The organism is Sphingomonas piscis (genome assembly GCF_011300455.1).
Classification (GTDB): domain Bacteria; phylum Pseudomonadota; class Alphaproteobacteria; order Sphingomonadales; family Sphingomonadaceae; genus Sphingomicrobium; species Sphingomicrobium piscis.
Window position 1 is genome coordinate 2,134,368 of sequence record NZ_CP049869.1, and the last position, 110,520, is coordinate 2,244,887.

The 110,520-nt window shown below is 63.2% G+C and carries 113 protein-coding genes, 2 tRNA genes and 2 pseudogenes (1 of these 117 cut by a window edge); 77 read left to right on the forward strand and 40 right to left on the reverse strand.

The window, feature by feature from the left end:
- Positions 1-401, forward strand: the 3' portion of a protein-coding gene (locus G7077_RS10840) for a response regulator (RefSeq protein ID WP_246167553.1). It extends 10 nt beyond the left edge of the window; 401 of the gene's 411 nt are visible here — the last part of the coding sequence; its start codon lies beyond the left edge, outside the window; its stop codon occupies positions 399-401.
- Positions 401-1,432 (forward strand): sensor histidine kinase, encoded by a 1,032-nt coding sequence (locus G7077_RS10845; protein ID WP_166411717.1) that lies wholly within the window; start codon positions 401-403, stop codon positions 1,430-1,432. Before G7077_RS10840 ends, G7077_RS10845 begins: the two co-directional genes overlap by 1 nt.
- 4 nt (positions 1,433-1,436) lie before the next feature.
- On the opposite strand, the gene G7077_RS10850 is transcribed toward G7077_RS10845, so the two are convergent.
- Complete coding sequence (locus tag G7077_RS10850) at positions 1,437-3,341, reverse strand: DUF5060 domain-containing protein (protein WP_166411718.1); 1,905 nt, start codon at positions 3,339-3,341, stop codon at positions 1,437-1,439.
- A gap of 62 nt (positions 3,342-3,403) precedes the next feature.
- Positions 3,404-3,802 carry an EVE domain-containing protein gene (locus G7077_RS10855; RefSeq protein ID WP_166411719.1) on the reverse strand — a complete coding sequence of 133 codons (399 nt, stop codon included), beginning with the start codon at positions 3,800-3,802 and terminating at the stop codon, positions 3,404-3,406.
- A 300-nt stretch (positions 3,803-4,102) separates the two neighbouring features.
- Between G7077_RS10855 and G7077_RS10860 the strand changes: the two genes are divergently transcribed.
- Positions 4,103-4,813 carry a cell wall hydrolase gene (locus G7077_RS10860; RefSeq protein ID WP_166411720.1) on the forward strand — a complete coding sequence of 237 codons (711 nt, stop codon included), beginning with the start codon at positions 4,103-4,105 and terminating at the stop codon, positions 4,811-4,813.
- Between the two features lie 123 nt (positions 4,814-4,936).
- Positions 4,937-5,440: a LytR/AlgR family response regulator transcription factor gene (locus G7077_RS10865; protein WP_166411721.1), complete on the forward strand. Its 504-nt coding sequence runs from the start codon at positions 4,937-4,939 to the stop codon at positions 5,438-5,440.
- On the opposite strand, the gene G7077_RS10870 is transcribed toward G7077_RS10865, so the two are convergent.
- Both G7077_RS10870 and G7077_RS10875 read right to left on the reverse strand, forming a co-directional pair.
- The gene (locus G7077_RS10870) at positions 5,437-6,666 is read right to left on the reverse strand and encodes an SGNH/GDSL hydrolase family protein (protein ID WP_166411722.1); all 1,230 of its coding nucleotides are present in this window, start codon (positions 6,664-6,666) and stop codon (positions 5,437-5,439) included. The genes G7077_RS10865 and G7077_RS10870 overlap by 4 nt on opposite strands.
- Positions 6,667-6,736: 70 nt before the next feature.
- Entirely contained in the window at positions 6,737-7,393 is a 657-nt protein-coding gene (locus G7077_RS10875) for a PilZ domain-containing protein (protein ID WP_166411723.1), read from the reverse strand.
- Positions 7,394-7,542: 149 nt separating this feature from the next.
- Here G7077_RS10875 and G7077_RS10880 point away from each other — a divergent pair, with 149 nt between their 5' ends.
- The 7 genes from G7077_RS10880 to phoU all read left to right on the forward strand — a co-directional run bounded on the left by G7077_RS10880 (position 7,543) and on the right by phoU (position 14,747).
- On the forward strand, positions 7,543-8,232 hold the full coding sequence (locus G7077_RS10880) for a DUF2490 domain-containing protein (protein ID WP_166411724.1): 690 nt from the start codon (positions 7,543-7,545) through the stop codon (positions 8,230-8,232).
- An 80-nt stretch (positions 8,233-8,312) separates the two neighbouring features.
- Positions 8,313-9,314, forward strand: coding sequence for a sensor histidine kinase (locus G7077_RS10885; protein WP_166411725.1), 1,002 nt, complete (start codon positions 8,313-8,315; stop codon positions 9,312-9,314).
- Positions 9,315-9,411: 97 nt separating this feature from the next.
- The gene (locus tag G7077_RS10890) at positions 9,412-10,449 is read left to right on the forward strand and encodes a substrate-binding domain-containing protein (RefSeq protein ID WP_166412451.1); all 1,038 of its coding nucleotides are present in this window, start codon (positions 9,412-9,414) and stop codon (positions 10,447-10,449) included.
- A 13-nt stretch (positions 10,450-10,462) separates the two neighbouring features.
- Complete coding sequence (gene pstC / locus G7077_RS10895) at positions 10,463-11,845, forward strand: phosphate ABC transporter permease subunit PstC (RefSeq protein ID WP_166411726.1); 1,383 nt, start codon at positions 10,463-10,465, stop codon at positions 11,843-11,845.
- Between the two features lie 31 nt (positions 11,846-11,876).
- Positions 11,877-13,091, forward strand: coding sequence for a phosphate ABC transporter permease PstA (gene pstA / locus G7077_RS10900; protein ID WP_166411727.1), 1,215 nt, complete (start codon positions 11,877-11,879; stop codon positions 13,089-13,091).
- A gap of 196 nt (positions 13,092-13,287) precedes the next feature.
- Entirely contained in the window at positions 13,288-14,034 is a 747-nt protein-coding gene (pstB, locus tag G7077_RS10905) for a phosphate ABC transporter ATP-binding protein PstB (protein ID WP_246167557.1), read from the forward strand.
- Positions 14,035-14,045: 11 nt separating this feature from the next.
- Complete coding sequence (gene phoU / locus G7077_RS10910; protein ID WP_166411728.1) at positions 14,046-14,747, forward strand: phosphate signaling complex protein PhoU; 702 nt, start codon at positions 14,046-14,048, stop codon at positions 14,745-14,747.
- Positions 14,748-14,750: 3 nt separating this feature from the next.
- On the opposite strand, the gene G7077_RS10915 is transcribed toward phoU, so the two are convergent.
- Positions 14,751-14,824, reverse strand: a tRNA-Gln gene (locus G7077_RS10915).
- Positions 14,825-14,965: 141 nt separating this feature from the next.
- Here G7077_RS10915 and G7077_RS10920 point away from each other — a divergent pair.
- Positions 14,966-16,021 carry a Ppx/GppA phosphatase family protein gene (locus G7077_RS10920; protein WP_166411729.1) on the forward strand — a complete coding sequence of 352 codons (1,056 nt, stop codon included), beginning with the start codon at positions 14,966-14,968 and terminating at the stop codon, positions 16,019-16,021.
- The gene (locus G7077_RS10925) at positions 16,018-16,677 is read left to right on the forward strand and encodes an RlmE family RNA methyltransferase (RefSeq protein WP_166411730.1); all 660 of its coding nucleotides are present in this window, start codon (positions 16,018-16,020) and stop codon (positions 16,675-16,677) included. Before G7077_RS10920 ends, G7077_RS10925 begins: the two co-directional genes overlap by 4 nt.
- Before the next feature lie 119 nt (positions 16,678-16,796).
- On the opposite strand, the gene G7077_RS10930 is transcribed toward G7077_RS10925, so the two are convergent.
- From G7077_RS10930 to G7077_RS10940, 3 genes are all read right to left on the reverse strand, one after another.
- Complete coding sequence (locus G7077_RS10930) at positions 16,797-17,513, reverse strand: DsbA family protein (protein ID WP_166411731.1); 717 nt, start codon at positions 17,511-17,513, stop codon at positions 16,797-16,799.
- A complete protein-coding gene (locus G7077_RS10935; protein WP_246167153.1) occupies positions 17,510-18,889 on the reverse strand; it encodes a M48 family metalloprotease in 1,380 nt (459 codons plus the stop codon). Before G7077_RS10935 ends, G7077_RS10930 begins: the two co-directional genes overlap by 4 nt.
- Before the next feature lie 67 nt (positions 18,890-18,956).
- On the reverse strand, positions 18,957-21,503 hold the full coding sequence (locus G7077_RS10940) for an Rne/Rng family ribonuclease (protein ID WP_166411732.1): 2,547 nt from the start codon (positions 21,501-21,503) through the stop codon (positions 18,957-18,959).
- A 441-nt stretch (positions 21,504-21,944) separates the two neighbouring features.
- Between G7077_RS10940 and G7077_RS10945 the strand changes: the two genes are divergently transcribed.
- From G7077_RS10945 to G7077_RS10960, 4 genes are all read left to right on the forward strand, one after another.
- Positions 21,945-22,763 carry an N-acetylmuramoyl-L-alanine amidase family protein gene (locus G7077_RS10945; RefSeq protein ID WP_166411733.1) on the forward strand — a complete coding sequence of 273 codons (819 nt, stop codon included), beginning with the start codon at positions 21,945-21,947 and terminating at the stop codon, positions 22,761-22,763.
- Between the two features lie 46 nt (positions 22,764-22,809).
- On the forward strand, positions 22,810-25,410 hold the full coding sequence (locus tag G7077_RS10950; protein WP_246167154.1) for a penicillin-binding protein 1A: 2,601 nt from the start codon (positions 22,810-22,812) through the stop codon (positions 25,408-25,410).
- 83 nt (positions 25,411-25,493) lie between these two features.
- On the forward strand, positions 25,494-26,621 hold the full coding sequence (gene prfB, locus G7077_RS10955; RefSeq protein WP_166411734.1) for a peptide chain release factor 2: 1,128 nt from the start codon (positions 25,494-25,496) through the stop codon (positions 26,619-26,621).
- Positions 26,611-27,303 (forward strand): class I SAM-dependent methyltransferase, encoded by a 693-nt coding sequence (locus G7077_RS10960; protein ID WP_166411735.1) that lies wholly within the window; start codon positions 26,611-26,613, stop codon positions 27,301-27,303. The genes prfB and G7077_RS10960 overlap by 11 nt, the downstream gene beginning before the upstream one ends.
- 3 nt (positions 27,304-27,306) lie before the next feature.
- Here the strand turns inward: G7077_RS10960 and G7077_RS10965 are convergent, their stop codons facing one another.
- Positions 27,307-27,711 carry a JAB domain-containing protein gene (locus tag G7077_RS10965; protein WP_166411736.1) on the reverse strand — a complete coding sequence of 135 codons (405 nt, stop codon included), beginning with the start codon at positions 27,709-27,711 and terminating at the stop codon, positions 27,307-27,309.
- A gap of 118 nt (positions 27,712-27,829) precedes the next feature.
- Here G7077_RS10965 and G7077_RS10970 point away from each other — a divergent pair, with 118 nt between their 5' ends.
- From G7077_RS10970 to G7077_RS10980, 3 genes are all read left to right on the forward strand, one after another.
- On the forward strand, positions 27,830-28,624 hold the full coding sequence (locus G7077_RS10970; protein ID WP_166412454.1) for a thymidylate synthase: 795 nt from the start codon (positions 27,830-27,832) through the stop codon (positions 28,622-28,624).
- Positions 28,625-28,706: 82 nt separating this feature from the next.
- Positions 28,707-28,832, forward strand: coding sequence for an entericidin EcnA/B family protein (locus G7077_RS10975; RefSeq protein WP_166411737.1), 126 nt, complete (start codon positions 28,707-28,709; stop codon positions 28,830-28,832).
- Positions 28,833-28,873: 41 nt separating this feature from the next.
- Positions 28,874-29,014 (forward strand): hypothetical protein, encoded by a 141-nt coding sequence (locus G7077_RS10980; protein ID WP_166411738.1) that lies wholly within the window; start codon positions 28,874-28,876, stop codon positions 29,012-29,014.
- A gap of 62 nt (positions 29,015-29,076) precedes the next feature.
- On the opposite strand, the gene G7077_RS10985 is transcribed toward G7077_RS10980, so the two are convergent.
- The 5 genes from G7077_RS10985 to G7077_RS11005 form a co-directional block, all read right to left on the reverse strand.
- The gene (locus G7077_RS10985) at positions 29,077-30,603 is read right to left on the reverse strand and encodes a YadA family autotransporter adhesin (protein ID WP_166411739.1); all 1,527 of its coding nucleotides are present in this window, start codon (positions 30,601-30,603) and stop codon (positions 29,077-29,079) included.
- Positions 30,604-30,741: 138 nt separating this feature from the next.
- The gene (locus G7077_RS10990; RefSeq protein ID WP_166411740.1) at positions 30,742-31,452 is read right to left on the reverse strand and encodes an anti-sigma factor; all 711 of its coding nucleotides are present in this window, start codon (positions 31,450-31,452) and stop codon (positions 30,742-30,744) included.
- Positions 31,449-31,994, reverse strand: coding sequence for a sigma-70 family RNA polymerase sigma factor (locus tag G7077_RS10995; RefSeq protein WP_166411741.1), 546 nt, complete (start codon positions 31,992-31,994; stop codon positions 31,449-31,451). The genes G7077_RS10990 and G7077_RS10995 overlap by 4 nt, the downstream gene beginning before the upstream one ends.
- A gap of 76 nt (positions 31,995-32,070) precedes the next feature.
- Positions 32,071-32,379 carry a hypothetical protein gene (locus G7077_RS11000; protein ID WP_166411742.1) on the reverse strand — a complete coding sequence of 103 codons (309 nt, stop codon included), beginning with the start codon at positions 32,377-32,379 and terminating at the stop codon, positions 32,071-32,073.
- Between the two features lie 100 nt (positions 32,380-32,479).
- On the reverse strand, positions 32,480-33,781 hold the full coding sequence (locus G7077_RS11005; protein WP_166411743.1) for an MFS transporter: 1,302 nt from the start codon (positions 33,779-33,781) through the stop codon (positions 32,480-32,482).
- Between the two features lie 233 nt (positions 33,782-34,014).
- Here G7077_RS11005 and G7077_RS11010 point away from each other — a divergent pair, with 233 nt between their 5' ends.
- From G7077_RS11010 to G7077_RS11030, 5 genes are all read left to right on the forward strand, one after another.
- Positions 34,015-34,221 carry a cold-shock protein gene (locus G7077_RS11010; protein WP_166411744.1) on the forward strand — a complete coding sequence of 69 codons (207 nt, stop codon included), beginning with the start codon at positions 34,015-34,017 and terminating at the stop codon, positions 34,219-34,221.
- Between the two features lie 138 nt (positions 34,222-34,359).
- Positions 34,360-34,569 carry a hypothetical protein gene (locus G7077_RS11015; protein ID WP_166411745.1) on the forward strand — a complete coding sequence of 70 codons (210 nt, stop codon included), beginning with the start codon at positions 34,360-34,362 and terminating at the stop codon, positions 34,567-34,569.
- On the forward strand, positions 34,556-34,837 hold the full coding sequence (locus tag G7077_RS11020) for a hypothetical protein (RefSeq protein ID WP_166411746.1): 282 nt from the start codon (positions 34,556-34,558) through the stop codon (positions 34,835-34,837). Before G7077_RS11015 ends, G7077_RS11020 begins: the two co-directional genes overlap by 14 nt.
- 166 nt (positions 34,838-35,003) lie before the next feature.
- Complete coding sequence (locus G7077_RS11025) at positions 35,004-35,339, forward strand: DUF6481 family protein (protein ID WP_166411747.1); 336 nt, start codon at positions 35,004-35,006, stop codon at positions 35,337-35,339.
- Between the two features lie 103 nt (positions 35,340-35,442).
- On the forward strand, positions 35,443-35,886 hold the full coding sequence (locus tag G7077_RS11030; RefSeq protein ID WP_166411748.1) for a GNAT family N-acetyltransferase: 444 nt from the start codon (positions 35,443-35,445) through the stop codon (positions 35,884-35,886).
- A gap of 827 nt (positions 35,887-36,713) precedes the next feature.
- On the opposite strand, the gene rpoC is transcribed toward G7077_RS11030, so the two are convergent.
- From rpoC to rpoB, 3 genes are all read right to left on the reverse strand, one after another.
- Entirely contained in the window at positions 36,714-40,994 is a 4,281-nt protein-coding gene (gene rpoC / locus G7077_RS11035) for a DNA-directed RNA polymerase subunit beta' (RefSeq protein ID WP_166411749.1), read from the reverse strand.
- A gap of 52 nt (positions 40,995-41,046) precedes the next feature.
- On the reverse strand, positions 41,047-42,234 hold the full coding sequence (locus G7077_RS14575) for a DNA-directed RNA polymerase subunit beta (RefSeq protein ID WP_425505323.1): 1,188 nt from the start codon (positions 42,232-42,234) through the stop codon (positions 41,047-41,049).
- 62 nt (positions 42,235-42,296) lie between these two features.
- On the reverse strand, positions 42,297-45,212 hold the full coding sequence (rpoB, locus tag G7077_RS11040) for a DNA-directed RNA polymerase subunit beta (protein ID WP_425505279.1): 2,916 nt from the start codon (positions 45,210-45,212) through the stop codon (positions 42,297-42,299).
- A gap of 309 nt (positions 45,213-45,521) precedes the next feature.
- Here rpoB and G7077_RS11045 point away from each other — a divergent pair, with 309 nt between their 5' ends.
- Entirely contained in the window at positions 45,522-45,821 is a 300-nt protein-coding gene (locus G7077_RS11045) for a hypothetical protein (RefSeq protein ID WP_166411750.1), read from the forward strand.
- 41 nt (positions 45,822-45,862) lie between these two features.
- On the opposite strand, the gene G7077_RS11050 is transcribed toward G7077_RS11045, so the two are convergent.
- From G7077_RS11050 to G7077_RS11060, 3 genes are all read right to left on the reverse strand, one after another.
- Positions 45,863-46,408 (reverse strand): general stress protein, encoded by a 546-nt coding sequence (locus G7077_RS11050; protein WP_166411751.1) that lies wholly within the window; start codon positions 46,406-46,408, stop codon positions 45,863-45,865.
- A 103-nt stretch (positions 46,409-46,511) separates the two neighbouring features.
- Positions 46,512-47,504, reverse strand: coding sequence for a serine O-acetyltransferase EpsC (gene epsC / locus G7077_RS11055; protein ID WP_166411752.1), 993 nt, complete (start codon positions 47,502-47,504; stop codon positions 46,512-46,514).
- Between the two features lie 51 nt (positions 47,505-47,555).
- Entirely contained in the window at positions 47,556-48,272 is a 717-nt protein-coding gene (locus G7077_RS11060; protein WP_166411753.1) for a DUF72 domain-containing protein, read from the reverse strand.
- 155 nt (positions 48,273-48,427) lie between these two features.
- Between G7077_RS11060 and G7077_RS11065 the strand changes: the two genes are divergently transcribed.
- Positions 48,428-48,832 (forward strand): response regulator, encoded by a 405-nt coding sequence (locus G7077_RS11065; protein WP_166411754.1) that lies wholly within the window; start codon positions 48,428-48,430, stop codon positions 48,830-48,832.
- A gap of 12 nt (positions 48,833-48,844) precedes the next feature.
- On the opposite strand, the gene G7077_RS11070 is transcribed toward G7077_RS11065, so the two are convergent.
- Both G7077_RS11070 and G7077_RS11075 read right to left on the reverse strand, forming a co-directional pair.
- On the reverse strand, positions 48,845-49,870 hold the full coding sequence (locus G7077_RS11070) for a sensor histidine kinase (protein ID WP_246167155.1): 1,026 nt from the start codon (positions 49,868-49,870) through the stop codon (positions 48,845-48,847).
- A gap of 74 nt (positions 49,871-49,944) precedes the next feature.
- The gene (locus G7077_RS11075) at positions 49,945-50,667 is read right to left on the reverse strand and encodes an arylesterase (RefSeq protein ID WP_246167156.1); all 723 of its coding nucleotides are present in this window, start codon (positions 50,665-50,667) and stop codon (positions 49,945-49,947) included.
- 141 nt (positions 50,668-50,808) lie between these two features.
- On the opposite strand from G7077_RS11075, the gene G7077_RS11080 reads away from it, so the two are divergent.
- The 3 genes from G7077_RS11080 (at position 50,809) to G7077_RS11090 (ending at position 53,164) form a co-directional block, all read left to right on the forward strand.
- The gene (locus G7077_RS11080) at positions 50,809-51,231 is read left to right on the forward strand and encodes a GFA family protein (protein WP_166411755.1); all 423 of its coding nucleotides are present in this window, start codon (positions 50,809-50,811) and stop codon (positions 51,229-51,231) included.
- Positions 51,228-51,932 carry an HAD family hydrolase gene (locus G7077_RS11085; protein ID WP_166411756.1) on the forward strand — a complete coding sequence of 235 codons (705 nt, stop codon included), beginning with the start codon at positions 51,228-51,230 and terminating at the stop codon, positions 51,930-51,932. The genes G7077_RS11080 and G7077_RS11085 overlap by 4 nt, the downstream gene beginning before the upstream one ends.
- Before the next feature lie 152 nt (positions 51,933-52,084).
- A complete protein-coding gene (locus G7077_RS11090) occupies positions 52,085-53,164 on the forward strand; it encodes a hypothetical protein (RefSeq protein WP_166411757.1) in 1,080 nt (359 codons plus the stop codon).
- A gap of 146 nt (positions 53,165-53,310) precedes the next feature.
- On the opposite strand, the gene G7077_RS11095 is transcribed toward G7077_RS11090, so the two are convergent.
- Together G7077_RS11095 and G7077_RS11100 are read right to left on the reverse strand one after the other, a co-directional pair.
- Entirely contained in the window at positions 53,311-53,688 is a 378-nt protein-coding gene (locus tag G7077_RS11095) for a hypothetical protein (protein WP_166411758.1), read from the reverse strand.
- Positions 53,689-53,896: 208 nt separating this feature from the next.
- A complete protein-coding gene (locus G7077_RS11100; RefSeq protein ID WP_166411759.1) occupies positions 53,897-56,182 on the reverse strand; it encodes an ATP-dependent helicase in 2,286 nt (761 codons plus the stop codon).
- Positions 56,183-56,284: 102 nt separating this feature from the next.
- Between G7077_RS11100 and G7077_RS11105 the strand changes: the two genes are divergently transcribed.
- The 6 genes from G7077_RS11105 to G7077_RS11125 all read left to right on the forward strand — a co-directional run bounded on the left by G7077_RS11105 (position 56,285) and on the right by G7077_RS11125 (position 61,913).
- Entirely contained in the window at positions 56,285-56,677 is a 393-nt protein-coding gene (locus G7077_RS11105; protein WP_166411760.1) for a GFA family protein, read from the forward strand.
- A gap of 1,038 nt (positions 56,678-57,715) precedes the next feature.
- Positions 57,716-59,743, forward strand: a complete 2,028-nt coding sequence (locus G7077_RS11110; protein ID WP_425505280.1) for a DUF3857 domain-containing protein — start codon at positions 57,716-57,718, stop codon at positions 59,741-59,743.
- Positions 59,744-59,856: 113 nt separating this feature from the next.
- Positions 59,857-60,003 carry a hypothetical protein gene (locus tag G7077_RS11115; protein ID WP_166411762.1) on the forward strand — a complete coding sequence of 49 codons (147 nt, stop codon included), beginning with the start codon at positions 59,857-59,859 and terminating at the stop codon, positions 60,001-60,003.
- A 54-nt stretch (positions 60,004-60,057) separates the two neighbouring features.
- A complete protein-coding gene (locus G7077_RS11120; RefSeq protein ID WP_166411763.1) occupies positions 60,058-60,891 on the forward strand; it encodes an energy transducer TonB in 834 nt (277 codons plus the stop codon).
- Between the two features lie 30 nt (positions 60,892-60,921).
- Positions 60,922-61,056 (forward strand): hypothetical protein, encoded by a 135-nt coding sequence (locus G7077_RS14335; RefSeq protein ID WP_281347037.1) that lies wholly within the window; start codon positions 60,922-60,924, stop codon positions 61,054-61,056.
- Between the two features lie 56 nt (positions 61,057-61,112).
- The gene (locus G7077_RS11125) at positions 61,113-61,913 is read left to right on the forward strand and encodes an energy transducer TonB (protein ID WP_166411764.1); all 801 of its coding nucleotides are present in this window, start codon (positions 61,113-61,115) and stop codon (positions 61,911-61,913) included.
- Between the two features lie 12 nt (positions 61,914-61,925).
- Here G7077_RS11125 and G7077_RS11130 read toward each other — a convergent pair whose 3' ends face one another.
- A complete protein-coding gene (locus tag G7077_RS11130) occupies positions 61,926-62,696 on the reverse strand; it encodes an SDR family oxidoreductase (protein WP_166411765.1) in 771 nt (256 codons plus the stop codon).
- Between the two features lie 245 nt (positions 62,697-62,941).
- Between G7077_RS11130 and G7077_RS11135 the strand changes: the two genes are divergently transcribed.
- Complete coding sequence (locus G7077_RS11135) at positions 62,942-63,571, forward strand: trimeric intracellular cation channel family protein (protein ID WP_166411766.1); 630 nt, start codon at positions 62,942-62,944, stop codon at positions 63,569-63,571.
- On the opposite strand, the gene G7077_RS11140 is transcribed toward G7077_RS11135, so the two are convergent.
- Complete coding sequence (locus tag G7077_RS11140; protein WP_166411767.1) at positions 63,568-64,029, reverse strand: GreA/GreB family elongation factor; 462 nt, start codon at positions 64,027-64,029, stop codon at positions 63,568-63,570. The genes G7077_RS11135 and G7077_RS11140 overlap by 4 nt on opposite strands.
- A 182-nt stretch (positions 64,030-64,211) precedes the next feature.
- On the opposite strand from G7077_RS11140, the gene G7077_RS11145 reads away from it, so the two are divergent.
- Complete coding sequence (locus tag G7077_RS11145) at positions 64,212-64,736, forward strand: hypothetical protein (RefSeq protein WP_166411768.1); 525 nt, start codon at positions 64,212-64,214, stop codon at positions 64,734-64,736.
- Positions 64,737-64,829: 93 nt separating this feature from the next.
- Here the strand turns inward: G7077_RS11145 and G7077_RS13925 are convergent, their stop codons facing one another.
- The gene (locus tag G7077_RS13925; protein WP_206367630.1) at positions 64,830-65,231 is read right to left on the reverse strand and encodes a hypothetical protein; all 402 of its coding nucleotides are present in this window, start codon (positions 65,229-65,231) and stop codon (positions 64,830-64,832) included.
- A 7-nt stretch (positions 65,232-65,238) separates the two neighbouring features.
- Here G7077_RS13925 and G7077_RS13930 point away from each other — a divergent pair, with 7 nt between their 5' ends.
- The 7 genes and pseudogenes from G7077_RS13930 (at position 65,239) to G7077_RS11185 (ending at position 69,408) form a co-directional block, all read left to right on the forward strand.
- Complete coding sequence (locus tag G7077_RS13930) at positions 65,239-65,529, forward strand: hypothetical protein (RefSeq protein WP_206367631.1); 291 nt, start codon at positions 65,239-65,241, stop codon at positions 65,527-65,529.
- A gap of 222 nt (positions 65,530-65,751) precedes the next feature.
- Positions 65,752-66,156, forward strand: coding sequence for a hypothetical protein (locus G7077_RS11160; RefSeq protein WP_166411770.1), 405 nt, complete (start codon positions 65,752-65,754; stop codon positions 66,154-66,156).
- A 65-nt stretch (positions 66,157-66,221) separates the two neighbouring features.
- Positions 66,222-66,620: a hypothetical protein gene (locus tag G7077_RS11165; RefSeq protein ID WP_166411771.1), complete on the forward strand. Its 399-nt coding sequence runs from the start codon at positions 66,222-66,224 to the stop codon at positions 66,618-66,620.
- A 278-nt stretch (positions 66,621-66,898) separates the two neighbouring features.
- Positions 66,899-67,845: pseudogene (locus G7077_RS11170) on the forward strand (phage portal protein).
- The gene (locus tag G7077_RS14225; protein ID WP_246167158.1) at positions 67,842-68,153 is read left to right on the forward strand and encodes a DUF6127 family protein; all 312 of its coding nucleotides are present in this window, start codon (positions 67,842-67,844) and stop codon (positions 68,151-68,153) included. The pseudogene G7077_RS11170 and the gene G7077_RS14225 overlap by 4 nt, the downstream one beginning before the upstream one ends.
- The gene (locus G7077_RS14580) at positions 68,150-68,461 is read left to right on the forward strand and encodes an HK97 family phage prohead protease (protein ID WP_166411772.1); all 312 of its coding nucleotides are present in this window, start codon (positions 68,150-68,152) and stop codon (positions 68,459-68,461) included. The genes G7077_RS14225 and G7077_RS14580 overlap by 4 nt, the downstream gene beginning before the upstream one ends.
- Before the next feature lie 107 nt (positions 68,462-68,568).
- Positions 68,569-69,408 carry an outer membrane protein gene (locus G7077_RS11185; RefSeq protein WP_166411773.1) on the forward strand — a complete coding sequence of 280 codons (840 nt, stop codon included), beginning with the start codon at positions 68,569-68,571 and terminating at the stop codon, positions 69,406-69,408.
- Between the two features lie 102 nt (positions 69,409-69,510).
- Here G7077_RS11185 and G7077_RS11190 read toward each other — a convergent pair whose 3' ends face one another.
- Positions 69,511-70,860, reverse strand: a complete 1,350-nt coding sequence (locus G7077_RS11190) for a L,D-transpeptidase family protein (RefSeq protein ID WP_166411774.1) — start codon at positions 70,858-70,860, stop codon at positions 69,511-69,513.
- Positions 70,861-71,052: 192 nt separating this feature from the next.
- Between G7077_RS11190 and G7077_RS11195 the strand changes: the two genes are divergently transcribed.
- Together G7077_RS11195 and cysQ are read left to right on the forward strand one after the other, a co-directional pair.
- On the forward strand, positions 71,053-71,832 hold the full coding sequence (locus G7077_RS11195; RefSeq protein ID WP_166412457.1) for an SDR family oxidoreductase: 780 nt from the start codon (positions 71,053-71,055) through the stop codon (positions 71,830-71,832).
- Positions 71,829-72,659 carry a 3'(2'),5'-bisphosphate nucleotidase CysQ gene (cysQ, locus tag G7077_RS11200; RefSeq protein ID WP_166411775.1) on the forward strand — a complete coding sequence of 277 codons (831 nt, stop codon included), beginning with the start codon at positions 71,829-71,831 and terminating at the stop codon, positions 72,657-72,659. Before G7077_RS11195 ends, cysQ begins: the two co-directional genes overlap by 4 nt.
- Here the strand turns inward: cysQ and G7077_RS11205 are convergent.
- A complete protein-coding gene (locus tag G7077_RS11205; RefSeq protein WP_166411776.1) occupies positions 72,656-72,976 on the reverse strand; it encodes a hypothetical protein in 321 nt (106 codons plus the stop codon). The two genes, cysQ and G7077_RS11205, sit on opposite strands and share 4 nt — an antisense overlap.
- An 85-nt stretch (positions 72,977-73,061) precedes the next feature.
- On the opposite strand from G7077_RS11205, the gene G7077_RS11210 reads away from it, so the two are divergent.
- Together G7077_RS11210 and G7077_RS11215 are read left to right on the forward strand one after the other, a co-directional pair.
- The gene (locus G7077_RS11210; protein WP_166411777.1) at positions 73,062-73,982 is read left to right on the forward strand and encodes a MarR family winged helix-turn-helix transcriptional regulator; all 921 of its coding nucleotides are present in this window, start codon (positions 73,062-73,064) and stop codon (positions 73,980-73,982) included.
- A 55-nt stretch (positions 73,983-74,037) separates the two neighbouring features.
- A tRNA-Val gene (locus G7077_RS11215) sits at positions 74,038-74,113 on the forward strand.
- Between the two features lie 31 nt (positions 74,114-74,144).
- On the opposite strand, the gene G7077_RS11220 is transcribed toward G7077_RS11215, so the two are convergent.
- Positions 74,145-74,720 carry a helix-turn-helix domain-containing protein gene (locus G7077_RS11220; RefSeq protein WP_166411778.1) on the reverse strand — a complete coding sequence of 192 codons (576 nt, stop codon included), beginning with the start codon at positions 74,718-74,720 and terminating at the stop codon, positions 74,145-74,147.
- 140 nt (positions 74,721-74,860) lie between these two features.
- On the opposite strand from G7077_RS11220, the gene G7077_RS11225 reads away from it, so the two are divergent.
- A complete protein-coding gene (locus tag G7077_RS11225) occupies positions 74,861-75,772 on the forward strand; it encodes an IS1595 family transposase (protein ID WP_425505324.1) in 912 nt (303 codons plus the stop codon).
- 428 nt (positions 75,773-76,200) lie between these two features.
- Here the strand turns inward: G7077_RS11225 and G7077_RS11230 are convergent, their stop codons facing one another.
- Complete coding sequence (locus G7077_RS11230) at positions 76,201-76,464, reverse strand: hypothetical protein (protein ID WP_166411780.1); 264 nt, start codon at positions 76,462-76,464, stop codon at positions 76,201-76,203.
- A 171-nt stretch (positions 76,465-76,635) separates the two neighbouring features.
- Between G7077_RS11230 and G7077_RS11235 the strand changes: the two genes are divergently transcribed.
- Together G7077_RS11235 and G7077_RS11240 are read left to right on the forward strand one after the other, a co-directional pair.
- The gene (locus tag G7077_RS11235; RefSeq protein ID WP_166411781.1) at positions 76,636-77,187 is read left to right on the forward strand and encodes a hypothetical protein; all 552 of its coding nucleotides are present in this window, start codon (positions 76,636-76,638) and stop codon (positions 77,185-77,187) included.
- Positions 77,188-77,462: 275 nt separating this feature from the next.
- Positions 77,463-77,864: a DUF6456 domain-containing protein gene (locus G7077_RS11240; RefSeq protein WP_425505281.1), complete on the forward strand. Its 402-nt coding sequence runs from the start codon at positions 77,463-77,465 to the stop codon at positions 77,862-77,864.
- Between the two features lie 209 nt (positions 77,865-78,073).
- Here the strand turns inward: G7077_RS11240 and G7077_RS11245 are convergent, their stop codons facing one another.
- Genes G7077_RS11245 through rpsF form a run of 4 tightly spaced genes read right to left on the reverse strand, consistent with a single transcriptional unit; the run spans position 78,074 to position 80,019 of the window.
- Positions 78,074-78,712: a hypothetical protein gene (locus G7077_RS11245; protein WP_166411782.1), complete on the reverse strand. Its 639-nt coding sequence runs from the start codon at positions 78,710-78,712 to the stop codon at positions 78,074-78,076.
- Between the two features lie 57 nt (positions 78,713-78,769).
- Positions 78,770-79,372, reverse strand: coding sequence for a 50S ribosomal protein L9 (gene rplI, locus G7077_RS11250; RefSeq protein ID WP_166411783.1), 603 nt, complete (start codon positions 79,370-79,372; stop codon positions 78,770-78,772).
- A 12-nt stretch (positions 79,373-79,384) separates the two neighbouring features.
- Positions 79,385-79,609: a 30S ribosomal protein S18 gene (gene rpsR, locus G7077_RS11255; RefSeq protein WP_114228749.1), complete on the reverse strand. Its 225-nt coding sequence runs from the start codon at positions 79,607-79,609 to the stop codon at positions 79,385-79,387.
- Positions 79,609-80,019: a 30S ribosomal protein S6 gene (gene rpsF, locus G7077_RS11260; RefSeq protein ID WP_166411784.1), complete on the reverse strand. Its 411-nt coding sequence runs from the start codon at positions 80,017-80,019 to the stop codon at positions 79,609-79,611. The genes rpsR and rpsF overlap by 1 nt, the downstream gene beginning before the upstream one ends.
- A 216-nt stretch (positions 80,020-80,235) precedes the next feature.
- Between rpsF and G7077_RS11265 the strand changes: the two genes are divergently transcribed.
- The 6 genes from G7077_RS11265 (at position 80,236) to dnaJ (ending at position 87,434) form a co-directional block, all read left to right on the forward strand.
- Complete coding sequence (locus G7077_RS11265; protein WP_166411785.1) at positions 80,236-81,888, forward strand: GH39 family glycosyl hydrolase; 1,653 nt, start codon at positions 80,236-80,238, stop codon at positions 81,886-81,888.
- 75 nt (positions 81,889-81,963) lie between these two features.
- Positions 81,964-82,902, forward strand: a complete 939-nt coding sequence (gene fabD / locus G7077_RS11270) for an ACP S-malonyltransferase (protein ID WP_166411786.1) — start codon at positions 81,964-81,966, stop codon at positions 82,900-82,902.
- Positions 82,902-83,642: a 3-oxoacyl-[acyl-carrier-protein] reductase gene (gene fabG / locus G7077_RS11275; RefSeq protein WP_166411787.1), complete on the forward strand. Its 741-nt coding sequence runs from the start codon at positions 82,902-82,904 to the stop codon at positions 83,640-83,642. Before fabD ends, fabG begins: the two co-directional genes overlap by 1 nt.
- 31 nt (positions 83,643-83,673) lie before the next feature.
- The gene (locus G7077_RS11280; RefSeq protein ID WP_166411788.1) at positions 83,674-84,189 is read left to right on the forward strand and encodes a hypothetical protein; all 516 of its coding nucleotides are present in this window, start codon (positions 83,674-83,676) and stop codon (positions 84,187-84,189) included.
- A gap of 126 nt (positions 84,190-84,315) precedes the next feature.
- Positions 84,316-86,247: a molecular chaperone DnaK gene (gene dnaK / locus G7077_RS11285; protein ID WP_166412459.1), complete on the forward strand. Its 1,932-nt coding sequence runs from the start codon at positions 84,316-84,318 to the stop codon at positions 86,245-86,247.
- A 62-nt stretch (positions 86,248-86,309) separates the two neighbouring features.
- Positions 86,310-87,434: a molecular chaperone DnaJ gene (dnaJ, locus tag G7077_RS11290; protein ID WP_425505282.1), complete on the forward strand. Its 1,125-nt coding sequence runs from the start codon at positions 86,310-86,312 to the stop codon at positions 87,432-87,434.
- Here the strand turns inward: dnaJ and G7077_RS11295 are convergent, their stop codons facing one another.
- Together G7077_RS11295 and purB are read right to left on the reverse strand one after the other, a co-directional pair.
- Positions 87,435-88,235: a phytochrome family protein gene (locus G7077_RS11295; RefSeq protein WP_166411790.1), complete on the reverse strand. Its 801-nt coding sequence runs from the start codon at positions 88,233-88,235 to the stop codon at positions 87,435-87,437. It abuts the gene before it with no gap.
- Between the two features lie 69 nt (positions 88,236-88,304).
- Positions 88,305-89,639, reverse strand: coding sequence for an adenylosuccinate lyase (gene purB, locus G7077_RS11300; protein ID WP_166411791.1), 1,335 nt, complete (start codon positions 89,637-89,639; stop codon positions 88,305-88,307).
- Positions 89,640-89,752: 113 nt separating this feature from the next.
- On the opposite strand from purB, the gene G7077_RS11305 reads away from it, so the two are divergent.
- Positions 89,753-90,415: an FkbM family methyltransferase gene (locus G7077_RS11305; RefSeq protein ID WP_166411792.1), complete on the forward strand. Its 663-nt coding sequence runs from the start codon at positions 89,753-89,755 to the stop codon at positions 90,413-90,415.
- A gap of 43 nt (positions 90,416-90,458) precedes the next feature.
- On the opposite strand, the gene radC is transcribed toward G7077_RS11305, so the two are convergent.
- Positions 90,459-91,157 carry a RadC family protein gene (gene radC, locus G7077_RS11310; protein WP_166411793.1) on the reverse strand — a complete coding sequence of 233 codons (699 nt, stop codon included), beginning with the start codon at positions 91,155-91,157 and terminating at the stop codon, positions 90,459-90,461.
- Between the two features lie 116 nt (positions 91,158-91,273).
- Between radC and G7077_RS11315 the strand changes: the two genes are divergently transcribed.
- From G7077_RS11315 to G7077_RS11350, 9 genes are all read left to right on the forward strand, one after another.
- Positions 91,274-94,519: an intermembrane phospholipid transport protein YdbH family protein gene (locus G7077_RS11315; protein WP_166411794.1), complete on the forward strand. Its 3,246-nt coding sequence runs from the start codon at positions 91,274-91,276 to the stop codon at positions 94,517-94,519.
- A complete protein-coding gene (locus G7077_RS11320; RefSeq protein ID WP_166411795.1) occupies positions 94,516-94,728 on the forward strand; it encodes a YnbE family lipoprotein in 213 nt (70 codons plus the stop codon). The genes G7077_RS11315 and G7077_RS11320 overlap by 4 nt, the downstream gene beginning before the upstream one ends.
- Positions 94,725-95,096, forward strand: a complete 372-nt coding sequence (locus tag G7077_RS11325; protein WP_246167163.1) for a YdbL family probable chaperone protein — start codon at positions 94,725-94,727, stop codon at positions 95,094-95,096. The genes G7077_RS11320 and G7077_RS11325 overlap by 4 nt, the downstream gene beginning before the upstream one ends.
- Before the next feature lie 142 nt (positions 95,097-95,238).
- On the forward strand, positions 95,239-95,433 hold the full coding sequence (locus tag G7077_RS14235; RefSeq protein ID WP_246167165.1) for a hypothetical protein: 195 nt from the start codon (positions 95,239-95,241) through the stop codon (positions 95,431-95,433).
- The gene (locus tag G7077_RS14240) at positions 95,430-95,552 is read left to right on the forward strand and encodes an AtpZ/AtpI family protein (protein ID WP_246167167.1); all 123 of its coding nucleotides are present in this window, start codon (positions 95,430-95,432) and stop codon (positions 95,550-95,552) included. Before G7077_RS14235 ends, G7077_RS14240 begins: the two co-directional genes overlap by 4 nt.
- 36 nt (positions 95,553-95,588) lie before the next feature.
- The gene (locus G7077_RS11335) at positions 95,589-96,374 is read left to right on the forward strand and encodes a F0F1 ATP synthase subunit A (protein WP_166411796.1); all 786 of its coding nucleotides are present in this window, start codon (positions 95,589-95,591) and stop codon (positions 96,372-96,374) included.
- A 37-nt stretch (positions 96,375-96,411) separates the two neighbouring features.
- Entirely contained in the window at positions 96,412-96,639 is a 228-nt protein-coding gene (locus tag G7077_RS11340) for a F0F1 ATP synthase subunit C (protein WP_166411797.1), read from the forward strand.
- 28 nt (positions 96,640-96,667) lie between these two features.
- Positions 96,668-97,162, forward strand: a complete 495-nt coding sequence (locus tag G7077_RS11345) for a F0F1 ATP synthase subunit B family protein (RefSeq protein WP_166411798.1) — start codon at positions 96,668-96,670, stop codon at positions 97,160-97,162.
- Positions 97,155-97,742, forward strand: a complete 588-nt coding sequence (locus G7077_RS11350; RefSeq protein WP_166411799.1) for a F0F1 ATP synthase subunit B family protein — start codon at positions 97,155-97,157, stop codon at positions 97,740-97,742. The genes G7077_RS11345 and G7077_RS11350 overlap by 8 nt, the downstream gene beginning before the upstream one ends.
- Before the next feature lie 14 nt (positions 97,743-97,756).
- On the opposite strand, the gene G7077_RS11355 is transcribed toward G7077_RS11350, so the two are convergent.
- Positions 97,757-98,185: a CBS domain-containing protein gene (locus G7077_RS11355; protein WP_166411800.1), complete on the reverse strand. Its 429-nt coding sequence runs from the start codon at positions 98,183-98,185 to the stop codon at positions 97,757-97,759.
- A gap of 125 nt (positions 98,186-98,310) precedes the next feature.
- Here G7077_RS11355 and G7077_RS11360 point away from each other — a divergent pair, with 125 nt between their 5' ends.
- The 6 genes and pseudogenes from G7077_RS11360 (at position 98,311) to G7077_RS11385 (ending at position 104,133) form a co-directional block, all read left to right on the forward strand.
- Complete coding sequence (locus tag G7077_RS11360) at positions 98,311-99,504, forward strand: amino acid aminotransferase (RefSeq protein ID WP_166411801.1); 1,194 nt, start codon at positions 98,311-98,313, stop codon at positions 99,502-99,504.
- Positions 99,505-99,598: 94 nt separating this feature from the next.
- A complete protein-coding gene (locus G7077_RS11365) occupies positions 99,599-100,273 on the forward strand; it encodes an SRPBCC family protein (protein WP_166411802.1) in 675 nt (224 codons plus the stop codon).
- 11 nt (positions 100,274-100,284) lie between these two features.
- Positions 100,285-101,504 (forward strand): annotated as a pseudogene (locus tag G7077_RS11370) (zinc-dependent alcohol dehydrogenase).
- Positions 101,505-101,516: 12 nt separating this feature from the next.
- A complete protein-coding gene (locus G7077_RS11375) occupies positions 101,517-102,293 on the forward strand; it encodes an SDR family NAD(P)-dependent oxidoreductase (protein ID WP_166411803.1) in 777 nt (258 codons plus the stop codon).
- A 70-nt stretch (positions 102,294-102,363) separates the two neighbouring features.
- A complete protein-coding gene (locus G7077_RS11380; RefSeq protein WP_166411804.1) occupies positions 102,364-102,879 on the forward strand; it encodes a DUF1993 domain-containing protein in 516 nt (171 codons plus the stop codon).
- A gap of 681 nt (positions 102,880-103,560) precedes the next feature.
- Positions 103,561-104,133 carry a hypothetical protein gene (locus tag G7077_RS11385; RefSeq protein ID WP_166411805.1) on the forward strand — a complete coding sequence of 191 codons (573 nt, stop codon included), beginning with the start codon at positions 103,561-103,563 and terminating at the stop codon, positions 104,131-104,133.
- Between the two features lie 88 nt (positions 104,134-104,221).
- Here G7077_RS11385 and G7077_RS11390 read toward each other — a convergent pair whose 3' ends face one another.
- The gene (locus G7077_RS11390; protein WP_166411806.1) at positions 104,222-104,908 is read right to left on the reverse strand and encodes a recombinase family protein; all 687 of its coding nucleotides are present in this window, start codon (positions 104,906-104,908) and stop codon (positions 104,222-104,224) included.
- Between the two features lie 241 nt (positions 104,909-105,149).
- Between G7077_RS11390 and G7077_RS11395 the strand changes: the two genes are divergently transcribed.
- The 3 genes from G7077_RS11395 (at position 105,150) to G7077_RS11405 (ending at position 109,652) form a co-directional block, all read left to right on the forward strand.
- Entirely contained in the window at positions 105,150-105,584 is a 435-nt protein-coding gene (locus G7077_RS11395; RefSeq protein WP_166411807.1) for a hypothetical protein, read from the forward strand.
- Positions 105,585-107,149: 1,565 nt separating this feature from the next.
- On the forward strand, positions 107,150-107,503 hold the full coding sequence (locus tag G7077_RS11400; protein WP_166411808.1) for a hypothetical protein: 354 nt from the start codon (positions 107,150-107,152) through the stop codon (positions 107,501-107,503).
- Between the two features lie 490 nt (positions 107,504-107,993).
- On the forward strand, positions 107,994-109,652 hold the full coding sequence (locus tag G7077_RS11405; protein WP_166411809.1) for a M10 family metallopeptidase C-terminal domain-containing protein: 1,659 nt from the start codon (positions 107,994-107,996) through the stop codon (positions 109,650-109,652).
- Positions 109,653-110,520: the final 868 nt, after the last annotated feature.

The following is a 110,520-nucleotide window of genomic DNA, read 5'->3' on the forward strand; positions in this document are numbered from 1 at the left end:
ATGATGAGGGTCATGCCCGGCTGATCGAGAAGAACATCCGGCGCGCCGGCATCAACAATGACATTTGCCACTTTGTCGAAGGCGGCAAGGCGGTCGATTACATCTTCAACGATCCCAACGGTCCGGCGCAGAACGGGCCCGCGCTGATCCTCCTCGACCTCAACCTGCCGGACATGAGCGGGGTCGACATCCTTGGGCGGGTAAAGGGCGACGATCGGCTGAAGGCGACCCCGGTGGTGGTGCTGACCACGACCGACGACCGGCAGGAGATCCAGCGCTGCTACGACCTCGGCTGCAACGTCTACATCACCAAGCCGGTGAATTACGAGAATTTCGCCGATGCCATCCGCCAGCTCGGCCTTTTTCTGTCCGTCATTCAGGTACCCGATCCGCAAAGCTGATGGACGCACGGCGCGTACTCTATGTCGATGACGACGACGGTCTTCGGCGGCTGGTCGAGCGGCTGCTGGGCCGGCGCGGCTATGACGTCGTCACTGCCGCGACCGGCGGCCAGGCGCTCGATCTCGTGCGTGCCGAGCCGTTCGACCTCGTCGCGGTGGACCATTACATGCCGGAGATGGACGGCCTGTCGACTCTGACGGCGATCCACCAGGCGGTGCCCGGGCTGCCCGTCGTCTACGTTACCGGCTCGGAAGAAAGCAGCGTTGCCGTTGCGGCATTGAAGGCTGGTGCCGCCGAATATGTCGTCAAGTCGGCGGGCGGCGACTTCGTCGACCTGCTCGAAAAGGCCTTCGACCAGGCGCTATCGAAAGCAAAGCTGGAGCGGCAGAAGGCGGAGGCCGAGGAGGCGCTGCGCATCTCGAACGAGCGCTTGCACACGCTGCTTCGCGAAGTGAACCACCGCGTCGCCAACTCTTTGCAGCTTGTGTCGACCATGGTCGGCATGCAGTCGCGCATCCTGACCGACGAGGCGGCGCGCGATGCGCTTGGCGACACTCAGCGGCGCATCGATGCGATCGCCCAGGTCCACCGCAACCTATACGCTTCCGACGACGTCCAATCGGTGGCGATGGACGAATATCTCGCCGTACTCGTCCGCGAGCTCGAGCAGACCTGGTCTACCGAGGCGGCACCGCGCCCGATCCGGCTTCAGGCCGAGCCGGTCAGGTTGCAGGCGGAAAAAGCGCTGTCGCTTGGGGTCATCGTCAACGAGCTCGTCACCAACGCCTGCAAATATGCCTATGGCGAGGGCGTGCCCGGCGAAGTCCGGATCCACTTCGCGCGGGAGCATTCGGACGGCTTCCGCCTGACGGTGGAGGATGACGGCTGCGGCATGAGCCTGACGGACTCGCCGCGCGGCACGGGTCTGGGATCGAAGCTCATCACCGCCATGGCCAAGTCGCTTGCGACCAGCGTCACCTACGACCGGGCCCACAAAGGCGTTCGCGCGAGCCTAAGCGCCGCGCTTTAGCGCTTCACCGGATCAGGATCTTGGCGGCTATGTCGCCATTCGCTTGCGCCGCTCCCTCCGGGAAGGGTGGGGCGGCAAGCACGCCCGCGGCGTCGCTCCGCACAGATAGCGGCGCGTGCCACCGGCCGCTGCGCGGGTCGAACCAGTTCCATTGATATCGCACGCCGGGAGCAAAGCCCTTCAGCTGTGGTCGCAGCGCCTTGTTCTCGAAATAGGCGAGCGCAAATCCCTTGTCGGGTGTGCGCATCAGGAAGGACCAGCCGTCCAGGCCGTCGTCGAGCGCGTTCGGGATGCTTCGAGGCGCGATGTCGCCCGACGCGAGCTGGAGCTGCTGATAGCGGGCACCTTCGGACAGGATGAAGCTCTTGAGGTGCCGCATCTGGCCGCCGGACTGATAGTTCAGCGCCGTCCAGATGTGCGGCCGCCAGCCGGCCGGCTCACCGGTGCTGGTGAGGTCGTACGCGGCGGTGCCGTGGACGTGGCCGGCGAGCCCGCCCGACAGGACGGAGCCGTACATCATCGCGCGGGCAAAGTAGTTGTCGCGCGGGCTATTCTCCGCCGGAGTCTCGCCACCCGGCCGATTGATGCTGTGATTCCAGCCGGTGTAATAAGGCTCCAGGTTCGCGGCCGGCATAGCCGGTGAAAGGCGGAACAGCTCCTCGATCGACGCATAGATGGCGTGGTTGCGCGGATTGTTGCCGACCGTGTGCATGCTCAGCCACGGCGCCTGCTGGCCATGGCCGAAAACCTTATAGGTCGACCGGTCGATCAAGGTCGTGAACGGCTGGCCGAACGGCATCGGGCCGTACTTCTTGTGATGGTAGGTCAGCGCCGCGTTGAACTCGTCGGCAGTCAGGCTGAAGTCCTTCGGAATCCAGTCGAGATGGATGCCGCTGAACACCATGTTGTAGGCGCCGTAGCGGGCGATCAGATACTGGATGAAGCGTGCGTAGCTTTCGTTGAAGTCGAAATATCGCTTCCATGACGGCGCATTGTCGCGGCGGATCGGCTCGAAGAAGGGGACGAAGCCTTCCTCCGACAAATAGCGCATCTTCTTGTCGAGGCTGCGGAAGTATGCCGGGTTCAAGCGGTCGAAGTTGGCCAGCCCCTCGCGGTTGGCGAACACCTCGAACGGCCGGTTCCCCGCTTCGTCGTGCATGTCCTTACCGGTGGTCAGCGCTCCGTCGGCCGTGCTGATCTTTGCGCTCGGCGCCCAATGGCCGAACTTCTCCCAGGCGTTGCGGAGGTAGACGCCATCCTTGTTGGCGTAGGTGGCGCCGTGCGCGTCGGCCGCCCAATTGGGAAAGGCTGCGATAAAGGAGACGGAGTTGAAGCCCTGCCGCTTGCGCCAAGTGACTGCCTCTTCGAAGCTGATCCCCTCGGCCGGCACATAGTCGGCGGCGGGCTGAACGCCCTTGAACGGCAGGCGCCAGGTCGAGGCGGCGAGCCAGGTGTCGCCAACCAGGAAGTAGGGGGAGCCGTCGGCATAGTTGAGGGCATGGCCGTTGCCGCTGGCCCGAACGAAGCCGCGGCGATTGGGATTGGCGGCGATCTCCTCCGCGGTCCAGGCCACGGCCTTAAGAACTCCATTGCCTCCGGCGAGACCCGCATCGGCCTTGTTCGAGGCCGCCTTCCATCGCCACTCGCCGGGCGCGCTTGCCACGAACCGGACCTTGTAGGTGCGTCCTCCGTCCCAATAGCCCCAGACCTTCTTGCTGAAGCCCGGCCCCTGGAGTTCAATCCACAGGTCCACGTCCTTGTATGGGTTTGGATAATCGCGCGCCGCTTCGAAGGTGATCTCCTGCACCTCCCAGACGTGGACCTCACCCGATTGGAGGCGTGCCGCGGCCGCCGGCGACGCCACGAGGCCAAGGATCAGGCACAGAAATGCAATCAGCCGAACGCGCATCGAACATCCTCCAGGTTGGGCATGGTAGCGCTAACCCGCGCGGCGGCAATGCTTGGCGGATATCAGGCGTTCGCCATTGCGATGATAAGTTCCCACTCCTCCTCGCGCACCGGTGCCACGGACAGGCGGGATTGGCGGAGCAGTTCCATTGCGGCGAGCTTTGGCTCGGACTTGATGGACTTTAGCGACACGGGCGTCAGTTCCCGCACGGGCTCGACCCGCACGGAGACCCAGTTCGGGTCTTTGGCGTCAGGCTGTGCTTCGCGGGTGATGCGCGCGATGCCGACGATCGCGGGCTCCTGCACGGAGCGGTAGAAGAAAGCCTCATCGCCCGTCTTCATTGCGCGAAGGTTGATGCGGGCAGTGGGATTGCGGACACCGTCCCACTCGGTCCCACCGTCCCGCACGAGATCGTCCCAGCTGTAGCTCGTCGGTTCCGATTTCAGCAGCCAGCGCGCCATTCGAATCTCCTCGAACGCGCGCTTAGTCGTGCTTTCGGCCTCCGCAAAGTGCGTGTTCCACGGTGAGTGGAGCCACTCCAGCGACAAACGAAAAGGTTCCGCACGCTCATCGCCTGGATGGCTCGACTCAACGAACTTTCGTTGAACCGCGTTAATTTCAACATAAATGGACCTCATCGAGAGCGAGCCGGGACGCTGAAAAGCGCAGCAGGCTCAAGAGCTTAAATCTGCAAGGGCCAACTGCCGGGAAGCGCCGATGCGCTGGACGGCGGCACCTGCCACCGACACGGAAGAGACTAAATGAACCGCATCATGGGTAGCCGCGGCTTGTCCGCGGTCACAGGTCTATTCATGCTTGCCTTCAGCCCCACTCAGGCGGTTGCCGCGCCGGCGGCTCCGGCCGGCATCGCTGCGCCCGCGTCGACTGCTTATGCGACCGCACTGGCCACGCCAATCGCTGCTCCTGCCATCAATGCGGTCGTTACCACTGGCGGCAGCGTCATTCAGAAAGCCGCCGCCTCATCCGTCACCGTTCGACTTGGCCCCGACATCGCCAAGGAAGCGGTGTGGCTGCAGCAGAACGGCTGGCACCTCGCAGGTCTCGTCGACCGCTACAGCGTCGGCGCGCCGCTCGACGAGCAGGCCACCTGCATCGCCGAAGCCGTCTACCACGAAGCGCGCGGCGAAAGCGTCGAGGGCCAGATGGCCGTTGCCCGGGTCATCATGAACCGTGCCGCGTCCGGCCGTTATCCCGCCAGCTGGTGCGGCACCGTGAAGCAGCCTTGGCAATTTTCCTTCGTCAATCCGCACACCGGCCACATCCCCTACATCGATCAGTCCTCCGCGTCCTGGCAGCGGGCTTTGGGAGTCACCCGTCTTGCGGTTGCAACGGCCATCGAGGCGCTGCCGAACGATGTGCTCTGGTACCATGCCGATTATGTCGCTCCGGGCTGGGGCAAGCGCCTGAGCAGGGTGCAAAAGATCGGCACTCACATCTTCTACCGCGCCTGATCGCTCGGTTCGGCGCATCGCGGATTCCCTTCAGCGTTAATCGGGGCGCGAAGGGATTCGCAGAGCGGCCGTTTGGCGCAACGATAAGCCGCAAGTTTCCGTGGCTTAGGGGAGGGCGCGCCGATGCTGAAGATCCTGGTGGTGGAGGATGACTCCGCGCTTGCGACCACGCTTAAATATCTGATCGAGGACAATCCGCGGTACCGGGTCACGGCGACGGTCGGGGATGCCGACAGCGCCATCGCGGAGGCGGAGCGCGACTTGCCCGACCTGGCGCTCGTCGACCTTCACCTTGCCCGCGGGACGACCGGCTTTTCGCTTGCGGTTCGACTTCACGACTTGGACGTCCCGACCTTGTTCGTGACCGGCAAGTCACCAGGCTTTCCGATGCCCGACCTGGCGCTCGGCTGCTTGCTGAAGCCGTTCACGGCCGAGGAGATCCACCGCGCCCTCAACATGGCGGAAGACCGAATGCGGGGGCGCGAGACGCTGCGTCCCAAGGTGCCGGCCAATCTCACCATGTATGAAGAGCAGACCGCACCGGTTCAGGAGGTGACCGGCTTCATCCCCTCACGCCTGTCGCTGCGCACCCGCATCGAACATTGGATTGCGGGCACCCAGCATTAACGGAACAAGCTGAGCGGCACCGCTTCGCCCATCAATCGGTAGCCGTCGAGCGAGGGGTGGAGTCCGTCGCCCGAGTCCAGCTCCTTCCGCATCCGTTCGGGACGCGCGGGATCGCGGGTCACTGCGTCGAAATCCACCACCGCATCGACATTGCCCTGCGCCCGGATCCACGCATTGATTGCCTGCCGGTCGGCCTCGTTGGCGGCGGTCGGGTGGTAATAAGCGGATGCGCCGTAGGGCAGGATCGTAGCGCCGATCACCTTGATGCCCTTGTCTCGGGCCCGGGCGACGATCTGCGCGTAACCGGTGAGCAAGCGGCGGACGAAGGCGCGATGCTCCTCTGCGCTGACCGGCGCGTCTCGAGTAAGCGTACCGAGGTCGTTCACGCCTTCAAGGATCAGCAGATATTTGACGCCGTCGCGCATCAGCACGTCGCGTTCGAACCGGGCAACCGCATTGGGGCCGAGCCCGTCAAGCAGGATGCGATTGCCGCCGATGCCCAGGTTGAGCACGGAAAGGTGCCGGGTGCGCGGCGAGGCCTGCAGGCGGCGGATTAACGTGTCCGACCAGCGGGCGTTGGTGTTGGGCTTGACCCCGAAACCGTCGGTGATGCTGTCGCCAAGCAGGGCGATTGCCGCGCCCCTGCTTGTCGCCAGGACGTCGACGCCGGTCAGCTGGTACCAATGATCCACCGTCGCCGCCGAGCTGAAATCGACCGACGCGAGCTGGTCGCCCTTGCCGATGTAGGACGTCGCGCGGGATCCGGGATGGCTTGTCACCACCGAGGGGTGATCGCGAAAGTGGATCGAGACGGCGAGCGTCGTCAGCGCGGCAACCGGCAGCGCCACGGGATCGGATACGAACTCGGCACCGGCCGGGATCGTGATTGCCGTCGCGCCTCCGAAGCGGAGCGGCCGGCTGGTTCCCGGCCGAAGCTTCGGCGAGGCGGGGTCCACCGCCACGCCGACGCTGGCGCCATTGATGGTCAGCGGCTCGCGACCGAAGGCGTTGGACAGCCGGACACGAAGCTCTCGGCCGCCGAGGCTGACCCGAACCAGCTGCCGCAAGGTCGAATTCTTGAAGTCGAGGGTGGGCACCACCTGGTCGCCCTGCGGTACCATCTGCGCCGACGCCCAGCTTGCGACCCAGGAGTCCCGCGCGGTGGCCGGCATTGCGGCGGCAGCCACGAGGGTTATTCCGGCGATCCAGCGTTTCCACATCAACATAGCGGCGACCTCTCCTGCGGCTCTGATGGCTGCGGTGACCATGCCGCCGATCCGGACGACGGTATAGTGGTTAGCGCTTCAGCGCCTGGTCGCAGCTTGTGCGCAAATCCTCGATCCGCGCCATGCGGGAGGCATCGCCATTGTCCCGCGCGCTAAGCTCGCTGCAGATAGCGGCCAGCATCTGCATGGCGATGTCGAGGTTCTGGAGCTTGGTGGCGTGGCGCATCAAGGTTTCGGGCTCCCCCGCCAGATCGTCGCCGAGATCCTCCATCAGTTGCGACACGCGGCCAAGGTCCGCGGCAAGCTGATCCTTGCCGAGGTCGGAAGGGAGGCCTGGCCTGCTTCCGAAGGCCCCGCCCGGCAGCGGCACGGCCCCGGCCTTCACCAGGGCAACGATATCGTCGACGCGCTGCTGTTCGGCATTTGCCGGCGGGGCGAGCCATTCGCGCACGTTGACGGGGGCGGAAAGGTGGACGCCGCAGCGCTTGCAGTCGGCCCAGACGACGCGGCCTTCCGCGCTGTAGCTGCCGCGGATCAGGTGAATGCCTGTTCCGGTCGGCGGCACCACCGGCGTTTCAATGAGTGCGCCCGTCAAGGACATGTTGCGGACCTTCACCGGATGACGATGGCGATCCCAGTACAAGGTAGCGGCGATGAACATGTTGGTCCGTGGCGCAGCACGCGCATCCGATTCTCGGACCTGGACCATGCCCTCGCTCAACGTCATCCGCTCCCATCGAATGCCGTAGCAGAACAAGGTTACCGAAAGGTGGTCCCTTCCGACATCTGCGAGTCACGAAACTGTCGCGCCGCGCCCCGATTGACAAAAAACTGCAACAAAACTGTCGTAAGCGCGGGTCGACACAGGGGTATCCGATGAAGTCAGTGAGCAGACCGTCCGCCATTTTGATGATTGCAGCCGCCGCGTGCACGGCACAGCAAGCCTCCGCGCGGGAGGACTCGCAGCTTTGGACGACGGCAAGCGCAACGGCCGAGCTCGGCGGCAATTTCCGCTTGTCGCAGGAACTGGTCGGTCGCTTCAGCGACAATCGCAACGGCCTGTATGAAATCGAGAGCAACACCCTGCTCGGTTATCGGCTCAACAAGTCGGTAACGGTTTGGGCCGGCTACACCCATGACCCGCAATATGCGGGCGGCGACTTCACGATCATGGAACGGCGCGCGCGGGAGCAGGTGACCGTCGACAATTTCGCTACGGTTGGAAAGGGCAAGCTCAGTGCCCGGCTTCGCGCCGAGCAGCGCTGGCGGGAGGGTGGCGACGGCACCGGATGGCGCGTTCGCCCCTATCTCAAATATGCGCTGCCGTTGGGAGGTGGCGGAAAAACCAACCTCAACCTGACGTCCGAGCCTTTCATCAACCTCAACACGACCAGCTTCCAGGCGAAGAAGGGGCTCGATCGCGTTCGCAATCTTGTCGCCGTTTCCACCAAGCTGAACAAGACCGTGACCGTCGAAGCGGGCTACCTCAACCAGCACGGCTTCGTGAAGGATGGCGAGGACACCAGCGACCATGTCGCGCATTTCGCGATCAGCACCAGCCTTTGAGCGCGCGAGACCTCCATCGGTCACGCTTTTGTCGCGAGACTGTCACGAATGCTTCATAGCAGCCCGCTTCGGGAGCGAAGATGACGAGCGGTACCGACCGGAACTTGATCGAAGCGTTGGAGGAGCCGAGCCTGATCGTCGGGTCCTTGATCATCGATGCGGCCAACGACGCCGCCCGATCGCTCTTCGGAGCCGGCATCGAAGGAAAGGACGTGCGGCTCGCGATCCGTCACCCGGTGGCGCTGGAACGTATTCTCAGCGGGCGGTCAGCGGACGCAGACATCACCGGCATCGGCGAATTCGGAAGGCCGTGGCGACTGACTGTCCGGACGCTCGACGGCGGGCGCCTGCTGATCCGGTTGTTCGACACCAGCGCAGCGGTCGCGGCCGATAAGATCCGGACAGATTTCGTTGCCAATGCGAGCCACGAGCTGCGCACGCCCTTGTCGACCATCCTCGGCTATGCCGAGCCGCTGGCCGACGATCCCGTGATGAGCGACGACGAGCGCTCGCACCTTGCGTCCATCATCCGCCTGGAAGCCAAGCGCATGGTCCGGATCATCGACGACCTGATGAGCCTGTCGCGGGTCGAGGCCGGGAGGTTCGAGGCGCTTCGGGAGCAGGTTTCCCTGCCCGACCTGCTGGTCGCCGCCGTCGGTGACGTGAAGCGCAGCCCGGGCGCGCGCAGTTGCCTGTTCGAGACCCAGATCGAAGAGGGCATCCCGACCGTGGTGGGCGATTCTGCGCAACTGGGACAATTGTTCGACAACCTCCTGTCCAACGCGCTTCGCTACGGCTGTCCGGGCGGGAAAGGCAGCATTCGCTCGCGCTTGTCGGTGGCCGACCATTGGGTGGTAATCAGCGTCGAGGACGAGGGGCCGGGCATTGCCAAAGCGCATATCCCGCACCTCACCAAGCGTTTCTACAAGGTCGACGATTCCCGCAACCGCGACAGCGGCGGCACGGGTCTTGGGCTCGCGCTCGTCAAGCATATCGTCGAGCGTCATCGTGGCCGGCTGTCGATCGAAAGCGAGGTCGGGGTGGGCACGCGAGTGACGGTTCAGCTGCCCGCCCAGGGTTGATCGGCGGATTGTAACAAAACTGTAACGCGGACGTCATGTTGGAGTCAGAAGACGTCCATAGTGCGCGCCCATGAGAGCTTTAGGGGACGAACCGGTGATGTTGAAACATTTGATCGTGCTGGCTTCGGCCGCGGCGCTTGCGGCTTGCGGAAGCAATGGGGGCGGATCCGGCGGTTCATCCTCGCAAATCAAGGTGGTGGGCTCCTCGACCGTTTACCCCTTTGCCAAGGCCGTCGCAGAGGACTTCCAGCGCGCGAATGCGGGGACCGGCGTGATCGTCGAATCGACTGGCACTGGCGCGGGCATCAAATTGTTCTGCGGCGGCGTCGGCAGCCAATATCCCGACCTCGTCAACGCGTCGCGTCAGCTCAAGGTCAGCGAATATGAGGCGTGCGCGAAGGCGGGCGCCAAGCAGATCATCGAAGTGCCGATCGGCATTGACGGCCTGACTCTGATCGAAGCGAACAGCGCGCAGCCGATGAAGCTGACGGTGCGCGACGTCTATGCCGCGATTGCCGCCAATCCGTTCGGTAAGCCCAACTCCGCCAAGACCTGGAAGGACGTCAATCCGGCGCTTCCCGCCGTCGCCATCCGGGTCATGGGCCCGCCGCCGACGTCCGGTACCCGCGACAGCCTCGCCGAGCTCATTCTGACCAAGGGTTGCGAAAGCGATCCGGCGATGAAGGCGCTGAAAAAGGCCGACGAGGCCAAGCACAAGGACATCTGCACCAAGGTCCGCGAAGACGGTGCCTTCGTCGAAGCCGGCGAGAACGACAATCTGCTCGTGAACAAGGTGGCGGCCGATCCGGGCACTTTGGGCGTGCTTGGCTATAGCTTTCTCGCCGAAAACGCCGACAAGGTTCGCGCGGTCCAACTGGGCGGCGTCGATCCCACTTCCGAGACGATCAGCAACCTGACCTATCCCGGAGCGCGCAAGCTCTACGTCTACGCCAAGGCCGAACATATCCAGGCCAAGCCGCTGATCCGCCAGTATATCGCTGCCTTCGCCAAAGCGTGGGGCAAGGGCGGGTCGCTGGAGCGGCTCGGCCTGGTGCCGCTCCATGATGCGGATGCGGCTGTAGCTGCCAAGCAGGCCGCCGAACTGAAGCCGCTCGACCCGGCAACGCTGAAGTAAGCGGATCTTCCCAATGTCGCTCGGACTCGCTCTTGTCGCGATCCTGCTGATCGCGGCGGGAGCGGCACTGATGGCCTTTCGCCGCGTCCAGGCGAAGCGGCGGGCCGGTGTCCGGCTTCACTCGCTGCCGGTCTATCACGCCTCCTACACCGCCTTTTGCGCGCTGGTCCCGGCCTTGCTGTTCCTGGCGGTCTGGTCGCCGGTCCAGGACGGGTTGGTTCGGCAGACGGTGCTGGCGAGCCCAGAGGGCCGCGCTCTTCCGGACTTCGAGATGCAGCGTGAGGCGATCCTGCAGGAAGCTGCGGAGATTGCCGCCGGTCAGCGGGCGCAGGGCTTCAATCCCGAGTCCAGCGTCTTGGCACCGCAGATTCGGCAGGCGCAGACGCGCTTTGCCGGCGTCGGCATGCTTGGCGGCGTGCTGCTCGCGCTCGCCGGAGCATTGTTCGCCCTCCGCCGCTCCGCTCCCGCATTCCGGGCGCGCACCGGGGTCGAGCGCTGGGTCATGGGGCTGCTGCTCGCCGCCTCGTTGCTGGCGATCCTGACGACGCTCGGAATCTTCCTCTCCTTGATGTTCGAAAGCCTGCGCTTCTTCTCGATGGTGTCGCCGGTCGAGTTCCTCACTGGAACTCAGTGGAGCCCGCAGACGGCGCTTCGGGCGGACCAGGCGGGTTCCTCTGGCGCCTTCGGCTCTATCCCGCTTTTCTGGGGCACCATCTTCATCGGTGCGATCATCGCCATGATCGTCGCCATCCCGCTCGGCCTGATGAGCGCGATCTACCTCACCCAATATGCACACGCGCGGGTGCGGTCCTGGCTGAAGCCGATCCTGGAGATTCTCGCCGGCATTCCGACCGTGGTCTACGGCTATTTCGCCGCGCTCACCGTCGCGCCGCTGGTGCGCGACGTCGGTGTCGGGATCGGCATCAGTTCGGCGAGCAGTGAAAGCGCGCTGGCGGCCGGGCTCGTGATGGGCATCATGATCATACCCTTCATCAGCTCGATGGCGGACGACAGCATCGCCGCGGTTCCGCAGGCGATGCGCGACGGCAGTCTGGCGATGGGCGCCACAAAGTCCGAGACCATCCGCAAGGTCGTGCTTCCGGCCGCGCTCCCCGGCGTCGTCGGCGGCGTCCTGCTCGCCGTGAGCCGGGCGATCGGCGAGACGATGATCGTGGTCATGGCCGCCGGCCTCTCCGCCAACCTCTCAGCCAACCCGTTCAGCAGCGTCACCACCGTGACCACGCAGATCGTCCAGCTGCTGACCGGCGACCAGGAGTTCGACAGCGCCAAGACGCTCGCCGCCTTCGCGCTCGGCCTCGTGCTGTTCCTCATCACCCTGGGGCTGAACCTCGTCGCGCTGACGGTGGTTCGCCGGTACCGGGAAGCATATGAATAGCGGCGCCGCTTCTCGATGGACCGATGAGCGGATGCAGGCGCGCGTTCGCCGCCGCTATGCCGCCGAGCGCCGGTTCAAGCTGGCGGGTCTCGCCGCCATCGGCGTCTCGCTGCTGTTCCTGGCTTTCCTGCTGGTGACCATGGCGACGCGCGGTTTGGGCGGTTTCATCCATCATGAGGCGCGGTTGACCCTCGACCTTCCGCGGTCGGACTTGTTCCTGGATCCGGCCGCGCTGCGCGGGCCCGACGGTGCCGCGCTGGTCGCCGGTGCCGATCTCGAAGGCGCGCTCATCAAGTCGGCGGCGGCGGAGTATGGCGCAAGCGGGCAGGGGATGTTCGGAGCCTCCGCCGCGCGCGAGCTCGGCCGCAAGCTGATCCGCGATCCCGGGCTGCTCGAGGCTCCGCGCGAAGTGTGGCTTCCCGTCGCAAGCGATGTCGATGTCGCCGCCAAGCATGACGGCGAGGCCGCGAGCGAGGCGATTGTGGCTGCCCTGCAGGCGAAGAGCGCGCTGAGGCAAAGGTTCAACCTCGATTTCCTGACCGCATCGGATGCGACCGACCCGTCCGCGGCTGGCGTATGGGGAGCACTCAAGGGCAGCTTCCTGACGATCCTCGTCACCATGCTGCTCGCCTTCCCGGTGGGCGTGCTGGCGGCCGTCTACCTGGAGGAATTCGCGCCAAAGAACCGGTGGACCGACGCGATCGAGGTGTCGATCAACAACCTTGCCGCGGTGCCGTCGATCATCTTCGGCTTGCTCGGCCTCGCGGTCTTCCTCAACGTCATGCACCTGCCGCGCTCGGCGCCCCTGGTCGGCGGGTTGACGCTGGCGCTAATGACCATGCCGGTGATCGTGATTGCCGGCCGCAATGCCATCAAGTCGGTGCCGCCCTCGATCCGCGATGCCGCCTACGGCGTTGGCGCCTCGACCATGCAGGTCGTCTTTCACCATGTGCTGCCGCTGGCGCTTCCGGGCATCCTCACCGGCACCATCATCGGAATGGCGCGAGCGCTCGGGGAGACCGCGCCCTTGCTGATGATCGGCATGCGCGCCTTTATCGCCAGCCCGCCGGGCGGGATTACCGATCCGGCCAGCGTACTTCCGGTGCAGATCTTCCTCTGGTCGGACGAAGTCGACCGCGCATTCGTCGAGAAGACGAGCGCCGCGATCATCGTCCTGCTTGTCTTCATGCTCCTCATGAACGGCCTTGCGATCTACCTTCGCAACCGCTTCGAACGCCGGTGGTGACCCCGTGAAAGAGAAAATGCCGATCAACACGAACACGCCGGTGCCGATGCCGTCAGCCGCCATCAGCGCAGACGCGCATCGTGCAGGGGCTTCGGTAATGGAGGACGACAACCTGCCTGCCGAGCCGGTGTCCTTCGCTTCGCCCGCGACCGCCCATGAACAGGCCGAGCAAGTAAGCGATGATCGCACGCCCAAGATGCGCGCGGAAAGCATCAGCGTTTTCTACGGACCGAAGCAGGCGATCAAGAACGTCTCCATCAACATCCACGACGATCGCGTGACTGCGTTCATCGGGCCGTCGGGCTGCGGCAAGTCGACCTTCCTGCGTTGCCTCAACCGGATGAACGACACGATCCCTGCGGCGCGCGTGACCGGCCTCATCGAGCTCGACGGCCACGACATCAATGCACCCGACATGGACGTGGTGCAGCTCCGCGCCCGGGTCGGCATGGTGTTCCAGAAGCCCAACCCATTCCCCAAGTCGATCTTCGAAAATGTCGCCTACGGGCCGCGGATCCACGGCCTCGCCAACTCGAAGAATGAGCTTGCGGAGATCGTCGAGAAATCGCTGAAGCGCGCCGGCCTGTGGGACGAGGTCAAGGACCGACTGAACGAGTCCGGAACCGCCCTCTCCGGCGGTCAGCAGCAGCGCCTGTGCATCGCCCGCGCAATCGCCGTCGATCCGGAAGTGATCCTGATGGACGAGCCTTGCTCGGCGCTCGACCCGATCGCGACCGCCAAGATCGAGGAACTCATCCACGAGCTTCGCGGCCGCTACGCAATCGCCATCGTCACCCACAATATGCAGCAGGCCGCGCGCGTGTCGCAGCGGACGGCCTTCTTCCACCTGGGCGAGCTGGTGGAATATGGGAAGACCAGCGAGATCTTCACGAACCCGCGCGAACAGCGCACCCAGGATTACATCACCGGCCGCTACGGCTGATCGGAGCAGACATGCAACAGACCGGCGGACATACCCTCAAGGCCTTCGACCAGGACATCGACCGAGTCCGTGCGCTCATCAGCCAGATGGGCGGCCTTGCCGAACATGCGATCGGCGAAGCCATGCGCTGCCTTGTCCAGCGCGACTCCGACGGTGCGCTGCGGGTCGTGGAGAATGACAAGAAGCTGGACGCTCTGGAAATTGAGACGGAGCGCCGGGCGGTGCAGCTGATCGCCCTCCGCGCGCCGATGGCCGGGGACCTTCGCGATGTCGTCGCGGCGCTGAAGATCTCGGGCGTCGTCGAGCGCATCGGCGATTATGCGAAGAACATCGCCAAGCGGGTTCCGCAGCTGGAACATGCCGGCAAGATCGAGCCCTTGTCGCTGCTTCCCGAAATGGCGCGGATCGCGACCGGTATGGTCCACGACGTGCTCGATTCCTTTGTTCAGCGTGATGCCGAGGCGGCGCTGGACGTCTGCCGTCGAGATTCCGCCGTCGACGATTTCTACGACAGCATCTTCCGCACGCTTTTGACCCACATGATGGAAAATCCGCACACCATCGGTCAGTCGGCGCACCTGCTGTTCGTCGCCAAGAATCTGGAACGCGTCGGCGATCACGCCACCAACATCGCCGAAATGGTCTATTACGCCGCGACCGGCCAGCACATGGCCGACCACAGCCGCACGGACGCGCTGACAGATCGTAAGTGAGGGTGGATGCCCCGCGAGGATTCGAACCTCGATAGACGGAATCAGAATCCGTAGTCTTACCATTAGACGACGGGGCAGTGAGGCGGGCGAGATAGAAAGGGGCTTGTCCCCTGTCAACGCCGCCACTGCCCGCAGCTTGCCCCCACACCGCAAACTATGATTTAAGCGGCTCAAGTCAGCCGCTCATACGGGCGGTCAAGGATAGAATGGGCGAGGACATGGCGCAAAGGGCCGCCACCGCGCCGGCCCCGGACCGCACAAGGGCGCCCGGCACACCGGCTCAATCACCGGCGCACAATGCGCGACCGTCGCAGCGTCACACCTATGGCGCCATCGATCTTGGCACCAACAATTGCCGCCTGTTGATCGCCCGGCCGGACGAGGGCGGCTTCACCGTCGTCGACTCCTTCTCCCGTATCGTCAGGCTCGGCGAAGGTCTGTCCCAGAGCAATCGCTTGTCGCAGGACGCGATGGACCGCGCCGTAGGAGCGCTCTCCGTTTGCGCCGACAAGCTCCGCCGCCGCAACGTCTCCCTGGCCCGCTCGGTCGCGACGGAGGCTTGCCGCCGGGCGGAGAACGGACAGGACTTCGTCGACCGGGTTCGAGAGGAGACCGGGATCGTCCTCGACATCATTCCGCCGCAGGAGGAAGCACGGCTTGCAGTGCTCGGTTGCCATAAGCTGCTTGAGCCGGGCGACGGCGCCGCGCTGATCTTCGACATCGGCGGCGGCTCGACCGAGCTGGTGCTGATCGACCAGGACGACGGCACCACCCGCATCCGCAGCTGGTGGAGTGCGCCATGGGGCGTCGTTTCGCTGACGGAAAGCGAGGGCAGGGAGGCAATCGAGGGCGCCGAGCGGCCATCGGCCTACAAGAGGATGCGGGAGCGTGCGCGTCACGCGTTTGCGCGATTTGCGGATACCTTGCCTGCACGATCCGACGACATCCGCTTGCTTGGCACCAGCGGGACGGTGACGACGCTCGCAAGCGTGCACCTGGCGCTGCCCTCCTACGACCGCAAGGTAATCGACGGCCTTCACGTGCCAATCGAGGCGATGCGCGACATCAGCGTTCGTATTTCCGAAATGACCCATGCCGAATGCGCCGCCTTGCCCTGCATCGGCATTGAACGTGCGGATCTGGTGCTGGCCGGCTGCGCGATCCTGGAGGCGATCCTCGACATCTGGCCGGCCAGGAACCTGGGCGTTGCCGACCGCGGCATCCGCGAGGGCATTCTCCGGTCGATGATGGCCCGCGACGGCTACCAGCTATGAAGCGCATCCGCACCGCCAAGGGGCGGAAGGTCAGCTCGACACGCTGGCTCGAGCGCCAGCTGAACGACCCCTATGTGAAGCGCGCCAGGGCAGAGAATTACCGCAGCCGCGCCGCCTTCAAGCTTATCGAGCTCGACGAGAAGTTCGGCTTCCTGAAGGGCACCAGGGCGATCGTCGACCTCGGCATCGCGCCGGGCGGATGGAGCCAGGTCGTCCGCCGAAGGCTGCCGCAGTCGAACGTCGTCGGCATCGACCTTCTACCCACCGACCCGATCGACGGCGTCACCATCCTGCAGATGGACTTCATGGACGAGAGCGCGCCCGACAAGCTGCGCGAGGCGCTGGGCGGCCCGGCCGACCTCGTCCTGTCCGACATGGCCGCGAACACCGTCGGGCATCCGCAGACCGACCACCTCCGTACCATGGGGCTGGTCGAGGCCGGCCTCCAGTTCGCGACGGAAGTGCTGAAGCCCGGCGGTGCCTATGTCGCCAAGGTGCTTGCGGGCGGCGCCGACAATAATCTCGTCGCGGAGATGAAGCGCCATTTCACCACCGTGAAACACGCCAAGCCCCCCGCCAGCCGCAAGGATAGCAGCGAATGGTATGTGGTCGCCCAGGGGTTCAAGGGCACTGACGACGCAGCGCCTCCGAGCTAGAGTCGGTGGCCCTTTTCGAGTAAAGCGGTCGTTCGGCTGACGCTCGGCCTGTTAGGGATTGCAGGCACACCAGATGTGGATCTGAGATAGAATGTCTGTTTTCGGTCTGAGCGCTCGCTTTACTGCTTTGTCCTCCGAGCGGCGGCGATCGCTTCCTTTAGCGCGTCGTAGCCGACGGCGCCGTTCAGCACCTTGTTGCCGATGATGAACAAGGGGGTCGCGTTGGCGCCGAGTTGCTGGGCCATTTGGTAGTTGCGCTTGAGCTCGGCCTCGGCCGCGGGATCGGCTGCGGCGGCATCGGGGATACCGGCGGCGCGTGCGGCAAGCGCAATGGTCTCCGGCCCGGGACGGCCGGCCGCGTACAGCGCGTCGTGGAACTGCGCGAACCGGCCGGCGCGTGAGGCCGCAAGCGACACCTTCGCCGCATCCAGGCTGGCCTGCCCAAGGATCGGGAATTCGCGGTAGACGACCCGCAGGCCCTTGTCCTCGGCGATCAGCCGCTCGATGTCGGGGTTGCTCGCCTTGCAATAGGTGCAGGCATAATCGAAGAATTCGACCAGGGTGACGTCGGGCTTGGCCGATCCTTTCCAGGACGAGGCGAAGGCTGTTTCCAAAGGCTGGCGATAAGCGGTGAGGACCGGTTCATACTGACGGTCGCGAAGCGCGTCCGACGCTTGAACCAGGATGTCCGGCTGCTCCACCAAAGCCTCGCGGACCAGCCGCGGGCCGAGCCACTGGGGTGCGGCGACGACCAACAGGCCCGCCGTCAGCACCGATCCCAGGACACCGCCGACGATCCCCGGCACCCACGGCGACCGGCCTTTGTGTTCGCTCACTTGGTCTTTTTCTCTCTATATCTCTTGTCGGTCTTCGCGAGCTCGGCGCGCGCTACCATGGCGATGTCCTGCGCGCGCAGATAGTCCGGGCTCCCGGAAGGAATGCCGCGCATTGCAAGCTGGGCGCTGGCAAGCGCAAGCTTCGGCTCGCCCTCCAGATTCTTGCTTTCGGCCATCGCCAGCGCAGCCCGCGCTTGATCGCCCTCCCGGCCATAAATGGTGCCGAGCTGATACCAGGCGAAGGGATTGTCGTTGTCTCGGGCCACGGCGGCCTTCAGCACCTCCTTGGCTTCCTTGAGGTTCTCGGGCTTCTCCGTCGCAACCAGCGCGTGGCCGAGCATGGAGGCAATGAGCGGTGAGCGGCCGCTACCGTCCACCGCCTCGCGAAGCGGCGCGATGGCGTCGGCGGGACGACCCGATTCCAGAAGGATCTGCCCCTTCAACTCGAGGAAATAGGGATCGTGCGGGTCCGCCTTCAGCAAGGCGTCCGCCTCGTTGAGGGCCGTCTCCGGGTAGGCACCGACATGATAGGCATAGGCGCGGGCATAATGGGCCGGAATGCTCTGGTCGCTGCTTGGGAAACGGGTGGTTGCAAGCTTGGGATTGAGGAAGCCGATCAGCTTGGCCTTCACCCGCTCGAACCGCGCCTCCAGCTTCGGATCGTATGGCCGGTTCCAGGCCGGGTCCTTTTGGTAGATCTGCTCGAGCGACTGGATACGCTCGCTGGAGAGGGGGTGAGTGCGGTCGTAGCTGTCCTTGGCATAGATCGCGAGGCGATATTCCTGCTGGTTCAGTTTCTTGAAAAAGCTGAGGCTGCCCTTGCCGCTGATACCCGCACCGGAAAGATATTTGGCGCCGGCCAAGTCGGCTGAGCTTTCCTGGGCGCGGGTGAAGGACAGGAAATTGCCCATCGCCACTTGCTGGCCAAGCGCCATGATGCCCATGCCCGCTTCGCCCGCGCCGGCCGCCATCGCCAGCGCGCCAAGCAAGACGGTCGCGATGTTAAGCTTGCCCGCCGAGCTGATGCCCTCCGACATGCGGATGGAGTGACCGCCGGCGACGTGGCCAAGTTCGTGCGCGATCACGCCCTGAAGCTCGCCGATATTGTCGGCCGCGGTGAGCAGGCCGGTGTGGATGTAGACGGTCTGCCCGGTAGCGACGAAGGCGTTGATCTCGCCGTCCTGGATCAGGACCACGTTGACGTTCTTGGGGTCGAGACCGGCCGCCGTGATCAGCGGTGCCGATGCGTCCCTGAACAAAGCTTCCGTTTCCGTATCGCGGAGGATCGACTGGGCCGCCGCGGGCTGCGCCGCCGCGAACACCATCAGCAGGCCAAGCATCATCAGCCGCATGACGCGGGGCAGTGCTTTTATCATGCGGCCGCTTCCCACCCCTCGACTGAACGGCCGATGAAGTGGGAAGCGGCGATCCGCCATGAAGGGATCAGCCGAAGGTCCGCTGCCACCAGCCGCGGCGGGGTTCGCCGGTCTGCTCAGCAGCCGAGTCATTGTCCGCTGCGGGAACCGGCGCGGCATCCGATGCCGCTTCGGGAGTCTCGGCCGGTGCTTCCGCAGCCGCTTCGACAGGAGCTTCGGACTTCTTCGTGCGACGAGCGCGCGGCTTTTTGGCCGGAGCCTCCGGCGCCGCCTCGGCTGCCTCCGGTGCTGCCGGCGCTTCGGCCGCAATCTCGGGTGCAGCCTCAGCGGTAGGCTCGGCTGCCGCCGCTTCGGCGGCGCGGGCGCGGGGACGACGACGGGTGCGCGGCTTTGCCTCCTCCGCAGGTGCCGTCTCGGCAACCGGTGCCTCCTCGGCGACCGGCGTCTCGATCATCGGCGAGGCGTCGGGCTGGACGTCAGGCTGCGCGTCTGCTGCCGGAGCATCCTCGCCGCCGCCACGGCCACCGCGACGACGTCGCCGGCGCGGACGCTCGCCGCTGTCTTCCGTCGGCGCCTCGGACCGTTCGGGAGCGTCCGCAACGGTTTCAGGCTGCTCGGCGCCCTCATCGGACTGCTCGGAGGCCTCTTCACCGCCTTCACGGCGGGAGCGGCCGCGGCCACCGCGACGGCGACGCCGGCGACGGCGGCCATTGCGATCCTCGTCGCCATGACGCTCGTCGCGGCGGCCCTCACCGCGTTCGCTGCGCTCTTCGTCCTCGGCTTCTTCCTCTTCCTCTTCCTCGTCTTCCTCAAGAGCGAGGTCGAGACTTGCATCCTCTTCCTCGACCGGGGCCGCGATCTGCGGACGCGGCTGGGCGACGGGACGCGGGCCGGAGCTTTCCACCGTCATCCGAGCGCCTTCGAGGCTCTCGTCGATGATGACCTCGACCTGGACGCCGTAGCGCTTTTCGATCTCGCCGAGCTCGGCGCGCTTCTTGTTGAGCAGGTAGATGGCGGCTTCGCGCCCGGCGCGGAGGCAGATCTTCTCGCCGCGGCCGCGCGTGGCTTCGTCCTCGATCATGCGCAGCGCCGACAGGCCGGCGGAAGCGGCGGTGCGCATCAGGCCGGTGCCCTCGCAATGCGGGCAGGCCTTGGTGGACGCTTCCAACACGCCGGTGCGCAGACGCTGGCGGCTCATTTCCATGAGGCCGAAGCTGGAGATGCGGCCGACCTGGATCCGCGCGCGGTCGTTCTTCAGCGCCTCCTTCATGGCCTTTTCGACTTTCCGGACATGGCTGTTCTGTTCCATGTCGATGAAGTCGATCACGACCAGGCCTGCCATGTCCCGCAGGCGGAGCTGGCGCGCGATCTCGGCCGCGGCCTCGAGGTTGGTGTTGTAGGCGGTCTGCTCGATATTATGCTCGCGCGTCGACCGGCCCGAGTTAATGTCGATCGAGACGAGAGCCTCGGTCGGATTGATGACGAGGTAGCCGCCCGACTTAAGCTGGACCACCGGCTGGTACATGGCGCCAAGCTGGTCCTCGACACCGAAGCGCTGGAACATCGGAGTTGAGTCGCTGTGCAACTTCACGCGCCGCACATGGCTCGGCATCAGCAGCTTCATGAAGCCGCGCGCGGCCTTGAAGCCCTCGTCCCCCTCGACCAGCACCTCGTCGATGTCGCGGTGATAGAGGTCGCGAATGGCACGCTTGATGAGGTCGCTGTCGCGATAGATGAGCGCCGGCGCGCTGCTTCCGAGCGTTTTCTCCCGGATCTCGTCCCAGAGGCGAGCAAGATAGTCGAAGTCGCGCTTGATCTCGACCTTGGTGCGCGACAGGCCGGCGGTGCGGACGATCAGGCCCATGGTCGACGGCAGGTTCAAGTCCGCCATGATCGTCTTCAGCCGCTTGCGGTCGGCACCGTTGGAAATCTTCCGGCTGATGCCGCCGCCGTGCGACGTGTTGGGCATCAGCACGCAATAGCGGCCGGCAAGGCTGAGATAGGTGGTGAGCGCCGCGCCCTTGTTGCCGCGCTCTTCCTTGACGACCTGGACCAGCAGCACCTGACGGCGCTGGATAACGTCCTGAATCTTGTAGCGGCGGCGCAGATTCATGCGCTTGCGGCGAAGTTCGTCGGCGGCGCTTTCGTCTACGGCCGAGCGCGGAGCACCGGCGCTCGCTTCTTCCGAACCCTCGCGAGGCTCGCCATTCTCGTCCTCGTGATCGTCATGCTCGTCGGCATGGCCATCATCGTCACGGCCGTCTTCGCTGTGATCGTGATCGTGATCGTCGTCGTGGGCGTTGCGTAGCCGCTCTTCCTCGGCGGCATGTTCGGCCTCTTCGCGAAGCAGCGCCTCGCGGTCCGCCTTCGGAATCTGGTAATAGTCCGGGTGGATTTCGCTGAAGGCCAGAAAGCCGTGGCGATTGCCGCCGTAATCGACGAACGCCGCCTGAAGCGACGGTTCGACCCTGGTTACCTTGGCGAGATAGATATTGCCCTTGAGCTGCTTGTGCTCGGCGGATTCGAAATCGAATTCTTCAACCCGATTGCCCTTGACGACGGCGACCCGGGTTTCCTCCGGGTGGCGCGCGTCGATCAGCATGCGCATGTTCATTGAATGGTCTCCGGGCGCGCGATGCAAACCGGCTTGGCCGGCGGCGCGCTGCAATTGGGCCCGGCCCGTCCGGCGTCGCACCGGGGGCAGGGACAGGATGTTGGGAAAGCGTGTCTGCTCCAATCGCCATCCGCGCGAATTTCGCGAGGGACGCGCCGACCAGCTCTTTGGAGAGCATGGACGTGGCGTTCTTTGGCATCATGTAGCGTCAACCTTGTGAGCCGCGCGCCTTGCACTGGTCGCGGCATATTCACCGGTTGGAACCGGGAACGGATGAAGGACTAGCACCGCCAATGCCCCGCCGCAACTGGCCGACCGAGCCCGCACCGCCGATCCTAGCAAACACATCATGCCTAATCGCTTGTTAACTACAAACCATGCTAGACGAGGCAAGGGCAGGGCGAGTTGTTGGGTAGAGTGCATCCTCGAACATGGGTCGGTGTGGCTGGGGGCGTCCTGCTCCTCGGTGCGGCGGCGCTTGCCTTTGGCCGGCGGGAGGCGGGCACGGAGACCGATAACCGCGTCACCGTCGCGCTCGCACCGCCGATCAAGGATCGCATCTGGGCAAACCCCAGGGCTGCGACCCGCCCGATCGTGGTCCTCGATGCGGGCCATGGCGGGCACGATCCAGGCGCCATCTCCGTTTCCGGTGAGGCCCGGGAGAAAGAGCTTACCCTGACCCTTGCGCGCGAACTTCGCGACGAACTGGTGAAGCGCGGCCGGGTTAGGGTGGCGATGACCCGCGACAGCGACAGCTATTTGACGCTGGAGGACCGGTCGGCGGTCGCGCGGCGGCTGAACGCGAGCCTGTTCCTGTCGCTGCACATGGACAGCGCGCCCAACCCGCTCGCTCGCGGCGCCACCGTCTATTCCTTGTCCGACGTGGCCTCCGATGCGGAATCGGAGCGGCTCGCCGCCCTTCAGAACCGCGGCCGTGGCGAGGGCGAGGCCGCCACCGACCCGGTCGACGCCTTGCTGTCCGAATTGGCGGTGCGCAGCCAAATGACCGAGTCGGCGGACCTTGCCGCACGTTTGGTCCGCAAAACCGCAGGGCAGATCGAGCTTCGCCCCGAACCGCACCGCTTCGCCGCATTCCACGTGCTTCGAAGCGCCGGCGGAGCCGCGGTGTTGTTCGAGGCCGGCTACCTCAGCAATGCCGAGGATGAGGCCATGCTCCGTTCGCCCGAGGCCCGGGCGAAAATCGTGCTTGCGCTTGCCCAGGCGATCGAAGCCGACGTGGCTGCGCGCGCAAGCCGCTGATCTTGCGCTTTTCGTGCCGCGCGTAAGCGGTTAGACGGCACAACAGATGAAAGCCCCGACGCTGCCGCTCGATCGCCTCCCGATTCCCGACCTGGTGCCCGCGACCCGCGCCGCCCGGGCGCGGCTGGAGCCCTTGTTCGCACGCCGGTGGGTCCGCTGGTTGAGCTGGGCCGCGCTCGTTGGCTTTTTGCTCTTCTCGGCGCTCTGGATCTACTTCGCGTCGACCATCCCGTCGTCCGAGAAGCTGATGGCGTACCAGCTGCCATTGCCGACCAACGTCCGCGGCAATGATGGCAACCCGGTTCAGACCTTCGCGCGCGAACGGCGGGTGGAGCTGTCCTACGACGAATATCCGCCGTTGGTGGTGCAGGCCTTCATCTCTGCCGAGGACAAGACCTTCTTCAGCCATGGCGGCATCGACTATCCCGGCCTTGCCGCCGCGGTGGTCGAATTCGTCGGCAAGAAGGCGACGGGCGGCGGCAGGTCCAAAGGCGGCTCCACCATTACGCAGCAGGTCGCCAAGGCGCTGCTCCAGGACAATAGTTATTCCATTACCCGCAAGGCTCGGGAGGGGATCCTCGCCTTCAGGCTGGAATCGACCCTAAGCAAGGAGCAGATCCTCGAGCTCTACCTCAACCAGATCTTCCTCGGCCGGAACGCCTATGGAGTGCAGGCCGCGAGCCGGGCCTATTTCGACAAGGATGTCGCCGACCTGACTTTGCCGGAAGCGGCCTATTTGGCGATCCTGCCCAAGGCGCCGTCCAACTACGATCCCGTCCGCGCCACGCAGCGCGCTCTAGACCGCCGCAACTATGTTCTGCGGGAAATGGAGAACAACGGCTACATCACCGCCGCCCAGCGCAACGAAGCGGCCGCAACCCAGCTTGGGACGATCCGCTACGGAAGCAATGAGAAGTTCCGGCAGCAGGGCGGCTATTTCATGGAAGAGGTGCGCCGGATCCTCGCCAAGCAGTTCGGCGAGAATGCCGATGGGGAGCATCCGAATAGCGTCTACGCGGGGGGCCTGTGGGTGCGCACGTCCATGGTGCCCCACATGCAGGATGCAGCCGCCGAGGCGCTCCGCGAAGGATTGGCCAAGTTCGACGGCGGACGTGGCTGGCGCGATCTTGGGTTGACCGTGGACCTCAGCGGCGACTGGGCAGGGCAGCTCGACCGCGCCCCGGTTGGGGTAGGCTTCAGCGATTGGCGCAAGGCGGTGGTGCTCGCAAAAAGCGGCAACGAAGCGGAGATCGGTTTCACCAACGGGTCAAAGGGCGTGCTTCCCGCATCCGCCGCGACGCAGGAGAAGCGCGGCGTCGGCGGCGCGGCTTTCGGTCACCTGAAGCCTGGCATGATCATCATCGTGAAGCAGAACGGCGCGAACGATTACGCGCTTCGCTCCATTCCGGAGATCGGCGGTGGCTTCATCGCGGAGGAGGTTCGCACCGGCCGGATCCTGGCGATGCAGGGTGGCTTCGACGTTATCGGGTCGAGCTACAACCGCGCGACCCAGGCGCTTCGACAGCCAGGCTCGGCATTCAAGCCCATCGTTTATGAAACGGCGCTGGAGAATGGCTTTACGCCCGCGTCGATCGTCGTCGATGCGCCCTTTTGCGTCTGGCAGGGCGCGGGGCTCGGCAACAAATGTTTCGTCAATTTCGATCGCCGCTACTCCGGTCCCAAGACAATGCGCTGGGGCGTCGAACAATCGCGCAACCTGATGACGGTGCGTACCGCCTCCCAGGTCGGAATGCAGAAAATCGTCGACCATGCCCGCACGCTGGGCGTGGGCAGTTTCGAGCCTTACCTCTCGATGGCGCTCGGCGCGGGCGACACCACGGTGATGAAGCTCACCAACGCTTATGCGATCATGGCCAATCAGGGACGTGAGGTGAAGCCGACGCTGATCGACTTCGTGCAGGACCGGAACGGCAAGGTCATCTACCGGTCGGACAATCGCTGCAGCATTATGGACAATTGCAATTCGGCGGACTGGGATGGCAAGGCAATGCCGCGCCCGCCGATCCGCGCCAAGCAATTGCTCGATCCGATGGCTGCGTTCCAGATGGTTCACGTCCTGACTGGCGTGGTCGAGCGCGGCACCGCAACAATCCTGCGCGACCTCAACCGGCCGATGTTTGGCAAGACTGGCACGACCACCGGCCCGACCAACGTCTGGTTCGTCGGGGGACGCCCGACATCGTCGGCGGCGTCTACATTGGCTATGACCAGCCAAGGCCGATGGGTCATGGCGCCCAGGGCGGCCGCATCGCGGCGCCGATCTTCAAGCAATTTGCCGAAAAGGCCTTCGCGGGCATGCCGCCCGTGCCGTTCGTGGCGCCGCAGGGCATCCGCTGGGTCCGCATCGATCGCACCAGCGGTCGCCGCGTGTTCGGATCCTTCCCCGTTCGGGAGGACCCGAAGTCGCCCGTCATCTGGGAAGCCTTCCAGCCGCAGACCGAACCGCGCCGGTCGTTCCGGAGCCGCGGTTCCGACGAGGCGGAAGACCAGGCCGACTCTGCAGCGCGTGTTGCAGCGGCTCCGCGGCGCCCGCGCCAGCCCCGCCCGGTTCAGGCGTCTGCGCCGCGCAGTCCAGCCCCGGCCGCGACCAATAGCTTGCCAACTGCAACGGCGACTAACTAGGTAGCGTCGACATCACGACCGGCGTCGGACCGGCCGGTGCCTATTCTCGGCCTGCCGCCCGGACCCGACCTCCAAGAGGACCTTACCATGCGCGCTGAAGCGCAAGCCTATGCCGACCAGATCAACGCCGCCACCGCCTTGCTTCGGCGCTTCCTCGACTGGGACCGCGCGCTCAAGCGGCTGGAGGAGCTGAACGCCAAGGTGGAGGATTCGACTCTCTGGGACGATCCCAAGGCCGCGCAAGAGGTGATGCGGGAACGGCGGCGGCTTGAGGAAGCGATCGGCGCCACACGCAAGCTTGAAACGGAACTGGCCGACACGCTTGAATTGATCGAGATGGCCGAGGCCGAAGGCGACGATGGCCTTGTCGACGATGGCGTCCGCAGCCTCGGCGAGCTTGCCGAGCGGGCCGAGCGCGACAAGGTCGCCGCCTTGCTTGCGGGCGAAGCAGACGCCAACAACGCTTATGTCGAGGTCAACGCCGGCGCCGGTGGGACGGAAAGCCAGGACTGGGCCGAGATGCTGCAGCGCATGTACACGCGCTGGGGCGAGCGGCACAGGATGAAGGTCGAACTGGTCGACTATCACTCCGGCGAGCAGGCCGGGATCAAGTCCGCGACCCTGCTGGTGAAGGGCGAGAATGCCTACGGCAACCTCAAGGTCGAGAGCGGCGTCCACCGCCTCGTCCGGATCAGTCCCTATGACAGCAACGCGCGCCGCCACACCAGCTTCTCGAGCGTCTGGGTCTATCCGGAAGTCGACGACGATATCGATATCGAGATCAACGAGGCGGATTTGCGTATCGACACGTACCGTGCGTCAGGCGCGGGCGGGCAGCACGTCAACACGACCGACAGCGCGGTCCGTATCACTCATATCCCGACCGGGATCGTCGTCGCCTGCCAGAACGAGCGATCGCAGCACAAGAATCGCGCGTCCGCGTTCAAGCAACTGAAGGCGCGCCTGTACGAGAATGAGCTTCAGAAGCGTGAGGCGGAAGCCAATGCCGCCAATGCCGCCAAGACCGATATCGGCTGGGGCCACCAGATCCGGTCCTACGTTCTCCAGCCGTACCAGCTTGTGAAGGATCTCCGCACCGGCGTGACCTCCACCGCGCCCGGCGACGTGCTCGACGGCGATCTGGACCGGTTCATGGCGGCAGCCTTGTCGCAGCGGGTCACGGGCGAAAAGGTCGAAGTCGAGGATGTCGATTAGGCTCGTTCTTCTCCTTCTCGGTTCGCTGACGCTCGATGCTTGCCGGGCCGCGCCCGCCGAGCCGCAATTTCCCAAGGCCCACCGCGATGTCGCGCCGATCGTCGGCGCGAGCTTCTCCACCGAGGACGCGCGCGACCGTGTTGGAGAAGCCGAGGAGGTGATGGCGCTTGCGGGCGTGAAATCCGGTATGTGGGTCGCGGACGTCGGCGCGGGTGAGGGCTACTATACCGTCCGGCTCGCGCCCGCTGTCGGAACCAAGGGCCGCGTACTCGCCGAGGACATCCAGGCGGACGTGCGCGCGAAACTGCTTGAGCGCGTGTCGCGCGAACGGCTCGACAATGTCGCGGTGCGGCTCGGCACGCCGGACGACCCGATGCTTCCGGCGCGAAGCTTCGAGCGGATATTCCTGGTCCACATGTACCATGAGGTGGAGGAGCCCTACGCCTTTCTCTGGCGGCTGCGCGAAGGGCTCAAGGACGGCGGGGAAGTGGTGGTGGTGGACGCCGACCGGCCGACGCGCCGCCATGGCATTCCGCCCAAGCTGCTGGTGTGCGAGTTCGCAGCATTGGGAATGCAGCCGACCAAGGTTCAAAAGCTTAGCGGCGGGGAAAGCTATTATGCATCCTTCCGCATCGCCGCGCCCCGGCCTCGGCCCGAGGAGATCAAGGCCTGTAAAGGGTAGGGGCTAAATGACGCCCAGCTGCCGCATGCTGCTGCACTGTCCGCCGCCGAACACCAAATGGTCCAAAACGAAGCAATCTAGTGCCTCGGCGACGGCGCACAGCTTCTTCGTGGCCCGAAAATCCGACAGGCTTGGACGCGAATCGCCGCTTGGGTGATTGTGGGCAAGGACCAGCCCGGCCGTTCCCAGCGATGCGGCAGTCGCGACGATCGTCCGCAGCGGGAAATCGGTGCTGCACGCATCGCCGATGTGGCGAGAGAGGTGAAGGCAGCGCGCTTGAGAGTCGAGATGCGCCACGAAGAGGTTCTCGACCGTAGGGTCGCAGTCGCTGAAGCAGCTTGTGAAGAAGCTTTCCGCTTCGGCGCTGCCTGTGATCCGGGCGGGTAATTCGGCACGCTGATGCTGCATTTCCTGTGCCTAGGATCATGCAACTGCCCGACCGATGAAGACCCGGTCCGAAACGGACCAAGATGCCGCCGGGGAAAAGCAGTTGGAGCGGGCGGAGCCTGCGTCTAGTCTCCCTTGCATGCGGCAATATCTCGATCTGATGCAGCGGGTGCTGGACGAAGGCGTCGAGCAGCAGGACCGGACCGGCACCGGCACCCTGTCGGTCTTCGGCGCCCAGATGCGCTTCGATCTCGGCCACGGTTTTCCGCTGCTGACGACCAAGAAGCTTCATCTGCGATCCATCATCGTCGAACTGCTCTGGTTCCTACGCGGCGACACCAACATTGCCTGGCTGAAGGACCGCAAGGTCAGCATCTGGGACGAATGGGCAGACGAGAATGGCGATCTCGGTCCGGTCTACGGCAAGCAATGGCGCCATTGGGAAACTGCGGACGGGCACGAGGTTGACCAGATTAGAGCGCTGGTGGACCTCATCAAGCGCGATCCGGCATCGCGGCGGCAGATCGTCACCGCGTGGAACCCGGGCGAGCTCGACCGCATGGCGCTGGCGCCCTGCCATTGCCTCTTCCAGACCCAGGTGGCGGCCGGCAGGCTGAACCTTCAACTATATCAACGCAGCGCCGACCTATTCCTCGGCGTGCCCTTCAACATCGCGTCTTATGCCTTGCTGACCCACATGCTGGCGCGGGAGTGCGGGCTGCAACCGGGGACTTTCGTCTGGACCGGGGGCGACGTTCACCTCTACTCCAACCATCTGGAGCAGACGCGCCTTCAGCTAACGCGCGAGCCCCGCCCGCTGCCACAGCTGATCCTCAAGGATCGGGGCCAGTCCCTGTTCGACTACGAGCCCGAAGACTTCGCGTTCGATGCTTACGATCCGCACCCGCACATCAGCGCGCCGGTGGCCGTCTAGTCACGCACAGAAAAGAACGGCGGCGAAATGGAAACCCTAGCCGCCTTCCGCGTTCCTCTCTCCGCAAACAAGGAGAACGCACATGGTTCGCAAAATCGTGACGATGGTCGTCATCGGCGGCGCAATGGCGATTTCTGCCTGCAACACCGTTCGCGGTGCCGCAGCGGACGTCAATTCCGTCGCTAACGAAGTCGACAAGAACACCTGATTTCGCCATGATCGTTCCGCCAGGGGAATGGAGGAATGATCATGGTTCGTAAGCTTGTGACCGCTGCTGCAATCGGCATGGCTGTGATGCTCGCCGGCTGCAACACCGTTCGCGGCGCCGCAGCCGATCTTAACTCCGCCGCAAATTGCACCGAAGATGCAATCCGCGGCGGACGCTGCTGATCAATTAAGCGGTATGAAAAGGAGCCCCGCCGGGAGCGATTCCGGCGGGGCTTTCCTATAACTTAGAACTCGAACCCGACGCCGCCGTTGGCACCGACATTCTTCTCACTGTCGTAGGTGACGCCTAGCTTGAAGGTGGCATTGCCTCCCTGCAGCCGGTGTGATGCGCCGACCGCGAACGCCGTCTTGCCGCGAAAGGTGCCGAAGCCACCGGCGATCATGGTACGGCCCTCGCCGTTCGCCTGCGGAAGGCCCGCAGCCGCCAGCGCCGAAGCCGTGCCGGCCCGGCCTTCCCGTGCATTGTCGCGGATGTCGAACGACAGATCGTCGATCCGCGATGTCAGCGCTGCGTCCGCCGATGCCCGAGCAGCGCTTTCGCTGGTTATCATGGAGGTCGCGGCGGTCAGCTGGCTGACGTTCACCGCATCGCCGGCGGCAACGCCATTGGCCATATTGCTGACCGTCCGCCCTCCGACATTGACCTGGTTGGCCGCCGTCGTGACGGTATCGGCGCCGAGCGCGACCGAGTTCATGTGAACCGCCTGCGCACCCTGACCCAGAGCGGTCGCATTCGCCATCGTCGCCGAGGAGCCCTGGCCCAACGTCGTCGAATCCACGCCGGTGGCGTTGGTCTGACGGCCGATCGCGGTAGCCTGCGCGGCCGTCGCCTCGGCGCTATTGCCGAGCGCGGTCGCATTGTTGGCGGTCGCATCCGCTTCCCAGCCGATCGCGGTTGCGCCGATCCCGGTGGCGCTGGAATCACCGCCGATCGCGGTCACGTGGACGCCGGTCGCCTTGGCCTGGCTGCCGATTGCGACATTGTCGTCCGTCGCACCGGCGCCGGTCGTGTTCTGCGCCAGCGCACCGTCGCCGATGGCAATGGAATCGCGGCCGTTCGCGACCGCTCCGTCGCCGTCCCCGTCGGCGTCACCGCCAATCGCAATCGCTCCGACGCCGCGCGCTTCCGTGTCCGACCCGACGGCGGTTCCCGACGCATCGGTCGCAAGAGCGCCATAAGCGCCACCGTCCGTGTTGCCGCCGATGGCGACACCGCCGACCCCAAGCGCGGCGGCCTGGCCACCGACCACTGTCGTCTGGGCGGCGCCACCGAAGGCGCGGCCCCCGATCGCCGTGGCGTTGGTTCCAGTCGACAAGGCGTCGGCACCGACCGCCACGCTGTAAACGCCGTTCGCTACGGCGCCGTCGCCGTCGGCGTTGCCGTCGCTGCCGATCGAGACTGCGCCGACCTGGCGCGCTTCCGAATCGGCGCCGATCGCAATTCCGGCGGCATCGGTTGCGAGTGCCCCGTAGGCGCCGCCGTCGGTGTTGCCGCCGACGGCGATCCCGCCGGTGCCGAGCGCAGCGGCATTGTTGCCATTGACCGTGGTCTGGTCGGCAAGGCCCGCCGCCCCATCGCCCGTTACAGTTGCGCCGACGCCTGTGGCCGTCGAGCCGGCACCGCATTCGGTGCTTTCGGCAGCAGGACCGGCATTACACTCCGGCGTCGGGTCCGCCTGTGCAGCCGATGCGAAAGCGATGATCGATAGGGTTGCGACGCCCGTGAGTAGACCGGTCCTGAAATGTGTCATGTACTGCCTCCGTTTTTGTTGCGCCGACGACAGCCGGGACGGTCCAGAAGGGACCGCCACGACCGTCGGAGGCATCGACAGCTACGGAGGCGAGAAGGGCGCGGATGCGCGGCACCGGAAATAATTTGCTGAGGAAGATCAGACTGGGTTCAGCGTGCCCGCGGCGAGCACCGGCCCGGTCGGCGCGCCGGTCGGTGAACCGCCGCTCGGCTCAAGCGAGAGCGCGATGGTGGCGCCGCTGGCAACCTGCGCGGCAAGAGCTGGGTCGAGCCGCCGGCGCTGCACACCGCTGGGCTGCACGAGGCCGAGCGAGACCGGCGCCTGACCCGCCGGGATCAGCCACAATTCGTGATCGCGCCCGGCTTCCCGACCGACGCGGCCCGGAGTGATGACGATCTCCCGCTGCGTGCCTGCATAAGTGACGGCAAGCGAGGTCGGGCCTTCTTCGGACGCGAGTGACGCCACCAGCACCGGTGCAGGAGTCGGGGCAGTGACCGGCGACTGCGGCGGCTGCGGGGGAGTGGGCAGCAAGAGCAATGCCGCCGCGGCTGCCGCAGCAGCAGCCGTCGTTGCGGCCGAAACCGACTTCCAGAAGCGGACCTTGCGGGCAAGCTGATGCACCTCGCCGCCGCTGGCGCCGGAGATGCGCCGCTCGATCAGCGACCAGAGGTCCGCCCGCGGCTGTACCGGGGCAATGTCGTTCAACAAGGGCGCGAAACGTTCCTGCCAGGCCGCGACATCGCGCGCGAAGGCATCGTCCGTCGTGGCGCGATTGCGGGCGTCGAGCAGTTCCTGACCCTCGAGCAAGCCAAGCGCATATTCCGCGGCAAGGATTTCGTCGTCGCTCATCCGCTGAGGCAGCCCTTCAGCTGCAGCAACCCGCGCCGGATCCAGCTCTTCATCGTGCCGAGCGGCACATTGTCGCGCAGCGCCAAGTGTGAATAGGCAAGCCCGTCGAAGAAGGCGGCGCGGATCGCTTTACGGTGCGTCGTTTCCAGGCCGTCCATGCAGTGGCGGAGGCGCTCGGCCTCCTGAGCATCGGAAACGCGGGTGAATGCGTCGGGAGAGGCATCCGCGACCTGCTCGGCCTGGTCGAGTCCATCTGCCGGTCGGACGCGCCGGGAGCGAAGGCGGTCGATCGCCCGATTGCGCGCAATGGTAGCGAGCCATGTGATCGGGCTGGAACGCTCGCGGTCGAAGCTCCCGGCCCGCGACCACACGCTGACGTACACCTCCTGAAGCACGTCCTCAGCCTCGTCCTGTTCTTTCAGGATGCGCGCGCAGATCCCCAGCAGCTTGGCGGAGGTCAGATCGTAGACGGTCTTTAAGCCCGCCTTGTCGCCATTCGCCACACGCGACAAAGCGGCGATCAGGTGCTCCCTGTCGTACACAGGCGCTTGCGAGGGAGCAGGACGGGCCACATCAATGGTAGTGGCACCGGCGCAAGCCGTTGGCTAGGCAGTTCCGTCACGGACGCCATCTCCGCTGGAAACCGCCCGACGCATGAAGCTCGTCGAACGCCGCTGCGATGCGAAGCAGCATCTGCGCATCCTCCTTGGTCGCGGCAGTCGTCGCCCTGGCCCGGCACCACTCCGCTTCCTCGGCAAAGGTCCGCGAATGGGAAGGAGCATATTGATGGGTCGGTGAGAGGTCGGCGAACACCCCGCCGTTGCTACCAGCAGCGGTTGGCATCGACCCACCTCCGTCCATCCGCACGGCAGACGGCTTCGACAGCAATATCGGGCGCCGGATCTCCGCGCATTCGCCGCCCGGCATCGAGCAACGCATTGTCTCTTTTTGTCGCTGCCTGGTTCGCCACCCATCGACTGGTCGTCACTGTCACTCTCCCAACTGTTTGAAGGGAGATACGGATGGTCTAGCCGGGCGGATGCAGCTGGGTGTCGTGCTGGGTCCGACGGCCTAGCGTAACCGATGCCAGGATCCCGATCAGGGCAACAAGGCTGATGATCAGCGTGGGCGCCTGCACCCAGCCACTTGCGTCGATGAGCGCGTTTGCCGCCAGTGGACCCAGCCCGCTCAGCAACGTGAAGCTGATGTTGAGAGACAGGGCCACGCCGCTGAACCGCACCCGGGCGGGGAAAAGGCTGGCGGTCAGGTAAGCAAAGCTGCCGTTCGCACCGGCCACTGCGAGCGTCAGCATGCTAAGCACGAGCGCAAGGTTTGCGCTTCCCGAAGCAAGCAAGTGATACGCCAAAGGCGCCCCGAACAGCAGCAGGATCGAAGACAGCAGTAGCAAGTGCCGAGGCGGCACCTTGTCGGCCAGCCAGGCTGCACCCAGCAGCGACAGCGACATGACCAGCAGCGCAACGTTCATTGCGACGGACACGGACTGGCGCTCATAGCCGAGCACCTGCGTGAGATATGCCGGCATGTGGGCGAACAGCAGACCGTTGAATCCCGCCGTCAGCGCAACAACGGCGCAACCGACAATGACCGCGCCGCCGTGTGAACGTAAGACGTCCCGAACGGGGTTGCGCGACGCCGCTTCGCGGAAACGGAGGAACTCCGGCGTTTCCTCCAGATTGCGCCGAAGCCAGAAGCTGACGAGTCCAAGCGCCCCGCCAAGGATCAAGGCAATCCGCCAACCGTAGCCGAGCATCGCGTCAGGCGTCAGAATCAGGCCGAGCACCAGATTGACGAAGGCAGCGAGCAGGACGCCGCCGTTGACCAGAGCGAAGACGATCCCACAGGCGAGGCCCGGCCGGCGCTCCATCGTCTCGAACACGAAAGTAATCGCGCCGGGCAGTTCCCCGCCGATGCAGAGGCCTTGGATGAAGCGAAGCAATACGAGAAGGAACGTCGCCGCGAGGCCCCAGGACGCGTAGCTCGGGATCAAGCCGATGCCGAGGGTCGAGAGCGACATGGTGAAGACGGTCACGACGAACACCGTCTTGCGTCCGTAGCGGTCACCGAAATGGCTCGACACCATGCCTCCAAGAGGGCGGGCGAGATAGCCGATCGCGAAAACCGCAAGCGCGAGTGTCAGCGCCATCGGCTCGGCGTTTGGGAAGAAGGCGGCCGTGATCGCCTGCGCGAAGATGCCGTAAACGATGAAGTCGTAATATTCGAGAGCGCCACCCAGCGCCGCCAGCACGACCATCCGTGCGGATCGGTCACTCTTCTCGCTGATGCGTGCAGGTGAGGCTGAAGTGTTCATGGAAGAGCGCCCGTGACGAAAGCTGCACTGTCACAGTGCGCACCGGTGAGATCAAGCTGCGGCGTGGGGTTCCATTTCGCGCGATACTGATTATATAGGGAAGTGCTGAACGTCGCCTGCGACGGATGATGGGCCGCTTAGGCCGCCCCCTTTATCCCTCTACTAGCTTCAAGACGCCGGGATGTGCCGCTGTTGGCGCATGCCCGTCATACGTGCGATAAAGGATACCCATCATGATCACCGGAACCGTAAAATTCTTCAACAACGACAAAGGCTATGGCTTCATTGCGCCGGAAGACGGCACGAGCGATGCCTTTGTTCACATCTCGGCCGTCGAGCGCGCCGGAATGTCCACGCTCGATAAGGACCAGCGCGTTTCTTACGAGCTTGAAACCGATCGCCGCGGCAAGACCTCTGCTGTGAACCTGCAGAGCGCGTAAATCGAAGATGGCGGATGCTTAGGTGTCCGCCATTTTTCTACCTGTCGTTCGGAGGCCCTCTCGCGAACGCTCCCCTGCCTCTCTGCCCTCTGTGCGTCGCGCAGACCGGATGAGCTGGTTCGTCACACGAGGTCGCCTATGTCCAGAGTAGCAATTGCGCCATTCCTGATCGCCAAGGATGAGGAAGGCAACTTCCGCATCACGACGCGCAGCACCCGCTTCAACACCTGGGGCTATCCAATCGTGACCTCCGTCATGCAGCCGGAGGCGTTCAAAAGCGCGATCGCAGCACGCAACCATGCCAAGCTGGAGCTTGGTGCGGAGGCCGGGCAGTTTGCTTCCAAGTAGCATTCCCGCAGCCCATTTGAATCATGAGCACGAGCTGTCTGCACAGCAGGTGCTTGAGGCTCAGCAAGCCTTGGATGTCGCAGCTTTCAACGGAATCTTGAGCCTCGCGATCATATTGCGGAAGCGCCATCTGCTCACGGATCTCGAAACCGGAAACCTGCACGAGATCATGAGCCGGCCGCTCTCGATGACAGGCAATGCGAGCAATCCTGTCGTCCAGGATGCTCAGCACAACCTCGATCAACTCTTCGCATTACTTGTGAAATAGACTGCACACCTTCTGCTCAGCGCGGCAGGACGGCACCGGCGTTTCGGCAATCTAAGCTAGACGCCTCCTCGGTGGGTGCTGCGCACGCTAAAGAACGGTACGAACCCCATTTCTTATTTCGAGCGACAAGCAATTGCCGCCGCAACTACGCTTCCAAGGACCTTACGTGGCTTCATTCAAAAATCCCTCCTTTCAAGACCGCCAAGCTGCCGCAGCAGATGCGAAGCAGAAGGCGCTTGACCAGCTGAAAGCGAAGACTCCGAAGGACGAGGAGGTGTTGGCTCAAGAACGTGCTGCCTGGACCGCCAAGCAGCAGAAGCTGGCGGAAGACCGTCAGGTCAAAGCCGAGCTGGCCGCCGCAGCAAAAGCGGAGAGGGCCGCTGCAAAGGAAGCAGCAAAAGCTGCTGAAGAGCTTAAGGCGGCTCGACTGAGGCCAGCGACGCCCGAGGAAATGAAGGCTGCTCGGGACGCCAGATACGCGGCTCGGAAGGCCCGGAAATAGAAGCCAAGGGCCGGGCTCAATTCCAAACATTGCAAACTTTGCCGCCGAAGCTTGCCCTTTAGACCGACACAATTGGCAGTTGCGCGCATTGAGGGGAAACCAGATGAACGTCCGGCAGGCCACCATCGCCGACCTCGAATGCCTGGCTCCGCTATTCGCCGGCTATCGGACCTTTTACGGTCAAACCCCTGATGTCGACCTGGCGCGCGAGTTTTTGCGCCAGCGGTTGAGTCGTGAACAATCCGTCATTTTCCTCGCGGCCTCAGCAGGGAAGAGTGTCGGGTTCGCACAGCTCTACCCAAGCTTTTCCTCGGGGAGCGCGGCTCGCATCTACATCTTGAACGATCTTTACGTGCAGCCCAAGGCGCGTGGTCGCGGCATCGGGCGAGCGCTTCTGGCCGCATCGGTTGAGTATGGTCGAGCAGCAGGCGCAGTCAGCCTGACGCTTTCGACCGCAAACGACAATGCGTTGGCACAAGCGCTTTACGAAAGCGCAGGCTGGCAGCCTGAAACAGTGTTTCGCACTTATAATTTACCGCTCGCGTGATTCCAGCCTGGACCCTTAGCTGCTGTGTGCAGGAGGTCCGCGATAGACCCCTTTTCGGGATCCTTCTCGTTCACCGCCCCGGGCACCTGAACCGAGCTATGAGCTGCATCGGCAGCTTACCCTCTTGTCGCGGTGGATCCAGCCGTCGCCGCCCCGCACATGTTGAACCGCAAAGGTTACCAGCAGACCGTCCGGTGCAGTCGCCTCCCGCTCTCCGCATCCGCGAATGTCCGTTTTCCACGCCCTGCGGACATCAAGAACAACGCGCAGCAAGTCTTGGGCGCGGTATTGCGTCCCACAGCGCAGCCGTTTTGAGGACGAAACCGCCTCCCTCGGCGGGGGAGAGGACAGCGAGAACAGCTCGGTCACTGCGTATCTGGGCATGAGACACTCCCGTCGCCGGAACCGATGCCCTTCGCTCATCGCCTCGCAAGATCTGCTTGATGTGCACCTTTAGCTGCCACCGACTTCGCCAATGCGAGGACGGAGCCGCATCTGAAAGACTTTCGGCGCTCAATGGCACTACTCGTCCCACCACCACGAGATCAGTGCATCGATAAGGTAGCTCGCTCGTGCGGGGAACGTCGCCGCTTGTTGTGGTGCAACCGGCAAAGCAGAGGGACGAAAGCAGGATAGGCCGGCCAACCATCAAGAGACGGTACCTCGGGCAATGACGGCTTTTCAACTTATGTGGACGTTGGATCGACCAGCCATGCCGCCGGCGTCTTACCAGCCCTAAAGAAGGAGCGCCCGCCAGTTTCCCGGCGGGCGCTCTCTAGTATTCCGATTAGGCGGTCACACGGGGCGACCGCCCGGTTCGAGAGCCCTTAGGCTTCCGATTCCTGAAGGTAATCACCGGCATCGGCATCGGTGCCGTGACCCGAGGGTGCCACTGCGCCCAAGGGATCGTCACCCGTGCCCGCATCGTCGCGGGCCGAGCGGGCGAGTTCCGCGGCGCGGAGCTCCTCCGCCGAGTCCGGAGCGACCAGCGCTTCGGCCATGCGGCGCTGGGCCGCACGAAGCGCCGTGTCGCGGCTGGTGGCCGCAACGCGCAGGCGGTTCATGCCGGCGCCGGTACCCGCCGGGATGAGGCGGCCGACGATGACATTCTCCTTGAGGCCGTTCAGCGTATCCACCTTGCCCTGCACCGAAGCCTCGGTGAGCACGCGGGTGGTTTCCTGGAACGAGGCGGCCGAGATGAAGCTGCGGGTCTGCAGCGACGCCTTGGTGATGCCGAGGAGGACTGGCTTGCCTTCCGCCGGCTTCTTGCCCTTGCCGAGCTTGGAGTTGAGGTCGTCCATCTCCTCGCGGTCGACCTGTTCGCCGGCCAGCAGGGTGGTGTCGCCACCGTCGGTGATCTCGACCTTCTGCAGCATCTGGCGAACGATCACCTCGATGTGCTTGTCGTTGATCTTCACGCCCTGCAGTCGGTAAACCTCCTGGATCTCGCTGACGAGATATTCGGCCAGTGCGACGACGCCCAGGACTTCCAGGATGTCGTGGGGATCGGGCGAACCGCCGACGAGATTGTCGCCGCGCTTCACATAATCGCCTTCCTGGACGTCGATGACCTTCGACTTCGGCACCAGATATTCGACTGCCTCCGAACCGTCGTCCGGAACGATCGCGATCTTGCGCTTGGCCTTATAGTCCTTACGGAACGAGACCTTGCCCGAGACCTTTGCGATGATCGCATTCTCCTTGGGCTTGCGGGCCTCGAACAGCTCGGCGACCCGCGGCAGACCGCCGGTGATGTCGCGCGTACGGGCGGCTTCCCGCGGCATACGGGCGAGCACTTCGCCGGCTTCGACCTGCTGGCCGTCCTCGACCGCGACGATCGCGCCAGGCGCCATCCGGTACACACCGGCGTCCGACGCATCCGACCCCGTCAGGGTCAGGCGCGGCGCAAGCGTGTCCTTCTTGGACTTGGCATTGTCGTCGGTAACCACGCGCTGCGCGATGCCGGTCGACTCATCCACCTGCTCCGTCATCGTGCGGTTCTCGATCAGGTCCTGATACTTCACCGTACCGGCCTTTTCGGTGATAACCGGGCTGAACGAGGGGTCCCATTCGGCAATACGGTCGCCACGGCTGACGATGTGGCCGCTGTCGCACAGCAGGTGCGCACCATAAGGCACGCGGTGCGTCGACAGCTCGCGCCCGTCCATGTCGAGGATCGCGATCTCGCCCGAACGCGACAGCGAGACATGCTGGCCGCGCGGGTTGGTGATCGTCGGCATGTCGCGGAACTCGATGGTGCCGTCGACCGGCGCCTCGAGGTTCGACTGCTCGTTGAGCTGCGCCGCGCCGCCGATGTGGAAGGTCCGCATCGTCAGCTGCGTGCCCGGCTCACCGATCGACTGGGCGGCAATGACGCCGACCGCTTCACCGATGTTGACCGGCGTACCGCGGGCGAGGTCACGTCCGTAGCACTTGCCGCAAACGCCCTGCTTGGCGGCGCAGACCAGCGGCGAACGGATCTTGACGCCCTGGACGCCAAGCTCCTCGATCCTCGCCACCATCGGCTCGTCGAGCAGCGTGCCTTCCTGGATGAAGACGTCGCCGGTCTTGGCGTCGACGATGTCCTCCGCCGTGGTACGGCCAAGGATACGCTCCGCAAGCGAGGCGATCACTGCACCGCCCTGAACGATCGCGCGCATTTCCAACGCCTGATCGGTCCCGCAATCCTCCTCGATGATCACGGCGTCTTGGCTCACGTCCACGAGACGGCGGGTCAGGTAACCCGAGTTTGCCGTCTTGAGCGCCGTGTCCGCGAGACCCTTACGGGCACCGTGGGTCGAGTTGAAATACTCAAGGACGGTCAGGCCTTCCTTGAAGTTCGAGATGATCGGCGTTTCGATGATCTCGCCCGACGGCTTGGCCATCAGGCCGCGCATACCCGCCAGCTGCTTGATCTGCGCCTGCGAACCACGGGCACCGGAGTGAGCCATCATGTAGATGGAGTTGACCGGCTTCTCGCGGCCATCGTCGCCCTTCGGAGTCGCCGAGATTTCCTTCATCATCTCGCCGGCAACGCGGTCACCGCAACGCGACCAGGCGTCGATCACCTTGTTGTACTTTTCCTGCTGGGTGATCAGGCCGTCCTGATACTGCTGCTCGTAATCCTTCACGAGTGCGCGGGTTTCCTCGACCAGAGGCTCCTTCGCAGCCGGGATGACCATGTCGTCCTTGCCGAACGAGATGCCGGCCTTGAACGCGTGGCGGAAGCCAAGCGCCATGATGGCGTCCGCGAACAGCACCGTCTCCTTCTGACCGGTGTGGCGATAGACGGTGTCGATGACGTCGCCGATCTCCTTCTTGGTCAGCAGGCGGTTGACCGTCTCGAACGGCACCTTGTGGCTCTTCGGCAGAGTCTCACCGAGCAGCATGCGGCCAGGCGTCGTCTCGAAGCGCTTCATATACTGCTTGCCGGCCTCGTCCGTCTGGGGGACGCGGCTGACGATCTTGGAGTGAAGCGTCACGGCACCGGCGGCAAGCGCCTGGTGCACTTCGGCCATGTCCGACAGCATCGAACCCTGGCCCGGCTCTCCGTCCTTCTCCATCGAAAGGTAATAGAGACCCAGAACCATGTCCTGCGACGGCACGATGATCGGCTTGCCGTTAGCGGGGCTGAGGATGTTGTTGGTGGACATCATCAGCACGCGCGCTTCCAGCTGCGCCTCAAGGCTCAACGGAACGTGGACGGCCATCTGGTCGCCGTCGAAGTCGGCGTTGAAGGCGGCGCAGACCAGCGGGTGAAGCTGGATCGCCTTGCCCTCGATCAGCACCGGCTCGAACGCCTGAATGCCCAAGCGGTGAAGCGTCGGGGCGCGGTTCAGAAGCACCGGATGCTCCCGGATCACCTCGTCGAGGATGTCCCAGACTTCCTTGCGCTCTTTCTCGACCCACTTCTTCGCCTGCTTCAGGGTCATGGAGAGACCCTTGGCGTCGAGACGCGAGTAGATGAACGGCTTGAACAGCTCCAAGGCCATCTTCTTCGGAAGGCCGCACTGGTGAAGCTTCAGCTCCGGACCGGTGACGATGACCGAACGGCCGGAATAGTCGACGCGCTTGCCGAGCAGGTTCTGGCGGAAGCGGCCCTGCTTGCCCTTCAGCATGTCGGACAGCGACTTCAGCGGACGCTTGTTGGCGCCCGTGATGGTGCGGCCGCGGCGACCGTTGTCGAACAGGGCGTCAACCGCTTCCTGAAGCATGCGCTTTTCGTTGCGGACGATGATGTCCGGCGCGCGCAGCTCCATCAGCCGCTTCAGGCGGTTGTTGCGGTTGATAACGCGGCGATAGAGGTCGTTGAGGTCCGACGTCGCGAAGCGGCCGCCGTCCAGCGGAACCAGCGGGCGAAGCTCCGGCGGGATGACCGGAACGACGTCCAGGATCATCCACTCCGGACGGTTGCCGGACTCCAGGAAGCTCTCGACGACCTTCAGGCGCTTGATGATCTTCTTGGGCTTCAGCTCCGACTTGGTGGTCGCAAGCTCTTCAAGAAGCTGGGTGCGCTCGCCTTCGAGGTCGAGGTCCATCAGCATGATCTTGACGGCTTCCGCGCCGATACCGGCCGAGAAGGCGTCCTCGCCATATTCGTCCTGAGCGGCGAGAAGCTCGTCCTCGGTGAGGAGCTGATACTTCTCAAGGGCGGTCAGGCCCGGCTCGATCACGACATAGCTCTCGAAGTAGAGCACGCGCTCCAGCTGCTTCAGCTGCATGTCGAGCAGCAGGCCGATGCGGCTCGGAAGCGACTTCAGGAACCAGATGTGGGCAACCGGAGCCGCCAGCTCGATGTGGCCCATGCGCTCGCGGCGGACCTTGGAGACGGTAACTTCGACACCGCACTTTTCGCAGACGATGCCCTTGTACTTCATCCGCTTATATTTGCCGCACAGGCACTCGTAGTCCTTGATCGGACCGAAAATGCGCGCGCAGAACAGGCCGTCACGCTCCGGCTTGAACGTGCGGTAGTTGATCGTCTCGGGCTTCTTGATCTCGCCGAAGGACCAGCTGCGGATCTTCTCGGGCGACGAGATGCCGATCTTGATCTGGTCGAACATCTCCGGCTTGGCCACCGGGTTCGCGAAATTGGTGAGTTCGTTCATGTCTTGCTCCTAGCTCCTCCCAACCGGGAGGAGCTGTATGGACGTATCTTGATTATTCGGCGGCGAGGGCGGTCGGCTCTTCCCCATCGTCGATGGAGTTGAGCTCGACGTTCAGGCCAAGGCTGCGCATTTCCTTCACGAGCACGTTGAAGCTCTCCGGAATGCCTGCCTCGAACGTGTCGTCGCCCTTGACGATCGCTTCGTAGACCTTGGTACGGCCGATCACGTCGTCCGACTTCACGGTCAGCATTTCCTGAAGCGTGTAGGCAGCGCCGTAAGCCTGCAGCGCCCACACCTCCATTTCGCCGAACCGCTGTCCGCCGAACTGCGCCTTACCACCCAGCGGCTGCTGGGTGACCAGGCTGTACGGGCCGATGGACCGGGCGTGGATCTTGTCGTCGACCAGGTGGTGAAGCTTCAGCATGTAGATGTAGCCCACCGTCACCTTGCGGTCGAACGGATCGCCGGTGCGGCCGTCGAACAGGGTGACCTGGCCCGACCGGTCGAGACCGGCGCGCTCCAGCATGTCGGCAACGTCCGGCTCACGGGCGCCGTCGAACACCGGGGTGCCCATCGGAATGCCGCCCGTCAGGTTGGACGCAAGCTCCATCACCGCACCATCGTCGCGGGCGTCGATGTCGCCGTGGTAGGCCTCGCCGTAGATCTCCTTGAGCTTGGTACGAACGCCGGTGACATCCTTGCCGACCAGTTCCTTCCCGCGCTCATGGATGCCGTCGAGCATCTCCTGGATCTGCTTGCCGAGACCGCGGGCGGCCCAGCCAAGATGGGTCTCGAAGATCTGACCGACGTTCATGCGGCTCGGCACGCCAAGCGGGTTCAGAACGATGTCGACCGGGGTTCCGTCCTCAAGGAACGGCATGTCCTCGTTCGGCAGGATGCGGCTGATGACGCCCTTGTTGCCGTGACGGCCGGCCATCTTGTCGCCCGGCTGAAGCTTGCGCTTCACGGCAACGAAGACCTTGACCATCTTCAGCACGCCCGGCGCCAGTTCGTCGCCCGCCTCGACCTTCTGAACGCGGTCCTCGAAGCGCTTGACGATGACGTTGACCGCCTCGTCATACTGCGCCTTCAAGGCCTCAAGGTCGGACTGACGGGCATCGTCCTTGACGGCGATCTTCCACCAGTCGTGACGCTCGGTCGCTTCCAGCGCCGCATCGTCGAGGGTCGCACCCTTCTTGATGGTCTTCGGCGCCGCGGTCGCGACCTGTCCGATCAGCATCTCACGAAGACGCGAGAAGGTGGCGCGGTTGAGGATGGCGCGTTCGTCGTCCGCGTCCTTCTTCAGCCGGTCCTTCTCCTCGGCCTGGATGGCGCGGGTACGGTCGTCGATGTCGATGCCGTGACGGTTGAAGACGCGCACGTCGACGATCGTTCCGGCAACGCCCGGGGCAGGCGGAGCGAGGTGTCGCGGACGTCGGATGCCTTTTCACCGAAGATGGCGCGGAGGAGCTTTTCTTCCGGCGTCATCGGGCTTTCGCCCTTTGGCGTGATCTTGCCGACCAGAATGTCGCCCGGCTCGACCTCGGCACCGATGTAGACGATGCCCGCCTCGTCGAGGTTGCGAAGCGCTTCCTCACCGACGTTCGGGATATCGCGGGTGATGTCTTCCGGCCCGAGCTTGGTGTCGCGGGCCATGACTTCGAACTCCTCGATGTGAATCGAGGTGAAGACGTCGTCCTTAACGATCCGCTCCGAGATCAGGATGGAGTCTTCGTAGTTGTAGCCATTCCACGGCATGAAGGCGACGAGCACGTTGCGGCCGAGCGCAAGCTCGCCGAACTGGGTCGAAGGACCGTCGGCGATGACGTCGCCAGCTTCCACCGCATCGCCCACCTTCACCAGCGGACGCTGGTTGATGCAGGTCGACTGGTTGGAGCGCTGGAACTTCATCAGCGTGTAGATGTCGACGCCGGACTCGCCCGGACGAAGATCACCGGTGGCGCGCACCACGATGCGGCTGGCGTCGACCTGGTCGACGATGCCCGACCGCTTGGCGGCAATTGCCGCGCCCGAGTCACGCGCAACCGTTTCTTCCATGCCGGTGCCGACCAACGGCGCATCCGCCTGCAGGAGGGGAACGGCCTGGCGCTGCATATTCGAACCCATCAGCGCGCGGTTCGCGTCGTCATTCTCCAGGAAAGGAATGAGGGAGGCGGCAACCGACACCAGCTGCTTGGGGCTGACGTCCATCAGCGTGATCTGCTCGCGCGGCGCGATCAGGAAGTCGCCGGCGCGGCGGGCCGAGACCAGATCTTCCGAGAAGGTGCGGTCGTCGTTCAGCTCAGCGTTCGCCTGCGCGATCGTGTGCTTGGCCTCCTCCATCGCGGACAGATAGACGACCTCGTCGGTGACCTTGTTGTCGACCACGCGGCGGTAGGGCGTCTCGATGAAGCCATACTTGTTGACCCGGCTGAAGCTGGCGAGCGAGTTGATGAGGCCGATGTTCGGGCCTTCCGGAGTCTCGATCGGGCAGATGCGGCCATAGTGGGTCGGGTGAACGTCGCGAACCTCAAAGCCCGCGCGCTCACGGGTCAAACCACCCGGCCCGAGCGCCGAGACGCGGCGCTTGTGGGTGACTTCGGACAGCGGGTTGGTCTGGTCCATGAACTGCGACAGCTGCGACGAGCCGAAGAATTCGCGCACCGCGGCCACCGCCGGCTTGGCGTTGATGAGGTCGTTCGGCATGACCGTCGACACGTCGACGCTGCTCATCCGCTCCTTGACCGCACGCTCCATGCGCAGGAGGCCGACGCGATACTGGTTCTCAAGCAATTCGCCGACCGAGCGGACACGGCGGTTCGCAAGGTTGTCGATGTCGTCGATGTCGCCCTTGCCGTCCTTGAGGTTCACCAGTTCCTGGACAACCGCGATGATGTCCTCGCGGCGCAGGGTGGTGACCGTGTCCTCGGCGTCGAGGCCAAGGCGCATGTTGAGCTTCACGCGGCCGACGGCTGACAGGTCGTAGCGTTCCGGATCGAAGAACAGGCCGTAGAACAATGCGTCCGCGGTCTCGCGCGTCGGCGGCTCGCCGGGGCGCATGACGCGGTAAATGTCGGCCAGCGCCTGGTCGCCGTCCTCGGCCTTGTCGGCCTTCAGCGTGTTGCGGATCCAGGGACCAGTGTTGACGAAGTCGATGTCCAGCAGCTCGAGCGTGCCGACGCCGGCCTTGTCCAGCTTCTCTAGATTCTCGGCGGTGACCTCGTCACCCGCCTCGATGTAAATCTCACCCGTGCTCTCGTTGATGAGGTCGTAAGCCGAATAGCGGCCGAAGATTTCCTCGGTCGGGATGATGAGATTGGCGAGACCGTCCTTGCCGGCCTGATTGGCACGACGCGGGGTGATCTTCTCGCCCGACTTGAACACCACCTCGCCGGTATCGGCATTGGCGACGTCGTACATCGGCTTTTGACCGCGCCATTGCTCGGCGACATAGGGGATCTGCCAGCCGTTGGCACCGCGCACATAGGTCACGCGGCCGTAGAACTGGTTCAGGATTTCCTCGCTGGTGAGGCCCAGCGCATGGAGGAGGGCGGTGACCGGCAGCTTGCGCTTGCGGTCGATGCGGACGTTGACGATGTCCTTGGCGTCGAACTCGAAGTCGAGCCACGAACCGCGATACGGGATCACGCGGGCGGCGAAGAGATACTTGCCCGACGCATGGGTCTTGCCGCGGTCATGGTCGAACAGAACGCCCGGCGAGCGGTGCATCTGGCTGACGATCACGCGCTCGGTGCCGTTGACGATGAAGGTGCCGTTCTGCGTCATGAGCGGCATGTCGCCCATGTAGACGTCCTGCTCCTTGATATCGATGACCGAGCGGGCTTCCGTCTCGGGGTCAATCTCGAAGCTGGTGAGGCGCAGCGTGACGCGCATCGGCGCGGCATAGGTCAGCCCGCGCTGACGGCACTCGTCCGTGTCGAACTTGGGATCTTCCAGCTCATAGCGGTCGAAGTCGAGGTGCGCGGTGCCGGCGAAATCCTGGATCGGGAACACCGAGCGAAGCGTCTTCTCGAGACCGGAGACATAGCCGGTCGAGGGATCGGAACGCAGGAACTGCTCGTAGCTTTCGCGCTGAACCTCGATGAGGTTCGGCATCTCGCTGATCTCGTGGATGTTACCGAAGATCTTGCGGATGCGCCGCGAGGTCTTGGAACGGCCGAGTGTCGTGGCCGGTGCGTCGATCGCTTTGGTCGCCATGATATTCCCTGCGCTGCTGACCGCCGGACAGGTCCGGCGTCAGGTGAGTCCCGGCGGTACCGGGAATGATGTGGGGCGCTTGGTCCCGTTCCTCCTTCCCAATGCGTGGAGCCCGTGCGCTGGTTCGGGCCCTGTCCCGGGAAGGACGGGAAAAGCCCCGGGCGCACCAATGGGTGCGGCGGAGCCGTTTATGTGTGGATGGGTCCCATATAGCGAAATCGTGACGGATGAAAAGGGGTGGGGCGCATTCTTGCGGCAACAAATGCCGCCCGCGCCGGTTGATGACCCTCCAGCGCTTCAGGAGGACCAATGACCCGCGCTTTCCCTATCGCAGCCCTGCTCCTGCTCGCCGCCTGCGGCAAGTCCAACGAAGATCAACTAAAGGAAGCAGCCAACCAGTCCGATCCCGCGGCCGCCGCCGTCCTTGAAAATTCGGCGGAGAACGGCGCCGACCCGCAGCAGGCGCTCGAACAGGCGGGCAATGCTCAGCTTGCAGGCAACGATGTTGCGGTGGACTCAACCGTCCAGGCGCGCCCCAACCTTCCCGGCAGCCCCAACCGCAAGGACGGCACGCAGCCGCCCGACAAGGTGAATGTAAACGGTCAATAAGTGAAAGAGGGGCTGCGGGCGCGCCGCAGCCCCTCCAGTGCTTAGTAGGTAGTGGCAGTTTCGCGCGTGCGGCTCGAGCTGTGACCACCGGCGCGATAGATAATGTCCCGCGCCGTCTCGGCACCAACGCCGGCGCGGTCCGTATCAACGGACACGAAGATGCCGCCGCGGTTGATATGCTCTTCGTAATAGCTCGCGTCCTCGTCGCTGACTCCGTGATCCGTCAGCAAACTGCCGACGCCGCCGGCAGCCGCACCAATCGCGGTTCCGGTCAGCGCTGCACCCGGGATTGCGGATGAGGCAATGGCGCCTGCCGCGGCCAGCGGCCCAACGCCGGGAATTGCGAGCGCTGCAACGCCGAGCAATGCGCCGACGCCCGCGCCGGCTGCCGTCTTGCTGATGAAGCTTCCAGTCTTTTCGCCGGCGCTATCATCCTCACCGTCACCGACATGCTCGGACGATTCCTCGCCCTGCTGTCCAACCACGGAAATGGCGCTCTCGTCGACGCCGGCGGAGCGAAGTTCCTCAATGGCGCGCTGCGCTTCGTCGCGGCTGTCGAACACGGCGGATGCGATACGGTCGCTCATGCAATTACTCCTGTATGATGAGGGAAGTGGTCCCGCATGCTCAACAGGGGGGAAGGTCCGCTGTTCCTCGCTTCGCCGTTTCGACCAACCGTTGATCGATTGCTCAGTTGCCGCCGAACAGGCGCTGCCGCTCCCGCTCCGCCTCGAGCCCGGTGACCGTCGTGGCGCGAGGCTGACTGACGATGGCGCCGGCAGGCACATCGTCGAGTACCCAGGAGTTGCCACCGATGATCGCCCGAGCGCCAATGGTCACCCGCCCGAGGATGGTGGCGCCGGCGTAGATCACCACATCGTCCTCCACCACCGGGTGGCGAGCATAATGGGTGAGCGGGCGGCGGGCGGAGAGTCCATGCGGCGCCCGAGCGCCCAGCGTAACCTGCTGGTAAAGCCGCACTCGCGCGCCGATCACGCAGGTTTCGCCAATCACGACTCCGGTGCCGTGATCGATGAAGAAGCTCGGCCCGACAGTGGCGCCAGGGTGGATGTCGACTCCGGTCCGGGCATGGGCATCTTCGGAGATCATTCGGGCGACGATCGGTGCGCCGAGCTTGTGCAGCTCGTGCGCCAGCCGGTGGTAGAGGATGGCGTGGGCGCCCGGATAGCTGACGAGGATTTCCTCGATGGTGCGCACCGACGGATCGCCGAGGAAGGCGGCGTCAATGTCGCTGTCGACCAGCTCCCGCACCCGCGGCAGCGTCTCGCAGAAGAATCGGGCAAGTTCCTCGGCCCTGCCAGGCTCGAACGATGCGGTCGCCTGCGCCTCCCAATAACGGGTCTCCGACGCAATCTCTCCGGTCAGGAAGGACAGACCGGCTTCAAGTTCCCGAAACACGAAAGCGTCTTCATCGGCGATGCTGTCGTGAAGCCCGCCGAGCCGACGCGGGAACAGCGCACGGACCACATGTTCGATCGCAATCCGGACATTGTCGCGCCGGGGAAAGGCGACCCGCGATTCCGGGCGCACGGCCCGGCGATTCGCATCGCGCAGGGAGCGGAGCGCCTCGGCGGTGCCATAGATGCTGTTCTCCAGCGCGCGTGCACCAGACGAGGCGTTACCGTACTCGTCGAACTCGCCAATGTCGATCTGCGTAGCCATGCACCGGCGATACGCTGGACAAGCTACAATGTCTAGTCCGTAACTAGGGTACTATTCCTGGCATGCGTCCATAAGGGACAATGCATCGCCGGTTGCCGCTGAAGAGGCGGTATTGTCGAAAATACACCAGGCCTCCGGCGCTTCTTCGGCCCTGATCGAGCGGGCGATATCACCGAGCCGATCAGCATAGCTCGACCGGTAGATGACCGGCGAGCCGTGAAGCCGCCAGTACGCCAGTTCGCGCCATCCGCCCGGCCGGGACGCGGTTTCGCAAATCGCCGGATCGGCGGCCACTCGGGCGACGCGCTCCTCGGCCAATAGTGCCTCCGCATCGGCTTCGAACCAGCTCGGGTGCCGCGGCTCGCAGACCAGGGCCGCGGCGGTGCGGCTCCGCAGCAGCTTGAAGAATGGTGCTGCGATCGCCGCATCGAACGCCAGCTTGGGTGGTAGTTGCACCAGGAGTACCGCGAGTTTCGACCCAAGCGCCTCGGCCTGCGGCAGGAAGTCGGTAAGCAGGTCGGCGCAGTTTACCAGTTTTGCCTGATGGGTGATCGTCTTCGGGATCTTCACGGAAAACCGGAAGTCATCGGGAACGCTGTCCCGCCATCGCTCCCATGTCGACAGCCGATGGGGCCGGTGAAAGCTGCTGTTGATCTCGGTGACCGGGAAGCGGGCCGCATATCGCTCAAGGGCGGTGCCTTCGCTTGCGAAATGCTCCGCGCTTACGGCTGGAATGCTCCAACCCGCTGTGCCGATGTTGACCTTCACGAAGCGTGAAACGCCGTTGCTTCCCGACAGTGCCCACGCGCAAAACCTGTCTGCGGAGCCAGTTGATGAATCGGCAGTTCGTCCCGTTCTGGGGAACGATGCCTCACAACAAGAGTTCGCCGGTATAACAAAAGTGACAACTGCCGACTGGGATCATGGACGCCGCAAATATCCTGATTGTTGAAGACGAAATGCTCGTCGCGATGGAGCTGGAAGCCATATTGGAGGGGCTCGGCTACCGTCCCGTCGGCATTGCGCCCGACCTTCAGTCCGCGGTTGAACTGGCCGAAGAGCCGCTCGACCTTGCCCTTGTCGACCTCAACTTGCGCGATGGCCTGACGGGGCCGGAAATCGGCAAGTCGCTGTGCGCAAAAGGGGTGAGCGTGTTGTTCATAACCGCCAATCCGCGAATCCTGGGCGACGGTATTGCCGGGGCGGTGGGCGTGCTGACCAAGCCGACGGACGAAGCCACGGTGCGCAGTGCCGTCGATTATGCGCTGCGCGTCCGCGCCGGCGATCGTGCCGTGACGCCGCCGCCCTCGCTTCGGTTGTTCGCTTAACCCTGTCTCACTCTAGCGGTGGAGATGTTCGGGCTTCACCGTCAGTACGGCATCGAGGCCCTGCGCATTCCACTCACGGTCCAGGCGCCCGCCCATTTGGTGGACGCTGAGGTCAACCAGCCGCGATCCGAACCCGTGACGCTGCGGCGGACCCGAAATCGGCGGGCCACCGCGCTCGGCCCAGCGGATCACCAGCTCGCCGTCAGCCAGGGCGATCGCCACCCGGACCCGGCCGTTGTCGGTGGATAGCGCGCCATATTTCGCGGAGTTGGTTGCAAGCTCGTGCATGATCAGCGCCATCGGGGTCGCACCGCGATCATCGATCTGCACCTCGTCACCGTCGACGGTGATGGCCTGCTCACCGTTGCGGAGATAAGGCTTGAAGATCTCGATCATCAGCCCCTGAAGCGATGACTCGCCGACCAACGTTCGCGATATCTCGCTGTGCGGTCGTGCATATTCATGGGCGCGGCCGAGCGCGGCAATCCTTTCGCGAAGCTCGCTGGCGAAGCTGCCGGCTTCGGGATGGTTGCGCGAAGACAGGCCGATCAGGCCGCCGATGACGGCGAAAATATTCTTGATGCGGTGGCTGAGCTCGCGGCTGAGGACCTCATTTTCCTCGGCTTGGCGCTTGCCTTCATCGATGTCGGTGCAGGTGCCGATCCAGCGGACGATCTCGCCGGCATCGTTCCGCAGCGCCGCTGCCCGCCCAAGCACCCAGCGATACTCACCGCTTCGGTGGCGAAGGCGATATTCAATCTCGTAAGGCTCACCGGTCGACATACTGTGCCGCCACCGCTCCCAGGCGAGCGGTTGGTCGTCGGGGTGGAACATGTTGTTCCAGCCTTCGCCGTCCGTCGAACTGTCCGCCACGCCGGTGAACTCATACCATTGCCGGTTGTAATAATCGTGGAAGCCGTCGGGCAGGGTCGACCAGACGATCTGCGGCATCGCATCCGCGATCATGGTGAATTGAAAGTCCAATTCGCGCAGGGCGTTTGGCCGGGCGAGCAGGTCGGATAATCGTTTTTCGGTCAACAGCTTGCCTTGCGCGGATCCGACCCGCACTTGGCACCCCTCAAGCCAGGACGCAAATGTTGGCTAACCCACCTCTAACGGGGAAGCGTCGAGACGCTGGTGCCTTCCTGCTCGATCATGGCAGCGACTTGCGGTGCGACCCTGTCCGCCATGCGGGCGATACCGGCAGCATTCGGGTGGATGCCGTCGGGGAGGAGCATGGCCCGGTCCGTGCTGACTCCAGCGAGGAAGGAAGGCTCAAAGGCGACATCGTGAAGCCGGGCAAGGTCGGCGAAGACCACTTCGAAGCGCGTGAAATAGGGATGCTGAAAGCCTTGAGGCGCGGTGATCCCGGTCAGCATGACGGGAATTCCCCGGCGCTTCAGTTCGATGATCATCGTCTCCAGATTGCGCCGGGTGACCGCCGGATCGAACAGCTGGAACACGTCGTTCGCGCCGAGGCCGAGAAGGACGAGGTCCGGCGTGCGCTTCAGTCGGGCGAGGGTCGGGCCCAGGCGGCGGAGCCCTCCTGACGTGGTCTCACCCGATACGCCGGCGTTGATCACCTCGGCGGTCAAGCCACGGGCGGCAAGCGCCTGCTGAAGCGCGGCAGGGAAGCTTCGCGCCGCCGGCACGCCGTAACCTGCATAAAGGCTGTCGCCGAATGCAAGCACCAGCGGCGGCTGCCGAGGAGCGGCAATCTCGCTCGCGGCCGTTGGGCCGTTACCCATGGCGGCCGTCGCGCCGCTATCCTGCTGCGAACAGGAAAGTGCGAGAGGGGCGATCAGCGGCGTGAAATAATGTTTTCCGTCAGTCACTTACGGAATGTGGTGAGTGCCGGCCGAAAGTGAAGACATTCTGCCGTATCGAAGTGACCACCGGGCCGTGCGCCCGTTATCAGTCGCCGGGACGGGCGTCCGGCCTTCTCAACCTGCCGGCGGCGACCTAAGCAGCCTTGCATGAACCAAGCTGACGTTCACCAGGGATCATGCCACTGCGGCGCGGTCCGGTTCGTGGTGGCGTGGACCATCGACGAACTCACCACCTGCGACTGCTCGCTGTGCGTGGCCCGGAACGCGCTGATGGCCAAGGTTCCGGAAGCGTCGCTGACGCTCACTCAAGGTGAGGATCTGCTCACCGAGTATCGCTGGAACACCAAGGTGGCGCGGCACTATTTCTGCAGCCGCTGCGGCATTTACGTCTTCCACCGCAAGCGCGCCGCGCCCGACCATTTCGGAGTCAACATCTTCACCCTTGCCGGCTTCGACCCGGTCAGCGTTCCCCGCCGCGCCACAGAAGGCGAAAACATGACCGTCGAAGACCCGGACGCGCGACCCGAATGGCCGGGACCGCGTACCTCCTCGGGTCAAGCCCGGCCATGACCATCAAGCTCATCTGCCTCGATGCCGACGACACGCTTTGGCACAATATGAGGCACTTCAACGCGGCTGAGGAAAGCCTGTTCACCATGCTTCGGCCGTTCGCTGAAGCGGACATTGCCCGGGATCGGCTGGCGCGCTGCGAGGAGCGGAACCTCAAACTCTACGGCTATGGTGCCAAAGGTTTCACCTTGTCGATGATCGAGACTGCGCTGGAGGTCGGCGGCGACCGGCTTCCCCCGCAGCTGATCAGGGACATCCTCCACGCTGGAAGGCAATTGCTGGCGCATCCGGTGGAACTGCTCGGCGACATCCAGCAGACGCTGGAGTCGCTTGCGCAGCGCGGTCGGCTGGCGCTCGTCACCAAAGGCGACCTGCTTCACCAGGAAAGCAAGCTGGCAGCCTCGGGGCTCGGCGATCTCTTCGCTACCATCGAGATCGTCAGCGACAAGAAGGCGGCAACGTTCGAGCGACTGTTCGAGCGGCAGGGCGTTCGACCCGAAGAGGCGGTGATGGCTGGTGACTCTCTCCGCTCCGACGTGCTGCCCGCACTGGAGGCAGGCGCGTGGGCGGCGTTCGTACCCCACGACCTGCAATGGAGCCATGAGCATGCGGAGGAGCCGGTGGGGCACCGGCGTTACAAGCGGCTGGGCTCCTTGGCGGATCTGCCGGCCTGGATCGATGAGATCGGGCTAGCGGCTTAACTTCGGAGCGTTCGCAACGGGGTCAAAGCGGCCTCACTCAGCAATGCACACCGCGCCTGGCGCTGTTGTGATCACGTTAAGGACGTTGCGCACCCGATATGGGTCTGACATCTGTTGTATCCTGTACACCGGGGGCGGTGATGGGGGGCACTATGAGTCAAACCTTCGAAGTCACTGCGGACGAGCAGGCGGCGCGGGCAAAGCCGGTCGGCGATGATCCTCGCGCAGTCACGGCCCGGCGCATCTTTCGTGGCGCCTTGATCTTCAATACCGCTCTCACTGTTTTCTGGCTGGTGTCTTGGGCAACGGACAGCCGGTTCTTCTTCGCCGAATATCGCATCACCCGGGCGGCCTTGCTGAACATCGGCGTCACGGTGGTCGGCTTCTACGTCCTACCGGGCCTGTTCTGGTGGGGCATCAAGTCGGTGCTGCTGCGATGGGTCGGCTTCGACAAGGCGGAACGGCGTGACGCTTTCTCGTCGCGGATGGATCGGCCCTACGACGTCGGAGTCCTGACGTCGAAATATTCGGAGCGGAAGATCCGCATCGCCGACATGGTCGGTCGGCGTGGCCGCTTCGCCCTCCTGGCCTTCGCAGGTCTCTATTTCCTCTACACCGAGGTTCTAAAGAACCCGAAGCCGGACTTCGCCACCGCCTTTGCCACCAACAACCTGTTTGAAGGCGTTGTCGGCAGCTGGATCTTTCTAGGGCTCTTCCATGTGAACGGCTGGGTCGGCGCGATCTTCTACGGTCCCCAGACACGCGTCATGGACGGTTACCTCGGACGCGCCAACTGTCTGCTGATCACCACCTTGTGGACAGCCTTTAAGTTCATCTTGGTCCCGCTGAGCTTGCAGCTCGCGGCCGTATACCCGCGCGAGCAGTTCGCCGTCGTCTTTGGCCTGATCTGGCTGTCCTACATCACAACGGACGCCTTCGCCGAGATCTTCGGATCTCTGTTCGGCAGGCAAAGCATCAAGGTTTGGGGCGTCGGCGACGTCAACCGGAAGTCTGTGGTCGGCGTGGTCGCCGGTTTCGCCGGCGCGCTCGCCGTCAATCTGGCCCTGATCGGCGCCAATGGCCTGATGCTTGGACCATGGATCGGTCTTGCGGTGGTGATCGCACTGTCGAACTGCCTGGTGGAGCTCTACTCACCGCGCGGCACCGACGACTTCACGATGGCAACGGCCAATGCACTTCTGTGCCTTGCATTTGGCGCTTGGGTGCTTTGATTCGACCGCGCCAGACCGGCCAGCCGTAACGGTGAAGAATGTCCGCCTTCGGTGCAAAGCGGACACACGGCATCGGCGACCGATTGCATCAATCGACCATGGGACGTCCGCGAGCCCGTTGCCCGCGCTCTTGTCCTACCAGCTCGTTAAGCGCGGTTGGGTTTGAAGCTGACGCTGGTCACCCGGCCGAGATCATCCACGTTGCAGCGGAAGGTCTGGTCACTGTCTACCGCACCGGTGACGCGCAGGCCGTTTCGACTGTACCGGACGTTGTTGATCGCGGTCACCTGGTTGCCGGCCTGGGCAGACACGGCGATCGCGCAGCGACCGATGGCGGTGCCGGCGTCCAACTTGACGCGTTCGAACGGCCCGCTTGGGAAAGACCAGCCTCTCGCCTCAAGGATGCTGCCCATTCCCGAGGGTAAGACCGGCCCGCCTATCGCGGGCGGCGCATAATATTCTTGTGCGGCAGCGGGGCCAGCGATGCCGGCCAAGGCGGCGAAGGCAACTGCAAAGCTTCTCATCGAAACACTCCTCGGAAGTCCGGGCACAAAGCACCGGAACGTGGAGACCAAACGCCGAGCAAAGCGCAGGATTACATGAACGCACAACAACAGCAAGTCGTGGTCGATCTAGCTGAAAAGGGGCGTAAGCTAGTAGCCGTTTGAGTGCCCGCTTTGGCGGAATGCAGACCCTGCTAAACGCCCGCAATGGATCGTAAGCGGACGTTCGTCAGCCCGCGCTGACGAAGCTGTCGAGCACCTTTTTCATGCCGGCATGTTCGAAGTCAATTTCCAGCTTGTTGCCTTCCTGGGCGACGATGGTGCCGTAGCCGAACTTGCCGTGGAACACGCGCTGGCCGAGCGCGAGGTCGGTTCGGCCCTGGTTGCCGAGGCTCACCGCAGATGCGCGGGCTTCGATCACACGTTGGGGCTGGGCGTTGAAGTTGCCGCTGGCGCGCTGCCAGCCGGGGCCGCGGGTGCTGGCTCGGTGAGCGGCGCCGCTCGCGAGGTGGGCGAAGGGATCGCCGCGCTCGCTGAACTGGGCCCGCCACAGGCTGGCGCCGCCGGTCATGGTGGTTTCCTCGTCGATATGGGCCTTGGGCAGCTCGCCGACGAAACGGCTGGGAATGCTGGAGGTCCACTGGCCGTAGATGCGGCGGTTGGCGGCGTGGATGATGGTGCAACGCTCGCGGGCGCGGGTGATCGCGACGTAAGCCAAACGGCGTTCTTCCTCGAGGGAGGCCAGACCGCCTTCGTCCATCGCCCGCTGCGACGGGAACACGCCTTCTTCCCAGCCGGGCAGGAAGACGTGCGCGAACTCCAGCCCCTTGGCGGCGTGCACGGTCATGATGGTGGTCTTGGGCTCGCCCCGAGCCTCGTCATTGTCCATCACCAGGCTGACATGCTCGAGGAAGGAGGAAAGGGTCTCATACTCCTCCATCGCCCGGGCAAGCTCCGCGAGGTTCTCGAGGCGACCGGCATTTTCCGCCGACTTCTCCGCCTGCAGCATGGCGGTGTAGCCGCTCTCATCGAGCAGAATTCGGGCCAGTTCCGGGTGCGGCAGGTTGGACGCCATCTCACGCCAACGGGCGATGTCGCCGACGAAGCGGCCAAGGCTTCGGCGCGCCTGGGGTGTGAGCTCGTCGCTGTCGAGCATCTGGGCAGCGGCCATCAGCAGGGGCTGCTGCGAGGCTCTCGCATAGGTGTGGATGCGCGCAACAGCCTTGTCGCCCAGGCCGCGCTTCGGCGTGTTGACGATCCGTTCGAAGGCGAGGTCGTCGGCGGGCTGGGCGATCAGGCGGAGGTAGGCGAGGGCGTCGCGGATCTCGGCGCGCTCGTAGAAGCGAAAGCCGCCGACGATCTGGTAGGGCAGGCCGATGGCGATGAACCGCTCTTCGAACTCGCGGGTCTGGAACTGGGCGCGGACCAGGATGGCGGTTTCGTCGAGCGAGGTGCCGCGGCGCTGAAGGCTCTCGATGTCCTCGCCGACGCGGCGCGCTTCCTCGGGTCCGTCCCAGACCCCGATCACCTTGACCTTGTCGCCCTCGCCGGCATCGGTCCACAGCGTCTTGCCGAGGCGCCCGCTGTTATGCGCGATAAGGCCGTCAGCCGCGGCGAGGATGTGGCCGGTGGAGCGGTAGTTCTGCTCCAGCCGGATCACCGTGGCGCCGGGGAAATCCTTTTCGAATCGCAGGATGTTGGCGACCTCCGCCCCGCGCCACGAGTAGATCGACTGGTCGTCGTCGCCGACGCAGCAGATGTTGCGGCGCGGCTCCGCCAGCAGCCGTAGCCATTCATATTGGCCGCTGTTGGTGTCCTGATATTCGTCGACCAGGATGTAGCGGAAGCGGTCGCGGTAGCCTTCCAGCACGTCCGCATGCTCGCGGAAGATGGTCAGCATGTGCAGCAGCAGGTCGCCGAAGTCACAGGCGTTCAGCGTCCGCAGCCGCTCCTGATATTGCGCGTAGAGGTCGGCGCCGCGACCGTTGGCGTAGGCTTCGCTTTCGGCGGCATCGATCTGCTTGGGGGTCCAGCCGCGGTTCTTCCAGCGGTCGATCAGGCCGGCAAGCTGGCGGGCGGGCCAGCGCTTCTCGTCAAGGTTGGCGGCAGCGATCAACTGCTTGAGGACGCGCAGTTGGTCGTCGGTGTCGAGGATGGTGAAATTGCTCTGCAGCCCGACCAGCTCGGCATGGCTCCGAAGCATGCGCGCCGCGACCGAGTGGAAGGTGCCGAGCCAGGGCATGCCCTCGACTGCGCCGCCCGAAATGTGAGCGATGCGCTCCTTCATCTCGCGCGCCGCTTTGTTGGTGAAGGTGACGGCGAGAATCTGGCTGGGCCAGGCGCGCCGGCTGGCGATCAGATAGGCGAGGCGAGCGGTCAGCGCCGACGTTTTGCCGGTACCCGCCCCGGCCAGCACCAGCACCGGGCCTTCGGTGGTCAGCACCGCCTCCCGCTGCGGCGGGTTAAGGCCCGTCAGGAAGGTGGGCTCGTCGGTCAGGGCAGGGGCTTCAGGCACGGGTGGGAGGTAGGCGGGGTGTCACCGGACCGCAATCATCAGGCTGGAGAAAGTAGGACGACTATGGCAGGGTGCGCCCAAGAACAAAAGGGGACCTTAGAGATGCTGACCGGACGATGCCATTGCGGGCAGGTGAAGTATCAGATGCCGGAAGAGGCGATTCACCAGGCCATCTGCCACTGCGAGGACTGCCGCCGCCATTCAGGCGCGCCGTTCGTCGGCTGGGCGCTGGTGCAGAGCAGCGACCTCCTGATCGAAGGCGAACTCAAGACCTATGAATCGTCGGCGGACGGGCGCCGGCAATTCTGCCCCAATTGCGGGACGGGGCTATTCTACCTGAACCCGGTCATCTTCCCCAACCAGACGGACGTTCAGATCGCGACTCTCGACAATCCCGACGCGATCGTCCCGACGGCGCAGATCCAGACAGCGGAGCGGATCGACTGGGTCAAGCAGCTCAACGAGATGGTGGCGTTCGAACGTTATTCAGCGTGAGTCAGCACCATTGTTGCGGGTGCGAAGGCTTCATGCCCGATATCCCCGTTATCCACAGGTCAAAACTAACATTTCTTGCTTTGAGCGACTCGTGGCGAGGTTCATAAGGAATGGGTGATCGGGACGGAGCGCCCGGCCTCACCGGAAGGGACCGCAAGGGAACGGACGGAGCGGCGGGGTTCAAAGAACCGATCTCCACCGGCCGAGCAAGGCAAGCGATCTTCGGATCAGGAGCTAAAATTCAGCCGGAAGAGGCGCCGGAAGAGATGATCTTCCACTCGCGCACGGCGGGTTGTTCTTCGGAACGATCAGGTCAGCACGAGAGGGTCATCCCAAGAAGGGCCGCGAAAAGTCGAGTTGCCCAGATCCTTACGGATCAGGCCAGTGGCTTGAAAAGGAAGCGAGGCCGCCTTCATGCTTGGGCAAGAAGAGGCTGGCGCACCCGAGTAAAGAGATTGGTCCCTGCCTGGCAGGAGGCGGTTCGAACGGACGCGACGCCTGAGCTGGTGAGCCAGGATCGAGAAGCGGGGTCGCAAACCTATTCGTAGGGGCGGGGCTTTCAGGACACGAACACCGGCAGATCCTTCGCTCGGCGCAGTGGGGGCTGGCAGCAATGCCGGCCCCCATTTCTTTTGCGAAATGCGCGGGTCCGCTGCTTGCTGCCCCGGACAGGCTTCACCGCTCCCTGGGCGGGGCCCAACGCCGTTGGACCTTGACCGCTGCCGTGAACGTGCATTTGCCGGCCCGTGCCAGCGCGGCGTCACCAGGCAATCAGGCCGGACCAACCTCGCCCTCGGCCCAACGCGTGTTTCATGGCGGTCGGCTACGGCACCATTGGCGCGCGGAAGGCAACAAGCTGGGATCGACTTCGAACATGTGGACATGAAGAAGGTGCTCAACAGCTTCATCGGCCGGGGTGAGCTTGTCTTGGCCGGATTGCGGCGGCCTCAATCTGATCAACTCGGCGAGCAGGCATTGCCGCAATCCTGATAAGCTGTAACCATGGCAGCGCCGGATCGGACTTCGTGCAAGGGGGCAGTGTTGCGTAAGGTATGGATCATCTCGGCTGCGTGCGTCGCCGTCGCCGCTCCCGTGCATGCGAAGAATGACACGGTGCTTCGTGGTCCGGAGCCGAAATGGGTCATTCCCAGCGACCTCCTTCCCGTTCCCGAGACCTTGAGCGGCCCCTTGTTCGTTCGCCGATCAGACGTTCAAATTCACCTGGATGCGCGCGGCCAGCAGCAATATCAGGGTTACCGGATGAAGATCTTGCACTCCAGCGCCTTGCAGCTGGGCAATTTCGCGATCTCATGGAACCCTGCGGCCGGTGCACCCACGGTTCATGCGCTCCGCCTCTATCGCGACGGCAAGATGACCGACATTCTAAAGAACGCTTCCTTCGAGATTCTCCGGCGTGAAAACCAGCTTGAAGCGGCGGTGCTCGACGGCGTCCTCACCGCCGTTCTTCGAATTCCCGACCTGCGGGTCGGCGACGAGGTGGAGGCCGCCGTGACGATCGTTGCGAACGATCCCACGCTGGGCGCGGAGACCGCGGGCTTGCTAATGCTTGGGGCGGATCCCCCACCGGGACGCCATGCGCTCGCCGTGAACTGGGATGACGGTCAGACCCCGCTCTTGAAAATGACCGCGGAGATGGAAGCCGCGGTCAAGCAGGAGAGCCACGGATTGCGCTTGTCCTTCGACAATCCTGCGCCTCGGCCCGCCCCGCAAGGCGCACCGGCACGCTTCGGCTGGCAGCGCGTCGTCGAGTTCAGCAATTTCCGCAACTGGTCCGACATTTCGCGCCGCTTCGCGCCACTCTACGCAAAGGCTGCTAAGCTCGAGCCGTCGTCGCCGCTCAAGGAAGAGGCGCGCAAGATCGCCGCGGCCCATCCCGGCGCGCTGGATCGGGCAAGTGCCGCGTTGCGGCTGGTGCAGCAGGAGGTCCGATACGTTTACGTCGGTCTTAACGGGGGCAACCTTGCACCTGCCAGCCCGACCGAAACGTGGCAGCGCCGGTACGGCGATTGCAAGGGCAAGACCGCCTTGTTGCTCGCGCTCCTTTCCGAGCTCGGGATTGCGGCCGATCCCGTCATGGTCAGCAACAGCGGTAACGACGACGGCCTCGACGAGCATCTGCCGAACCCCGTCTTCTTCGACCACGTCCTGGTTCGGGCAGCGATCGGCGGTAAGTCCTACTGGCTGGACGGCACCCTCCCCGCTGTTGCGGGGCCCACGCTCGACCCGGTCCTTCCTTACCGCTGGCTAATGCCGCTGACTGCGGCAGGAAGCTCGATCGTTCGGATCGACTGGAAAATTCCGGAAACGCCGACGGAAGTCGCCTTGTACGAAATCGATGCCCGCGAAGGCTTCGATCGGCCTTCCAAGGTGACCACAACTCAGATCACGCGAGGCATCGAGGGCCTTAAGCAGCAAATTCAGTTCTCAGCCTTGACCCCCGCGCAACTGCTCAGCAGCTTCCGGCAGGAAAGCGCCGGCAACGCCTGGGTCACCGTTGACGACGTGAAATGGCATTACGATTCGGAGGCGCGCGCGAGCATCCTGACGGTTGTGGGAACACGCGACATCGACTGGGAAGATGAAGGAGGCGGCGCCAAGTCGCTCATCCTGCCCGGCGGCGGCTTCAATCCTCCCGAACGGCGCGGCCGCGCTTCGGATCAGGATCAAAGCCTCCCTTACGCCAATGAACCCGGTTTCAGTTGTCACGTGACCACCGTCCGCCTGCCCAAGACGACGAGGCCGGAGAATTGGTCTTTCAACAGCGGCTTCAAGACGAGGCTGTTCGGCCGCAACTATTATCGTGCGTTTGGCTTCAGGGATGGCGCGATCACCATGATCCGGGGATCTCGCGTGGACGTACCCGAAATCGATCCGGTCGCGGCGGCTCGCGACAACGGGCGAATAGCGGCATTCGACAACTCGATGGCAGTCATCCGGTATGAGCCTAAGGGACAAAATGCCGTCCCTTCTACCAGGAGTGTGCCGACGACTACCGAGATCGATTGGTCCGGCGAGCACCTGCCGTGCCTTTCGAGCGCAGGTTAGCCCTCGTGTAGGCCCTTCGGCGGGCATTCCAAGTTCAGGAGCTTAATCGGCTTCCAACCTGTCCCGGCCAATCGACGTCTGCCTTAGGATCCTCGACGGTTATGTCGTCGGCTATGGCCGCGCACAATCACGGACCAGAGGGGCATCTGCTGCCTTTGTTGGTCGCGCTTCGGGCCGTGGAACTCGGCGCACGTGGTGGCCGCATCTACTCCAGCGTTGAGCATGGCGTGCTTCGGAGGGACGCCTATCGGTTCACCTAACGCTAAGATCCCGATGCCGGGTGGAGATCAGGACGCTTGCCGCTAAGATCAGGCATGCTGTTCTTGTCCTTTCATGCGCTCGCCCTTGTTGCTTCAATCGCCAGCAAGGGACCCAAGCCTCCATCGACGCCCGCACCAATCGGCGCGCTCTTCACGGCAGACGATTACCCCAGCGAGGCGAAGGCCGCGGACGAAGAAGGAACAGTGACTACCAGGATCGATGTGGACGCGGTCGGTCGAGTCTCTGGCTGCACCGTCACCTCCTCGTCCGGGTCACCGTCGCTCGATGCCGAGACTTGCCGCTTGATCAAGGAACGCGCCAAGTTCCAGCCTGCCAAGGACGAGCGCGGGCGCAAGACGTACGGCAGCGTGGTTCAGCGGATCACTTGGCGACTCCAAGGCGACTTGGCGCCGAACCTCGCCTGGGCAGTGCGGACTACAGTTACCCTCGCGGCGCAAAAGCAGCCTACCTGCGTCGTGGAGGATGAAGGCGCAATGAAGTTGGTGGCCTCCACCCCCGGAGAGGGCTGCGCACGTCTCCTAAAAGAGGCGTCAAGCTGGACACCTACTTGGTTGCAGCCCGGACAGTCAGTGAGCTTCACGCTGGAAGAGCGCTTCCTGCCTGGCACAGTGCAGCCAGAGGACATCCCCCTCCCGAGCGGCGCGGCAATCGCCAGCCGGCAGGTTCTTCACCTCGACTTCAACGCCGCGGGCCGCATCGAGCGCTGCACGATTGCCGAAGAGCTCGGGCCGGCACCGCCGCCGATGCGGGACTGCAAAGAGTTTAAACGCCGACTTCAGCCTAAGCTCGGCGAAGGGGGCGAAGGGGTGCCGTTCACCGGAACATTCGTCTTCACCGGGATTCCTGGGACCGGCAAGACCGATTAGTCATGCGCCTTTCTCGCCTGGCGAGCGCGGGTGTCGAGGATTGTCGAGGGTCTCCTCGAAGCGGCCACCGCGCTGGGGCGGCTAGGGGCGGGTGCACGCGGTAACCGCATCCACTCGAGCGTGGAGCACGGCGTGTCGCGGATGGACGCCTGCCGCTTCAGCTGAATTTCACGCCCGTTTGGCGTAGTAGATCTGTCGAGCGCCCGCCCGTGGAGATGGTGATGGTTCGTTTGAATGCCGACCCGGGCGATCGTCTCAAGTCGGGCATTGCCGTCGCCGCCGTGCATCTGGTGCTCGGCCTCGTGCTGCTTCGAAGCTTCGGCTTCACCGTGCCGACGAAGGCGACCGACGAGACCCAGTTGATCAGGATCGATCTCGACGACCCACCCCCGCCGCCGACGCCCGCTCCACCCGGTACGGAACGGCAACCGCGGGAGGTGGCCCGACCGAAAAATCCGGAAGGGGCAGCCTCACCGGCGAACCGCAAGAATGATCCTGCCGCGGTGGTCGCTCCAATCCCCGTCATTCCCTTGCCCGTCCCGCAAGTTCCAACCGCGCCAATTGCGGGCAGCGGGAGCGCGCCGGCGGCTGGCGCGGCGGTGCTGGCGGGGCCGGGAACCGGTGCGGGCGGCGTCGGGACGGGGCTTGGCAGCGGACGCTTCGGCAATGGCACCGGCGGTGGCGGCGGCGGATTGGGGGTCCATGCCAAGCTGCTGCGCGGCGGGATCGGTCCGAACGATTATCCCCGCCGTGCCGTTCAGCGGCGGGCGCAGGGGACGACCTACATCCGCTTCACCGTTTGGCCGGATGGCAGGGTTCGCAATTGCGTGGTGACGCGCACGAGCGGCCATCGCGACCTCGATGTTGCGACGTGCCGTCTGCTGGAGCGGAACCTCCGCTTTCGACCCGCGCGCGACGCGGCTGGACGGCCAGTCGCGGAAGTCGTCCGGGGGCAGCAGGACTGGGAGCTTGGGCCGGAGCCGCCCGCTCGCGAATATGACGGCGAGTTCGTCGACGACTAGCAGCCGCGGGCGCTATTCCTGCGCCGCCCGGGCCGCGCGGGCGGTTTCGTTGAGCTGACTCAACGTGGCGTCGTATCGGTTTTCTCGCTCGGCGTTGCGGAGGAAGCTGACCCGCTCGACCAGGATTTCCGGCGGGGTGGGCTGCTGCTGAAAAAGGTTCATCACTTCATCGATGAATGCGCGCAGCGGCATATATCCTTGGCGGGTCGACTGGCCCGGCGTCAGGTCGGTCTGGACACCGGGAGGAGCAAGCTCGATCACTTCGACCCTGCCTTTCAGCTCTTCACGGAGGGAGGCGGTGTAAGAGTGGATCGCGGCCTTGCTCGCCGAATAGGTGGGAGCGAGGGTGAAGGGCACGAACGCCAAACCAGAAGTAACGTTGACGATCGTCCCGTCCCCGCACGCGATCAGGTGATCGATGAAGGCGTTTGTGACGCGGATCGGCCCCAGGATGTTGGTTGTGACCGTCTCTTCGGCGTCGTTGAGGTCGCGGCCGCGGTCGAGCGGCTCGTCGCGCATGATGCCGGCATTGTTGATGATGACGTTCAGGCCCGGATGCTGGGCAAGGACGGAGCGGGCAAAATCCTGAATGGCTTGCGGGTCGGTGACGTCGAGCTCGGCGGCATGGAGCTTGTCTCGGCCGGCAACCGTCTCCTCCAGCGCCGATCTACGGCGGCCGGTGACGATCACCGTATTGCCGAGATCGTGGAAGCGCTGAGCGAGCTCTCGGCCGATGCCGCTGCCGCCGCCGGTGATCAGGATGGTGTTGCCGCTGCTCTTCATGGACGCGTTCCCTTGTCGGTGTGCCGCCAGTGTGGGGAGCGCGGCCGCCGACTTCCAGAGCGTCACGAGTTTTTGGGCCGAGGGCATGAACGCCCCCGGCCCCATCCGGGAGGGAGAGGGGAGATGTCCCGGTGTGAGGATGGATATGGGGGCACGATGCGCCAAATTCATGTCGCCCCACCGTTGCGATTGTTTCAATTGTGCCGGGCTGCGATGATGTGGAGCATTCCTGACGAAAGCAGCCCATGGTGACACCGCCGCTCGAGCCCTTGCTGCCCGCAATCGCGGTGCTGGACTATGTCGGCATCGCGGTATTCGCGATATCGGGCGCGCTGCTGGCGGCGGAGAAGAAGCTGACGTTGGTCACCTTCCTGTTCTTTGCGGTAGTGACGGGGGTGGGCGGCGGCACCGTGCGCGACGTGCTGATCGGCGCGCCGGTGTTCTGGATGCATGAGAACTGGATCCTGCTGATCTGTTTGGCCGCTGGGATGCTGGTGTGGGTGACGCCGCGCCGCTGGTGGGGCGGAGGCCTCGCGCTCGCCTGGTTCGATGCGGTGGGGCTGGCGGTTTATTCAACCTATGGCGCGGCCAAGGGGCTAGCATTCGGCGCTGCGCCCTTGCCGGCGTTCGGCATGGGCGTGATCACCGCCTGTGTCGGCGGGATCCTGCGCGATGTACTGGCGGGGGAGCCGTCGATCCTTCTTCGGCCGGAGCTGTATGTGACCGCCGGTGCGCTTGCGTCCGGGCTGATGGTGCTACTGACGGTGCTCGGCGTGCCGGAGGTGCCCGCGGGCGCCATCGCGGCACTGAGCGGCTTCGCGTTGCGCGCCGCGGCGATCGCGCGGGGATGGGCGCTGCCGGCCTATCGGCGCTAGGAGGCGGAGATGCGCTCCACAGTTGCGGTCTGGGCGATGCCGGGAACATCCACCTCGTCCCCCTCTTCGGCTCCCATCAGGGCGCGGCCGAGCGGAGAGGCGAAGGAGATGAGGCCGGCGGCGGGGTCTGCTTCGTCGTGGCCGACGATGGTCAGGGTGCGTTGCTTGCCCGACTGGTCGATCGTGACCCGGGTGCCGATCGCGACGGTGTCGCCGGCGGGCGCAGGGGCGATCTGGGCGGAGGCGAGGCGGGCGCGCCAGTAGCGGAGATCACGCTGCACCTTTTTGCGCTGCTCCTCATCGCTAGTGGCCGCGAGCTGGGCCTCCACCTCTGCGGTGCGCTGCTCAAGAAGTGAATAGCCGCGGGGCGTGACGATGTTGGGGCCGGGCGGGATCGGCAATTCGAACTTGGGTTCGAGATGCTCGTCATCGCTTTCCCGGCGGAAGGCGACGCTCATAGGGTGTTTGTCCGTTCCATGGGGCGACCTTGCGCCCTTTCGGCGCGTCCCGAAAGCTGAAGATTGCGGAGCCAGGCATTTTGTCGCGCGGGCGAAACCATCCGCATTTCAGGACGTTGGCGTTCGAAACAGAGGGACAAATCGGCATGCGTAAAATCGTCTGCGCGTCTGTAAGTGCGCTTGTGTTGTTGTCTGCCTGCAAGACCGACAATGCCGTGGTAGATGGCGTCAAAAGTGCGGGCTCCGCGGTTGCGGACGGGGTCGGCAATGTCACCACATCCCTCGTGAAGGTCGACCTGTCCAACGTGCTGAACGACTTGGCGCTGGACCTGAACGTCGACAAGTCGAACATCCCGATCAACGCGCAGATTCCCATCTCACTGGCCGCTAACGTATGCGGCATCTCCATCAACATCCTGTCGATCGGCGGCGGCGGCGAGAGCAAGGGCTGCACCGCGACGACCGCCTCCCCCGAGCTGGTGCAGGCGGTTCAGCAGCAACTGGCCGCCAACGGCGGTGTCGGCGGCGGCGCGCAGACCAACGGAGGGGCGACCAGCACCAGCGGAACGGTGAGCAATGGCGGAACCACTGCGCCGGTGACGAGCAATACGACCACCAGCGGCACCACGACGACAGGGACCACGACCGCTCCGCCGACCACCGCGGCCGGTACGACGCAGACGAACAGCACCAGCACTCCCCAGTAAACGCCTCGCTTTGGAGATTTTCATGACCTCAGTCCCATTCAAGCTTTCGTTGCTTGCCGCCGGTGTGGCCATGGCGCTCACTGCGTGCGAGTCTCAGTCCGGTGCGCCGGCCGCGGCAGGGGAAACGGCGGTCCCGGCGCCGGACGCTGGTTCCAGCACCACGTCGGGAACGACGACGCCTGGAACGACAACGGCGCCGCCGACGACCGCCGGCGGGACGACCCAGACCAACAGCACCAACACTCCCCAATAAACCAACGCGTTGGAGATCCCCATGACCTCAGTTCCGTTCAGGTTTTCCCTACTGGCTGCCGGTGCAGCGCTGGCGCTTGCCGCCTGCGACTCCCAATCCCGCGAGCCTTCCTCCGCCGGCGACACGGCGGTGTCGGCGCCGGATTCCGGGACGAGCACCGGCGGCGGCACGTCGACCGGCACCGGAACGTCGACAGGCACGGGGACGAGCAGCGGCGGCGGAACGAGCACTGGCGGTAGCACCGGAGGCGTGCCGGCGCTGGTCAGCGTCAACCTGCAGAATGTTCTCAACAACCTTTCGGTCGAACTGAACGTTAACCGCAACAACATCCCGGTCACCGCGCAGGTGCCGATCGATGTAGCGGCGAGCGTCTGCGGCGTGTCGGTCAGCGCACTGTCGGCAAGCATCGCCAGCGGAACGGCGAGCTGCACCGCGACAACCACTTCGGCGCAGCTCAACCAGGCGGTCCAGCAGCAGATCGCCTCCGGCGGCGACGTGACGGGCGGTCCGCAGACGATGGGAAGCACGCCGAGCAACTAAAACGAACCATATCGGTAAATTCTTGTTGACATCGTCACGCTGTTCGACTACCACTTAGGAACAGTGAAGAATTGCGAGTCGCCGGACGGGCGGCTCAGAAGGGCCGGGCAGCTTGAGTGCTGCGCCGGCCCTTTTGCTTGGAACAAGTCTTTCGAACGCCGCTGGATCTTAGACAGGCTCAGGACCGCGGCTCCTGAAGACGAAGGGCTAAAGGACATGGATGTGGCGAAGCGGGGATCGGCGGGGGCCGAGGGTGGCGCGCGGGCGCTGCAGCTAACGGATGGCAAGAAGCCGCAGATGCGTGCAGCGAACCAGTGCGGTTGGACCAAAGCAAAGGAAGCCGAATTTCTGGGTGCACTTGAGGAGACGTGCAACGTCACCGCAGCGGCGGCGGTCGCAAGTGTATCGGTCAGCTCCGCCTATCGTCGCCGACGCACGCATGCGGCGTTCCGCATCGGCTGGCACGAGGCGATCGGGGTTGCCTATCAACAGTTGGAACTGGCGCTGATCGAGCGGGCGCTAGTTGGGACGGAGAAGATCGTCCGCCGCGGCGACGGTAGCGAAGAGGTGATGCGGGATTATCCCAACGCCATCGCCATGACTTTGCTGAAAACGGGTTCATCCTAGCGCCGACAAACTACCACCTGATCTGGGAGGCCGCGCAGAATGGGCCGCTGCCGGTGCGGGAGGCGATGATTCGGCGGCTTCCCGAATTGGACAATGTGTTGCTCAACCAGATTCGGGTGGGGATCTTGTTCACCTTGTTCATGACCATCGGGTTGCGGGCGAGAGGAGGCAATGCGGGGCTGCATAAAAGGATGATGATCCTGGGCACGGCCATCGCGCTTCCACCCGCATTCGCGCGGATGACATGGTTGCCGACGACGATGCCGGGGAGCCCTCTGGCGCAGGACTTGTACGTGTTGCTAGCGGTGTCCCCGATGTTTGCCTGGGACGTGATCCGCAACCGGTCGGTGCACCGTGCTTACTGGGTGTGGCTGGCAGGTTTCGTGGCCGTGAGCGCGATCGTGCATTTGTTGTGGGACACGCCATGGTGGCACGCAGCGGCCCGGCAAATGATGGGTGTTTGAGGGGGAAATGACGAGTGGCATGCACAAGCGGGGTGCAGTGGCTTTAGCAATTCCTTAAATAGGAGCAGGCGAACGTGGGATGGTGGTTCGGGCGCAAAGCTGCGCCGGCGGACGTGAGGGCGTTTGCGCCCTCGTGGCTGAATACGGCCGACGTGGAGGTGGGGTTTGCTCGCTCCTATGAGGCGCGGTTTGCGGAGGTGTTTCACGACAATCCGGTGGGGCAGCGTTGTGTGCGGCTGGTGGCGGGGCTGGTGGGGTCGCTCACCGTCTATGCCGAGGTGGGCGATGAGCGGGCGGCAAAGCTGGTGCTTGCCGATGGGCTGCTGGAGGGCATTGCCGCGCACCTGATGTTGCATGGCAATGCATTCGTGCAGGCGGTGAGCAGTGACGGGGAGGTGCCGGACGAATTGTTCCTGCTTCGGCCGGAGCGGGTGAAGGTGCTGGCGGATGAGCGGGGGTGGCCTAGCGCTTACCTGTATGGCGCCGGGGAGCGGCAGGTTCGGATTGCACTTCGCGACGGGCTGGAGCGTCGGCAGGTGGCACATCTTCGAGCGCTGTCTCCGCGTGACGACCATTACGGAATGGGGTGCCTGGATGCGGCGATCGCTGCGGCGAGCGTGCACAATCGGGCGAGCCGCTGGAACAAGGCGTTGCTAGACAATGCGGCGCGGCCCTCGGGGCGCTGAGCTATGAGCCGGCCGATGGCGCGGTGCTGTCGGGCGAGCAGTTCGATCGATTGAAGACGGAGTTGGCGGCGGAGTTTTCGGGGTCCGGGAATGCCGGCCGCCCGCTGCTGCTGGAAGGCGGGCTGAAGTGGCAGGCGATGAGCCTGTCGCCGGCGGACATGGACTTCATCGCGCTGAAGGAAAGTGCGGCGCGGGACATCGCGCTGGCGTTCGGTGTGCCGCCGGTGCTGGTCGGGCTTCCGGGCGATGCGACCTATGCGAATGCTCGGGAGGCGGGGCGGGCCTTGTACCGGCAAACCGTGCTGCCGATGGCGGCACGGGTGCTTGCCGGATTGTCGGCGATGTTGAGCGACTGGCTGGGTGAGGTGAAACTGGCGGTCGATACGGATCAGCTGAGCGAGCTGGCGGAGGACCGGGCGCGGTTGTGGGAGATGGTGGGGGTCGCGACGTTTCTGAGCGATGAGGAGAAGAGGGGGATGTTGGGCTTTGCAGGCCCTCCCCCAACCCCTCCCGTATTGCGGGAGGGGAGTGAGCGATGACTGGCGATGCGGTGTTGGCGACGTTGATGGCGCAGGCTGAAGGAAAGGGCGTGGACCTGATCACCCTTCGGGCCCTGGTCGAGGAGTCGAGCCAGGCGGGGGCGCGGCGGGCGCTTGGGGCGCTGGGGCTGGATGACGAGCGGGCGCGGCGGGATATGGACGAGCTGCGCGAGCTGCTCGCCGCCTGGCGCGAGGCGAAGCGGAGCGTGTGGAAGGCGGTGGCGGGCTGGTTCGCTCGGCTGGCGCTGGCGATGGCGCTGGTGGGGCTGGCGGTGCGGTTTCGCTTGTCGGACCTGGTGGGGGCGTGAGGTTCGCGGGCTATGCGGCTTTGTTCGACCGGGTGGACCGGGGCGGGGACGTGATCCGGCCGGGGGCTTTCGCGGAGGCGCTGAAGCGAGGTGGACAGGTGCCGTTGTTGTGGCAGCACAAGGCGGGCGCAGTCATTGGACGGATCGAGCATCTGAGCTCCAAGTTGATGATCGGCGGGAAGCAGGTGGTTGGTGGGCGGGGGTCGCCCGTGCCATTGCCGAGCGGAGGTTCGACCGCTGACACCGAGGCCCGGGCGGCAATCTCCGCCATTGTGACGCGACTTAAGGAGCATGGCCTGATCGACTGATGCATTGCGGCAACAGCTTGTGGTTTTGCCAGCTTGCGCGCGAACTTACCCCATAATAGTATGTTCTCACAGTTTCATAATGAGACCTGCTCGAAAGGGGATAATCAATGCGGAAGACGGCCATTGCGGTGGCGTTTGCCACGACCATGTTGGCGACGCCTGCGGTCGCTCGTGACGGCGCATGGTATGCGGGTATCGAAGGCGGTTTGCTGCTCGCCGAAGATATCGATCTGGACTATTCCGACCCGACGGTTGTCGTTGCAGACGGAATCCTTCTTGATCACGGCACCGGCGTCGATGCCGATATCATCGGCGGGTACGACTTCGGCATGTTCCGGCTTGAAGCTGAGTCGGGTTACAAGCGTGCGCCGATCAAGCAGATTTCGGTTGCTGCGCAGACGGATCTGCTGACCGGCTCCGGTGCTGGTGGCGGTGCTATTCTCGACAGCGATGGCAGCAGCAAAGTCATCTCCGGGATGGGCAACCTCTTGCTTGACTTTGGCGATGACGAGCCGTGGAGCGGTTTCGTCGGTGGTGGCGTCGGTCTGGCGCGCGTGACCGTCGATATGCTCGACATCAAGACCACCGATCGCGCGCTCGCTTGGCAGCTGCTCGCCGGTGTGCGCGGTTCGATCACTCCGCGCCTGCAGGCAGGTTTGAAGTATCGCTACTTCAACACGAGGAAGCTTGATCTCGGCAATGACGATGCGGTTGTGCCGTTTGCGCTTAGCGGCGGTAAGTTCCGGTCGCACAGCTTGCTCGCAAGCCTGATCTACAACTTCTGGACGCCGCCGGCGCCGCCGCCTCCGGTCGTCGAGACCCCGGTTGCCCCGCCCCCGCCGGCCACTCAGACCTGCCCGGACGGATCGGTGATCCTGGCGACGGACGCGTGCCCCGTGCCGCCGCCGCCGCCGCCGCCGCCGGCTCCGGAGCCCGAGCGCGGCTAAGCTGAGCTCAGGTGATTAAATGAAGAGCGGGGCGACATTGGTCGCTCCGCTCTTTTTTCTTTTTGATCGACGGAAAGTTTCCGCCGAAGCTTAGTCGCGTGACTAGCGCGTTGCGGTCGGCACGGGCGCGCTGACCGCAGCCACCTGAGCACCCGGCACGTCCCAACCATAGATGTCGTCCAGGTAAGCAATGCCAGTGCTCGTCGGCTTAGCCGTCAGGTAGCTGAGATAGACGGGTATGCCGGCCGGCAGCTTGGTTCGGATTTCCGGATCCTTAGACGGCGCGACGGCATCTTGGCCAAGCAGCCAGCGCGCGAGCCGGGGAGCCGCTTCCAAACGCACGCAGCCGTTACTTCTGTCGCGGCGGGCAAGATTGAAATAGTCGCGTTGCGGCGTGTCGTGGAGGAAAATGTCCTGCCCGTTGGGGAACGGGAATTTCATCTTGCCCATCGAATTCGTGGGTCCAGGCAATTGCCGCACGCGGATCTGCTTGGCGCCGGCCGCAACCGCTTTCCAATCGACCGTGTCGGGCGAAATCACCGCCGCATCCTCGCTCCAGTCGGCCACAATCTCGTAGCCGCGCGCCTTCAGATATTTGGCGCCTTCCTTGAGATAGCCCGGCGCAACCTTCTGACGAACCAGGTGATGGGGCACATTCCAATAAGGATTGAACGTCATGTAATGCATGATGCTGGCGATCATGGGCGTCGGCAGGCCAAAGTTCTTCTTGTCACCGACGACCACCTTCATCGAGTCCACGACGCGGCCGTTCTCATACATGTAAAGCATCTGCGAGCCGGCATCGACGAAGATGAACTTGCCCGCGGAGGGCAGCGAACGCACCCTTTCCAGATTAGCGAGAAGACGCGGGTCGGGCGTCATGTTGCCGGCACTTTGACCCTGCAGCCATGCCGCGTCACGCAATTGCGCGTAGACGGGGTTCAGGTTCGATGTGCTGTTCACATAGGCTTGCAGCGATGGCGCCGCAGCGGCCGTGAGCAGGATCTGGTCGGCACGTGTGCCCTGCGGTGCGAGAACCGGATAAGCGTAGATCATGCCAGGCGTCAGCTGCTTGAGCGACTGCACGTAGGCAACCCAGGCAGTGGACACGGCTCGCTCTGCCGCCGTGATGTCGGCCTTGTTGCCGCTGGCTGCCTGGCGGATCGCGGCCTGAATCTGTGCCGCATATTGCGGACCGGCGGCGAAGCCGTCGAACGGTGCGCGGTAGAGAACGCGCTGAACGTCCGCGAGCGCCGGGCTTGCGACCCCGCCGCGAAACCAAATCGGCGGAACGCTATAGCTCTTGTAAAAGGCGGCGACGGCATTTTGAGCCGCAAGGCCGCCCGCGTCCGCAAAGCTCCCAGCAATTAGCGGTTGAACCTGCGCTTGAGCAGCGAGCGGAAGCGCAACGGTCAGCGCTGCGCCGGTAAAGAGTGTCGCGAGATGCTTCATGATGTCCCTTTAATGCGCTTAAGCTGAACCCAAAACGTACGAGTTCGATCGTGCAAAGGCCAAGCTTGTCACGAGCTTAGCACTCAAAATGTGAGAAGGCGTGACTCTTTTGCAATGCGCTTCCACCACTTGGAGCAGCGCTCGATCCGTAGCATAGGCAAGTCCACCGCATGCCGGACTGAAGGAAGAATGATGAACCTGGAAGGTATAGCTGCGATCGTCACCGGCGCGGCGTCGGGGCTTGGGGAGGCAACAGCCAGGGAGTTGGCCCGGCGCGGGGCCAAGGTGGCTGTGTTCGATCGTGACAATGCTCGAGGGGAGTCCGTCGCGGCGGAGATCGGAGGAATTTTCTGCGAAGCCGACGTGACAAACGAGGCACAGCTCGCATCGGCCTTCGAGAGGGCCCGTGCGGCCCATGGGCAAGAGAGGGTGCTGGTTACGTGCGCAGGGATCGTCAACGCGTCAAAGACGGTCGGCCGCGACAAGCAAAGCGGCGGCATCAAGATGTTTCCTCTTGAGCAATTCGAGAGGGCGATTGCAATCAACCTGACAGGAAGCTTCCGATGCATCGTGCACGCGGCCTCCGGCATGATGGATCTTGCACCTCTCGAGGATGGTGAGCGGGGCTGCATTATCACCACGGCATCGGTCGCAGCCGAGGACGGGCAGATCGGGCAAGCCGCCTATTCTGCCTCCAAAGGCGGCGTACTGGCGATGACCCTGCCGATCGCCCGCGATCTGATGAACGAGGGTATCCGGGTGAACACGATACTTCCGGGCGTGTTCAAGACGCCGATGGTGGCGGGAATGCCCGAGCAGGTTCAGGATGCGCTTGGCGCACAGGTGCCGTTCCCCAAGCGGCTCGGCAAACCCGAAGAATATGCGGCGCTCGCCTGTTTCTTGATCGAGGCCACCTACATGAATGCCGCATCGGTCCGGCTGGACGGCGGTATTCGGATGGCGCCTCGTTGAAACATGATTTGACGCGGCTGATCGAGCCGCTCACGATCGCGGCGCAGGATGCAGGAGAGGCAATCCTCCAAGTCGTCGCGCGCGGCTTCGAGGTTGAAACCAAAAGGGACGCGAGCCCCGTCACCGAAGCAGATCGGGCTGCGGAAGCCATCATCCTGAAGGCACTGTCGGTCGCGGCACCGGACATTCCTATCATCGCGGAGGAAGAGGTCGCTGCGGGCCGTATCCCTGCGCACGGGTCGGACTATTTTCTCGTCGATCCACTGGATGGTACCCGCGAATTCGCGCATGGCGGCGATGATTATACCGTCAACATTGGGCTGATCCTCGGCGGCGTGCCGGTCCTAGGGGTGGTGTACGCCCCCGCTACTCGGCGCCTTCACCGTGGCGTGGTTGGTGAAGGAGCAGAACTATTCGAAGCGGACAGATGGTCCGAGATCAGGGTCCGAGACAGGGCTAACGAGGTGGTCGCGGTTGCATCCAAGTCTCACCTTAACCAAGCCACGGTGGACTATCTGGCGGACGCTGTTGGCGAGTGCGAGCATGTCTCGGTCGGCTCGTCTCTAAAATTCTGCATCGTCGCCGAGGGCACCGCGGACATCTATCCGCGCCTCTCGCCAACCAGCGAGTGGGATACGGCTGCCGGGCATGCCGTACTGGTTGCAGCCGGTGGGCGGGTCGACGGTCCTGACGGCACGCCGCTTCGGTACGGGAAAACGGCCTTTCTCAATCGTGGCTTTGTCGCGACAGGCGGGTGGCAAGCGCCGCGGATCGCGCCCTTCCTTGAGCCCTTCGCCGGCGGTGGCGATCTGCCTCAGGGCGTCTAGTCGGACGAGTAATTCCCCAGACCGATCCGTTTTGAACCAATCTGCTGTACCGGTGCCCGCCACCCACCGAGTTGAAGGCTTCTGATCTCCTGCCGTGCCGCCGTTATCGCCGGGAGAAGAGCAGCGGCCTCGTCGTAGGCGTGGCTAGTGTAAAGCAGCTTGCGGGCGGTTGCTTCCGCCTCATCCATGGCGATCGCAAGCTCGGCAAGCCAGCGCGCCCGATGAAATCCTGATGATAGCCGCCCCAAGTCCATGATCTTACCTCCACCCGGTCGTGTCTTGAAGGGCTCACCATTGTGGAAGACTTCCTCCTGCATCCGTTTCGGAGCCAAAGCCGTCTGACTTTTCTCCGATTTGCGCGTAATCCCTTCATTGCTCGGTTGAATTGTCGGAGGTTGCGACATGAACATGCCGTGCGGCGTCAGTTATACATCCAATTCGAGCCTTGCAGCCGCACCGGTCTTGGTCACGGCTGACACTGACGAAGCCCTGCAACGCGGTCGCGAAACCGTGGAGCAATCCGGATATCGCATGGCCGCGGCGGTGTCGCTCTCCGAGGCATCTGAACGGCTCGAACGACAGGGAGCCGCCTCGGCCATTTGGATTGAGATTGGCGACGGCGGGGATGAAGTCGACGTTGCGATTGCGTTAGCGCAGCACGTCAGCCGTGAGGGACGATGTTCGGCTATCTTGTCGGTCCCGATGCACCAGCTGGACCAGGTTTCCAGCCTGTTCGATGATGCAAACGTTGAAATTGTGGTTGACGGCAATGCACACGAGCGAGCTTCGGCGCTCGCCCTTGCAGTCGCCAGTCGCGAGCTACCCAAGCGGCTTCACGATGCCGCTGCAGATCGCAATGCGGAACGTCTTCGCCAGTTAAGCGACGAAGTCAGCCGCATCGCTTCGACCCTTGCGCGTCTTTCAACCGGCCCGCAGCCGGCGCCTATGCTGCAGGCACCCCCGACGAGCCCCGACGTCCCCGATATCTCGGTGGACACCGTCCGAACCGTGATCCGGGCTCGGCGGCTTCGCAGCCGCTTTTTCCCGGAAGAATTGTTCGCCGATCCCGCCTGGGACATGCTTCTGGATCTGCTACAGGCGGAGATCGCGCAGCTGCGGGTACCCGTATCGAGCCTGTGCATTGCGGCAGCGGTTCCCGCCACGACTGCGCTTCGTTGGCTAAAGACAATGACGGATCAAGGTTTGTTTGTTCGGCGAGCCGATCCGCACGACGGCCGCCGCGTATTCGTGGAGTTGGCTCCGGCAGCCAGCCAGTCGCTGCGGCGCTATTTCGCCGAGGTCGGGCAAGCCGCGACCATCTAAGCGCACTTGCGGCAGCGTGCCCGAAGTGGCAACGGGCAGCGCTTGCCGCGCAAGCGGGCGCTTAGCTCAGTTGGTAGAGCATCTCGTTTACACCGAGAGGGTCGGCGGTTCGAGCCCGTCAGCGCCCACCAGCCCACCCTTCCGGGCCTCCGAAGCGCAGTCCTAAAGGCTTCGGACCAGCTTCATCGCCATCGCGATCCAGGGCGGATCGGTCACCACTGCCTGGCGCGACCCCGCGCCTGGTGGGAGAAGATGCAGTTTGCCGCCGCCTGTGGAGGCGTCGCGACCGATCAAGCGGCCGAAGATGAAGCGACCGGCGGGGCGGGGAACGAGAACGTCCCGGTTCAGTGCCTTGGCGAATGAATCAGGCTGCAGCGTCTCGCACCAGATTTCATCGCCGGCACGATACTCGCCGACACTTGCCGAAACTTTGACCGCGACTGCACCCGCATCTACTTTGGGCGCTACAACGACCGCTGCCCGCTTGGGCGCGGTCGCGCCAGAGGGGCTCAAGAGGGCCGCAACGGACATCCTGAACGCTTCACCGCCGTCCACCAGGTCCGCCGCCTCGACGTTAAGGGCGGCAGCGATGCGGTTAAGCCACCCAACGGAAACCGTCCGTGTCCCGGTCTCCAGCCTTCCTACCGTTTGAGGGGTAGTGGGCGGGCTGCAGGCCTTGGCTACATCGTCGAGAGTCATCCCTCGAGCGCGTCTGACTTCCCGAATTCGAGTGATCATGCAGTCACGCCTTTGAACCAAGTTGGTTTTACACCTGTCCTACAGAAATGCCGATGTGGCAAGTCCAGGGCAATTATATACTTTACTTAGCAGCCTGTTTCCTGCATAACCACAGGACAGGAAAGCGACGAACCATGAACGTGAACATCACCAACCCCATCTTTCACGACGAAGCCAAGGCAACGGCCCATATTGAGGCTTCGCGCTGGCCCGATGGTGAGCCGGTGTGCCCGTTGTGCGAAAGCACCGGCGTAACCAAGATGGGCGGTAAGACCCAGGCTGGCATGTTCCTTTGCAACGTGTGCCGCCGCAAGTTCACCGTGCGTACCGGAACGGTGATGGAGCGCTCGCACGTCCCGCTTCACAAGTGGCTTCTTGCTACGCACCTCATGGCCGCTTCCAAGAAGGGCATGAGCGCTAAGCAGATGGAGCGTATGCTTGGCGTCACCTACAAGACGGCGTGGTTCCTCTGCCACCGCATCCGTGAAGCCATGGATGAGGCCAACAACCCGCACGATCCGCTTGGCGGCCCCGGCAAGGTTGTCGAGAGCGACGAAGCCTTTGTCGGCGGGTTCAAGAACAACCGCCTGTCAGGCAAAACCGCTCCCAAGAAGAAGGTCGTTACCCTCGTTGAGCGCGACGGTCGCGCCCGTTCCTTCCATGTTACCAACGTGAACCACACGAACGTGCGTTCGGTCCTAGTGACCAGCGTTCACCGCTCGTCGGTTCTCATGTCCGATGATGCGCGTTTCTATCACAACATCGGCCTAGAGTTCGCTGGCCACCACACCACCATCCACAGCAACCGTGAGTTTGCCCGTCCCGGTGGCATTCACAGCAACACTGCCGAGAACTTCTTCTCCATCTTCAAGCGCGGCGTTGTCGGCACCTACCACCACATGAGTGAGACGCACTTGCACCGCTACCTTGCGGAGTTCGACATGCGCTATTCGACTAAGAACACCACTGACACGGAGCGCGCTGCCGCTATCCTCAAGGGTATGGAAAACCGTCGCCTGACGTATCGGCGGATTGGTCAACTCGCAGCCTAAGTATCACGTTGTGAAGGTTCGCATTGGCGAGCCTCGCCAGCGCTGGACTCGCTAGTTACTGCACGAGGCCTTGCAGCTTTTGCCCAAAGGTAATGGCGGCGGTCAGCGCCGCAATGATTGTCCCCGCTGTAGTGTAGAGCTTCGTGTTGCTGGGCATGTGAGAGACGCGCTCGGTTAGGGTGGCCAATAGTTGCTCAACCTTGCCTAAACGATCATCGACGCGCTCCAGACGCCGTTCTAGCGAGCCTAGCCTAGTCTCTACACTGGATTGCCAAGGATCCATTCCACCTCCACCCCCAGGAGATGGGGGCACAATCTGCTTACCGCCACCCCCAGCCAAAACACCAGGACTATTGGTGGAATCGGCGGGGCTTGGAAGAAGCTCGGGGCGCTGCCCTAAACCTAGTTTCTTAAGTAACTCGGCAGAGTCACCCTGCATTTTGAGCCTGCCTCGGCAGATTTTGAAGGTATTCGATCAAAAACGGCAAGGCGGCATCGCTTATGTTAAGGTTGATCACGGGCTTTGCAGTGGCGTTCGTTGCACCGGGAACGGTGTTGAAGACGAATTCACCCAGGATAATTCGGTGCACACCTCCGAGAGTGGATGAGCCAAGAACCCCGTCCACGAAAATCGTTGGTACGGGATGCCATTCTCCCGCTGAAGGGTCCGGCGTATTCGAATCATCCGTCATGCAGCAGCTCCCCTTTTACGGGCTGCATATCAGTTCTTTTTGCTTGGGCCATCCTTGGCATATGCTGGCTTGTGCGGCTTGTGAGGCGTTGACAGCATCCGCTTTAGCGCCCGATCGGCGCGTGCCGCCGTCTCCTCTTCGGAGTAGGTTTCTTCTTTATCGGACGTTACCATGAATGACCGCCTCGCATTGATGATTGGCCGTGCGATCCTGGAATACGGTGAATTAGACCAGCTAATCTACACATACATTTCGCACTTCTTCGGCGCCTTACAGCTACGCGACCTCCGCAATAATCCAGAACCAGGCGAGTTGCGGGATCGAACACCAGCAGCGACTTATGCTTACCGGCTAAAGCAGCTCAGAAAGCTTCTGGTCGAAGCCAGCAACAACAACACCAGAGTGCTCTCCCAATTCGACCGCATACTAACAGCATTGAAAGAGCCTGTCAGGATGCGCGCACACCTTGCGCACGCGCAACTAAGCGTAGGTTTTGACGATGATATTGTGCGCGTTCACGACTGGGCGGAAGTCCACAAGTTGATCGAGGGACAACGAAAACTTTTAGAAGAGCGCGCCGACCAGAGGAGACACGAGGAACTTTGGAAGCGCCACCACATGATTCAATACACTTCGGAGCAGATTGCTCAGCTACAACCCACCCTCAGGCATCTTCGGAGGGAATTGAACTCCTTGCTATCAGATGCTCTTCGCGCAGCTTAGTAGCAATGAACGTCGCCAGGTCTGAAACCATGAACAGAGCGTCAAATTCAGGCTCGCCTAAGACCTCCTCGCGCTCCCAAGCGGCAAGGTAGGGGAGGATTACCTCGGCAACCCTCTTGGTTATCTCCGCCGATTCTTGCTCACTCAAGTACATAAGTGCCAAGTCCAGGCCGACTCGGCGGGAGATCGGCATGGTGGAAGACAGGCGTTGGTTGGAAGAGCGAAGTGTTGATGTCACCGGGCAAGCGGTTGGACGGAAAGGGGGAGCCCGATCGGTGACCGTCAATCTGCTCGAGTCGCCGCTGGCCTGGTTGTTTGCCCGGGGGCACGTCACGCAAGCCCAGTTCGATGCGGGTGAGCGCCTGCGCGGAGACTGGGAGCGTGCTCAACTTGCGCCGCGCATCACCATGGCCTGGGATACAGCGCCGGTATCGCCCGGCCGAGGCGGCGCGAGCGTGGGGCCCGATCTGACCGGAAGCCAGCTCGATGCCAAGCGGCGGTTTGAAGGTGCCATCGACGCTGCGGGACCGGGCCTCGGCGACATATTGTGGAGAGTGGTTTGTGCCGGCGACGGCATGCGGGATGCCGAAAGCGCCCTTGGATGGCCAGCGCGGGCGGGCAAGGTTGTCCTTGGGCTCGCACTCGACAGGGTAGCAACCTTTTACAGGATTGGCTGAGCCGACATTGCCGGCGCGAGCTGCCGGCCAGTCTTAAGCATATGGTGTGCGGATGAACGGTAACGGGTATCCGCGTTTACTCTCTTCTGCGCGGGATGTTCTCGAGCGGCCTTCCTTCGACAATCTGATCGAAGGTGAGCGAAGCCTGCTGGCGAATCAGGGAGAAGTAACGCCGCGCCTCCGTCGAGGCACGGCGTACCTCAAGCGTGTTAGTCGTTCTCGCCGGATTGTTCGCTGCCGGCTTCACCCATGCCGTCATCGTTACCCTGAGTAAGGCTGTCCTGACGGGAAAGCTCAGGATTGTTTTCCTGAAGGTAATCGTCGGAGCCGGTGCCCTGCGCGCCGATAAAGCCACTACCCTCGCTGTCAGTGTCGCTGAAACCGCTGCCGCCGCCGGCATTCTCGTTCAGCGAGTCCGACGATGAGCCGCTTTGCGTCAGCGTGTCGGTGCTGCCGCTGTCGTAACCCTGGCTGAGCGTGGTGCCGGTTCCCGTCCCGCTGTCGTTCCCGCCAAGGGGCTGGCCGGAATCACCGAAGCTGCTTGCCGGTTGCTCGGAACCATCGGGTGACACGAACGGCGACTGACCGGCCTGTTCGCGCTCACTTTGGCTTTGCTGACCCTGCTGGCCGAACTCGCTTTGTTGGCTCTGCTGACCATTCACCCGATTGTCCTGCTGTTCGGACTCAGGCTGACGATCTTGTTCGTTCCACTCATTGGACATCATTTTTCTCCAGGAAAACACAGTCCCCGTGCTCTTGGATTTGAAACGGCGCCCGCGTCCCCGCCGTTCCGGTGCGGCGGCGTCGGTTGCGACGAGTGGATGGCGATGCGACGAGCGGAACGCCAAAAGAAAAAGCCGCCAGCCTTTCGGCTGACGGCTTATTCAATAGACTTGCGAGGACGCTTAGGCCTGCGCTTCGCCTTCGGCCTCCGGTTCGCCCGCAGCTTCTGCGCTGGCGCCCGGCTCGGCGTTGGGGTCATAGTCCTCGGTAAAGGCAGCAGTGTCGCGTTCGAACATCTGTGCCATCACGTCGACACCCTGGGCCTGAAGATCGGCTTCTTCCGGCGAGCGGGCGACGTTGACCTTGACCTGAACGCTCACCTCCGGGTGGAGGGCGACGCGGATCTCGTGCATGCCGATCGCCTTGATCGGGCGGTCGAGCACGACCTGGCTCTTGGTCACCTTGGCGCCATCCGCCTCCAGCGCGTCGACGATGTCGCGGGCGCTGACCGAGCCGTAGAGCTGGCCGGTGTTCGATGCCTGACGGATCAGCTGGACCGTCTTGCCGTCGACGGTCTTGGCCGCCGCCTCGGCACCGGAACGGCGCTCGGCATTGTCGGACTCGATCTTGGCGCGGTTGGCTTCGAAGACCTTGCGGTTGGCTTCGTTGGCGCGGAGCGCCTTTTTGTTCGGCAACAGATAGTTGCGCGCAAAGCCGTTCTTCACGGTGACGACATCGCCGATGCCGCCAAGCTTCTCGACTCGTTCGAGCAGGATCACTTCCATGTCGAACTCTCCTTACTTAACGACATAGGGAAGCAGGCCGAGGTGGCGCGCGCGCTTGATCGCCTTCGCCAGCTCACGCTGCTTCTTGGTGGAGACGGCGGTGATCCGCGACGGCACAATCTTGCCGCGCTCGGACACGAAGCCCTGAAGCAGGCGCACGTCCTTGTAATCGATCCGAGGAGCATCCTTGCCCGAGAACGGGCAGCTCTTGCGGCGGCGGAAAAATGCGCGGGCCATTATTCAGCCTCCTCTTCACGGCGGAAACCGCCACGGTCACCACCACGGCCGCCACGATCGCCGTCGCCCCGCGGCGCACGGTCGCGCTCCTGGCGGCGCATCATCGCGGACGGGCCCTTTTCATGCTCGTCAACGCGAATGGTCATGAAGCGAATGACGTCTTCGTTGATGTTGGTCTGGCGCTCGAGCTCCGCAATCGCGGCCGCCGGAGCGTCGACATCGAGAGCGACGTAGTGCGCCTTGCGGTTCTTGGCGATGCGATAAGCGAGGCTGCGCAGCCCCCAGGTTTCGGCCTTGACGACCTTGCCACCATTTTCGGTGAGAATGTTGGTTGCGTTTTCCGCCAGCGCATCGACCTGGGCCTGAGCCAGGTCCTGACGCGCGAGGAAAACATGCTCGTACAACGGCATGCGTGTCTCTTCATGTTGGCCGATCGCTGACTTGCCCCCGTGGCAAGCCCCTCCGGCTGTCGTTCCAAAAAACACAGGCGCAGAGGACATGCCCCAGCGCCAGTGCCGCGGCCTATGGCTCAAAGCCGGTCAGAAAGCAAGGCGGCAGACCGCCCGCCGCCATCTTCCCCGCTACCTCGTGACGTGCAACAGAAGCGACCGAGAGAGAGGGTAACCATGCGGCAATTCATTCGGCCAGCGATTGTGGCTGCACTGGCAATCGGCACGGCGGCACAGGCCCACCCAAAGGCATTTCCGGTCACCATCACAGTCGATGCTTCGAAGACGATCGGAGAACTCAAGCCCGTGTGGCGCTTCTTCGGTGCTGATGAACCGAACTTCGCGACGATGAAGGATGGCCGCAAGCTGCTCGGTGAACTTGGTGCACTGAAACCCGGCGGCGTCTACTTCCGCGCGCACAACCTGCTTACCTCGGGGGATGGCACCCCATCGTTCAAGTGGGGCAGCACCGGGATCTACCGAGAGGATGCGGACGGCAAGCCGGTTTACGACTTCACGGTCGTCGACCGAATCATCGACACCTACCTCGAGCGCGGGATCCATCCATATCTACAGCTCGGCTTTATGCCGGAGGCGATGTCGAGTGCCCCCAAGGGCACGCCGTACCAGCACAATTGGCGCCCGGGATTCGGCAGCGACTCTCTTCAGGGCGGTTGGAACTACCCACCAAAAGATTACGCTAAGTGGGGCGAGCTGATCTTCCAATGGACCCGCCACAACGTCGAACGCTACGGCGCCGGCGAGGTCCAAAAATGGTATTTCGAGACCTGGAACGAGCCCAACCTCGACATCTACTGGAAAGGCACGTCGGAAGAATTCTTCCGCATGCATGACGAGGCGATCCGGGCAGTTCGCCGCGCCCTCCCAAGCGCTCGGGTTGGCGGACCGGATGTGGCTGGGTCGGGCGGCGCCTTCATGGATGCCTTCCTCGCCCACGCACGCTCAGGCGACGCAGCGCCGACCAACTTTCTCTCCTTCCATGCCAAAGGATCGCCCACGTTCGAGAACGGCCACGTGCGGATGGGCATCGCCGCCCAGTTGAAGACGGTGGACGAAGGGTTTGCCAAGATTGCTGCAGCCGGCCCGCTCGCGAACAAACCGATCGTCATCGGTGAAAGCGATCCCGAGGGGTGTGCCGCCTGTTCCAGCCCGCAGAACGGCTACCGCAACGGCACGATGTACTCCAGCTACACGGCCGCAAGCTTCGCCCGAATCTGGGAGCTTGCGCGGCGGCACAAGGTCAATCTGGAAGGTGTGCTGACCTGGGCATTTACCTTCGAGAACCAGCCCTATTTCGCGGGTTACCGGCAGTTGGCGAGCAATGGCATCGACCTGCCGGTGCTCAATACTTTCCGGATGTTTGCCCGCCTCGGTGAACAGCAGGTGGCGGCTAGCAGCAGTGGGCAGCTAGCGCTCGACAACATCATGGCCGATGGTGTGCGTGGCACGCCGGACGTGGGCGTGCTCGCGACCCGTACGAGCCGGGGCGTGGTCGCGTTGATGATCTGGAACTACCATGATGACGATATCGCCGGTCCCGACGCTGCAGTCAGCCTTCAGCTCCGCGGGTTTGCCTCTCGGCGTCCAACCAAGGCGACTCTCTGGCGCGTCGACAAGAGGCACGGTAACAGCTTCGCCGCGTGGCAGGCGCTTGGATCCCCGGCTGCCATGGACGAGAAACAATATGCGACGGTGGAGAAGGCCGCTGCAATGACGCCGGAAACGATGCCGGTGGCATTTGCTCGTGGCCAGGCCCAGTTGAACGTCTCGGTCCCGCGTCAGGGTGTGCTGCTGGTTGAGCTACAATAGCCATTCGGGTTGCGGCGACCGGAGGGCTGTGCAATCCGCCCGCGCTTGAATTTTGCAAACCAGCGAGAGATTTGAATGCGTGCGTTTCTTTTCCCTGGGCAGGGCAGTCAAGCTGTCGGCATGGGCGCGGCTTTAGCTGATGCGAGTGCGGCCGCGCGGCACGTGTTCGGCGAGGTCGACGAGGCGCTCGGCCAAAACCTGTTCCGGTTGATGCGCGAGGGGCCGGACGAGGAACTGAGGCTTACGGAGAACGCGCAACCCGCGATCATGGCGCACGCACTGGCGGTCTTCGCGAGTTTGACCCGCGAGGGCGGTGTATCGCTGGAAAAAGCGGCCCACTTCGTCGCTGGCCATAGCCTTGGCGAATATTCGGCGCTGGCGGCCGCCGGCAGCTTCGACCTTTCGACAACCGCAAGGCTACTGAAGCTTCGTGGGAAGGCGATGCAATCTGCGGTTCCTGTCGGCGAAGGTGCGATGGCGGCCTTGCTTGGTGCCGATCTCGCACTTGCGCAGAAGATCGCGGATGCCGCTGCCGAGGGCGAAGTCTGCACCGTCGCTAACGATAACGACCCGTCGCAGGTGGTCATCTCGGGTCACAAGGGCGCGATCGATCGTGCCGTCGATATTGCCAAGGACATGGGGGCCAAACGAGCGGTGCTGCTGCCCGTGTCCGCACCCTTCCATTGCCCGCTTATGCAGCTTGCAGCAGACGCCATGGCCAAGGCGTTGGACGAAGTCGTGCTTCAAGAGCCAACGATCTCGCTCTACGCCAATGTCACGGCGCAGCCGACCAGCGAAACCGAGACCATCCGTACTCAGCTGGTGGAGCAGGTAACCGGCATGGTTCGATGGCGCGAAAGCATCGCGAACATGGCGACGGCAGGTGTCGAGGAATTTGTCGAACTCGGCGGCAAGGTGCTCGGACCGATGGTGAAACGGATTGCACCGGACGCGAAGGTCACCAGCGTGGTGACGATCGACGACATTGAAGCGCTTGCGAAGGAGATCGCCTGATGTTCGACCTAAGCGGAATGACCGCGCTCGTGACGGGTGCGTCGGGCGGCCTTGGCAGCGCAATCGCCAAGGCGCTCGCGAGCCAGGGCGCGCGGCTCGCCGTATCCGGAAGCAATGTCGACAAGCTGGAAGGCTTTCGTGCGACGCTCGGCGGCGATCATGTCGCGCTGCCGTGCAATCTGTCGGACGGTGGAGCTGTGGACGAGTTGGTCCCGCAGGCTGTCGAGGCGCTCGGCGGAAAGCTCGACATTCTCGTCAACAATGCCGGCGTCACTCGCGACACTCTGCTGATGAGAATGAAGGATGAGGACTTCGCCGAGGTGTTGCGCGTCAACCTCGAGGCGGCGTTCCGGTTGATGCGCGCGGCGACCAAGCCGATGATGAAGGCACGCTTCGGCCGCATCATCTCCGTGACGTCCGTTGTCGGAGTGACCGGCAACCCGGGACAGGCAAACTATGTCGCGTCGAAGGCCGGCCTGATCGGTATGACCAAGTCGGTGGCGCAGGAACTCGCCAGCCGCGGTGTGACCGTGAACTGCATCGCACCGGGCTTCATGGCCTCGGCGATGACCGACGCGCTTAACGAGCAGCAGCGGGCGGGCATCCTGTCCCGTATCCCGGCCGGAGCCATGGGGACGGGTGAGGACATCGGTGCTGCGGCCGTCTATCTGGCAAGCCGTGAAGCAGGTTACGTGACGGGCCAGACCCTGCACGTGAACGGCGGCATGGCGATGATCTAAAGTGCAGCCGGGGGCTAAGATTTTGAATAGGATGATGAGGGCGGCTGCGATTGCGGCTGCGGTGACAGTTGCGCCGCCGATTGCGGCGCAGAGTTCCAATCAGCAGATGCTGGAAATGGCGAAGACGATCCGTGCGCAGGCGGAGCAGCTGAAGAGCAGCCTTTCGCCCGACGATTATCAGGCCATGCTCGATAGCGCCGCCCAGATCGAAAAGGATGTGAAGGCCGGCGGGTTCTCGGCTCCTGCCGGTCAGGAAGTGCCCTCCATCTCCAAGAAGATTTCCGATGAGCATAACGGCCGTCTGGAATGGCTTACTGCGGAGGAAGCCTGCGTCGGCTTCCAATGGGAGAATTGGCGCACTTATGCGATGACCGTTGGCCCTGCGCTTCCTGGCCGTAACCAGCGCTGCAAGGCCGCATTCGCGGAGTACGAGACTTACTTCAAGCTGGCCCGGGATGGCCGGGGGGCCGAGGCGAACCGCCACCTTGAAGCCTACGAGCGGCTCGCGCACGAGGCAGTTGATTACTTCAACGCCAACAAGGGTTGATCCACTCGGCGCAGCCCTGTGCACGGCGCAGCCTTGTCGTGCCGCGGACCGCACCTATATCGCCCACGAAATCAACGTAATCGGCTGCCTGCTTAGGGGCCGACAGGGGCAATGAAGAGGAAGAATATGGCCAAGGTCATCGGTATCGACTTGGGCACCACCAACAGCTGCGTCGCAGTGATGGAAGGGAGCACACCCAAGGTCATCGAGAATGCGGAAGGCGCGCGTACCACGCCTTCGGTTGTGGCTTTCACGAAGGACGGCGAGCGCCTGATCGGGCAGCCGGCGAAGCGTCAGGCCGTGACCAATCCGGACAACACGATTTTCGCGGTGAAGCGCCTGATCGGCCGCCGCTTCGACGATCCCGTCACCAAGAAAGACACCGAGCTGGTCCCGTACGAGATCGTGCCTGGGAACAATGGCGACGCGTGGGTGAAGGCGGGCGGCAAGGATTATTCGCCGTCGCAAGTCTCGGCGTTCACGCTTCAGAAGATGAAGGAAACCGCCGAGGCCTATCTCGGCGAGACGGTTACCCAGGCGGTGATCACCGTTCCGGCATATTTCAACGACGCGCAGCGCCAGGCGACCAAGGACGCGGGCCAGATCGCGGGCCTTGAAGTGCTCCGCATCATCAACGAGCCGACGGCGGCGGCGCTGGCCTACGGCCTCGACAAGAACGACGGCAAGACCATTGCGGTGTACGACCTCGGCGGCGGCACGTTCGACGTGTCGGTGCTGGAGATTGGCGACGGCGTGTTCGAGGTGAAGTCGACCAACGGCGACACCTTCCTTGGTGGTGAGGACTTCGACGCCAAGATCGTGGATTATCTCGCCGATCGCTTCAAGGCGAAGGAAGGCATTGATCTCCGCACCGACCGGCTCGCGCTGCAGCGTCTGAAGGAAGCGGCCGAAAAGGCGAAGATCGAACTGAGTTCCGCGGCGACGACCGAGATCAACCAGCCGTTCATCACCGCCCGCATGGAAGGCGGCGCGACGACCCCGCTGCACCTCGTGGAAACGATTAGCCGCGCGGATCTCGAGAAGCTGGTTGCCGACCTGATCGACCGCACGCTGGAGCCTTGCCGCAAGGCGCTCAAGGACGCCGGCATCGATGCCAAGGGCATCGACGAAGTGGTCCTCGTCGGGGGCATGACCCGCATGCCGCGCGTGCGTGAAGTCGTGAAGGAGTTCTTCGGCAAGGAGCCGCACACCGGCGTCAATCCGGACGAAGTCGTCGCCATGGGCGCGGCGATCCAGGCCGGCGTTCTGCAGGGCGACGTCAAGGACGTGCTGCTCCTCGACGTCACGCCGCTGTCCTTGGGCATCGAGACGCTTGGCGGCGTCTTCACCCGGATGATCGACCGCAACACGACCATTCCGACGAAGAAGAGCCAGGTCTTCTCGACCGCGGACGACAATCAGAACGCCGTCACCATCCGGGTTTTCCAGGGTGAGCGCGAGATGGCGGCCGACAACAAGGTGCTCGGCCAGTTCGACCTGGTCGGCATACCCCCGGCGCCGCGCGGCGTGCCGCAGATCGAGGTGACCTTCGACATCGACGCCAATGGCATCGTCAACGTGTCGGCCAAGGACAAGGGCACCGGCAAGGAGCAGCAGATCCGCATCCAGGCGTCCGGCGGTCTCGCCGATGCCGACATCGAAAAGATGGTCAAGGAAGCGGAGCAGTTCGCCGAGGAGGACAAGAAGCGTCGCGCGGCTGCCGAGGCCAAGAACAACGCCGAAAGCCTCATCCACTCGACCGAGAAGCAGCTCGCCGAGCATGGCGACAAGGTCTCAGCCGACGTTAAGTCGGAGATCGAGACTGCGATCGCCGAGGCGAAGACCGCGGTCGAGAGCAACGATCCCGACCAGATGACGGAGAAGACCAACGCGCTTACCCAGGCGGCGATGAAGCTTGGTCAGGCCATGTACGAGCAGCAGCAGGCTTCGGCGGCTCAGGCCGGTGAAAACGCTGAGAGCTCGGAGCAGGCCAAGCCGGCCGACGAGGATGTCGTCGACGCTGAATTCTCCGAAGTCGACGAAGAACCCAAGGCGTAACTGATGAGCAGGCGGGTGCCGGCTAGCAAAAGGTCGGCACCCCCGTCGCCTGCGGGGGAAGCGTGATGGTCGAGACGGACTATTACGAATTGCTGGGTGTTGAGCGCACGGCGGACGACCGGACGCTCAAGGCCGCCTATCGTAAGCTGGCGATGGAATATCACCCTGACCGGCAGGGCGGGTGCAAGGACAGTGAGGCCAAGTTCAAGGCGATCAACGAAGCCTATGATTGCCTCAAGGATCCGCAAAAGCGCGCCGCCTACGACCGCTTCGGCAAAGCTGCGTTCCAGAATGGCGGAGGAGGCGGAAGCCCGTTCGGCGAGCAGGGCTTCGACGGCTTCTCCGACATCTTCTCATCGATCTTCGGCGATTTCATGGATCCGCGTGGGCAGCGTCAGAACGCCGCTCGCGGGTCGGATCTTCGCTACGATCTCGAACTGACACTTGAGGAAGCGTTTCACGGCAAGGAAGCCAGCATCACCGTGGAGGCGCTCGCCCGCTGCGACACCTGCGGCGGCAAGGGCTGCGCCAAGACGGACAATTGTGCCGCCACCTGCAAGACTTGCAACGGCATGGGCAAGGTCCGTGCGCAGCAGGGCTTTTTCGTGGTCGAACGCGGTTGTCCGACGTGCCGTGGCAGCGGCGAAGTCATCGCCGACCCATGCCGCGCCTGCGAGGGCGAGGGACGGACAGTGAAGCGTCGCGCGCTCTCCGTGAAGATTCCGGCCGGCGTCGATGAGGGCACGCGCATTCGCGTGACGGGCGAGGGGGAGGCGGGCGTTCGCGGCGCCACCAGCGGGGACCTCTACATCTTCGTGCACATGAAGCGGCATCCGATCTATGCCCGTGAAGGCACGACCCTAGTGGCCGACTGTCCGGTGACCTTCACCACGGCGGCGCTTGGCGGCGTCATCAGCCTGCCCGGCCTGGATGGGGCCAAGGTCGACCTCAAGATCCCAGCCGGCGTTCAGTCGGGCGAGCAAATCCGCCAGCGCGGAGCCGGCATGTCCATCCTCAACAGCCGGGGCCGCGGCGACCTGGTCGCCCGGATCCATGTCGAGACGCCGACCCGAATGTCGGCCAAGCAGAAGAAGTTGCTGGAAGAATTCCGCGAGACGGAAACGGGTGACGAGTGCCCGTCGGCAAAGAGCTTCTTCGGCCGGATCAAGGACGCCTTCGGGGTCTGATCAGCCCCCTTTGCCCATTGTGTAGACCTGGGCGAACAGTTCGGCAGCGGCGTGCGTCTCAAAACAAGGCTTTGCGGGCGACTGGCTGTCGCAACTGAAGATCTCGGCCTGCTTGCCGTTCACCGAAACCGGCACGTTCATCAGCGAACGAATGCCAAGGCTTTTCAATTGCTCCGCCTGATCCCGCGTCGGTGCGCGAAGCAGCGCGATGCTTGAGGCCGCTGCATCATTGCCGCGCGGGTGAACGGGTACGGCCTCCGCGTTTACGTCGAAGACGATAGGCGGCAGCGAACCAAGGTCGACGGTGCCGCGAGAGGGGAAGTTGCTGCGGCTGCAATCCGCCTTGAGCGCCCCATCGCTTCCCGCCAGCAGCACCCGGTCAAAGCCGCAGAGTGCGCGCATCCGCCGCGCCACTGCGGCATCGTCGCAGTCGGGCAAGCCTTCCAGAAGACGGCTGATCGTCCCCATCGAAGCGCCGAAGCTGTCGGCGCTCATCACGCCTTCCAGGATGTAGCGGCCGTCGGCCTGCTGGAAGGCGATGTCGAGGAAGGTCTGGCCGTCGGTCAGGCGTACTCGGTAGGCCCGAGCAATTCCGCTGGCGCTGCGCTGCCGCGACAGGCTGTTGCGGAGGTCGTGCAGCGGTTGCGCAAGCGTGAACTTGGCGAGCGGCTCGCCGACCATGCGCACATGATATTCGCCGAGGAACCTGTGCACGTTCTCCGAGGCGCGGAGCACGATCCAGTCGGCTGAAAGCTCGAGCAGGAAGCCCGATTGCTGAACGCTAAAGCTCTCGTTACTCACTGAAGTTGTCGCGTCCCCGCTTGGCTCCGGTCCGTGCTCATTAGCGCAGGGATGCCCGGAAAGCTCCGATTAAATCTTCGGCTCAGCTGCCCCAAACACCCGTTCGAAGATCGTATCCACCCGCGCCATGTGGTGCCCGAGATCGAACAGCCGCTCCAGCTCCTCCGCACTCATCTTTTCCGCAACTTGCGGATCGTCCTTCAGCAATTGGAGAAGCGACAGTTGCCCGTCCGATTCCCACACCTTCATGGCGTTCCGCTGAACAAGCGCATAGCTGTCCTCGCGGCTGAGGCCAGCGTGCGTTAGCGCCAGCAGCACTCGTTGCGAATGGACCAGTCCGCCCATCCGGTCGAGGTTCTTTTGCATCCGCTCGGGGTAGACGACCAGCTTGTCGACGACGCCCGTCAGCCGCGCCAGCGCGAAGTCGAGCGTAATGGTTGCATCCGGACCGATGTAGCGCTCCACGGACGAGTGGGAGATATCCCGCTCGTGCCACAAGGCGACATTCTCCAATGCCGGGGTAACGGCGCTTCGCACCACCCGGGCCAAGCCGGTGAGATTCTCGGTCAGCACGGGATTGCGCTTGTGCGGCATCGCCGAGCTGCCCTTTTGACCCGGCGAGAAATATTCCTCGGCCTCAAGCACCTCGGTCCGCTGCAGGTGCCGAATTTCCACAGCCAGCCGCTCGATCGATGAAGCGACAACGCCAAGCGTGGCGAAGAACATGGCGTGCCGGTCGCGGGGGATGACCTGCGTCGACACTGGCTCCGGAGTCAGCCCAAGCTCCTGCGCCACATGCGCTTCCACCGCAGGATCGATGTTCGCAAAGGTTCCGACCGCGCCGGATATGGCGCAAGTGGCGATGTCCTCCCTCGCCGCCACCAGTCGGGTGCGGCATCGGTCGAACTCGGCATAAGCCTGCGCCAGTTTCAGCCCGAAGGTGGTCGGCTCGGCATGAATGCCGTGGCTGCGCCCGATGGTGGGTGTGAGCTTATGCTCGAACGCCCGACGCTTCAGCACCGCCAAAAGCTCGTCGAGGTCGCGGATCAGCAGGTCGGCCGCCTGCTTCAGCTGCACGGCCAGCGCAGTGTCGAGCACGTCGGAACTGGTCATGCCCTGGTGCAGATAGCGGCTCTCCGGACCCATCTTGCTTCCAGCCCAGGTCAGGAAGGCGATCACATCATGCTTGGTGACCGCCTCGATCTCGTCGATGGCGGCGATGTCGATCTCGCCCAATACATCAGCGTCGTAAGCCGCCCGGATTTTCTGCGCGTCGGCGGCGGGGATCATACCGATCCTCCCCATCGCCTCGGCTGCGAACACCTCGATTGCGAACCAGATGCAGTAGCGGTTTTCGGGCGACCAGATGGCCGTCATCTCGGGGCGGGAATAGCGGGGTACCATGGACGCGGCGGCTAGCAGAGCGTTGGCCGGGCATCAAATCACAAGGCACGGCAGAAGGAGAAAGGCCTGAAAAGGGTTGAATTTCGCCAGCCCGCCGTCACAGGGTCGCAGCAATGATCAAGATAGGCGACTTCTTCTTCCCCGATGGTGAAAAGCATTTTGCCAAGTTCGGGGATTCGGTTTTCGAATATGGCAGCCGGGATCGTCAGGCGGCGTACCGCTATGTGAAGCAGTGGCGCCGCGCGCTCGATGTCGGAGCCAATGTCGGGATATTCTCCTGCGACTTTGCCAGCCGCTTCGACCATGTCGTCGCCTTCGAGCCGGTGCCGAGAACTCGGGACTGTCTGGTTCTCAACGTCCCGCCGAACGTCCAGGTCGAGCCGTTCGCGGTCGCCGATCAGGAAGGTGTGCTGACCATGTATCCGACCGTGCTCAACTGCGGCGGCTCGTTCATCTCCAATCATCCCGAGGTGATGACCCCGGAGGTCTCTGCCAAAGGCAAGGAGCAGATCGAGGTCCAGGTCAGAACCATCGACAGTTACGGGTTCGATGAGGTGGACTTGATCAAGCTCGACATCCAGGGTGCTGAATATCTCGCTTTGCTGGGTGCCAAGGAGACCATCGTCCGCAATCGACCGGTGGTCTTGGTCGAGCAGAAAGCGGTAAATGCCGAGCACATTCCCATCATCAAGAAGACTTCCCGGATGTTGCGGTCCTGGGGAATGACGGCGAAGGAAATCGCCCAGTCGGACCGCGTGTTCATCTTCGAGGACTGACACAACACAACACTCTAAGACAGCGGCGAAGTGCAGGGCGCTTCTAGATCAGCCCCATCGCCCGCATGCTTGATCGTCCAGAGGAGCCCACGATCACATGGTCGTGGACCGTCACCTTCATGTGGCGGCCAGCGTCGATCAAGTCGCGGGTCAGTCGAATATCCTGTTGGCTGGGGCTCGGGTCGCCACTCGGGTGATTGTGAACGATGATGATTGCCGTCGCACCAAGCTGTATGGATCGGGCGATGACCTCCCGAACGTGGACGGCCGCTTCGTCCACCGACCCTTGCCACATACGCTCGTTCGCCAGCAGCATGTTCTTGGAATTGAGGAACAGCACCCGCACTTCCTCGATCGGTGAGTGTGCCATCGCCGCCTGGAGGTAATCGCCGAGCGCGTCCCAGCTGGAAATTACAGGGCGACCTTCGATGCGTGTCTCCAAAAGCCGGAGCGCCGTCGCTTCGGCAATCTTCAGGGCGGCAACCACACCTTCGGTCAGACCTTCGCGCTTCAACGTCTCGGCGTCGGCGGAGAGCAGTGGGCCGATGCCGCCGAAGCGAGCGATCAACGTTTTTGCCTGCGCTTTGGTGTCGCGGCGCGGGATAGCCAGCGCGAGCAGATATTGCACCAACTCATGGTCGAGCAGGCCTTTGCCCGCTCCCTCGAATAGTCGCTTGCGAAGGCGCGCGCGATGACCCTCGCTTGCCCCGGTGTCAGAAATTTTGGAGGCAAGCTCGTTCATGGCGCCCTTCGCGCAATCAACCGAGCCTCTATGCCTTAAACGTCACACCCAATGAGGGAAAGCTCTGGTCATGCCGCATCTGGAACGGTGTTGGGCCGGAGGGGTTAGTATTGGCCATGGCGGAGCGGCAGAGCGAAAACGAGGTGGCGGGAGGCGAAAACCGCGTCGCGATCCGGCGCGGTCGCCGGTGGCCACGAATGCTCTCGATCGTTGCGGTGGGGCTTCTTGCGCTTCTCGTCGCGGCGCTCGTCGCGGTCTGGATGGCGCGAAGGCCGCTCGCAACCCGCGTTCTTGCCCGCGAGTTCGATCGGCGCGGTGTGCAGGCCACCTATCGGCTGGACAGGGTCGGCCTTCGTACCCAGCAGGTCAGCAACCTCGTGATCGGCGATCCCAAACGCCCCGACCTCGTCGCTCGCTATGCACTGGTTCAGCTGCGCGTGAAGTGGAACGGCAGCGTCGAAGTCTATCGCATCGTCGCCCGTGGGGTCCGGCTGCGCGGTCGGCTGGTTGGCGGCAAGGTCAGCTGGGGTCAGATCGACAAGTTGATGCCGCCGCCCAGCGGAAAGCCGTTCGCCTTGCCGGATTTCACCGTCGACGTCGCCGACACGAGCATTTCGCTTGGTACGCCGTTCGGGGCCGTCGGCTTTGCGCTGGAGGGTGTCGGCAACCTTACCGGTGGGTTCAAAGGCAGGGCGGCGGTCAGAAGCCCTCTGCTGATTCCCGGCCGTTGCCAGGTTCAAAACCTGAGTGCCAATTTCGCAGTCGAGGTTACGGCGCGAAAGCCACATGTGATCGGACCGCTCGCCGCCCAGCGCCTGAACTGCCCGTCCAGTCGCTTCGACATCGCCGATCCCAGATTTGAGGTCGACAGCGGCTTCAACGAGAGCTTCACCAACTTCGACGGCCGCGGACGAATGGCGATCCGGACGCTGACGGCGGGCGAGAATGGACTTGCCGCCTTTACCGGCGACCTTACTTTCCGAGGCGATCTCGATTCTATCCAGGGGCAGGTGAAGCTATCTGCGCGCCAGTCGCGGGTCGCGGCGATCTACGCGGATCGCACCCGCCTCGCAGGCAATTACCGCCTCGGCTATCGCACCGGCAGCTTCGTCATGGCCGGCGATTATGCGGCGCAGAGCAGTACGCTGGATCCATCGATGGTTGCCGGGATCACCGGCCCGATCAACGCCGTGGCGAGCACGCCGGTCGGTCCGATCGCCAAGACCATGGGCGATGCGATTCAGGCGACGATTCGAAATTTCGATGCGACCGGCAGGTTCCGCATGGTCAACTTCCCCGGCGGTGGGGCTGTTCGGGTCGACAGCGCCAATGTCCTTGCGCGCACCGGCGCGCGCGCTTCCGTCTCGGGGGGAGCTGGAATCACTTATTATTGGCCAGGTTCGAAGTTCCGCATCGACACTGCAATCGCGACCCAAGGCGGTGGCCTGCCGACCGCACGGCTGGTGATGCGGCAGCCGTATAGTGGCGCGCCGCTGCGCGGCTTTGCGGAGATGGCACCTTATACGTCGGGTAGCGCACGGCTTGAGCTCGCGCCCGTCCGGTTCAATGCCGCTGCCGACGGCTCGACCCGCGTGACCACGGTTGTTCAGCTCACCGGGCCATTCGCCGAGGGGCGGGTTGAGGCGCTCCGCGTTCCGGTGGATGGCCGTGTGGGACAGGGCGGCAGTTTTGCGGTGGGCACCGGCTGCGCGGTGGTCAGCTTCAACGCGCTGCGGATGTCCGCGCTCCAGCTTGGGCCAACACGTTTACCCGTCTGCCCGGTCGGCAACGCCATTCTCGCCAAGGCGCCAGATGGACCGCTCAGGATCGGTGCGAGGATCAACGGCCCATCGCTCGCCGGCCGATTGGGCAGTTCGCCGCTACGGGTCGCGGCCACACGGGGCCAGATCATCGATCGCCGCTTCGACCTCTTCGGGCTCGCAGCGCGGCTCGGCCAGTCGGAGTCGCCAATCATTTTCGACGCCGCGAGGCTGGGGGGTAGCTTTGCCGGCAGTGGCATCAGCGGTACCTTCTCGGGCGCCAAGTCGACCATCGGTAATGTGCCGCTCGCCATGAGCGACATTGCCGGCACGTGGCGTGTCTACAACGGCGACCTGACCGCCAAAGGTGGTTTGCTGGTCTCGGACCGCGCCCCAGATCCCCGTTTCACGCCGATGCGGAGCGACGATTTCAACTTCTCGCTCGCCAACAATCGCGTGCGTGCCTTCGGCGGCCTGGGGCTGCCGAGCCGCGGGGTGCGGATCGCCAACGTCGACATCGAGCATGACCTGAACCGAGACGCCGGTTACGCCAACCTGGACGTTCCCGGCCTAACCTTCGGCGACCAGCTCCAGCCAGAAGAGATTACCCGCCTCACCCAAGGGGTCATCGCACTCGTTCAAGGAACAGTTCGCGGACGCGGGCGGATCGACTGGACGGGTAGCGGCAACGTCACTTCCTCCGGCGATTTCACCACCGCCGACCTCAGCTTCGCAGCGCCGTTCGGACCGGTCACCGGAGTGGCCGGAACGATCCACTTCGACGACCTGCTTGGCCTCTCCACGCCACCCGGCCAGGTCATGACGGTGCAGTCGATCAACCCCGGTGTGCTCGTCGAAAATGGGGTGATCCGGTACCAACTGCTGCCCGACCAACTGGTGAAAATTGAGCGGGGGGAATGGCCGTTCATGGGCGGGCGCCTGATCCTCCGTGAAACGATCCTCAACTTCGGACGGCCGAGCGCCAAGCGCCTGACCTTCGAGGTGGTGGGGCTCGACGCCAAGACTTTCGTCGACACCTTGGGCTTTAGCCAGATCGAGGCAACGGGTGTGTTCGACGGCGTGTTGCCGATGATCTTCGATGAAAGCGGCGGCCGGATCGTCGGTGGACGCCTTGATGCGCGGCCCCCCGGCGGAACGCTTGCCTACGTCACAGACATTCCAAACCTCGGTTTTGCCCAGAAGATCGCGTTTGACGCGATCCGCAGCCTTCGTTTCCGCTCCATGATCATCCGCCTGGACGGCGACCTGGCGGGCGAATTCGCAGCCCGCCTGTCGATCGATGGCGTGGCGCTTGGTCAATCGAACCGGACCCAGCAGATCGTGCGCAGCCTTCTGTCGAAGGTGCCGGTCAAGCTGAACGTCAACATCACCGGCCCATTCCGTGCCCTGATCGCCACGGCAAAATCGATCAGCGACCCGCGCCTGGTGATCGGCGACGTCCTGCCCCGGCCGCTGGAAGACGTGCCCGGTATCGTCACCGAGGTACGCCGCCGTGAAGAGGAACAGACTGCCACCACGACCACAGCCCCAGCGACGACCACCCCAACCAATCCCCCGACCAGAAAAGAGCAACGACCATGACCAGACGCATGCCCAAGCTGATCGGTGCAGCCGCTGTCGCCATCCCGCTGGCGAGCTGCATCTCGGTCAAAACGCCTGAGAAGCCGATCGAAATCAATCTCAACGTCAACATCCGTCAGGAGGTGCTGGTTCGCCTGCAGAGGGATGTGGAGCAGCTGATCAACCAGAATCCGCAAGCCTTTCCCCAGCGGACGAGGCCCGCGCAGTGATCAACCGCATGATCGGCGTTGCCCTTGCGCTGGCGCTGACAGGAACCACGGGCAACGCGCAAACGCCGGCGCTGAACCAGGCGTTCGCGGCAGGACAGATCGGCGAGCGCTACGACGGCTACCTTGGTGTGGTAGGACCCGTCTCGACGACCGTCCGAAGCCAGGTCGCGACGATCAACATTCGCCGCCGCTCGCTTTACAACCAGCTTGCCGGGCAACGTCGGGTTGCGCCGCAAGAAGTCGGGATAACTGCGGGTTGCCAGCTACTCCGCAACACGGGCCCCGGCGAAATGTACCTGCTTGCCGAAGGCGGTTGGCGGCGACGCGTTCCGGGGCAGGCCGTGCAGCTGCCCGAATATTGCCGCTAAACGCGGGTCGCCGGCGCGCTCGCGGTTGACTTAACTGGGGTCGGTTCATAAAGGGACCGCGCCTTGGCGGGCTTGATCGCCGGCATGTTTCACGCCCATTCGGTCTCCTCTCCGCAAGGGGCGACGCACAGGGGACAAGAGCATGGCGGCGGACGAGAACGCGCAGGACCCGAAGCTTCCCGCCGATGCACGGCTCGATTCGCTCGAAGAGCGGCTCGCCCGGGCGCAGAAGGCGGAAGATGTGAGGAGCGGGAAGGCACCCGTGGCCGATGCCAATGAGCAACTCGGTCAAAAGGTGCTGTCGCTGCTGCTCGGGGTCTTGCAGGCGGTGCCTTGATCGGCTGGCTGATCGACAGCTGGCGCGGATATGGGCATTTGTTCCTAGTGGTCGGCGTAGTGCTTGGCATTATCGGTGGCTTCTGGAGCATCTTCAAGATTGCGAACCGGCGTCCGTAAGGGCAGCCGGTCTTTGGCTTAGAAGGACGGACAAGAGTGGCGGCCGAAAGCGGCAAGATCGATCCGATGCACCAGTTCCTAGTGCAGCCCCTGTTCGGGGAGCATTGGGAGATTGCCGGCCATTCGATCGCGTTCACCAACAGCGCGGCGTGGATGCTTGCGAGCTTTGTCGCCATCTGGCTGTTCATGATGGGCGGCATGAAGCGCAGCTTGGTTCCGGGCCGCTGGCAGATGGCGGTGGAAGGATTCACCGGGTTCATCACGAACATGATGGACACGAACATCGGTCCCAAGGGCCGCCGGTTCACGCCTTACGTCTTCTCGTTGTTCATGTTCATCCTGTTCGCAAACCTTCTCGGAATGTTTCCAAGCGCGATCGCCGGAGTTCATCCTTTTGCGGTGACCAGCCACCTGACGATCACCGGCATCCTTGCCATCGTCAGCTTCTCCATCGTGCTGATCGTCGGCTTTGCGAAGCACGGCTTCCACTTCTTCTCGCTGTTCGTGCCCCACGGCACGCCCAAGCTGATGATCCCGCTGATCTTCCTGATCGAGCTATTCTCCTTCCTGATCCGCCCGTTTAGCCTGGGGCTGCGGTTGTTCGTCGCCATCACCGCCGGTCACATCCTGATGGAAGTGCTCGCCGGCTTCGTGATCAACGGTGGCAATGGCGGACCGCTGACGCTCGGCATCGTCGCGTTGCCGAGTTTCGTGCTGATGCTCGGCATCACGCTGCTGGAACTGCTGGTCGCTGCCATTCAGGCCTATGTCTTCGCGCTGCTGACGTCCCTGTACCTCAACGACGCGATCAACCTTCACTAATCCCTTCAACAACCAAGTTTTCTCAAGGAGTTTCAAAATGGACGCAGAAGCCGCAAAGCTGCTCGGTGCCGGTCTCGCAGCAATTGGCGTCGGCATGGCCGCGCTTGGCGTTGGTAACGTGTTCGGTTCCTTCCTGGGCAGTGCGCTGCGCAACCCGGCGGCCGCCGACGGCCAGCAGGGCCGCCTGTTCATCGGCTTCGCCGCTGCCGAGCTTCTCGGCCTGCTGGCGTTCGTCGTTGCCATGATCCTGCTGTTCGTCGCCTAACCAGCGACACAGGACTTAGGGGTCGGCCATGCCGCAGATCGCCCAAATCGGCGAAATCTATCTGTCCCAGCTGATTTGGCTGGCGGTGTTCTTCGGGCTCATCTTCCTTGTCGTGGGTCTCGGCATGCTGCCGAAGATTCAGGGCACGGTAGACGCCCGGAACCAGCGGATCGCGGCCGACCTTGCGGAGGCGCAGGCCGCGCGTGAGCGTGCCGATGCCCTGGAACAGGCGTACCGCGACAAGCTGGACCAGGCACGTGCGGACGCTGCCCGTGTGGCGACGGACGCTAAGGCTCAATCCGCTCGTTCGACCGAGGCTCGGGTTGCTGAGGCCGATCAGGCGATCAGTGGCAAGGTGGAAGCAGCGCAGTCCCGGATCGCCGAAGTGCGCGCCGCTGCCATGGCGGAGATCGAGGCCGTTGCCGCCGACGCTGCGAAGGAGATCGTCCATCGGGTTGCCGGCCTGACGGTCGATGATGGAGCGGTGCGAAGCGCCGTTGCACGGGAGCTGGTCAATGGCTGAACATCCGGTTGAGACCAGCGCGCCGGCAGGGGCCGACGCGGCCCACACGAGGGGCAGCGAGGTCGCCCATGGCGGTGCCGAGCATCACGGTCCGTCGCTGCTCGGCATTGAAGCGGCAGGGATCGTCTCTCTTGCCATGCTTATCGTCCTGATCGGCATGCTTTGGAAAAAGGTGCCGTCGACCATTGGTAAGTCGCTGGACGCCAAGATCGAACAGATCCGAACCCAGCTTGCCGAGGCCGAAACGCTGCGCAAGGAAGCGGAAGCGCTTAAGGCTGAATATCAGGCCAAGGCGGATGCGGCCGGTTCAGAGTCGGAAGCAATGCTCGCGCGTGCTCGCGCTGAATCCGACGCCATCATCGCCAAGGCTCAGAGCGACGCCGAAGCGCTGGTCGCCCGCCGCACCAAGATGGCCGAGGACAAGATTGCCGCCGAAGAGATGGCCGCGGTCAATGAGCTTCGTGCCTTGGCTGCGAATGCGGCGTCCAAGGCTGCGGCGCGCTTGATTTCGGAGCGTCACGACGCTGCGGCGGATCAGGCGGTGATCGATCGCACCATCGGCGAGATCGCCGCGCGCTAAGCTAAGCGCAGTCGTTACTGCTGGTGCAGCTTGCCCGGCTGGCTGATACCTTCCAGTGCCACCTCGGCTTCGGAGCCTTCCGCTTCGCGGCTGAGGTCGCCGAGGCTGACGATGCCGACGAGCTTCTCCGTTTCATCGATGACGGGCAGGCGGCGGACCTGCGCTTCGCTCATCCGGGTTGCGGCCTCTTCGATCTCGTCGTCAGCACGGGTGCTGATCAACCCTTCGGTCATCAATTCTCGCACCGGCGTGTCCGGCCCTCGGCCGTTGGCGACCCCTCTCACTGCAATGTCGCGGTCGGTGATCATGCCGATCAGCCGGTCACCCTCCAACACTGGAATCGAACCGGCATCGGCACGCAGCATGAACCTGGCAGCCTCTTGCGCGGTCTGATCGGCGCGGACGGTGGCGACCTTGGTGGTCATCACTTCGCTGACTTTCATTTTGCGTCTCCTGGCTGGCACGTCGGTGTAAACCAACGGGAGTTTGGCGACGTTCCGGCTCTTGCACCCTGGAAAGGTTAAGCACTGGCCTTTCGCTCGACTTTGCCGCTAAGGGGCTGCTCGCCATGACCACCGAAACCAGCAGTGCCGTTGCCGGCCTCTCCGCCCTTGCCCCCGTTCAGCCGGATGCGCTCCTGGCGTTGATCGCCATGTGCAACGCCGATCCGCGCGCCGACAAAATTGACGTCGGCGTCGGGGTGTTTCGCGACGGCGAGGGGAGGACCCCGATCCTGGAGGTGATGAAACGCGCCGAGCAGATGTTGCTCGATACGCAGGAAACCAAGGCCTACCTCGGCAGTGCCGGCGACAAGCGCTTCACCGAACTCCTTCGCCCCATTCTGCTCGGGCGTCATGCGGGCGACGAGCGGATCGTCGGGCTCCAGACTCCCGGCGGCTGCGGCGCGCTCCGTCTCGCCTTCGAGCTGATTGCCGCCGCCAACCCCAAAGCGCGCGTGCTGGTCGGCAACCCGACTTGGCCAAACCATCCGCCTGTCATCAAGGCATCGGGTTTGGAGATCGTCGACTATGCCTTCTACGACAAGGCGGCGGGGAGCATCCGCTTCGACGAGATGATGTCGGCGTTGCGCTCGGCGCAGGCTGGGGACGTCGTTCTGCTGCACGCGTGCTGCCATAACCCGACCGGCGCAGACCTAAGCGAAGCGCAATGGGATGAGGTCATCGCGGTCGTTGCGGAGCGAGGTTTGCTGCCAATGGTCGACATCGCGTATCAAGGCTTCGGGCGCGGCTTGGCCGAGGATGCCTACGGGCTTCACGGCCTGCTCGACGTTTGCGACGAGGTGCTGATCGCACAAAGCTGCGACAAGAATTTCAGCGTCTATCGCGACCGTGTCGGCTCCCTTTTCGTCAAGACGCGGTCGGTCGAGACGTCGACGACCGCAATGGCGCACCTGGCGCAGATCTCCCGTCAAATGTGGTCGATGCCACCTGATCACGGCGCTGCTGCCTGCCGCATCATTCTCGACACGCCGGAGCTTGCCGCCCGCTGGCATGAGGAGCTTGATGCGATGCGCGAGCGGATCAACTCGGTTCGTCAGCGGATCGCGGCCGCCGACCCGCGCCTGACCTTCATCGGCGGGCAGTTCGGAATGTTCTCGATGCTGCCGCTGACAAAGGAGCAGGTTGTATCGTTGCGTGAAGATCATGCGATTTACATGGCCGACAGCGGCCGGTTCAACGTCGTCGGCATGGGCGATCAGGAGATCGGCCGCTTTATCGAAGCGGTAGTCGCCACCCTTTAGCCCGTAGTCGCCTCTGTCCGCCCGTTGAGGGCGTGTAACGACAGGAACGGCCTACGTGCCCCTTGGTTGAGCCTCCCACGCGACGGAGGTCATCATGGCGCAAGGCCGTTCCAATCATAGACGAGACAATGACAATACGAAGGCGCTGATTGGCGCCGGGTTGGCGGTCGCAGCTGGCGCCGCCACCTTTCTGCTAGCGCGGCGATCTGCTGACGAGCGCGGCGGTTCGGGCATCAGCGATGCTCCGGACCATGTCTTTCGCGATGCCGATCGAGATGTGGTCGGTCGCACGCTGCTGGTGAACCGATCACCGCAGGAGCTTTACGCCGAATGGCACGACTTCACGCGCTTTCCCAGCTTCATGGACAATGTCCGGGACATCGTGAAGCTGGACGAGGAGCGTTCGCGCTGGACCATCGAGGCGCCGCTCGGATCGACCGTGGAGGTCGTGACCCGCATCACCGAGGACCAGCCCGGCGCTGCCATCGCCTGGCGGAGTGAACGGGACTCACAGATAGAAACCGAGGGCCGTGTCGAATTTCTTCCCGCGGCTCCCGGGCGGGGCACCATGGTCCGCCTTGTGATCCGATATAGTCCGCCCGGCGGGATCGTGGGCAAGGGCCTCGCTAAGCTGTTTCAGAGGGAGCCCGGCATCCAAGCCCGCCGGGATCTGCGCCGTTTCAAGCAGCTGATGGAAACCGGCGAAGTCTCCGTCAACGCTTCCCCGTCCGGACGCAAGTCGGAACAGCCAACCGAAGCGAGGATCTAGGAGAAACCGACATGCGTGCACTTACCTGGCAAGGCCGACACGACGTTCGGACGGAAACCGTTCCCGACCCCGAGATCGTCAACCCTCGCGACGCAATCCTGAAGGTCACCTCTACCGCCATTTGTGGGTCGGACCTTCACTTGTACGACGCCTACATCCCGACGCTCCGCGCCGGCGACGTACTCGGCCATGAATTCATGGGGGAGGTGGTTGAGGTAGGTCCAAAGAGCACACTCAAGAAGGGCCAGCGGGTCGTCGTTCCGTTCACCATCAGCTGCGGCCAATGCTTCTTTTGCGAGAAGCAGCAATTCTCCGCCTGCGACAACAGCAATCCATCCGAGACGTCCGACGCATCCAAGCTGCTGATGGGGCATGAGATGGGTGCGGCGTTCGGCTATGCGCACCTCACCGGCGGCTATGCGGGGGGCAGGCGGAGTACGTCCGCGTACCTTATTCCGACGTCGGTCCGATCGTGGTGCCTGACCACCTCAGCGACGATCAGGTGCTGTTCTTGTCGGATATCCTGCCCACCGGCTGGATGGCGGCGGAGAATGCGGAGATCGAACCCGGCGACACGGTGGCGGTTTGGGGTTGCGGACCTGTTGGCCTGTTTGCGATCCAGTCGGCATTCGTCCTTGGCGCTCACCGCGTAATCGCGATCGACCATTATCCACGCCGACTTGAGCTTGCGAAGAGCATGGGCGCGGAAATCCTCGACTATCGCGAGGTGAACGTTCGCGCCGCGCTTGACGAAATGACGGGTGGCATCGGCCCGGACGCCTGCATCGATTGCGTAGGAATGGAAAGCCATGGGCTGACGATCGATAACCTGGTGGATACGGCCAAGGCGCACACCTTTCTGGGCACCGAGCGCCCGCATGCGCTTCGGCAGGCCATCCTTGCATGCCGCAAGGGTGGGCGCCTTTCCATCCCTGGCGTTTACGGTGGGTTTGCCGACAAGTTCCCGCTTGGACAGCTGATGGAAAAAGGGCTGACCGTGAAGACCGGCCAGACCCACGTCCAGAAATATACCAAGCCGCTGCTGGACCTCATCGAGCAGGGCAAGATCGATACGACCTTCATGATCTCACACCACGCGTCGCTCGAAGACGCTCCGCAAATGTACAAGCACTGGCACGACGACCAGAACAGCTACACCAAGATCGTCCTCAAGACGGACATGGCGGCTGGGCAGGTCGAGCGTGTCGGCGCTGAGATGGAAGCCGCTTGAGGAGATAGGGACATGGCCAACAAACTCGCAATCGTCACCGGTGCGTCCAGCGGCATCGGCCTTGAGATCGCCCGGCTCGCCGCAGCCGACGGCTACGACCTGATTGTCGCCGCCGACACGCCGTTTGTGGACGCGGCCGCCGCCTTCAAGGAAAGCGGCACCGACGTCCGTCAGATCGAAGCAGACCTCGCGACGGATCAGGGCGTGCGCCAGTTGCTTGAGACGGTCGGCGACCGGGACATCGACGTACTTGTCGCCAATGCCGGACACGGTCTGGGTCACGCCTTTCTCGAGCAGTCCCCGGAGGATTGGCGACACGTCATCGACACCAACATCACCGGCACCCTGCTGCTCATCCAACCGATCGCGCAGAAGATGGTGCAGCGAGGCGAGGGCAGGATCCTCATCACCGGCTCGATCGCCGGGCACATGGCCGGCTCGTTCCAGGCCGTTTACAACGGATCCAAGGCCTTCATCGACAGCTTTGCCGCGGCGCTTGGCAACGAGCTCAAGGATACGGGCGTAACCGTCACCTGCCTGAAGCCGGGTGCGACCGATACCGAATTCTTCGAACGCGCCGATCTCGAAGATACGAAGGTGGGTCAAGCCAAGAAGGACGATCCTGCCGACGTCGCTAAGACCGGCTGGGGAGCGATGCTGAATGGCGAGCCGGCGGTGATTTACGGCGTTAAGAACAAGCTGCAGGTTGCCGCGGCCGGCGTGATGACGGACGCCACCACCGCCAAGCTCCACCGCATGCAGGCGGAGCCGGGTTCCGGGACGGACTGATCCGGGAGCTGTTGCCGAAGGCGTCCGGAATGTTCATGGCCCTCTGAACTGCACAAAGGCCGGAGGGGTCATGAGCTTTGGAATATGGACTGTTTCCGTGCCGGTGTTCGTCAACTCGCTGACGAACATGCGTTCGTGGCTCGACAAGGCGGCTGAGGAGAAGGACGAAGCCGCGCTTCTCCAGGCGCGGCTTGCTCCCGACATGAAGCCGCTGCCGGCCCAGTATCAAATGGCGTCGGATTCCGCGAAGAATGCGCTGGCCCGCCTTACGGGCACGAGTGCGCCGGCAATGCCGGACACCGAGGCGACCTTTGCCGAACTGAAGGACCGGTGCGACCGCACCATCGATTACGTCCGCAGCTTCGATGAGCAGCAGCTTGCCGACAGTGAGGAGCGGGAGGTCACCCTGAAGTTTCCTAACGGAATGGGGTATCGTTTTCGGGGCGTCGACTATCTGACCGGCTTCGCGCTTCCCAACTTCATGTTCCATGTCACCACGGCCTACGCGATACTTCGCAACACCGGCGTATCCCTGGGCAAGCCCGACTTCCTGCAGCACCTCGGTCCGCCAAACCTTGGAGCCTGAGCGAGGCAAACGGGATCGCCCCATCACGTGTGGCGGGTGACGGGGCAGTCGAACCATTGGAGAAGAGTGGCGCACCCAAGAGGGGTGCAACAATCACATGCTTTCAAGGGGATACGGTGGCTAAGCGGCAGCTCCGCAAAGCTCAACTTCCCTCACGACCTTTTTCGAAAGGCTAACCTATTTTGGACTGCGGGAACCGCGCCCGTGGGGGAGGGCGCACGCACCTAAGCGGAATCGCCTTGCCGGGGAGCTGAATACACTGGCGGCAGGGCGGATCAGCCAAACCAGGGGGTCCGATCATATTGGCGAGCCGAGTCCGAAAGGCAGAGCGGTGATCGGCGGGGCAGGGGAAAGCCTCGTAAGCAACTGCTGAGCATCTGGCGACCTCTCGACCAGAAGCGTCCGAAAGCGACGGTTGGCTCCGACTGCCATACGTAAGCTCGAACGGACCGGACTGCCTCTGGCATGCGGGCGATACCAAGCTCGGCGCCAGGGGTAGTTGTCCTATGTCCGTTCGCTCAGGTTTCACCAACTGCCATACACCTACTCTTCTAGGAGATTGGGCGGTTTGAAAAACTTTCAAGAAATCAAAGTCTTCTGATGATTTAGGAAAATCTGGAGGGTGGTGAGCAGATGGGCGGATGGGGATCGGGACGGCATAGCGGACGCCCGACTGCTGACATGAGCAAGAAGATTGATCTGGCATGGATGATCCGAACCGGTCGAGCCAAGCCAGGTCAGTGGATCTCTGGCAGTCTGAGTTGGAACTGCGGTGGGGAGCCTGCCGGGTCGATCAGCTACTCGGCGAACATGGAAGATCCGTCGAATTCAATTCTGCGGCTTTCTTACTCAAGAGCTTATGGGGATGGCCGAGAGCACGTGGAGCAGACTGTTCGCCTCGTCTTCACTGAGCCGAACTTCGGGGGCCGGCGATGGTGGATGGTCTGCCCTTACAAGCACGTTCGCGTCGCTAAGCTCTACCTGCCTAACGGCGGCGATCGCTTCGCCAGTCGCAAGGCGTGGCGGCTCGCGTACAATTCTCAGCGCGTCGCTTATCGTGACAGAGCTTTTGAAAAGCTGTTCCGCCTGCAACGAAAACTGGGGTGCGAGGAAGGTTTTGACGCCTACATTCGCAAACCAAAGGGCATGTGGCAGCGCACCTTCGATCGCTACTTGGAGCGGTACGAAGAATTGGACGCGCAATGTGCAGGCGAGATGATGTCGCTCGTGCTGCGACTTGGCGGGAAGCTTTGATCTTCTGAATAAAATAGAGAGAAATAGGCGATTGTCGCTAGCCTAGCCCGACCTCTCGCCTCAGATTTGCAGCTAATTTCGGAAAAATCTAAGCCGAGGCATCTGTGTTGATCAGCACGGCCCGCACTTGGGCCGCATGCCAGCGTCCACCGCGGGGCGCTGTAATGCCGCGGTCGTTTAGTATGTCTGCGAGCTGCCGAAGGCTGGCGCCCTCCCCTGAACTGACGATGCCTTCGATCTGGCGGCGAACCTTGGAACCACGTTCCCTTGCCTGGCGGCTCCGCACCTCAGCGCTCTTTGCAGGACCCTTTCGAAGATCCTCCAAGTTGCCGCGCTTGCCTCCAAGTCGAACCCCCCTTGCTTTCGCGACGGCCAACGCCTCCTTCGTTCTTTTAGAGATCGCCTTACGTTCTGCTTGAGCCACTGCCGCCATGATGTGGATGGTCAGTTCGTTTGCTTCGGGCATATCGGCAGCGACGAAGCGAGCGCCGCTATCCTGAAGTCGGGCCAGGAACGCCAGATTACGGCTTAGGCGATCCAGCTTTGCCACCACCAGAGTGGCGCCTGTCAGTTCGCACATCGCAAGCGCTTGTTCGAGTTGCGGCCGATCGTCCGCCTTCCCCGATTCTACCTCCATAAATTCAGACGTGAGCTGCCATGAACCGCCATTGAGAAAATCGGCAACGGCTCGCCTTTGAGCGTCTAGGCCCAGCCCACTCTTGCCCTGCCGAGCGGTGCTGACGCGGTAATAGGCAACAAACTGACCATGAGCCATAAAGCGTTCCATTAGTAGCAACCAACGTTGCTACTAATAAAACACAGGCGTGTTACAAGCAAGCTCGGGCAAGTTCCGCTTTCGCTGCGTCGCCGCCTCAAAGCGGAAGTTCCGCTTTCGACCCTTTGCGGACATTCAGCCAATGTCTGCAAACGACGCACTGCGTCCCCAATCCTTGGTTGAAAAGCAGCTTTTAACCATTGTCCGTCACAGCTTCGGGCTCGCTGAAGGTGTGTGAAAGATGAGGCTGGATCGTCGGTTTGCTGAGGGTGCACATGAGCTCGAAGCGCCCAAGAAGTCGTTCAAGAACCTCGCCGTAGAAAGAGATGAGAAGCTGGAGCGCCTCTGCGGTGAGCGTGCGGATCGCTTCGTGGGAAAACGCGCCGTCTCGATCGCACAGCTTGTTCTGCTCACCCGTATCTGGTGTCGCCTGCTATTTACACCTCTGATCAGGCTGAGACTTGAAGACGATGCGGAAGCAAAGCCAATCCGCAGATGGCTCGACAAGCGAACGTTTAGGTTGCGAAGCCCTCTTCACCAAGCCGCCTCGGTTCTTCGGATTGATCGTCGGTCAGATCCATTGGCCGGTTCGCGATTTGCTACGCTCCGCCGCATGGACCGGAAGGCCGCCAAGCTTGGCATTACCTGCGCCCCATTCCTGAACATGAGCGCGTAAAGCTACTGCGAGACGCAATCCATTTCGAGCAGAACCACCCCGACCGTCGCTATCGCCGCGAACAGCCGAACACTGCCGACCTGACTGACACGGGTCTTTGGCTTGCTGCCTATTCGTCTGATGGATCGCCTCTGGTGTTGGCTGTAACTCCGGTCTCCGGCAATGCCGCGTTGCTGCGGTATCTTCGAACCTTGGCATCGAACCAAGAGGCCACCCTAGCGCGCTATGCCATCACTTCCGAGCTAGTCCGCAGACTTGCTGCGATGAGGGTGAAATACCTCGTGGACAATGTCTCGCCACTCTCGCTTCCAACACCTCTGAGGCATTTTGCAACGATGGTGGGGTTCCGCATAGTTCGAGCAGAGTTGCAAACCTCACCCTCCGCGTTTCGAGCGGCGATGAGCCTCGCAAGCAGGGGTTTGCAGATCGGTTCGGCTATCTAAGGCTCAAGTACCGGCTTACACCCGCTGAGGCATTAGTCGGCGTAAGTATCGGGGTAGTGACGGTGCTAAGCTGGTTGCCTGTTTGCAAACGCGCTTAGGCGCCGTCGATATTGTCCGTTCTTTACATACGCCCGCTTCAACTCGCCCAAGCCTTCATCTAAGGTCGGCTTTGAACTCGCGCCCCTTGATAGGCGTCAGATGCACAACTCCAAGAAGGCGTTGCTCTTCCTGCTTGAGCTTGTTGTGGTTGCGGCTGCCTTGTGGGTGATCGTTGTGTCTGTGCGGCCGCCATAGGGTAGCCTCCACCTGCAGCTGAGGACGGGTCCGAACTAGTAGCGAAGGTCTGCTACCGACCCGTTGCGGACATTGGCTGGCGATCATTTGCGCGCCATACTGCGTCTGCCGAGGAGGGTAGACTGGGGATGCGACTGCTGAAGTCTCTTGTGGCTTGGATGGACCGCGATTGGGAGGGTCGAAGCTACAATCCGCTCTTTGCCTTCGCTCAAAGGCTGGTGTGGGGCGTACCCATGATCGTTGCGCTCCTGCTAATGAGCCTGTTGGAAACCCTTGCTGTATCACGGGAAAGTTTCGTTGTGACCGCCCTGCTTATTTGCGGAGCGGTCGGCACCTTCGTGATGATGGGCGCATCAATATATCGCTGGATGGCGGGTTACAGCCGCAGCGCATTTCAGGAACAAGCGGCACAGGACTACCGTAGAAGTCGGGCTCGAAGTTGGCTACGGTTCGTTACTGGGCGCTGATGTCCGCTTTCCACCAGTTCCAGTTATTGGATGAAGGTCTGCAAACGACCCATTGCAGACATTGGCCGATGCGGGCACCACCTGATTTATGTTCGATTGGTTTGACCCGACCGTCCTTTTACCTTGGAAGGTTCAGGTCGGCTGCCTAGTCCTATTTGTCATCGCTGCAGCGCTGCTGTTACTGGTGATGCAGTAGACCGCCGGGTCTTCTAACGACCCGTTGCGGACATGCCGGGCAGCATGATTGCTCACCGAACTCTCACCGCAAGCTCATGACATCTACCGCTGTTAGCGCGAGGACATCCGCCGCTGACTAGGGGAGTGCATGGTGAGGCGACGTGGGTGCGCAATGGGTTGCGCAGTGGGTCTAGTGCTTCTGCTCGCAACGGGCGTCTGGCTCAACTTCGCACTGGCCTATGAACGAGAGCGAGCCGTGTCGCCTGACGGCGAATGGCTGGCCATCGCCTATATCGACGGGACGCCGCTCACCGCCGAAAACGAGCGGGTGCACCTCTGGCGCTGGTGGCAACCTCGATTTGGGTGGCTGGGGTGCCAAGTTCTTGAAGCCAAGAACGAGTCTCCTACTCGGCTGCTTTGGCAGGGTAAGCGGTTGCACATTCAGCACGGCTTCCGTGCTCACGAATTAATAGCCGTTCGCGGCGGCTGCGGACCCGTGCAAGTGTCATTCGAGAAGAAGTTCAAGCCCTATGCCTAACGTCCGCTTTCCACCCGAAGCTGACGTTTAGCGAAGGTCTGCAATCGACCCGTTGCGGACATTCGGCGCGTCTGAATGTTCTGCTCGCTTACGCACTCTGGCGACGACTGCCCGGCGAGGTGTAGCTCTTAACCTTCGGCGCGGTGAACCTGACGTGGAGGGGTTTGCAGATCTCGTCAGCGATCTAACGCTTAATTACCCGCTTCCCAGCCCGACTTATCTTCATTGAAGGTCGGCGGTTGACGTGCCGAGATTACATCTTCTGAACACGGGTAAGCTCGGCTGGCATGGCGAGGTCCGATCTAAGACTTGCCATCTCCGCCGACTTAATGCGCCACTCGACAGCTTCCGCCGGGCGCTGCATAAAGCTTTGAATACGCCGACTAAACGTCCCAGACGATGGTAAACTAGCCGTTGACTCTGCCTTAGCCGCTGTTCACCTTGGCTGCATTGGCCGTTGTGAACGGTCCAGACGAATGTGGAGGATCAAATGGGGCGAGCACGTGACGCCGTAGTCGGCGCTACTCAGAATTTTGGCGGTACAGGCGTATCTTCGGCGGCCGCAAGTGATGCGTTGCCGTTCCGACTTGAAGACTACGTAGGGATCGCAAATTGGAACGGAAAGCCAATCTATGATCAGTCAGCCGTAATTGGTCAGATCGACAGCGGAGCTTTTCTGAACTCCAAGAATGGAGTCGTGACCTTCTCATTTTCGCACAAGCCAACGGGTCTCTACAACAATCCCAAGGAAGGCTTTCCCGAACCGGCCGGGTTCTCGCCTTTCTCAGCCGCAGAACAAGCAGTTGCTCGCCAAGCTATTCAACTATGGGATGACCTAGTCCCTATCAAATTCGTTGAGAAGAACGGACAGGGTGCTGACATCCTTTTCGCAAACACCACCACAGGGCCAGCGCAGGCTTGGGCCTACTACCCAGAAAGCAAGAAGTACTCCCATGTCAGTAGCGATGTTTGGACGGCTGATCCTACCGCTAACTGGACGAACGGCTGGCTGGGTTATGGCGACTACGGTCGCACCACGCTGGTCCACGAGCTAGGGCATACCCTCGGGCTAAGTCATCCAGGTGATTACAACTTCGGTGACGATTCTGACGGCGACGGTGAGCCTGATCCAATCACGTACACTGGCGACGCGTTCTATGCTCAGGACTCAAACCAATTTTCGATCATGTCGTATTTCTCTGAGCGAGAGACAGGTGCTCAGTCGATTAACGTCTCAGTTGGGCTTCTGAATAATCCTCAGACGCCTCTGTTGCACGACATCCTGACCATACAGTCCAAGTACGGGGCGGACACATCGACACGGTCGGGCGACACTGTGTACTTTGCCAATTCCACCGCGGGGAACGCCGTTTACGACCTCAAAGCCAATCCCTTCCCAATGCTTTCAGTTTATGACGCGGGAGGAAACGACACGTTCGATTTTTCAACCGCTAATTCCGGTGTCTTCATTGACTTGCGTGCAGGGTCATTCAGCTCCGCTACCGCTGGGTATCAAACGCTAGCGGAAGCAAATGCCGCAACTGAAGCTTTCAATGCCGTTACTGATGAAGACCAGGGCGACTTCGGGCTTTGGGACGCCGGCAGCTATGCCAGCTGGATCAGTACAGTCCAGTCGATCGGAGCAAGCCGAGTATTGAATGACACTGGCGTGAGCGGAGTAACCGCAACTTCGCACCGTAACATTTCGATCGCGTACAATACGGTGATCGAGAATGCAGTTGGTGGTTCTGCCCGCGATTATCTTTTGGGCAACGCAGTTTCCAACAAGCTGACCGGCAATGGCGGCAATGATGTCCTGGATGGCCTTGACGGGAACGACGTCTACGCCGGTGGAGCGGGTGCCGATGAGTTCCGGATCAGCGGTGTTGGTGGAAACGACATGATCACTGACTTTGTCAGTGGCACTGACAAGATTCGACTTTCCGAGATTGATGCAAATACAACGCTTGCAGGTAATCAGGCGTTTTCGGTGGGCGGATCAACGTTCACTAATGTTCCGGGCCAGCTGATAAGTTATGGATCCGGTTCCAACCACTACCTTGCTGGCGACGTGGATGGGAACGGCATTGCCGATTTTACCATTCACCTTGGTTCAGCAACGGCACTTGCCACAGATATATTCATGTAACGCGAATTTCACCATCGTTGGTAGAGCAAGGAGGCCCGGCATCCCATTGGATGTCGGGTTCGCCTTTCCACCGAGAAGCGACCACCAGGTTCCCGCCTGAAGCTAAGCTTTCGTAAATTCGGGAGGAACTTGCCGTAGTAACCTTCGGCGAATTGCAGTAGGGATCGAGGGGAATATCCCGGTGAAAAGGTTTGTTGGTGCCACGCGGAGTGCCTGGAAGCCGAGAGTATGGAAGATTGCGGCCGAGCCCCCCGCAGCTTCGCCAATTCAGGATCGATAGGTTGCGAAAGCCTCATGCTGATGCTGCGCACCTCCGCGGTGAGTGTCGGCATGATCACCCTCTCACATTGGCGAATACCGTGAGCATTGGTAAAGTCGGTTACCGATGCCGCATCTGTCACCGCGCCTACAATGGTCTGCAATGTCTTTTGCGGCCCATCTCGGTTAATGAAGGGCCGAGCTGAGTTCAGACGAACCGGGTTGATCAATCGAGACACAATGCGCAGGCTATGTCCACTTTCCACCCACTGCGGACCTTCAGTGACGGTCTGCCTTCGACCCAAGGCAGCGTTTAAGCAGCTCCAGTAAGTGGCCTGCCTTGTTTTCTAATGCCGGTTTTATGTCCTGGATTGCTTCGGTCGATCGTGGGCCAGCCAGCTCCGTCATCAGCACGCAGCGAGGGTAAAGGCCGACCATCCGCTCTCCACATTAACTGCGCATACTTTCCCACCTTTGCAGGCGGAAGTTCAGCTGTGCCTTCCGCTTTCAGCGAATATGCCTGGGGCGAGATTGTGGCGGTAACTAAGCGTTATAATCAAGTGGCTACGTCTGGAGCATGACCAAAAAGATTTCAAACTATAATTATGGT

What these genes read in the sequence shown, in the direction of transcription:
- dnaK (WP_166412459.1), top strand. Translation starts at nt 84,316, where the DNA reads ATGGCCAAGGTCATCGGTATCGACTTGGGCACCACCAACAGCTGCGTC.
- rpoC (WP_166411749.1), bottom strand. Translation starts at nt 40,994, where the DNA reads ATGAACGAACTCACCAATTTCGCGAACCCGGTGGCCAAGCCGGAGATG.
- G7077_RS11165 (WP_166411771.1), top strand. Translation starts at nt 66,222, where the DNA reads ATGATTCGGCGGCTTCCCGAATTGGACAATGTGTTGCTCAACCAGATT.
- G7077_RS11395 (WP_166411807.1), top strand. Translation starts at nt 105,150, where the DNA reads ATGAGGCTGGATCGTCGGTTTGCTGAGGGTGCACATGAGCTCGAAGCG.
- phoU (WP_166411728.1), top strand. Translation starts at nt 14,046, where the DNA reads ATGCAACAGACCGGCGGACATACCCTCAAGGCCTTCGACCAGGACATC.
- pstB (WP_246167557.1), top strand. Translation starts at nt 13,288, where the DNA reads ATGCGCGCGGAAAGCATCAGCGTTTTCTACGGACCGAAGCAGGCGATC.
- rpsF (WP_166411784.1), bottom strand. Translation starts at nt 80,019, where the DNA reads ATGCCGTTGTACGAGCATGTTTTCCTCGCGCGTCAGGACCTGGCTCAG.
- G7077_RS11210 (WP_166411777.1), top strand. Translation starts at nt 73,062, where the DNA reads ATGAACATGCCGTGCGGCGTCAGTTATACATCCAATTCGAGCCTTGCA.
- G7077_RS11230 (WP_166411780.1), bottom strand. Translation starts at nt 76,464, where the DNA reads ATGACGGATGATTCGAATACGCCGGACCCTTCAGCGGGAGAATGGCAT.
- pstC (WP_166411726.1), top strand. Translation starts at nt 10,463, where the DNA reads ATGTCGCTCGGACTCGCTCTTGTCGCGATCCTGCTGATCGCGGCGGGA.
- G7077_RS11080 (WP_166411755.1), top strand. Translation starts at nt 50,809, where the DNA reads ATGAACCAAGCTGACGTTCACCAGGGATCATGCCACTGCGGCGCGGTC.
- G7077_RS11010 (WP_166411744.1), top strand. Translation starts at nt 34,015, where the DNA reads ATGATCACCGGAACCGTAAAATTCTTCAACAACGACAAAGGCTATGGC.
- G7077_RS11265 (WP_166411785.1), top strand. Translation starts at nt 80,236, where the DNA reads ATGCGGCAATTCATTCGGCCAGCGATTGTGGCTGCACTGGCAATCGGC.
- epsC (WP_166411752.1), bottom strand. Translation starts at nt 47,504, where the DNA reads ATGGCTACGCAGATCGACATTGGCGAGTTCGACGAGTACGGTAACGCC.
- G7077_RS11090 (WP_166411757.1), top strand. Translation starts at nt 52,085, where the DNA reads ATGAGTCAAACCTTCGAAGTCACTGCGGACGAGCAGGCGGCGCGGGCA.
- pstA (WP_166411727.1), top strand. Translation starts at nt 11,877, where the DNA reads ATGCAGGCGCGCGTTCGCCGCCGCTATGCCGCCGAGCGCCGGTTCAAG.
- G7077_RS10980 (WP_166411738.1), top strand. Translation starts at nt 28,874, where the DNA reads ATGGTTCGTAAGCTTGTGACCGCTGCTGCAATCGGCATGGCTGTGATG.
- G7077_RS11185 (WP_166411773.1), top strand. Translation starts at nt 68,569, where the DNA reads ATGCGGAAGACGGCCATTGCGGTGGCGTTTGCCACGACCATGTTGGCG.
- G7077_RS11125 (WP_166411764.1), top strand. Translation starts at nt 61,113, where the DNA reads ATGGTTCGTTTGAATGCCGACCCGGGCGATCGTCTCAAGTCGGGCATT.
- G7077_RS11390 (WP_166411806.1), bottom strand. Translation starts at nt 104,908, where the DNA reads ATGGCTCATGGTCAGTTTGTTGCCTATTACCGCGTCAGCACCGCTCGG.
- G7077_RS10860 (WP_166411720.1), top strand. Translation starts at nt 4,103, where the DNA reads ATGAACCGCATCATGGGTAGCCGCGGCTTGTCCGCGGTCACAGGTCTA.
- G7077_RS14235 (WP_246167165.1), top strand. Translation starts at nt 95,239, where the DNA reads ATGGCGGCGGACGAGAACGCGCAGGACCCGAAGCTTCCCGCCGATGCA.
- G7077_RS10855 (WP_166411719.1), bottom strand. Translation starts at nt 3,802, where the DNA reads ATGGCGCGCTGGCTGCTGAAATCGGAACCGACGAGCTACAGCTGGGAC.
- G7077_RS11205 (WP_166411776.1), bottom strand. Translation starts at nt 72,976, where the DNA reads ATGCAGGAGGAAGTCTTCCACAATGGTGAGCCCTTCAAGACACGACCG.
- G7077_RS10970 (WP_166412454.1), top strand. Translation starts at nt 27,830, where the DNA reads ATGCGGCAATATCTCGATCTGATGCAGCGGGTGCTGGACGAAGGCGTC.
- G7077_RS11065 (WP_166411754.1), top strand. Translation starts at nt 48,428, where the DNA reads ATGGACGCCGCAAATATCCTGATTGTTGAAGACGAAATGCTCGTCGCG.
- G7077_RS10870 (WP_166411722.1), bottom strand. Translation starts at nt 6,666, where the DNA reads ATGTTGATGTGGAAACGCTGGATCGCCGGAATAACCCTCGTGGCTGCC.
- G7077_RS11365 (WP_166411802.1), top strand. Translation starts at nt 99,599, where the DNA reads ATGGCGCAAGGCCGTTCCAATCATAGACGAGACAATGACAATACGAAG.
- G7077_RS10940 (WP_166411732.1), bottom strand. Translation starts at nt 21,503, where the DNA reads ATGAACATGCGCATGCTGATCGACGCGCGCCACCCGGAGGAAACCCGG.
- G7077_RS14575 (WP_425505323.1), bottom strand. Translation starts at nt 42,234, where the DNA reads ATGCTGATCGGACAGGTCGCGACCGCGGCGCCGAAGACCATCAAGAAG.
- radC (WP_166411793.1), bottom strand. Translation starts at nt 91,157, where the DNA reads ATGAACGAGCTTGCCTCCAAAATTTCTGACACCGGGGCAAGCGAGGGT.
- G7077_RS11405 (WP_166411809.1), top strand. Translation starts at nt 107,994, where the DNA reads ATGGGGCGAGCACGTGACGCCGTAGTCGGCGCTACTCAGAATTTTGGC.
- G7077_RS10845 (WP_166411717.1), top strand. Translation starts at nt 401, where the DNA reads ATGGACGCACGGCGCGTACTCTATGTCGATGACGACGACGGTCTTCGG.
- G7077_RS11320 (WP_166411795.1), top strand. Translation starts at nt 94,516, where the DNA reads ATGACCAGACGCATGCCCAAGCTGATCGGTGCAGCCGCTGTCGCCATC.
- G7077_RS10990 (WP_166411740.1), bottom strand. Translation starts at nt 31,452, where the DNA reads ATGAGCGACGACGAAATCCTTGCCGCGGAATATGCGCTTGGCTTGCTC.
- G7077_RS11360 (WP_166411801.1), top strand. Translation starts at nt 98,311, where the DNA reads ATGACCACCGAAACCAGCAGTGCCGTTGCCGGCCTCTCCGCCCTTGCC.
- G7077_RS11280 (WP_166411788.1), top strand. Translation starts at nt 83,674, where the DNA reads ATGATGAGGGCGGCTGCGATTGCGGCTGCGGTGACAGTTGCGCCGCCG.
- rpoB (WP_425505279.1), bottom strand. Translation starts at nt 45,212, where the DNA reads ATGGCGACCAAAGCGATCGACGCACCGGCCACGACACTCGGCCGTTCC.
- G7077_RS10925 (WP_166411730.1), top strand. Translation starts at nt 16,018, where the DNA reads ATGAAGCGCATCCGCACCGCCAAGGGGCGGAAGGTCAGCTCGACACGC.
- G7077_RS11355 (WP_166411800.1), bottom strand. Translation starts at nt 98,185, where the DNA reads ATGAAAGTCAGCGAAGTGATGACCACCAAGGTCGCCACCGTCCGCGCC.
- G7077_RS11305 (WP_166411792.1), top strand. Translation starts at nt 89,753, where the DNA reads ATGATCAAGATAGGCGACTTCTTCTTCCCCGATGGTGAAAAGCATTTT.
- G7077_RS10890 (WP_166412451.1), top strand. Translation starts at nt 9,412, where the DNA reads ATGTTGAAACATTTGATCGTGCTGGCTTCGGCCGCGGCGCTTGCGGCT.
- G7077_RS10960 (WP_166411735.1), top strand. Translation starts at nt 26,611, where the DNA reads ATGTCGATTAGGCTCGTTCTTCTCCTTCTCGGTTCGCTGACGCTCGAT.
- G7077_RS10880 (WP_166411724.1), top strand. Translation starts at nt 7,543, where the DNA reads ATGAAGTCAGTGAGCAGACCGTCCGCCATTTTGATGATTGCAGCCGCC.
- G7077_RS11015 (WP_166411745.1), top strand. Translation starts at nt 34,360, where the DNA reads ATGTCCAGAGTAGCAATTGCGCCATTCCTGATCGCCAAGGATGAGGAA.
- G7077_RS11220 (WP_166411778.1), bottom strand. Translation starts at nt 74,720, where the DNA reads ATGATCACTCGAATTCGGGAAGTCAGACGCGCTCGAGGGATGACTCTC.
- G7077_RS11130 (WP_166411765.1), bottom strand. Translation starts at nt 62,696, where the DNA reads ATGAAGAGCAGCGGCAACACCATCCTGATCACCGGCGGCGGCAGCGGC.
- G7077_RS11030 (WP_166411748.1), top strand. Translation starts at nt 35,443, where the DNA reads ATGAACGTCCGGCAGGCCACCATCGCCGACCTCGAATGCCTGGCTCCG.
- G7077_RS11120 (WP_166411763.1), top strand. Translation starts at nt 60,058, where the DNA reads ATGCTGTTCTTGTCCTTTCATGCGCTCGCCCTTGTTGCTTCAATCGCC.
- G7077_RS11350 (WP_166411799.1), top strand. Translation starts at nt 97,155, where the DNA reads ATGGCTGAACATCCGGTTGAGACCAGCGCGCCGGCAGGGGCCGACGCG.
- G7077_RS10875 (WP_166411723.1), bottom strand. Translation starts at nt 7,393, where the DNA reads ATGACGTTGAGCGAGGGCATGGTCCAGGTCCGAGAATCGGATGCGCGT.
- G7077_RS11195 (WP_166412457.1), top strand. Translation starts at nt 71,053, where the DNA reads ATGAACCTGGAAGGTATAGCTGCGATCGTCACCGGCGCGGCGTCGGGG.
- G7077_RS10920 (WP_166411729.1), top strand. Translation starts at nt 14,966, where the DNA reads ATGGCGCAAAGGGCCGCCACCGCGCCGGCCCCGGACCGCACAAGGGCG.
- G7077_RS10885 (WP_166411725.1), top strand. Translation starts at nt 8,313, where the DNA reads ATGACGAGCGGTACCGACCGGAACTTGATCGAAGCGTTGGAGGAGCCG.
- G7077_RS10985 (WP_166411739.1), bottom strand. Translation starts at nt 30,603, where the DNA reads ATGACACATTTCAGGACCGGTCTACTCACGGGCGTCGCAACCCTATCG.
- G7077_RS11190 (WP_166411774.1), bottom strand. Translation starts at nt 70,860, where the DNA reads ATGAAGCATCTCGCGACACTCTTTACCGGCGCAGCGCTGACCGTTGCG.
- G7077_RS11095 (WP_166411758.1), bottom strand. Translation starts at nt 53,688, where the DNA reads ATGAGAAGCTTTGCAGTTGCCTTCGCCGCCTTGGCCGGCATCGCTGGC.
- G7077_RS10975 (WP_166411737.1), top strand. Translation starts at nt 28,707, where the DNA reads ATGGTTCGCAAAATCGTGACGATGGTCGTCATCGGCGGCGCAATGGCG.
- G7077_RS11235 (WP_166411781.1), top strand. Translation starts at nt 76,636, where the DNA reads ATGAATGACCGCCTCGCATTGATGATTGGCCGTGCGATCCTGGAATAC.
- G7077_RS11000 (WP_166411742.1), bottom strand. Translation starts at nt 32,379, where the DNA reads ATGCCGGGCGGCGAATGCGCGGAGATCCGGCGCCCGATATTGCTGTCG.
- G7077_RS10850 (WP_166411718.1), bottom strand. Translation starts at nt 3,341, where the DNA reads ATGCGCGTTCGGCTGATTGCATTTCTGTGCCTGATCCTTGGCCTCGTG.
- G7077_RS11385 (WP_166411805.1), top strand. Translation starts at nt 103,561, where the DNA reads ATGAGCAAGAAGATTGATCTGGCATGGATGATCCGAACCGGTCGAGCC.
- G7077_RS11050 (WP_166411751.1), bottom strand. Translation starts at nt 46,408, where the DNA reads ATGAGCGACCGTATCGCATCCGCCGTGTTCGACAGCCGCGACGAAGCG.
- rplI (WP_166411783.1), bottom strand. Translation starts at nt 79,372, where the DNA reads ATGGAAGTGATCCTGCTCGAACGAGTCGAGAAGCTTGGCGGCATCGGC.
- rpsR (WP_114228749.1), bottom strand. Translation starts at nt 79,609, where the DNA reads ATGGCCCGCGCATTTTTCCGCCGCCGCAAGAGCTGCCCGTTCTCGGGC.
- G7077_RS11345 (WP_166411798.1), top strand. Translation starts at nt 96,668, where the DNA reads ATGCCGCAGATCGCCCAAATCGGCGAAATCTATCTGTCCCAGCTGATT.
- G7077_RS11005 (WP_166411743.1), bottom strand. Translation starts at nt 33,781, where the DNA reads ATGAACACTTCAGCCTCACCTGCACGCATCAGCGAGAAGAGTGACCGA.
- G7077_RS10935 (WP_246167153.1), bottom strand. Translation starts at nt 18,889, where the DNA reads ATGATAAAAGCACTGCCCCGCGTCATGCGGCTGATGATGCTTGGCCTG.
- G7077_RS10865 (WP_166411721.1), top strand. Translation starts at nt 4,937, where the DNA reads ATGCTGAAGATCCTGGTGGTGGAGGATGACTCCGCGCTTGCGACCACG.
- G7077_RS10950 (WP_246167154.1), top strand. Translation starts at nt 22,810, where the DNA reads ATGAAAGCCCCGACGCTGCCGCTCGATCGCCTCCCGATTCCCGACCTG.
- purB (WP_166411791.1), bottom strand. Translation starts at nt 89,639, where the DNA reads ATGGTACCCCGCTATTCCCGCCCCGAGATGACGGCCATCTGGTCGCCC.
- fabG (WP_166411787.1), top strand. Translation starts at nt 82,902, where the DNA reads ATGTTCGACCTAAGCGGAATGACCGCGCTCGTGACGGGTGCGTCGGGC.
- G7077_RS11340 (WP_166411797.1), top strand. Translation starts at nt 96,412, where the DNA reads ATGGACGCAGAAGCCGCAAAGCTGCTCGGTGCCGGTCTCGCAGCAATT.
- G7077_RS11135 (WP_166411766.1), top strand. Translation starts at nt 62,942, where the DNA reads ATGGTGACACCGCCGCTCGAGCCCTTGCTGCCCGCAATCGCGGTGCTG.
- G7077_RS11380 (WP_166411804.1), top strand. Translation starts at nt 102,364, where the DNA reads ATGAGCTTTGGAATATGGACTGTTTCCGTGCCGGTGTTCGTCAACTCG.
- G7077_RS14225 (WP_246167158.1), top strand. Translation starts at nt 67,842, where the DNA reads ATGACTGGCGATGCGGTGTTGGCGACGTTGATGGCGCAGGCTGAAGGA.
- G7077_RS11140 (WP_166411767.1), bottom strand. Translation starts at nt 64,029, where the DNA reads ATGAGCGTCGCCTTCCGCCGGGAAAGCGATGACGAGCATCTCGAACCC.
- G7077_RS11115 (WP_166411762.1), top strand. Translation starts at nt 59,857, where the DNA reads ATGGCCGCGCACAATCACGGACCAGAGGGGCATCTGCTGCCTTTGTTG.
- G7077_RS11045 (WP_166411750.1), top strand. Translation starts at nt 45,522, where the DNA reads ATGACCCGCGCTTTCCCTATCGCAGCCCTGCTCCTGCTCGCCGCCTGC.
- G7077_RS11375 (WP_166411803.1), top strand. Translation starts at nt 101,517, where the DNA reads ATGGCCAACAAACTCGCAATCGTCACCGGTGCGTCCAGCGGCATCGGC.
- G7077_RS10965 (WP_166411736.1), bottom strand. Translation starts at nt 27,711, where the DNA reads ATGCAGCATCAGCGTGCCGAATTACCCGCCCGGATCACAGGCAGCGCC.
- prfB (WP_166411734.1), top strand. Translation starts at nt 25,494, where the DNA reads ATGCGCGCTGAAGCGCAAGCCTATGCCGACCAGATCAACGCCGCCACC.
- fabD (WP_166411786.1), top strand. Translation starts at nt 81,964, where the DNA reads ATGCGTGCGTTTCTTTTCCCTGGGCAGGGCAGTCAAGCTGTCGGCATG.
- G7077_RS11085 (WP_166411756.1), top strand. Translation starts at nt 51,228, where the DNA reads ATGACCATCAAGCTCATCTGCCTCGATGCCGACGACACGCTTTGGCAC.
- G7077_RS11315 (WP_166411794.1), top strand. Translation starts at nt 91,274, where the DNA reads ATGGCGGAGCGGCAGAGCGAAAACGAGGTGGCGGGAGGCGAAAACCGC.
- G7077_RS11105 (WP_166411760.1), top strand. Translation starts at nt 56,285, where the DNA reads ATGCTGACCGGACGATGCCATTGCGGGCAGGTGAAGTATCAGATGCCG.